Origin of the sequence: Streptomyces sp. NBC_00029 (assembly GCF_045160505.1) — a bacterium.
In the GTDB taxonomy this organism is placed as follows: Bacteria; Actinomycetota; Actinomycetes; order Streptomycetales; family Streptomycetaceae; genus Streptomyces.
Genome location: NZ_CP108292.1, coordinates 1,017,894 through 1,128,785 on the forward strand (window position 1 = coordinate 1,017,894; position 110,892 = coordinate 1,128,785).

Sequence of the window (110,892 nt, forward strand, 5' to 3'; positions counted from 1 at the left end):
TCCAGCGCGGGCCAAATCTTGCTCAAGGCCGGCCTCTGCCCGATGTCCGACAAGGGCCGGCACCTACTTTGTCCAGACATGAGTGTCGATCGTGACTGCGAATCCGAGGTGGTCCTCGCGCGGCGCCGAATGGTGCGTGCGGGGTTGAGCGGGGCCCTGGCGTTAGGGGTCGGGCCGGCGTTCGGGCCGTCAGCAGCCTCAGGCGCACGGGCCGGGGAGGCAGCTGTCCGCAGGCCGCGGCCTGCCGGGCCCCGGCAGGCGTGGGGCGAGCTGGAGGCGGGAAACCGGCGCTGGCGGACGTTCCACGAGAGCCATCCGGACCGCGCCGGGCATGTGCGCCGGGCGCTGGTGGGCGGGCAGCATCCGTTCGCCGTGGTGCTCGGGTGCGTGGACTCTCGGGTGCCGCCGGAGTTGGTCTTCGACCAGGGGCTGGGCGATCTGCTGACCGTGCGGTCGGCGGGCGAAGTCCTGGACGAGGCAGTCCTGGGCAGCATCGCCTACGGCGTGCTGTAACCGGGTGTCCCGCTGATCGTCGTCCTGGGGCATCAGGGGTGCGGGGCGGTCGCTGCGGCCGTGCACGCCGAGGCCGGCGGTGCGCTCCCGGCGCACATCCGCTACCTGGCGGACCGGATCCGGCCGGCGATCGACCACCGGCTTCGGGGCGACGCCCGGATCGACGCGGCGGTCGCCGAGAACGTCCGCCGGGTCCGGGCGCGCCTTGCCGCCGAGCCGGATCTCGCCGCCCGGGTCGCCGACGGTTGCCTGGCCGTAGTCGGTGCCCGCTACGAGCTGACCAGCCAGTTGGTGCGCAAGGTGCCCTGATCAGCCTGGGCCGGTGAACTTCCCAACGGACCCGCACCAGCTAGACTTGCAGAGTTATGCAATTTACTAGTTCTGGATATGGTGGACGGGGGTCGCGGTGTGGCCGGGTTCGAGGAAGCGGCGCTGGAACGGGTCCGCGTGGCGCGGGCTCGTCTCCAGGCTGCACAGGAAGCTGACGATGCCTTCGAGGAGGCGCAGGCCGCGGAGGAGCTGGAGGACGCTTTGCGCATGGCCCACGATCACGGCGTGGCCACCGACGCAGGAGACGGCCGGTGAACCGGACAGCAGCACCGGCGCATCCGAGGCGTCGGTGATGGCCCGGCACCCCAGCGGCCGGCCTGCCGTCGAGGTGCTCAAGCACGTGTGGACGGTGCCGCTGGTGCCGGGTTCCGTGCGGGCCGCGCGCGAGCGCAGCGAACGGTCCCTCGTCTCCTTCGGGCTTGAGAGCTCCAGCGCCCTCTTCGGCGCCGTGCTCCTGGTGGTCAGCGAACTGGTGACCAACGCCGTCCGGCACGCTCAGGACTCCACGGATGCGGAGGTGACTCTCCACATGGCCGAGCACCTGCTCGTGGTCTCGGTCGAGGACCTGGACCCGCGCCCGATAACGCTGGCCGACGCCGGCCAGACCTCCGGGCAGGGGCTGCGCACGGTGGCTGACCTGGCGCGCACGTTCGGCGGCGACATCCGTATCCAGCCTTCCTCCGGCGGGCACGGCAAAACGGTGGTCGTCCGCTTCATCCTGCCGGAAGGCACACCATGACCAGCAGGAACCAAAAGGCCGTACAGCTGTACAAGATCACCTACCTCGGAACCGGCCCTGAGCCGGAGGTTCGCACGGTCGAGGCCGGCGAAGTCGCGGCCGCCATCGAGTACGCCGGCGAACACGGCATGCAGGTCCGCATCCGCCCGTGCCGCCACCCGGTCGAGAAGCCGAGCACGAAGGAGGAAGGTGCGTCATGACGGACAACCTGCCCGAGAAGGACACGGCGACGGAGCACGAGAAGTGGAAGGAGAAGGGCGTTGCGATGCGGGCCTTCTTCTACATCTTCGGCACGCACGTGTTCGCCGGGTTCATCTGGTTGCTGTTCTACTTGGGGCAGCACGCCCAGAAGTGAGGGGGACCGAAGTGGGCCCGAACGCCTGCGGCGCGGTTCGGCATATGAGGGAGCGGCCGTCTTCCGGTGTCAGAAGCACGTCGAACCCGCACTGACGGAAGACGGCCGCGTACGTGGGGCGCGGTCCCCGCAGGGCCGGCACCTTTCAGGCGTGGCGGCTGGCCTTGAGGTCGGCCAGGAGTTCGGCCTGGCCCTCCAGAACGCCGGAGAGGATGCTTCGGGCGACCCGCAGGAGATCGACGATCTCGGGGTCGGTGAGCGCGTAGTACACGCTCGAGCCCTCCCGGCGGGTCACCACCAGGTTGGACTTGCGCAGCACGGCCAGCTGCTGGGAGAGGCTCGCGGCCTCCACCCCGACCTCGGGCAGCATCTCGGCGACCGCGTGCTCGCGCTCGGCCAGGAGTTCCAGGACGCGGATGCGGACCGGGTGCCCCAGCGTTTTGAAGAACTCCGCCTTCAGCTGGTACAGCGGTGTACTCACCTGGGTACCCCTGTCGTGACTGCCCATCTCATCCACCCGGAACCGTTCCTTCGTAGAGGCATCCGTTCGCCCCTCTTCACACCTTGCGACCTCCACAATTGCAGATCCTTGCAACTCGTGGACCCGGCGGGGCACCGTCGTGACGTTCGGCACGCCGGGGCGGGGCCTTCGCCGGTCAGGCCTTCTTGAGGAACTCGGTCTTCAGGACCAGGCCCTTGACCTTCTTGGTGTTGCACTCGACCTCGCCGGGGCGAGAGGTGAGGCGGATGTTCTTGACCAGGGTGCCGCGCTTGAGGGTCTCGGAGGTGCCCTTGACCTTCAGGTCCTTGGTCAGAGTGACCGAGTCCCCGTCCTCCAGGACGGTGCCGTTGGAGTCCTTGAAGATGATGTCGCTCATGGCGGTGGTGTCCTTCGTCGCTGTTCGTGTGGATGGTGGTGCTGTCTCAGGTGAGGGCGGGTGCCTCGGGAGAGTGCGAGGTGGGCCAGTCGTCGGTGGTCCACTGCTTGACCGTGCCCGGGGCACCGTGGGCGGCCAGGGCGCCGGCGAGGTCGCAGTGGACGGGCATGGGCGGGCAGGTCGCGTCGGGGACGAGCGAGCCGTCCGCGGGGATCGCGGCGAGCTCGAGCCGGCGTCCACTCTCGGCGAGGCGGCGGGCGGCCTGGGCGACGGCGATCTGCCCGCCGGCCGACCAACCCAGCAGACCAGTCAGGTCCAGGATGACCGGTCCGGTGCCCCGGGCGAGCGCCCAGCCGATCGCTCCGGTGAACCGGTCGGTGGCGTCCGCGCCGAGATACCCGGCCAGGGACAGCACGCCCAGGTCCTGGCGAGTGGTGTAGCGCCATTCGATCGTCATCGTCAGCTCCTCGGCTTTACAGGGGAAGGGTGATCCAGATGGCCTTGCCACGCCCGTCCGTATCCGCCCGTACGACGGCGGTGCCGCCGAGCTCCATCGTCATCTCCACCACCATCGCCAGGCCGCTGCCCGGGGCGGTGGCGAGCGCCCCGAACAAGGCGGGGTGGTAGGGGTGGCGGTCGTGGACGGCGAACGCGAATCCTCCCGGCCCGTGCGCGTAGGTGACCGTGATCATCGGGGACGTCACGGCGGCATGACGGACCGCGTTGGTCACCAGCTCGGCCACGATCAGCAGCGCCGGCCCGACGCTCGGATGGCGAAGGCCCACCCCGCACTCCACCAGGACGAGCTCCGTGGTCTCGCGGGCGATGCGGACGGCGGCCCCCATGGCCGGCACGTCCAGCACGTGCCGGTAGGGCATCGCCTCGACCTGGACGGTCACCGGCCCACCCCGTTCACGGTGCGGGCCAGGCGGAACCCGGACACGGACTGCGGGTGCAGGCGCAGCAGGGTGTCATGGGGGCCGTGGGCCCAGCCGGGCAGGGTGCGCCGGTAGTGGGCGGCCTCGTCTGGGTCGGCGATGACATCGGCCGGGCCGTGGGCGCTGACCGTCCAGCCGGTGCCGGCTGGGCTGCGGATCTCGTCGACCTGGTAGGTCAGCAGCGCCCGGCCGGGGATGGTGGCGGCTTGTACGGGGGCCCGGACGACGAGGCGTCCGTACTCCATCACGTGTGTGGCGGGGCGGACGACGGCCACCTCCCGCTGGATGTAGACGAGTCGGCCTTGGGCGGAGCCCTCGAGGAGCCAGAGAGCCTCGGTGCCGGAGACCTCGATCATGCGGAGGTCGGCGGGGACGGTCATCGTGCGGCCTTCCGGATGCGGTGCGGTCGGTGGTGCGTACGGGGCAGCAGTCCTGCCCGCTCCAAGTGCTTGCGGGCGCCGGCGATCGCCTCGGGGGTGGTGGCGTACTCACGGCCCTCCAGGCGCAGCAGGTCCAGGGCGCCGACGGCGTCCAGGGCCTGGCGCTGGCCGGGCCGGATACCGGAGGTCATGACGGCGATGCCGCGCCGGTTCAGCTTCTCGACCGCGTCTTTCAGGACGAGGGCGCCGGTGGCGTCCAGGGTGGTCACCCTCGCCATGCGCAGGATCACCACCTTCACGTCGGAGACCTCGGAGAGTTCGAGGAGGAAGCGGTGGGCGCCGGCGAAGAAGAGCGGTCCGTCGATGCGGTAGGCCACGATGTATTCGGCGAGCAGGGCGTGTTCCTCGTCGCTGTGCTCGCCAGGCAGGTCCGGGCGGAAGTCGACCTGCTCCATCCGGGCCTGGTTCGCCACCGCCTTCAAGGCGAGGGCTCCCGCGACGACGAGGCCGATGATCACCGCGTACACGAGGTCGAGAACCAGGGTGGCCGCGGCGGTCAGGACGAGCACGACGGCATCCGAGCGGGTCGCCTTCGCCATCGCGCGCAGCGATCCGACCTCGACCATGCGGATCGCCGTCGCCAGAAGCACGCCGGCCAGCGCGGCGAGAGGGATCTTCGACACCAAGGGGGCGGCGGCGAACACGATCACCGCGAGCACCGCGGCGTGGGTGAGCGCGGCCAGCCGGGAGGAGGCGCCGGTGCGGACGTTGACCGCCGTGCGGGCGATCGCGGCGGTGGCCGGCACACCGCCGAACAGCGGGGCCGCGAGGTTGGCGATGCCCTGCCCGAACAGTTCCTTGTCCGGATCGTGCTTCTGCCCCACCGTCATCCCGTCCGCCACGGTCGCCGACAGCAGGGACTCCAGCGCGGCGAGCGCCGCGACCGCGACCGCCGGGGCCAGCAGCGAGCCGAACTCGGAAGCCTTGAGGAAGGCCAGGGACGGAGCGGGGAGCCCGGAGGGAAGGTCACCGATCGGGGCCGCCTCGTCAAGACGGAAGACCTGCGCGATCACGGTCGCGGCGATGACCGCGACGATCGAGAAGGGGACCGTCGGCTTCCACCTCGCCCCGGCCAGCATCACTGCCGCGACACCCACCGAGAGGCCGATCGCCGTCCAGTTCGGGAAGGCCACGAACTCCACGAGCGCCCGCCACGCCACGAGCAGGACCTTCTCGCCCTCCGGCTTCTCGACGCCGAGCGCGTTGGGTATCTGCTGGAGGCCGATCACGCACGCGATCCCCAGGGTGAAGCCCTCCACCACCGGCGCCGGCACGTACCGCATGTACTGTCCGGCCCGCAGCAAGGCGAGACCGATCAGGAGCACGCCGGCCATCACGCCAACGGTCAGGACACCGCCGGGCCCGTACTGGGCAACGATCGGCACCAGGACCACGGTCATCGCACCGGTCGGTCCGGACACCTGGATGTTCGACCCGCCGAACAGGGCTGCGAGCGCGCCCGCGACCACAGCGGTGGCCAGTCCCGCCTCCGCGCCCAGACCGGAGGAGACCCCGAACCCTAGCGCGAGGGGAAGGGCGACGATCGCCACCGTGAGCCCGGCCAGCAGGTCCCGGCGGGGGCTGCGGGCCATGACGGCCCAGTCGGCCCGGGCGGGCAGAACGCAGCGGACCCGGCCGAGCACGGCGGTCAGGGCGGTATTCACGCTCACGAGGCCGGGACCTCGGACTCGCGCAGTTCCTCCAGCAGCTCGCTCTGCCCCGTCAGGACCTCGGTCAGGATCCGCCGCGCCGCCAGCATCAACTGAGCGACGTCCCCGCCGGCCAGTGCGTAGACGACGGTAGCGCCGTTACGGGTCGAGGCAACGATCCCCGAGCGGCGTAGGACCGCGAGCTGCTGGGACAAGGCGCAGGGCTCGACCTCGATCGCGGCCAGCAGGTCCCGCACCGGCATCGGCCCGTCCTGCAGGAGCTCCAAAACCCTTATCCGCACCGGGTGCCCGAGCATCCGGAAGAACTCGGCCTTCGCCTGATACAGCGGAACCGGCACGGTCTCGCACCCTTCTCACCACCCCGAACGGGGCATACGCCTGGCGCCGTGCCCGCGGCTACCTACTGACACAGCAATCACAGCATCTATTAAATTGCAGATTTCTGCAATTTACAGATCCTGCGATCCGCTACCCGCTGCGGGTGCACTGCCTGCGATGAATCTCGTCGAGGGACGAGGGCCAGGAGCCGGTGACGGGAGGATATTTCTTCTTCCGGGAGCTCGACTTGGCGCTCCAGAAGAACCCAATCGGGCGTGCAGAGCGCCCGCCCGCCGGGCCGCCGCGTCCCTGGCCTGATCTTCACGGGCGGCCAAGGAGGCCACGGAGGATCATCCGGAGCGTCGCGCCGGAACCCCCGATGGACACGGCGACGGCGACACCAGCGATGTTGGCGAGGCCCACCGTTCCGGAGACGGCAGCGATCAGCGCCCAGAAGTGAGCGACTGTCGAACCCTTCTCGTCACACCTGCCACGCACCACATCCACCGCAGGGCGGGACCTACGCATCCGGACCAGCCCGAACCAGCCGGAGAAGACCGGGCCGGCCACGACGAGCTGGGTGAAGATCAGCGCAAGCTGGGTCCCACCCATGGGGACGGGTTGGAAGGTGATGCCCCGAGCCATTTGGCGATGCAAGAGCGCCGATGCCGCCTCACTCGCGGGCCGTCGGCCTTGGGAAGCACTGCCGTGGCTGCACGCACCGGTCAGCGAGGAAAGCTACAGAGCTGCGGCGGTCACCCGCCGGCCCACCTCGTTCACCGCCACGCGCTCCCCGGACAAGCAACTCCTCTTCCAGCTCTACCCCGACGGCACTGGCATCAGCGTCCACATCACACCCGCCCCGCTACGGACGGCCACCTCACAGGCCACGCAGTCCGATGAATCAGTCGGTGCCCTGGCGCCGTACCACCTGACCCACCTCGCCGAAGCCGACAGCGTTCAAGACGTGACCGACGTCGTTGCCGACCAGGTGGTCGTGCCCGCCTTCGGGCCCCAGGGCCTGGTCCTCATGAGTGCCTACGAAGGCCGCCTGCACGTCATCGGCCACCGCGGCTACAGCACGGAGTTCATCAACCGCTTCGACGGTACGCCCCTGACCTCCCGTACCCCGACCGCGCACGCGAGGGCCACGGGCGACGCCGTCTCCTTCCCCGACTTCGCCGACTTCCGGCGCACCTACCCCGACGCACCCCGCTCCGCCTCCGGGAACGCCTGGGCCTTCCTACCCCTCACCGCCTCCGGCCACAGCATCGGCTCCCCCGTCCTCTCCTACGACCAACCCCGCCCCTTCCCACCGACCGAACCTGCTCTCCTCGCCTCCCTCGCCGGACTGATCGCCCAAGCCCTGGACCGCGCCCGCCTCTACGACGCCCAGCACACCCTCGCCCACACCGTCCAGACCGGCCTGCTGCCCCCGCCCTGCCCCACGTCCCCGGCCTTGACGTCGCCGCCCGCTACCAGTCGGCCGGCCACGGCATGGCTATTGGCGGCTACCTCTACGACCTCATCCACACTCCCACCGCCACCACAGCGGCGATCGGCGACGTCCAAGGCCACAACACCGCCGTCTTCCTGATGGGACAGGTCCGCACCGCTGTCCAGGCGCACGCCACCGCAAGCGCCTCCCCCGGAGACTTGCTCGCCCGCACCAACCGCCTCCTGACCGACCTCGACGCCGGACTGTTCACCAGCAGCCTGATCGCCCAGCTCGACCTCGCCCATCACCGCGCCCGTCTCGCCACCGCCGGACACCCGCCACCCCTGCTCCGCCACCCCGACGGCCGGACCGAATTCCTGAGGCTGCCCCCCGAACTCGTTCTGGGCATCGACCCCGAGGCCGACTACCCCACCACCGAAATCACACTTCCGCCCGGCTCCGTACTCCTCGTGTACAGCGATACCGACGGATCTCAATCGGGCGCCCCTCGACTCGGGTCCGTGACCTATCCGAACTGTTCACACACAAGACGTGACGACTGTCGCGCACAGTAGTCATGTAGTACGTTGCAGCGCCCTGTGCGCCCTTGCGACGCAGGCGGGCGCACTTGACAGCCTGCGGTTGTCGGCGGCTCCCCCATGCCGAATCGGTCGACGCGCACACAAGTGGCACGCACACGGAGAATGAAGCATGGATCCGTTGCCGGGAGCACCGTGCTCTCTGCTCTGCGGAGCGTCGGCGGCCCCGGCTCCTTCACGAAGGTGGTTGCGATGCCGACGTGGCGACTGCGGGACTTCCGCGACGACGACCTGGACCGCGCCATCCAGATCTGGGACCAGAACCAGCAGGCGGACGAGGCACCTGCCGTCTTCCCCGTTTCGGAGGTCGTGACCGCAGCCAGGGCCGGAGGACCCGCCGTGGTGGCGGTGGTCGGCGACGAGCTGGTCGGTGTCGCCGTGGCGCAGGCCTGTGGCGAGCGGGGTTGGATCATGGTGGTGGCTCTGGCCGGGACGTGGCGCAACCGCGGAATCGGGAGTTCCTTGATCGCCGAGCTCGAACGGCGCCTGCGGTCGCTGGGAGCCCGCCGGATCGGCGCGCTTCTCGCGCCGGGGGCGACGGGAACCGCAGCGTTGGAGAATTCCGGATACCGCTCCCGGGCCGGGCTCGTCTTCTACGAGAAGGTCGAACACCTCGGTGCAAGCGACGCCGGCCTCCTCGCCGAACTCGGGGGAAGGATGCTTCCGGAGGGTCTGTGGGACAGCCTCGCCGGAATGGAGCGGGAGAAAGAGGCCATCGAGCGGCGGATCGTGCTACCGCTGGCACAGTCCGTGCTGGCCGAGCAGTACGGAGTGAGGCCGCCGAAGGCGGTCATCCTCTTCGGACCGCCGGGCACGGGCAAGACCAGCTTCGCCCGAGCGGTCGCCTCGCGGCTGCGGTGGCCCTTCGTAGAACTCTTCCCCTCCCGGCTTGCATCGTCCCACGAGGGAGGGCTGGCGACCTCGCTGCGGGAGGTGTTCACGGAACTGGCCGAACTGGAGACGGTGTTGCTCTTCATCGACGAGGTCGAGGAGATCGCCTCTGTCCGGTCCGGTACGGCTGTCGACCCCAGTCACGGAGTCACCAACGAACTGCTCAAGCTGATCCCGAGCTTCCGCGACCACGACGACCGCCTCCTGATCTGCGCCACGAACTCCGTCCGCTCCCTCGACCCGGCGTTCCTTCGGCCCGGCCGCTTCGACTACGTCATCCCCGTCGGCCCGCCGGACCCGGAGGCCCGTTCGGCCGTCTGGCGGCGCTACCTCGGACCCGCCGCCGTCCATGTCGACCTGCACCCTTTGGTAGAGGCAAGCGCAATGTTCACGCCGGCCGATATAGAGTTCGCCGCTCGCAAGGGCGCCGCCACCGCCTTCGAACGCGAAGTCGCCCAGCGGAAAGGCATCCCGATCGGCACGCAGGACTACCTGCAGGCCATAGCACAGACCCGACCCACACTCACCGACCAGGCACTGAAAGACTTCGTCGAGGACACCGAGGAGTACGTGCGCATGTGACATCGAGGCACACGCCGCGGACCCGACCAGTATGCCTTCCGCAGCGACGCCCCTCCTTCTGCCGGCTCCGCGTGCGTGCCCATGGTCCCGGTGTTCCCGCCCACGGCCGGGCCCGGGCGGGACGGGCCTGCAGGACACCGGCCTCGACCTTGGCGTACATCTCCTCCAGCGGTACGCCGGTGAGCGGAAACGCGGGGGTGCCCAGGACGAAGGCGCTGCCGAAGAAGCTGAGCCGGGCTCCGCTGGGGGGTCGGCGATCGGGTCGAGGTCGCGTACGGACTCTAATCCGCCCAGGAAGCCGAGCCGGCAGGTCCGGCCGCGCGGCCGGACCAGGGCCGACGAGTCACGCAGGACGCTGCTGCCGACGACGCCGAACACCGCATCGAGGCCGATCTCCCGCTCCGCGACCTGCGTGACGAGCGCGCAGTCGTCGATGAGCACGTCGGCGGCGCCGAGCTCCTTCAGCAGGGGCGCCCTCAGCGGATCCCGGGGCGCGGCGATTACGGTCACCCCGTAGTCGACCGTCAGGCTAACCACGGCCTGGCCGAGCGAGGAGGTCGCTCCTCGCACCAGGACGGTCTCGCCCGGCCGCAGGTCCAGATTGCCGAACAGGCCGCTCCACGCCGCCGCGTACACCTCGGGAACCGCCGCGAGATCAGCCCAGCCCAGCGTCGAGCGGACGGCCACAACGTTAGTCGCCGGTACGGCACCGCGGAGCATGACGCCGCCGACTGCTCCCCGCGCCCGTAGGGATGGTCCCACTCAGGGGTGCCCGAAGCTGGCCTGCCGAACCTGCTCCCCCGGCTGCGGGGACGTGCTCGATGACGCTGCAGACACCAGTCGAGGGCATGGGACAACGCTGCTTCCTGGGGCGAGAGCCAACCTCAGGACGCCTGCACCTGAAGACCTTGGATGATGGGATAGGCGACGCTCTGTAGTCGGTCCCGATGGGCCAGTCGGGCCGGTGGCGTGCGCCGCGAGCCACTTCGTCGGTACCGAGCAGGCGCGCCGTTGCCCCGTGCTGGTTCCGTGCTGACTTCGATCGCACAGATCCTGGGATACGGCAGGTCGTAGCCCCGATCGGATGAGTTGTCGTACCACTCGATGGTGGTCCCGATGAGGCTGGCGGCGACGATTCTCCGGATGCCGGACGGGGCCGGTGCGGCGGCCGTTGCAGGGGAGGTCATGTGCACCACTTCCGGGGGTCTGCGGGGACGTTCCGTGTGGCCACACCGTAGAAGCCCGCAGGTCGGCGGCGTATGTGGCGGACCATCACATTCGGGCACCCTCCTGTGTACCTGGCCACCACACCCCCGCCAAGGGGGCCACGGGGCCGCACCGTCGTCGCCGCTGATGACCAGCGCTCGGCCGGCGTGGGCAGCGGTTCAGGAGCCGGGATCGGGTGCCTGCGTAGCCCAATGCAGTTGCCTTTGCCTGACGATCAGCTTCCGCGACGCGTGAGGCTGTGCTCGTTCTAGGCTCAGCGCATGAAGATCACTGTGCGGTCAGCCGCCGAGGTGGACCTGCCGGCGCTGCTGGCTCTCTACAGCGAGTTGAACCCCGACGACGCTCCGCTGCCCGAGGCATCCGCAGGCGCCATCTGGGCAGCCATGTCAAGGCAGCAGGGCCGGACGATCCTGGTGGCTGAAGCGGGCGGCGCCGTGGCAGGGACTGCGGACTGCATCGTCATGCCGAACCTCACGCGCGGCGGTCGGGCCATCTTGTTCGTGGAAAACGTCGTAGTGGCCGGCTCCTTCCAGCGACAGGGTGTCGGCCGTCAGCTGATGGAGGCTGTTGTCCGACTGGGTGAGTCGGTCGGCTGTTACAAGGTCCAGCTACTGGCGGCAGATGACGCGTACGTTCACACCTTCTACGAAGCATGTGGTTTCAAAGCCCTGGCAGAGGGTTTCCGCCGCTACATCCGATAGGGGCTTCGCCGCTGGACGAGACCTGCCGAGGTGGGGCCGGGATCGTGCTGTCTGCGCGTGCTTCGGACGCGGGCCACGTTCATCCGGCCCGGGGGGCACGTCGGCTCGTAGCGAGGGCGGTCAGTCCAGGTCCTGCCACGCCCACGCGTCTTCGCCCACGTGGCCGAGGAAGCGGGCCGGGCCTCGACGTCCCACCGCCAGCCATGCACGATCTCGGTGAGGTGTCCGCAATGTCATGCGAACTCGGCATGCTGCAGGAGCCGCCCCGCCGTCGGTCACCCGCCTCTGCGGCCGCCTCCCCGTACCGCCCGACGCCGGGCCGGGCAGCGGCGCCGTGTGCGGCATACCGGGGCCCATCGCCACAAGCGTGATCAAGCCATGCTTCCGTCACCCGACCGGCTCATCAGGATCTAGAGTGTGCGCGTGACCGAGCAGAATCCCGAACTCATCGCCGGCCGGTACCAGCTGGTCGACCGCATCGGCCAAGGCGGCATGGGCCGGGTCTGGCGCGGCCTTGACCAGCAGCTCTTCGGGCGCGAGGTCGCCGTCAAGGAGATCCTCTTTCCTCCGGGCATAGAGGACGACGACCGCGCCGCCCTGCTCCGGCGGTTCACCGGCGAGGCCCGTGCAGCAGTCACTCTCAGCCATCCGGGGATCATCACCATCCACGATGTCGTCGAGCATCACGGCGCCCCCGTCATCGTCATGGAGCTGATCCGCGGGGAATCCCTGGCCGCCGCCATCCGCAGCCGCGGCCGGCTGCCCGTGCAGCGGGTGGCCGAGATCGGCGCCGCCGTGCTCGACGCACTGGCCGAGGCGCACGCGGCGCGGATCATCCACCGCGACATCAAGCCGGACAACGTGCTCCTGACCAAGGACCGCGTCGTCCTCACCGACTTCGGCATCGCCCACCTCGCGGACACCACGACCAAGCTGAGCCACAGCGGGATCGTCATCGGCACACCGCAGTACATGCCGCCGGAGCAACTGGAAGGCAAACGCCCGACCCCCGCCAACGACCTGTGGGCGCTCGGCGCCACCCTGTACCACGCCGTCGAGGGGCACCCGCCCTTCGATGCGGAGGGGCTCCACGCCCTGGCCGTGGCCGTCTTCACGCGCCCGCACCGGCCGCCGGTCCACGCGGGCCCGCTGGCGCCCGTGCTGGACGCGCTCCTCACCAAGGATCCGGCGCAGCGCGTGAGCGCCGCGGAGGCGGCCCGGATGCTCGCCTCGGTACTGAGCGCCTCCGCGCCCCGCGCGGACGAATCCACCGGGCACGGGACAGGACACGAGGCCGCGCCGACTCCCACGCCCGATCCGCGGGCGACCCCCGTACCGGCACCGGAAGCATCGCCGGAGCAGCACCCTTCCGCTCCGAGTGCGCCCGAGCAGGCACCAACGGCGGAGACGGCTCCCCGCACCCCCACGGTCCTGGACTCCGGCTCGGCCGCCGACACTCCGCGGCGTCCGGTGCCGGACCGGCCGACGGCCCCGCCCGCACCCGTACCCGTACCTCCGACCGAGGACCCCGGCACGCTCGCAGCACCGGCCACGAACGGGCCCGGCGGGCGAACGTCCACCCGCCTGCGGGCCCTCCCCCGGCGAACCGTGGTCCTGAGCGCGGCACTGGCCGTACTCGTCACGGGCTCCGTCCTCACCTGGAGCCTCACCCGCGACAATGACGCGCCCCGCGGTGGCGGGGCGGCCGGGAACGGCCCGGCCGGTTCCTCCGTCACGGTGGTGATCGGCGTGGACGTACCGCTCAGCGGCGGGCTGTCCTCGATGGGCGTCGGTATCAAGAACTCCGCCGAGCTGGCAGCCAGGACCGCCAACGAGACCCGGCACGTTCCCGGCGTGACCTTCGAGATCCGGGCCCTGGACGACGGGGCCGACCCCGCCAAGGGCGAGCCCAACGCCGCCCGGTTCGTGTCCGACGAGAAGGTGCTGGGCGTCGTCGGCCCCCTCAACTCCGGTGTGGCCAGGACTCTGGTGCCGCCGCTCGCGCGGGCGAACATGGCCGTCGTGTCCCCGAGCAACACGGACCCCGTACTGACGCTGGGCCCGGACTGGGCCGCGGGTACCACGTCCCGTCCCTACTCCACCTACTTCCGCACCGTCACCACGGACGTCGACCAGGGGCCGTTCGGCGCCCGGCACCTGCACGGCACCGCGAAGAAGACCAAGGTCTACGTGGTGGACGACGCGAGCGCCCACGGCACCGCCCTCACCTCCGGTTTCACGGCCGAGTTCACGAAGCTCGGCGGGACCGTCGTCGGTACCGAGCAGATCGATCCCGCGGAGCGCGCCTTCGCGGGCCTCGCCACGAGGGTGCGGTCCTCGGGAGCCGACGCCGTCTACTTCGGCGGCTACTACGACGCCGCGGCGCCCCTCTCCCAGCAGCTCAAGCAGGCGGGCGTGAACGTCCCCCTGATGGGCGGCGACGGCATTTTCGACCAGCAGTACCTCACGACGAACCCGAAGGCCGAGGGTGACCTCGCGACCAACATCGGCGTGTCCGCCGAGGAGTCGGCCGCCGGGCAGGACTTCCTCGCCCGGTACGGGAATGCGGGCTACCCGGAGGCCGCGGGCTGGTACGGCCCCTACGCCTACGACGCGACCTGGACCCTGATCGAGGCGGTGAAGGCCGTCGCGACGGCCAACGGCGGCACCCTTCCCCCCGACAGCCGGGCGAAGATGCCGCAGGCCGTGACACGGCTCGCCTTCGACGGCGTCACGGGCCGCGTCGCCTTCAACGGGGACGGCGATACGGTCAACCGCCGGCTCACGGCGTACACGGTGAAGGACGGCAAGTGGGCGATCGTGACGAGCAGCCCTGCCACCGGCTGACGACTGCCGGGGCGGGGCGGGCCGGCTGAGGGTCAGGCGAGGGTCAGGGGCAGGGCGGTCAGGCCGCGGGTGAGGCGGGTCCGGCGCCAGGTCAGGGATTCCGCGGGGACGGCCAGGCGCATGTCCGGGAAGCGCGTCACCAGGGTGCGGAGGGCGATTTCCGCCTCGGCGCGGGCCAGGGGGGCGCCCGGACAGCGGTGGATGCCGTGGCCGAAGGAGAGGTGGCCGCCGGCATCGCGGTCGAGGTCGAGACGGTGCGGGTCGGGGAACGCCGCCGGGTCGCGGTTCGCCGCCCCGGGGGCGATGAGCACCGGGAAGCCCGCCGGGATGTCGACCCCGCCGACGCGCAGGTCCTCCGTGCTGTGACGGAAGGTGGCCACGCTCACCGGCGAGTCGAAGCGGAGCAGTTCGTCCAGGGCGCCGGGGATCAGGTCCGGGTCCCGGCGCAGGCGGTCGAGGGCCTGCGGGTGCCGGAGCAGGGCCAGGACGGCATTGCCGATGAACTGGGTGGTGGTCTCGTGCCCGGCGACGAGGAGGAGGGCGGCCAGGGAGACGGACTCGTCCCGGTCGAGGCCTCCCTCGTCGCAGTCGCGCAGGAGGGAGTGGAGCGGGCCGTTGCCGGGGGTGGCGCGGGCCGTGTCGACGAGGTGGGTCAGGTAGTCGCCGATCCGGTGCGACGCGGCGTCGACGCGATCGGTGTCGGTCGCGTCGAAGAGGTCGTGGGACCAGCCGGCGAGCGCGGCGCGCTCGGATTCCGGCACGCCCAGCAGCTCGCAGACCACGGAGACCGGCAAGGGGACGGCCAGCTCCGCCACCAGGTCGACCTCCGTGCCGGGTCGCCACGCGCTCATCAGGCCGTCGACGATCCGGGTGATGCAGGGGCGCAGTTCCCGGACGCGTCCGGTGGTGAACAGGGGTGCCGCCACCCGCCGGTGGCGGGTGTGCGTGGGTGGGTCGCTCGCCAGCATGTTGCGGGAGATCGCCGGGTGCAGGTCACGGTTCGAGGGCCGGTCGGCGAAGAAGCGGGCCGTGTCCTTGGACAGCCGGGGGTCGGTGAACGCCTTGCGGGCTTCGGGGTGGCCGGTGATCAGGTACGCGTGGTGCCCGCCGGAGCCGGTGGGGACGCGCCGCACCGGGCAGCCTTCGCGCAGGCGGTCGTAGGTGGGGTAGGGGTCGGCGAAGAAGCGCGGGTCGCGCAGCGGGTCCTGCCGCGGGGCGCTCACGAGGCCGCCCCCGCGTTCTCGCGTACCGGGCCGCGCGCACGGGCGTCCGCCACGAGGAGCAGCCACGCGGTCTGCGCCGCGAGGTCGCCCTTGCAGGAGCGGGTTCCGGCGGCGGGCGGAGCCTCGTCGCCGTCGAGGAGGAGTCCGGCGCGCTTCGCCTCGACGACCGCGGCGATGGCGGCCGCTTCCACCTCGGCGTCGCCCTCGGGGGTGCCGGCCGTGCCCCGGCGGGCGGCCTCGGCCGCCGCGGCGTCCCGTACGGATGCCTGACGGTACCGGCGCAGGGCCAGGACGCAGTCGTTGATCTCGACGACCCGACGGTGGAGGTGGTGGTCGAGGTCGCGGGTGCTGAAGCGGTGCGGGAGTCCAAGTGCCTCGACGCGCGCCTCACACGAGGCGCGCAGCTGCTCAAGGTCCATGTCCTCACTCTGATGACGCCGGGCGGCCGGGGCCGGGCGCACCTCTCCCTGGAAGCCGGGTACGCGCGCCCCATGTTGGCATGTCCTCGCCCTCGCTTCGAGGGCGGGGGGCGGCCGCGCAGCCGGGGCGGGGTGCGGTCGGGCCCGGCGGCTGCCCCCTGCGCGTGCAGGAAGAATCGGGACCCGCAAGTCGCGGAAGTGGGGGCCGGGACGGCTCCGGCAGAGCCTCCACCGCCCTTCGGGGCAGCCTCCGGACCCGGCCGTCGGCCGCGGCCGGACCCGGCGCCCACCGGCCCGCTCAGCCCCTCGACAAACAGCCACTGACCTGGCATTTCATGGCATCGCTCCTAGGCTGTGGGAAGAGTTGGACACGACCGGAGGGGCCCTCGTGGACCAGGAGCACATCACGCATGACACCAACCGCGGCCAGGCCATGGGGGAGCTGGAACGCATCCGGAAGCGGCCCGGAATGTACGTCGGTTCGACGGGCGTGCGCGGCCTGCACGAGATGGTGTTCACCGTGGCCGGCCAGGCCGTCAACGAGGCCCTGGCGGGCCGCGCCCGTGCGGTCGGCGTCTTCCTTACGCCAGAAGGCGGTGTACGTGTCGTCGTCGACCGGCCGGGAGCCCCGGGCGACGCCGCCGGTGACGCCGAAGGCCCCGACCTCGAAGCCCTACTGACCCGCATGCCTTCCGGTACGGCGCCCGCCGGCCGCCGTGCCGCTGCCGTGAGCCTGGTGGGCATCGGGCCGGAGCTCCTCACCGCCAACGCGCTGTCCAGCCGGCTGACGGCCGAGGTGCGCGGCGGCGGGGTCCGCCAGGTCCTGGAGTACGCGCGCGGCGTCGCGGTCACCCCGCGCACGACCGCAGGCCCTGCGGCCGACAGCGGTACCACCATCATCTTCCGGCCCGACGCCGGCGTCTTCGACGACACGGCCGCGTGCTCGTTCGCCGCGCTGGCCGAACGCTTCAGGGAACTGGCCTTCCTGAACCGGTCCCTGGACATCTCCCTGACCGACGAACGTCCGCCTGGCGGGTCCCGGTCCGTGCGGTACCTGTACCCGGGCGGGGCGCGGGACTTCGTAGCCCTCCTCGACGCGGGGGCAGGGGCGCCCGTTCATCCGGACGTGATCGGGTTCGAACGGGAGGACCCGGGCATGGCGGGCACGGTGGAAGTCGCGATGCGATGGTCCTCCTCCCCCGTGAACCGGATCCTCGGCTTCGCCAACAGCCGCCCCACCCCCTTCTACGGCGGCACGCACATGGAAGGGTTCCGCAGAGGGTCGGTCGCCGCGATCAACACCTACGCGCGGCAGCGGGGGCTGCTGACGGCGGCGGATCCCGACCTGGGCGCCGAGCGGATCGAAGAAGGCCTGACCGCAGTCGTGTCGGTGAAACTGGACCACCCCGAATACTTCGGATCCACGCGCGGCGGGCTGGGCAACACCGAGGTGCTCGAATGCGTGGGCCGGGCCGTCCGGGAACACCTCGGCAGCTGGCTCGAGGAACACCCGGAGCAGGCCGCGGCGGTCCTCGGCCGGATGCTCGGGCAGGCCCGCACCGGCTGATCGGCGGACGGGGCGCTGCGCCGGCGGCGCGGCCGACGGGAACCGGGCGCAAACCTCGGCCGGCCCGTACCGGACCCCGGCCTCCGCGTCCCTCGTCCGGGTGGTCCGGCACACGGGCGCCTGCGGGCAGAGGCGTCGAGAGGGCATGATCGGCTGCCCGGGGGTACGAGTGCCGCTGGGCATCGACGGGAGTCCTGTGCCCGGCACGGGCGTTCCCCGGGGCCGGTTCGCGTTGCTGAGGAGACGGACATGCGCCTGTTGCTGACGGTCCTGGAGGGCGACGGGATCACGGGGGTCTCCGACCGCGGTCTGAACTCGGCGCTGGTCAAAGCCCTCGGCGAGCAGAACATGGCGCACAAGCGCCCCCACTTCCTGCTCCCCGGCATCGGGTTGCCGGCCCGGCCGGACGTGGCGGACCTGGCTCCGGGGCGCTGGCGGCTCGTGCACGACGAGGTCTTCGCGCAGTACGTCGACCTCGACGCGCCGCCGGAGCTGACCATCGCCGCGTTACAGGACCGCGCGCTGCGGACGGCCCGGGAGCACGGGCTGACCCTGGTCGCGGAGAACCGGTGCGCCGGCACCGTCGAACGCATCTGGCTGGCCGACCTGTTCGCCGGCCTCGCACTGGACCCCGGGGCGACGGTGCGGGAATCCGGCCTCGCGGCAGGCGACGTCGTCGTCCTGTGCATCCTGCACACGCAGCAGCGCTCGTACGCACTGGCGCCCGTGCCGCGTCCGCAGGACATGCAGGCAGTCCTCCACGCCGCGGCGGCGTCGGGCGGTGGACGGCCCGGGCTGTGGGGTGCGCTGCTCTACACCGACGCCGATGCCGGGCTCGCCCGCTACGTCCGGGAGTACTTCGACGAACTCAATGCCCTGTCAGGTGCCGACCTGCGCATCTTCGTCGTGGAACGCCCCACGGCATGGCGTACCGCGAAACGGTACTGGCGCGACACCCTCGACCACGAGACGTACCGAACGTTCGCGGCCCTTCGCTGGCTGCGCTGGAAGCCCTACGAGCGCCACCGCGTCTACGATCTGGCACGCGAGCTGGGCGTGGCCGTCACGCAGCTGCCGTGCCTGGTGCTGTTCCACGACGTCCGCGATCCGCACAAGGCCGTGTTCCCGCTGACTTCGACGGGTCCCGCCTACCTGCGCCACCTCTTCTCCCGGGTGCACGCCGCGGTCCGTCCCGGCGCTCCGGGGTTCCGGGCGACGGCCGGGGAGGACGCCACCGGCATCGAGAGCGCCTTCCGCCGGATGCAGGAGGCCTGCCAGGCGGCAGAGCAGTGGCCCGAAGGGACGCCGCAACGCGCCGCGGCCCTTGAACGGGCCCGCGAGCTGCTGAAGCGCCCGTCGGACCACTACGACGAGCAGCGCTCCCCCTTCGACCAGGTCCGCGCGCTGCCGGCCGGTACCCCGGAGGGCTCCGCAGCCTTGGACCGCGTGCGCGCCGCCGCCGCCGACATCAACCGCGAGCTGGGCGAGATCGCCGCCGGCTGCGCCGAGGAGACCCGCACCATGACGCAGAACAACTTCCACTTCCACGGCCGGACCACGTTCATCAACCAGCCGGTGGACACGGTCATCAGCGATTTCCAGAACGACCACCGCACCGGCCCCGGCGCCTCCGAACTGGTCCAGGTGCTGCGGCTGGTGCTGACGAGCCGGGACCTGGCCGACGCCGACCGGCAGGAAGCCGCCGCCCTCGTCCACGGCGTGGCGGACGACCTGGCCACCGGCGACCCCGACGGCCGGGCACCGACCCGGCTCGAACGGCTGCGCGCCCTGGTGGCGGGCGCGGCCGACATCGCGCAGCCGGCCGCTGCGCTGATCACCGCCGTCAGCGGTCTGATGGCGCTGTAGCCCTGCGGCTTGATCGTCAGAGCCCGTGGAGGGTGCGTACACACGCACGTACGCACCCTCGCAGCGGACGGCCGGTCCTCCGCGAGCGGCGGGCTGTCAGACGCGCGCCGTCTTCAGGACCGTGAGACCCCTGTCCGCCGCCGAATACCCGGCCGGCTCGTTGCCGTCCTTCAGGGCCTGCTTCGCCTTCGCGATGTAGTCCCCGACCTCGTCGCGACGCCTCTGATCGAGCTTCGATTCGACATCGGCCCAGATCTGCTCGAGCTGCTGGACCTTCAGGACCAATCCTTCGGACATCTGCACTCCCCACAGCATTCGGCACTCAAGGTAGTGATCTTTTCACGCTCCGCGCCCGATCCGGGCGCGCCGTACCGGCGCGATGCGGTCGCCCCGCCGCGACCGGGCGGCAGAGGTGACACCATGCGATGTCATGACGGACGAGGGCGATAGTACGTTTCAGGCAGGCCAGACGGGGCTCATCATCCGGATTCCGGAGGCGGAGTCGGCCGTCCGCGGGTGGCGTGAGAGGTTCGACCACTCCGCCCGGGCCGGGATTCCGGCCCATGTGACCGTGCTCTACCCGTTTCTCGACGAGAGCCGGTTGGATCCGGCCGTCCACTCCGCACTGGCGGACGTGCTGGGAGGCCACCGAGCCTTCACCCTGCGGTTCGAGAGATGCGGACGCTTCCCCGAGGTGTCGTATCTCGTTCCCGAGCCCGACACCCAGGTGCGGCAGCTCACACGGGCGATCGCTGATCGGTGGCCCGAGGCGCCTCCGTACCGGGGCCGGTTCACCGAGGTCGTGCCGCACCTGACGATCGCCCAGGGCCAGGAGGACGCCGCCCTCAAGGAGATCGAGGCCGACCTCACCGGCAGGCTCCCGTTCACCGCTCGGGTCTCTTCGGTGGAACTCATGGTGCACGACGGCACTGAGTGGCGGGAACGGGCGTCGTTCGCACTCGGACGATGAGCTGAGTGTGAGACGGCCGCGAGCTGCTCGCGGCGATCGCGGTCGAGGTCGGGGTCGAGCTGTCGGCCCTGTCACAGCAGCTCGCCCCGGTCGGCCGGGGCGAGGGCGTGTCCGCTTCCCAGCAGCTCGGCGAGGCCCTGCCGGGTCGCGGAGATGATCACCCGGTCCTCGGGGCCGAGGACGTGGCCGGGGTGGAGGTCGAAGAGGAGACCGCTGACGTGGCTGCGGCCGTCGAGCCGGGTGGTGCGCAGGTCGGGTCGCCGGTCGGCCGGGTCGGTGGTGTCCAGGGCGAGGATCCTCCAGTGGCCGGGCCGGAACGTGTCGGCGATGGTGCGGCCTTCGAGGTGGGACAGTCCGGCGACGTCGACGGCGGCGAAGAGCAGGACGCGGCGTTCCACCGGTATGGCGCCCAGGATCCGGCGTCCCATCATGGCGCTGGCGAACGCCGGCGCGGCCAGGGAGGTGACGCTGCGGCTGCGGGTGACGGCCTGGGGGTGGGCGGCGCGCAGGGTGCGGTGGGCGGCGGTGGCGAAGTCGTCGTCGTAGAGGCGCAGGGCCACGCGCAGGTCGGGGGTGATCGTGCGTGCGCAGAGGATGGCTTCGAGGTTGGTGGTGTCGGAGCTGGTGAGCGCAAGGAGTGCGTGGGCCCGGTCGGTCCGGGCGGCCTCCAGGACGCCTTCCTCGGTGACGTCACCGAGGACGACGGGGACACGCAGGCTCCGGGCGAGGGCGATGCCCCGGGCTTCGGGATCGGCTTCGACGCAGACGACGGGGATGCCGAGCTCGCGCAGCCGGGCCAGGACGCGGGTGCCGACCTTGCCCAGGCCGAGGAGGACGACGTGGTCGGCCGTGCCGCGCGGTGGCCTGCGCAGGGCGGAGGCCGAGCGGAAGGAACCCAGGGCTTCGAGGACGGCGGCGACCAGAACCGGCAGGAGCAGCAGTCCGATCAGGCCGGTGAAGAGCTGGAGCAGCTGGCGTTCGGTCGGGTCGCCGATCGCCGGGTCGTTGATGGAGAACAGGTCCAGGAGGGTGACGTAGGCGGCATGGACGGGGTGATCGCCGGTGGTGACGGACGAGGTGACGGCGATGGCCATCACGGCAGCGGTGAAGCCGACGAGTGACCAGCGGACCCGGCGCGAGAAGAGTTCCATCACCGGCAGGGCGGCTGCGCCGAGCCGGCGCTGTGGCGCGGACGAGGCGGTGTACGAGGCCGCTTCGAGTACGACGGCGCCCCGCTGCGCGGACTGTGCGACCTCCATGGCGGAGGGCAGGAGTTGCGGGCCGGCGGGGCCGCTGCGGTCCGATCCCTCGGCTCCGGCGGGGTCGTCCGTGGTGGAGGAAAGGAGGGCGAGGGTGCAGAGGCTGGGCTCGGTGGTCTCCCGCCGCTGCCGCGGAGTGCGTTCGGTGACCCGTAGGAGCAGTCCGTCGGCCTGGAGGACCTTGCCGGTTCCTGCGACGACGGTGGCGGCGAGTGCGGGAGCCGCCGTGTCGGCGTCCGAGAGGACCACGGTCGCCGAGTCCGCCGTGCTCGCCGGGTCTCCGGCCACGGCGGCTGCCTGGTCGAGGAGTTCGGCGAGGTAGCGGCCGAGCTTGCGGTTGTAGAGGCGGATGACCAGGCGCACTCGCGGGTTGATGCGGCGCGCTGTCAGCGCCGCCCGGATGTTGGCCTCGTCGTCCTCGTAGGCGAGCGCCACCGCCGTGGCACGGGCGCAGCCGGCCTCGCGGAGGGCGGTGGCGTCCGGTGTCTCGGCTTCGACGACCCTGGTGGTGCGAGGAGGTACGGGGCCGATCACCGCGGCGTCGGGCAGCAGGAGCGTGACGGGCTGGCGGTAGATGTCCTGGAGCTCACCGGCCAGCCGTACGGCGAGTGCGTCGTCGCCGCAGACCACCATCGCGTCCGCTCTGCGCGGGTGTTGAGACTGCTGCGGTATCAGATCCACCTGCGTGGCCCCCCTGTCGTGTCGCGGCCCGCTGCCGCACCCCGCTCACACGTCGCCCCTTACGCATCGCCTCCCACGCATCACGCACCGGGCGAAGGGTTCGGCCATGGCCCTGTACGGCCCGGCATCTGCGGTGAGTCCATACCCCGCCTCAGCCTGCCGCCCGCCAGGAGCCCCGTCCATCCGTGCCGACACCCATATCGCCCGGTGCGAAGCGGCCCCGGCGTCCCGCGTCGAAGAGGGGTTCCGGCCCCCATTCGCCGCGCCGGCGCCCTCGGGGGCGCGGTCGTCAGCGCATGCCGGCATCGACCGGCGCACGGCCTGTTCGCGTCCGTCGCCATCTGCACCGCGAAGCCCGGGCGGCGGCTACTTCTGGGCGTGCTGACCCAGGTAGAACAGCAGCCACACGAACCCGGCGAACAGGTGGGTGCCGAAGATGTAGAAGAAGGCGCGCAGCGCGACGCCCTTCTGCAGCCACCTCTCGTGTCTCTCGGCGGCGTTGTCCTCGGGCTTGTGCGTCACTAGCTTCTCCTGCTCGGTTCCGGGGCCGGTCACGGCGTGCCGTCCGGTCACGAGGCCGAACACTGCGGGCGCCCGCTCCGCCACTGGCGCGCCGCCCCTGCGCAGTGCACCGGCGGCGCCGTCCACGATAGTCGCCGCTCGGCCGGGGCCGCCGTGGGCGGGAGTCCTGTGTGCCGGGATGCCGCGCCAGGACCGGATCCGGGGCCGTCCGGCGCGCCCCGGCCGGGTCGCAGGGGGGTCAGTCCCCCGTCCCGGGTGGCTGTCGCTTCTCGAACGGCGAGGCCACCGGGAAGTAGGCCTCCAGGAAGGCTGCGACGATGTTGTGCTGCTGCCTCGCGGTCAGGCCGACCCCCGCTCCGTCCCTCGCTCCGGCTCCGGCCTCGGTCGGCGCGTCCTCGTCGTCGGCGAGACAGAAGGCGTCGTTGCTGCGCTCCGCGGCCAGCGGCGGCAGCGTCTCGGTCACGTCGTGGCGCGCGGTGCTGACGTAGACGTGCGCGAGGTGGCCCTCGACCGCATGGCCCTCCGCGAGTGCGAGGTGCGAGGCGAGGGTGATGGGGGCGAGGTCGTCCGTGCTGCGGAAGACCGAGCGGGCGGTGGCGGCGAGCCGGCCGGGCAGGAGCTCCTCGGTACGGGTGAAGAGGGAGCGGGTGAGGGGGTAGGGGGTGTGGGCCAGGATGTGCGGATAGGTGCGGCCGACGGCCTCCTCGACGGCCCGCCGGGTGACCTTCTGCGAGGCGGTGAACACGTCGTCGCCGGCCCCGCTGCCGGGGTCGACGGCGCGCCGGTCGTGGAACACCTTGGGCAGTCCGGAGGGCAGGAAGTAGTCCTGCGGGCGCTGGGGGCGGCCGAGGAAGATGTCGTCGTTGAAGTAGACGAAGTGCTCGGCAAGGCCCGGGATGCGGTGCAGCCGGCTCTCGATGGCGTGGGAGTTGAACACCTCGGGAGCGTCGGGGTCCGTCACGAGTTCGCGGTGGTCGACGACGGTGACGCGGGGATGACAGGTGTCGAGCCAGTCGGGGGCCTGGTCGTCGGTGACGAGGAAGACGTGCCGGATCCAGGGCGCGTAGGCGGCGATGGAGCGCAGGCAGTACCGGAGCTCGCCGCGGTCGCGGTACCGGTTGTCGGCGAGGTCGATCCCCGTGGGGCGGCCGGTGCCGGCGGCCGCGGCCTCCGCGGCCCGGTCCCTGCGTCGGCGCCACGCGGGGTCGGCGGCGTCCACCCAGGTGATCACGGCGTCGACGGGAAAATCTATGTCGTCCGGGAAGCGACCGGAGAAGCAGCCGACGACGGGGTAGTCCCGGTCACCGATCCGGCGGGCTGCCGAGGCCGTCAGGGAGGGCACCCACCAGCCGTACGGGGTCTCGCGCAGCGTGGCCAGGGCACCCTCGCCGGAGTCCGGGGCCTCCCAGAACTCCAGGTCGCAGCCGGTCTCGGGGCCGTAAACCAGGGTACGGCCGGAGGTGACGACCGGATGGTGGAGGCGTACGGCGCGGACCCGGGCGGACCGCGCGGACCCACCGGCCTGCCGGTCGCCTCCGCCGGCCGGGACCCCCTCGACGGCGTCGACGGCTGCCGGGAGGTCCTCTGCCAGGACGTCCCCGGCCTCGCCGTCGGCCGTGACGAGTCGGGCGTAGAGGGGGGTTCCTGCGAAGGCTGCGGCACAGGCCTTCAGCGTGGCGGCCCGGTCGCCCGGGGCGATGGCCACCCGGTGGGTGAGCCGGCCGTCGGGGACGAGCCCGTAGGGGACGTCGGCGGCCTCCAGCGCTTCGGCGAGCGACCGGAGGTTGGCGTCGCGGGCATCGGCGGGGAGCAGGTCGTCCCGGACCAGGGCGAGACGGCCGCGGTGGCGCACCAGGCCCGGCACCGTCGCCAGCAGCTCCTCCTCACGGTCGGCGGCCCGGCCGCGCCGCGAGGGCCCGTCGCCCGTGCGCTCCGGCCCGGCGGGGCCCGGCTGACGCGGGATCCCGCTGCGGCGACGCACTGTCCGGGCGAATCTGCGCAGCCGGGCCGGAACAGGAAGACGGCGTATTCCCTGCATGTACGTCCTCGGTGTGCGGCGCTGATGAACAACTGCCGGTGTTCTGAGTGCCCTGAGCAGGAGCGGCGCGCTCAGGCGCATGTGGAGGCCTTGTTCAGCGATACGTTTCCCGTAGTTCACGTTTCATGCAAGGGTCCGAAGTCCTGCTCTCCCGAATCACAGCGACTTCTCATGCGGGGCGGCGCCTCGGGGCGGCCCGCCCGTCGGCACGACCGCTCCCCGCGCGGCCCGGGCCGGGCCAGGCCGGGAGGGCCCGTATCGTAGGCCGGAGGTCGCTCGCACGTTCGGGGGTTGGGTGCGCATCGCGGAGCACGCCGGATGGGACCGGGCCTTCCCGGTGAGGTACCTCCTGGTCCAGGAGGACGAAGAAGGTGTGGAACAGCTCTGGGGGAGGTGCGCGGGCGTCGAAGGGCTCTTCGTCGACCCGGTCCCGCCGCCGCGGGAGGTTCTCACCCTCCGTGGCTGTCGCCCCGACGGGCTGCTGAGCGACGCCCTGGCCGGGCCCGACGTCTCGTTGCGGAGCCTGGGCGATCTGGGCCTCGAGGTCTGGGACGACGAGCAGGCGGTGCAGTGGTGGACCCTCGTCGACGCGGTCGTGGTGGCCCACCAGCCGCACCCGGCCGATCCGGGGCGCTACGACATCGTGCTCGGCGCCGGCGTGAGGAACGACGAGAGCTTCTTCGAAGCGTCCGAGGCGTCGCACTTCGAGCTCTTCGGGGGAACGACGGTCGCTGCCGCGAGTGCGGGCCGATGCTCCGCCGTGGACGGCCTGTTCGTCCCACGTGCGGACCCGGCCCCCGTCCCGCTCGAGCTGATCGGCTGCGAGGCCGCGGAACCGCTGCTCGTGGGGACACAGCAGCCCCGCCGGTGGGCACGGAGCTCGGCCGAGCTCCTGGTGCTGGATCGCCATGGTGCCGTGATGGCCTCCCGCACCGTGGGCCTGGCCGTCGACGGGGCGCGCCCTTCCGTGCTCGGTGACGGGCTGGAGGACATCACGCTCACCGATGGCGGCGAGGATCGACCACCGCGGGCGGTCCGCCCGGTCTGGGCGGCGTGGTACCAGGGCCCGCCGACGGAGCCCAACCTGTGGGCGCCGTACGACGCGCAGGGCCGGGCCGAGTGGCTGGAACTCACCACGCGCGCCTGGCGCCTGCCCGCGCCCCGGCCGGACCGGTCCGGGGGCGAGCACCATCTCGACGGCCGGTTCATCACGGATGTCGCCGGGCTGCACTGCGCGGTCGCCGAGGCCCTGCTCGGGCCCGGCCGCTACTTCGGCCGGGAGTGGAACGCCTTCAAGGACTGCCTGGGCGGTGGATTCGGGGTGGCCCCGCCCTTCACCCTGATCTGGCACGACTTCGAGGTCGCGCGGTGCGCGCTGGCGGACGTGGTGGAGGACCCGCTCGGCCGGCTCTCCTACTTCGAGGAGATCTTCCAACTCCTCGAACGGCGCGGCGTCACGGTCGTGCTCCGGTGAACGCGCCGGTCTTGTCCACTCCCCGCACGACACCCGCCTGTGCGGGTGCGGCTGCGGTGAGCAGGTCGCCGGCGGCTGGTTCCTGTCCGGGCACGACCAGAAGGCCCTGCACGCCCGAGTCGCCAAGATCGGCACTGTCCGCGAGTTCCTCGACTGGTTCGACGCCACCTACGTCGAGCCGACGGCGGAGTAGCCGCTCGGGCGGCTCTCGCCGTATCCGTGCGGGCCCTCAGGCCTGGTCGCCGCCCGGCGACCGGGCCGAGCGGCACGGCGAGTGCTTCGTCGCCGCTCGGGCGATGCCGCCCGCCGGCAGGCGCCCTACCGGGCCGGGCGGCTTTCGGGCAGGATGACCCGGCGCACCGGCGGGGTCACCCGCGGCGGTGTCCCCCGCCCGGTCCCGACCGTGATCCGGAGGTCCCAGTGACGTGGCACGACGACCAGGCGCGGCGTGACGAGCTGTACCGCGACCCGTATCCGCTCTACGACCGCGCCCGCCGGACCGAGGGGCTGACGTACGTGCCCGAGTTCGACGCGTGGCTGGTGGCGCGTGACGCGGACGTACGGGAAGTGCTGCTGCGCGCGGAGGACTTCTCCTCGGCCAACGCCCTCCTGCCGGACGTCCCGCTCTCCGAGGCGGCGCTCGGCGTCCTGCAGCGGGGGTTCGGACCCCGGCCCACCGTCGTGTCCTCCGACGGAGCTGCCCACCGCCGGCACCGGGCCCCGCTGAACCGGGGACTGTCCGCCGCCCGGGTGGCGGCGCTGCTCCCGTACGCCCGCACCTGCGCGCAGGAGTTGGTGGACGGCTTCGCGGCGGACGGGGCCGCGGAGTTGGTGGAGGCGTACGCCCGGCAGTTACCCGGGATGGTGGTCGGACGGCTGATCGGGCTCGACCCCGCCGACGTGCCCGCGGCAGTACACGGCGGCTACCGGGCCGAGGAACTGCTGTTCCGTCCCCTGTCGCCAAAGGGGCAGGTCGCCGCCGCCGAGGACGTGGTCGCGCTCCAGCACCTGCTCGACGGGTACGTCCGCGACCGGCGCGACCACCCCCGGGACGACATGTGCTCGACCATGGTGGCCGCCCTGGCCCCCGGTGACGCCGAGCTCACGCTCGAACAGCGTCACGAACTGGTGACGAGCCTGCAGAACCTGCTGATCGCCGGATTCCTCACCGCGAGCGCCCTCATCGGCACCATGCTGATGCACCTGCTCGGCGACCGGCGGCAATGGCAGCTGCTACGCGCCGATCCGTCCCTGGTGCCGGCGGCGGTGGAGGAAGCCGTCCGGCACGACACGGCCATCCAGGCCTTCCGCCGGACCACCACCCGGCCGGTCACGCTCGCCGGAACGAAACTGCCCGCAGGGGCCGCCGTGCTGGTCGCGTACGGTTCGGCCAACCGCGACGGTGAACGATACGAACGAGCAGGTGAGTTCGACATCACCCGGCCCGGGAACCGGCAGCACGTCGCCTTCGGGTACGGGCCCCACGGCTGCCCCGGTTCCCAGCTGGCCCGCGAGCAACTCCGTCTGACACTGGAGCTGTTCGTCCGCCGCATGCCGGATCTGCGACTGGACCGGGCCCGTCCACGGCCCCGGATGCGGCCCACGCTGATCCACCGCTCACCGCAGGCCCTGCACGTCACCTGGTGAAGGGTGACCTCGTCAACGAGCGATCTGGTCGCCTCCTGGTGACCGTTCACTCGTTCGGGTAGTCGCGTGCGGGACGGGCTCGGGACGGGTGCAGGGACGGGGGTCCCCCCGACGCGCGCCGTCCCCGCCGTCGTCCCCGCCGCAGGTTGCTGCCGCAGGTCGTTTCCGCTGGTTGTTGCCGCCGTGTGGCGGTCTCGTGGCGAGGTGGGCCGGACCGTGGCCGGGGCCTCCCTCAGTGCCTAACATCCCCGGCATGGCGACGGCGTCGCACATCGCGCCGGACCACGCGTCGGCGCACCGCCGAGCCCTTCTCCCCTCCCCCTCTGCCAAGGACCAGGTCCGCCATGAGCGTTCCCACCCTCCTCGACGTCAGCCAGGCCCACCCGCGGCTGCGCGCACTGACCGTCGTCGACGTCCGCACCCCGGGCGAGTTCGCGTCCGGCCATCTGCCGGACGCCGTCAACGTCCCCCTCGACCGCCTCACACGGAGCCTGCCGGAGCTTCGGCGGGCCGCCGCACGCAGGCCCCTGCTCGTGGTGTGCGCCTCCGGTGCCCGATCGGAGAACGCCGCCGAAGCCCTGGCCTCCCACGGCATCCCCGCGTCGAGCCTCACGGGCGGTACCCAGGCCTGGACCGCCGAGGGCCACGGGCTCCAGTACCCGGAGGGCTCCCGCGCACGGACCGTCTGGGCGATGGAACGCCAGGTCCGCTTCGCCGCGGGCGTCACCGTGCTGCTCGGCCTGGCCCTCGCGCAGCTCCTCCACCCCGCGCTCGCGCTGCTGTCCGCGGCGATCGGGGGCGGCCTGGTCTTCTCCGCGCTCACCAACACCTGCGGGATGGCGGTCGTACTCGGCAGGCTGCCCTTCAACCGCCGGGGGTCCGGGAGCCATCCATGAGCACGCCCGGCCCCGCCGAAACCGACACCGGTGAGGCAACCCCGCACGGGCCCACAGCGTCCTCCCGGGCAGAACGCGCCGCCCGGGAGGCGGTGCGTGCACCTCTGAGAGGACCACGTGATGAGTGAGAAGGCCCGGCGCCTGTTCGATGCCCTCGACCTCGACCAGGACGGCACTCTGACCCGCGCCGAGGTCATCGGGGCCCTGCGCTCCAAGGGTCCGACCCTCGCGGCGCAGGGGGCGATCCCCTTCTGGGGCGTCGGGGACACCCACGAATCCTCGGCCCTCTTCGACGCGGCCGACCAGAACGGCGACCGCATGCTGACGTTCGAGGAGTTCGCGGCTGTGGTCAACCGCCGCTTCGGCTGGTAGCGGCCGGCCGTCCGGGAGGGACGGCTGCCGGAAGTGCAGGACCGCCAACTCCCGGGGACGGACGGGCGGTCCGGGGACGGTCCGGGGCGGGGACGGTCCGGCCATTGGGTACGCTCTCGGTTGACTTCGGGGCGCCGGCAGGTGCCGAATCGCGGCAATCAGAGATGGGTCCCCCATGGGCAGTGCACCTTCCGCCGGCTTCTTCCAGCCGCTCAAGGCGGACGACCCGGCCGTCGTGGGCGGCTACCGCCTGGCGGCCCTGCTGGGCGCGGGCGGCATGGGCAAGGTCTATCTCTCCTACACGCCGGGCGGCCGGCCCATCGCCATCAAGGTGATCCGGCCCGAGTTCAGCGAGGACCCCGAGTTCCGGCGGCGCTTCCAGCAGGAGGTACGGTCCGCGGAACGGGTCCAGGGGCTCTACACGGCACCGGTCATCGACTCGGACACCGAGGGCGCCCAGCCCTGGCTGGCCACGGCCTACGTACCCGGCCCCTCGCTCGCCCACGCCGTGGCCCGGCACGGCGCCCTGCCGGTGCGCAGCGTGCTGCTGCTGACCGTCGGGGTCGCCGAGGCCCTGCATGTCATCCACGGCGCGGGCATCGTGCATCGCGACCTCAAGCCCGCCAATGTGCTGCTCGCCTCGGACGGCCCGCGCGTGATCGATTTCGGCATCGCCCGGGCCGCCGACTCCACCGCCCTGACCAGTACGGGCGTCAGCGTCGGCACCCCGGCCTTCATGGCCCCCGAACAGGCCTCGGCCGGCACGGTCACCCCGGCCACCGATGTCTTCGCCCTCGGGCAGATCGCGGCCTTCACCGCCATCGGGGCGTCCGTCTTCGGCGACGGGCCCTCGCACGCGGTGCTCTACCGGATCGTGCACGAGGACCCCGACCTCAGCGCCCTGCCCGAGGAGCTGCGGCCGGTGGTGACCCGCTGCCTCAGCCGCGACCCGGCCGACCGGCCGACCCTGACCGAGGTCATCGAGCTGTGCAACGCGGCCTCGGAGGCCCCGCTGCGCCAGGGCGAGGACTGGCTGCCGCAGGCCGTCGCCGGTTCCATCACCGAGCGTTTGCAGCTGCCGGCACCGGCGCCCACCCCGCCGCCGCAGCCACCGACGGTCGCGCCGACGGCCCCTGCGGCTCAGGCTCCGGCTCCGACTCCGACCGAGGTCTCGCCGCAGTCCCCGGCACCGGCCCCGAGTGCGCCTCCGGCGCCCGCCCCCGCGCCCGGGTTCACGCCGACCGGTGTGGCCGCGGCGCCGACGCAGGCGGCTCCGGCTCCGCGGCCTCCCGCGCCGGGGGCTCCGGGGACCGTGCCGCCGGGTTACCGGACGCCGCCCCCGTACGCGCAGCCTTCGCACCCGCAGCCTTCGTACCCGCAGCCGCAGCCGCAGTACAACCAACCCCCGTACACGCAGCCCACGTACACCCCGGGCCACAGCACGCCGCCGCCGTTCCACACCCAGGGCTTCGCTCCCGGTCCGCCCGCTCCGCCGCGCCCCAGGCGGACGGGGCTGATCGTCATCGGCACGGTCGCAGCGGCGGTCGTAGGGCTCGTGGTCCTCGGGTCCCTGCTGCCGGACGGCACCGGCAAGGGCGGCGGCGACAAGGCGTCCGGCGGTGGTTCCTCTTCGGGCAGCTCGCAGCAGCGGCCCGACCCGCAGCCGGTGTCGTACCAGGGCATCGAGATGCCCCAGAACCACCAGCTGATGTTCGCGGACAACCCGCCGCGCCCGGCCGAGGAGCCGACCGGCGCCGGGGTGCTCTACGGGCACGGGGACCTCTTCTACTACCGGGACACCCTGTTCGGGGACGAGAAGTTCGGCACCGCGAACGGCAAGCTCGTCCTGCTGAACAACTCCGAGAAGGGCTCCCTGGAGACCTGCCGTTCCGTGACCCGCTTCACCGAGAAGCTCGGGCTCGACCAGCTCACGGACGGGTCGCAGGTCTGCGTGCTGAGCAAGGCCGGCCACATCACGCTGGCGACCTTCCGCAGCAGGTCGGGCGCGAAGGACGAGACCAGGTTCATCACCGTCGACCTGACGGTCTGGCGCAATGCCGACGACGCGGCGAAGAAGTAGCACCTCTCCGGGCCTCTCCGGGCCTCTCCGGGCCTCTCCGGTGAGCTCCGTAACGCTCTGCATGCATGAGGCTGATCGTCATTTAAGATTCAGGGCGGCCGCAGGGCCGGGGCTCGTCGCCGTGCGCGGCGACTGCGGAACGGTCGGGCCGGTCGAGGAGAGCGGCCCTTGTCAGGGCCTTGGTCCGGACGGGGACCACGTCACGCCGGTCACGCCGGTCATGAAGATCACGGGAGTCGCATGACCGCCGCTGTGCGTCTCATTGATGCGGGACGCCCGGCTCACCCGCCCACGAACAGAAGACCCCCAGGGAGAAGTGAGGTATGCCAGTGATCTGCGTCGGAGGCATGATCGGCATCGGCAAGACCAGTGTGGCCGAGCTGATCGCCAAGGAGCTGGGCAGCGAGGTCTTCTACGAGAGCGTGGACGACAACCCGATCCTCCCGCTCTTCTACACGGCGAGCCCCGAGGAGATCCAGGCGAAGCGCTACCCCTTCCTGCTCCAGCTCTACTTCCTGCAGACGCGGTTCGCCTCGATCAAGGAGGCGTACAAGCAGGGCGACAACGTCCTCGACCGGTCCATCTACGAGGACTGGTACTTCGCCAAGGTCAATCACGACCTGGGCCGGATCAGCTCCCTCGAGATGCGGGTGTACGAGGGGCTGCTCAACGAGATGATGCGCGAGATCGACGGCCTGCCGTACCGCAAGGCCCCCGACCTCATGGTCTATCTGAAGGCGGACTTCGAGACGGTGCTGCACCGCATCGGGCTACGGGGCCGCGATTTCGAACAGGACAAGGGTCTCGTCGACTACTACCGGACGCTGTGGTCGGGCTACGACGACTGGGTGCACAAGCACTACTCGGCCAGCGAGGTCCTCGTCATCGACATGAACCACACGGATGTGGTGCACAACCCCGAGGACGCCGCCCGCGTGGTGCAGGAGGTCAAGGACACCCTGGCGGCAGTCGCACGCCGGGCCTGAGCCCTCTCGGATCGCGGTCCGCCGCCCGTCCGGGCACGGCCTCCGGGCGGCGGCCCCGGGCGGCAGTCCCGCACGGCGGCCCGCACGGCAGGCCCGGGCGAGCGGGTCAGACGCCCGCCCCCAGCCCCGCACCCGCCGGGGCCGGAACCGGGCCGCCCGACATCGCGCGGGCCATCCACCCGGAGGAGCGCAGGGTCTGCGCGACGAACGCGCCGCGGCCCACCCCGAGGGCCCGCAGCGCCGGTCCGTGGTCCACTGCGACCAGGGCGGCGGCGGCGCCGAGCAGTCCGCGCCACCCTGCCGTCACCGCCCGGCGGGCGGGCCGGGGCAGTCCCGCGAGCCCCTCCCGCAGGCGCAGGCAGTGGAAGGGCACGTGCCGCTCCTCGTCCGCCAGGATCCGGCCCGCGACCTCGGAGATCAGCGGGTCGGCGGCGCCGTCGCGCAGGGCCCGGTAGTAGCCCAGGGCCACCACCTCGGCGATCATCAGCACCAGCAGCTCCACCCGCAGCCCGAGCAGCCGCCGGACCCGGACGAAGGCGGCGTCGCTCCAGTGCCCGTCGAGGGTGTCGGCCCCGCCGGCCGCCAGCAGCAGCTTCAGCATCCGCGCGTGGTTCTGTTCCTCGGCAATGAAGAGCCGGACCGCCTCGGAGTAGACCGGATCACCCGCGAGGTCGGCCTTGCCGCAGAGCGCGGAGCCGTCACCGTCCTCGCCGACCTGGAACTTCTGGATGCTGCGGACGATCTCGGGCGACAGCTGCGCACCCTTCCCCCAGTCGGGGTCGCCCACGGCCGCTCGGCGCTCCCGCTCTGCCTCGAACTCGCGCACCCATGCCCCGTACTCAATTTTGATCATGTTCAAGAATCTAGCGATCATTGAGCGTGTTCAAAAGCATCTGAATGTCATGGCCGCGTAACAGAACGCCGTGGGCAGCACTCCGGACCGATCTCGCACGGCTCATGTCCTTGCCGGGAAGGTCGAACGCGGCGACGATGCTTCCGAGCCGCGGCCATCCGGATCCCGCCGGTCCCGGCCGGGGCAGGGGAGAACAGGGGAGACAGTGACAACGCACAGCAATCCGAGGAAGCGCCCGACCGCCGCGACGGCACTCGTCCCGCTCTTCGTGCTCGCCGGGCTGCTCCTGGGCCCTGCGGCAACCGCCTCGGCGGCCGCTCCGACCGCCCGGCAGGCCCCCGCCGCCGCCGCGCTCCCGCAGAGCGGGCTGCTCGCCGGCGCCGGCGTGGCGACCGGGCTCCACGCACCGACGTCGTCCCAGGTCCGGGCCACCACCGGGAACAAGAAGGGCAAGAAGAAGAGCAAGAAGAAGACGAGCGGGCTGTTCAAGAATCTCTTGATCGTCCTGGTCGTCGTCATCGTGCTGCTCCTCGCCCTGTACGGGATCCGCCGGGCCCTGCGCAACAGGTGAGCCCGGGGCATCTCCTGCCGAGCGGGCCGGCCTGCCCCGACGGTCTCGACCCCGCCCGGGACCGTCCGCGGGGGCGGCGCCACTAGGGCAGCGCCGGCATCCGGCCGATCCATGCGCGGATCTGCTCGTCCTGGAGGAACGCCCGGTAGTCGCCGTACTCCGAGAGACGGCGGTCCGCGGCCACGAGAGCCGTGAGTGCCTCCCGGACGGGCTGGGCGAGGTGTCCGCGGCGGGTGAGCGCGTCGAGGGCGGTGGGGAACGTCCAGTGCCACTGCCCGTCGGCGGCGTACGCCAGCACCGTCGCCTCCGCCTGCGCCGGTTCCGGCCACGGCGCTTCCCACGGCTGCGCGTACGACGATTCGGGCTCACCGGGCAGCAGCGGGCTCTCCCCCCAGGCGCGGAGTACCTCCCGCAGGTCCCCGACCAGCCATCCCGCGCGGGCGACCTCGTCCCGCAGGGCTTCTCGTACCGCCGGCAGAAGCACTCCGCGGTGTGCGCGCAGCGGCCGGAGGACGTCGGCGACGTCCGGCTGCCGCGGGTCGCTCTGGCCATAGCCGCGGCCCAGCATGTCCCGGTAGGGCGCGACGAGCCGCTCGATGAGATCCGGCAGGGCGCGAGGGTCCCCGATCCGGGTCAGGGCCCACCGCGCGTGGTCACCGACGGTGCCGTCGAAGAACTCCGATTCCCCGGCGTCGTCGAGGAGGGCGGCGAGCCGGTCGCCGTACGGGGCCGCCCTGCGGCCGAGCACCGCCAGCAGGTGCGCGGCCTTGTAGCGCACGTCGTCGTCCGGGTCGGCCAACAGCCCCGCCGCGAGCGCCAGTACGGCCTCTTCCGCGGAGGGCCGGGTCAGCACGAGTCCCCACGCCTCGTCCAGCGCGCACCGGCGCAGCTCCGCGTCGCCGATCCGGCTGCCTGCCTCGGCCAGCGCGGCCACGAACGAGGTCGCCGCCGCCGTGTCGGGCTCCAGCAGCTGTACGACCCGGGCCACGACATCGTTGCGCTCGTACGAGAACTCGTGGTCCAGGGTGTACCAGACGGCCCCGAACTCCGGGGCGACCACGGGATCGGTGAGGATCTCCACAAGCATGGGGCCGGCGCGGAGCACCGACTGCGGGTCCATGGGCGCTGCGGCGATCACGGCTGCCACCCGCAGCACCGGATCTCCGCCGTGGAGGGCGTCGTCCAGCACGGCCCGTACCTCGGCGCGCCCGGACCGCGTCGGGTCCTCTTCGGCCGCGGCCCGGCCGAGCGCCAGCAGGAGGGGCACCCGGACGGAGCGGTCCGTCTCCCGGTGCCATCGCTCCAGCAGGGGCCCGGTCCGGTCGGCGACCAGCTGCAGCGCGGCCCGCCGCACCACGGGATCCCCGTCGTCGAACAGCCTCCGCAGACGGGGCCACTGCCGCTGCCAGGCCGCCTCGCGAACGGAGTCGGCCTCCCCGCCCTCCCCGTGGCCGGCCAGGTACGCCAGCAGGTCGACCAAGTCGTGCCGTGCGGGGGTCTGCGGGGCGAGGGCGAGATCCACCAGGAACGGCAGTGCGGCCGTCGCCACGTCGGTGCCCGGCCGCGCCGGGGCCGGGAGGAGGCGCTGCAGGTCGCAGTACGCCCGCTGCACCACCTCCGGATCGGTGGAGGCGTCCGCCCGGGCGATCCGGCGCAGCACCTTCGGTACGTCGGTGGCCGGTCGGTCCGGCCCCGCCCCCTCCAGCGCCTGCCAGTCCACCGCGTCCAGCGCCTCCCCCATGTCCCCCGCCTCACCCTCGGTCGCCCGTCCCCCGCCCTGGGCATCATGCCACTGGCTCAGAGGGCGCGGAGCGGCGTTTTCCCGGGCCGACGGGCGCGTTCGCGAAGGCCCCGGCCGAGCGCAACGCCGCGCTCGCGGACAGGGCTTCCGGAACCACCACCGAGCTCCGTACGCCCCTTACCGGGACACGGCCGCGTACGGCGCAGACGTCACCCTGGCCTGACCGCGCGGGCGCCGATGAGCACAGCCGTCAACGGGAGTTGGCGGTTGTCGCCCCAACGGGGGAACCGCGACGGCGGGTCGTTGACCATGTGCCGCACGGCCCCCGGCCGGCGCCGCGCCCAGCGCCCGCCCTGCCGCCCCCTCCGCCCACCGCGTCCGGCCCGCTCGCGTTCCGGCCGATGACGAGAGCACACGCCCGGGCCGGCACCCGCGCCGACGGACCCGGCACGTGGACGCCCCGCCGAAGGAGGCGGCCGACGCCGGGGGCGCGGAGCCGCGGCCGGCAGGCTGCCAGATCCGGTCGATTCCATGCGTTCACCCGTATGCGTCCTGACAGAGATCGATCAATTCTGGGCCCAGGTCGGTCAACGTGGCGGTTCCCGTTACTGCAAGGTCACATGGTGTACCCGAACTGACTATTCTCCCCTGCGTGTTGCGCCGCACTCACGGTGAGTGAGCGAAGCAGTGTCGCGCGCGGATGGAGAGCCCGGCCGCAGGGAGGCGTGACCACCGATGCGATCTCGAACCGACCTGTCGGGGGCACCCATGACCTCACTCGCGCCCGGCCGGGCGATGCCCCGTCCGCTCCCGTCACCGCGCCGCACCACCCCCAGTCCACTCAATCCAGACTGTTTAGGGACCCCTCGATGGTTCGTACCGGTTCAACCCCTGGAGGCCTGCCACGTGCAATGGCTCCGGCATGGCTCATCCCTCCCGGCCTTCTGGCCGGTGCATGCGGCATAGCGCTGATCTTCGTCCCCGCGCAGATACGTACGCCGGTTGCCTGGTGCGGTCTCGTCGCGGTCGTCCTGACTGCCATCACCTCGGCCGAGACGGCACGCCGGGCGCGCGCGGCGGAGCAGGCCCGGCACGCGCGGGTGACTGCCGATGTCCACCAGTACTACGCGCAACGCGAAGCAGCGCTGTTCGGACGCCTGTCGGACCAGCGGGCCACCACGGTATGGCTCGCGGAGGAGCTGCTCCCCGCGGCCGTCGCCCGGATGCAGAAGGGTGACCCTGCCTCGGAGATCCTGCAGGCCGTCACGTTCGGGGACCACCTCGACATCGAGTTCGCCGAAGCCCTCCGCGCGGCTCTGCGCACGCTCCTGGAAGCGGTCGAGGCCGAGGAGCAGACGCGCGACTCCTCCCAGCGGGCCCTGGTGGCGATCGCGCGCCGCGTCCAGGCGATCGTCCACCAGCTCGCCAAGGACCTCCGTGACATGCAGATCCTGCACGGGACGGACATCGTCGTCTCCCACGGTCTGCAGGCCATCGACCACCGCAACGCCCTGATCGGGCGCCTCGCGGCCAGTGTCGCGGTCCTGGGCGACGCACGGCCCGGCCGTCAGTGGTCGAAGGCGATCCCGCTCTACGACGTCGTACGGGGCGCCATGTCGCGCATCGTGGACTACCCCCGCGTCAAGCTGCAGTCGGTCACGGAGGTCGCCGTCATCGGCCAGGGGGCCGAGCCCCTCATCCACCTGCTGGCCGAACTCCTCGACAACGCCACCACCTTCTCGCCTCCGCACACCCCGGTCGAGGTGAGCGCGAGCGAGGTGCCGTCCGGCATCGCCATCGAGATCGAGGACCGCGGGGTGGGGCTCACCGAAGAGGTCCGGCAGCGCATCGACCGCGTGATGGCACAGGGGTCCTCCAGCCTGGACCTGTCCGACCTGGGCGAGGCGACCCAGCTCGGCCTGCCCGTCGTCAGCCGGCTGGCCCGCGAGAACGGCCTCGAGGTCGATCTGCGCCCCTCCGCATACGGCGGCGTACGGGCCGTGGTGCTCGTGCCGCGACGCCTGATCACCACCGTCGAGCAACAGCCCCAGAAAGTCCAGCCGTTCGCGCCGAGGCGCACGGGCGCTCCGATCCTGCCGAGGCCGACGATGGTGCGGGAGACCGCAGGAGATTCCGTCGAGGTCGGGCAGACCGCGAACGGGCTGCCGCAGCGGCGACGGGAATCGCCCGTCCCGACGCCCGTCGTCCGCACGGCCCCCCAGCCCCCCGTCGCCCCGACCGCCTTCCCCTCGAAGCCCGGGAGCGCGGCCCGGCAGCCGGGCCTGATGTGGGAGGCGTTCAGCGGCGAGAAGAGATCCGGTACCGGCCCCTCCCTCCAGTCCATCGAGTCATCAGATGAGGATGAGTAACCGTGACGCCACTGCCCAACATGGACTGGATGCTCAAGGAGCTCGCGTCCAGCGTCCCTTACGTACGACACGTGGTCGTGCTTTCGTCGGACGGTCTGTGCATCGGTCAAGCGAACACGGAGACCGACACCGCTGACGCGATCGCCGCCGCCTGCTCGGGAATGCAGAGCCTGGCGAAGGCCATCGCGCAGAAGTTCCCGCACGGAAACGGCTCGACGCGCATGGTCGGGATCGAGGTCGACGGCGGGTACTTCTCCCTGATGGCGGCCGGACCCGGGGCCTACCTCGCGGTACTGGCCGATGAGGAGGTGGATGCGGGGCTGCTGGGCGATCGGATGCGTACGCTCGTGTTCAGGATCGGCCAGCACATGACAAGCCCGCCTCGGGATGACGTCGGGCAGGCGATGTGACATCAGAGCACCACGGCGCATGGGACGAAGGCAGTCCCGTACCCCTTTACGTCATCTCCGGTGGTCCCGGTTCCTCGGCGAAGGCCTTCGACCTGGTCACCCTCATCACATCGAGGTCCGCACCCGAACCCGCGATGCAGCCCGAGCAGGCGTCGATCCTGGCCATGTGCCAGTACCCGTTGTCGGTGGCCGAGATATCCGCGTATCTCAGCCTGCCGTTCAGCGTGCTCACGGCCCTGCTCTCCCAGCTCGTCGAGGACGGGCGGGTCGAGGCGATCGCCCCCGTTCCCGTCTCCGCGGTCCCCGAACTCGGCCTTCTGGAGGCGGTGATCCATGGACTACGCAATCTCTGACCAACCCGCCGCCGGCCCCAGCGGCACCGACGTGCTGCTGCCGCACGGCGCCAGGGGGGTCAAGGTGGTGATCGTCGGCGGCTTCGGGGTCGGCAAGACCACGATGGTCGGGGCGGTGAGCGAGATCGCTCCCCTGACCACCGAAGAGACCATGACGCAGGCCGGCGTCGGGATCGACAACAATCCCGGTGCCGAGGGCAAGAACACCACCACCGTCGCCATGGACTTCGGCCGCATCAGCATCAACGAGGAACTGATCCTCTATCTCTTCGGGACGCCGGGCCAGGAGCGCTTCTGGTTCCTGTGGAACGGCATCTTCGAAGGCGCGCTCGGCGCCGTGGTCCTCGTCGACACCCGCAGGATCGAAGTCTGCTTCGAGATCATCACCCGACTGGAAGACCGCCGCGTCCCCTTCGTCGTGGCCGTCAACTCCTTCCCCGAGGCCCCGCAGCACCCGATGGCAGCCCTGCGCTCCGCTCTGGACCTCAACGAATCCGTACCCATCGTCGCCTGCGACGCGCGCGACCGGTCGTCCTGCCGCGACGCCCTGCTCTCGCTGATGGGTTACCTGTGCACCCTCGCCGCCGCCCAGGAGTCCGCATGACCGTCCCGCCCACCGACCGCGCCGCGACCGATCCGCGGCTCGCCCCTCCCCCGGGCTGCCCGGCCCACGCCGCCACGGGCGCCGCAGGAGTGACCCGGCTCCACGGCGCCGCTGCCGAGACCGACCCCATGGGCCTGTACGAGAAGCTGAGGGCCGAGCACGGTCCGGTGGCGCCCGTCCTGCTCGAAGGGGACGTACGTGCGTGGCTCGTCCTCGGATACCTCGAGAACCGTGACGTGGCCACCCGCTCCACCCAGTTCTCCCGCGACCCCCGCACCTGGCACGGCTGGAGGAGCGGCGAGATCGACCCGGAGACCTCGCCGCTCGTGCCGATGATCGGCTGGCGTCCCGACTGCGTGTGCGCGGACGGCGAGGAGCACCAGCGCCTGCGCGGCGCCGTCACGGCCGGACTCAATCAGTTCGACCAGCGCGGCGTCCGCCGTCACATCACCCGTTTCGCACACCAGTTGATCGACGAGTTCAGCGAGAAGGGCCGGACGGAGCTGGTCGGTGAGTTCGCCGAGCCCCTGCCGATGCTCGTACTCACCAACCTGCTCGGCATGCGGGACGAGGACGCTCCCAAGCTCGTCCATGCCGCCCGGGACCTCTTCAAGGCCACCGAGACGTCCCTCGCCAGCAACGCCTACGTGCTGGAGACCCTCAAGCAGCTCGTCGCTGCCAAGCGGGTCCTGCCCGGGCAGGACATCGCATCCGTACTGATGGCCCACCCGGCCGGTCTCAGTGACGAGGAGGTGCAGCACCACCTGCGCCTCATCCTGCTCGCAGGCTATGAGACGACCGCCAACCTCATGGCCAACGTGCTGCGGATGTCGGTCACCGATCCGCGGTTCCGCGGATCGCTGGCCGGTGGCCAGATGACCCTGCCCGAGGCGGTGGAGCAGGTGCTGTGGGACGAACCGCCGCTGATGGTGTGTCCGGGCCGCTGGGCCACCGGAGACACCACGCTCGGCGGGCAGGAGATCAAGGCGGGCGACATGCTGCTGCTCGGCCTGGCCGCCGGCAACGTCGACCAGGCGGTCCGCCAGGACCCCACGACCCGCGTGCACCACAACCGCGCGCACCTGTCCTTCAGCGCGGGCGCCCACGAGTGCCCCGGCCAGGACATCGGGCGTGTCATCGCCGACACGGGCATCGACATCCTGCTCACCCGGCTGCCCGACATCAGCCTGGCCGTCCCCGAATCCGATCTCACCTGGCGTTCCTCGACGTGGGCCCGCCATCTGACGGCGCTGCCCGTGAAGTTCGCCGCCCGTCCTCGTGAAGCCCGTGAGCTGCGGGCGACGCCCCTGCCGGCGCCGCCCGCACCGACCACCGGGATGCCGATGGCACCGCGCATGCCGGACTCCGTACCGCGGATCTCGTGGCGGGCGCGGCTGAAGCGGTTCCTGCGGATGCGATAGGCCCGGTACGGCGCATCTGCGTCGGGCCCACGACGAGGGGCCGGCGGACGGTATCGTCCGCCGGCCCCTCGTCGTGTCCCCCACCCGGTGCGCGGTGCCGGCCCTACGTGGCCGAGGGGCAGGGCTCGCGGGCGGGCACCGTGGCGCCCGCCGTCCGTTGCTTGGGGACGGAACCGCTCGCGGGGGCGTAGCGGGGTGCCCCGGTGTACCAGGCGTGGAGGCCGGACAGGAAGCTCCAGGCTCCGTTGATCCACGCCTCCAGCTCGATCTGTTCGCCGTGGTCCAGTCCGGATCTCCTGACGAGCGGGGGCAGTTCGCTCTCTATGAGGTGCTCGAAGTGGCGCAGCCGGGCCGTGACCAGGTCCGCGGCGGCGTCCATCGCCTCCTGGACGCTCAGGCCCAGGGACGTCTCGAGGACGACAACGAGGTTGTTGACGTCGTACTCGTCGTGGACCTCCCGGTGGTAGGAGGCGATGTCGTTCGCCAGGCCCATGTAGTCCATGAAGGCGTCGAGGAGAGCGCCGACGGTCCGGCTGTGCCGGATCTGCTCGGGGATCCGGGCGCCGGTGGCGAGTTCGACGGAGTAGGGGGCGGTGTACGCGGCGAAGCTCTCCCGGCGGAACTGGGCGTACTCGATGAGGTCGGGGACGCGGCCGGAGCGGCTGTTGACCAGTTCCTGGACTCCGGCGTCGATGTAGCGTGCCAGCGCCCGGTTGAGCCCCTGCCGCCAGTGCGCGAGCGCCGGCGGGAACAGGCGTTGCTGGAGGTCGGCCATTCCCTTCTCGACGGCATTGGCCGGTTCCGGCAGCCGGGTGCCCGGCTCAGGGGACAGGAAGACGTGGAGACGTGCGGTGAAGGCCTGCGCGCCCGCGAGGTCGCCCGTCTGTTTGAAGGCGGAGGCGAAGTAGTCGTCCCAGGCCAGGGCCCAGAGGTTGAACCGGTGATTGAGCCGGAGCCCGACGAGCGAGGCGTCGGGGAGCGTCCATGCGGTCAGCTGGTCGACGGCCATGGCCCGGAACTGGGACCGGGTCCATATCGGCGCGGCGGACGGCGCGGCGTCGCCGGCCAGCATGCCCATCTCGCGCGCCCACGTCTCGGTCTCCTCGCGCAGGACCGGCAGGTAAGGATTCAGCCGCACCGGGTACGGCATCCGCAGCTTGGGAAGTTCGATGTCCTGCACTGTCACTGTCACTGTCATGGGATCCCTACCTCCCTTTCGGCGCACATCGGTGTGCGGACCACGAGCGCGAGCGGGCTGCCCTTCGGAGGCAACCCCAGGTCAGGGGCGTGAACGGCCTGTCGGAGACGCACTGCGACAGGCAAGGACGTGGACGCGCTGCACATTCGGGGGTGGGCGGACCGACCGGCTCGGTGCCGGGGTGCGGCCATCCGCTGCTGCCACGGGGACGGATGTCATCGAACAGTTCTCGCCATTTGGCGCATCAACCCTTCCCGCTGCGACCGATCTGCAACCCCACACGGTTGCCTTCGGCCACGATCAGAACAGGATTATGCAAAAAGAAACGATCCCTCTGGTCGGGTTTGGCTCAAATTCGATCCCAAAGCGGGCCCCACCGGCGGCGTCTCGGCACGCCGTCGGCCCGGGGCGGGCCGGCCCACCCGGGGGGGGCATGCGCGAGGACGCGGGACGGCCGGCGCCTCCCCCGCGGGAGCTCACGGCCTCCGGGACGGATGGGCTGTGGGCACCTGCGCCCGAGCTGCTTCCCGCAGGGACGGCGCGCAGGAGGGGCACAGGCCCCGGTAGGTGACCTCGACCTCGGACACGGTGTAGCCGAACCGCTCCTCCATCGGCAGGTCGGCCGGCGCGGCGGTGGTGCGGACGTCGCGGATGATGCCGCAGCCGGAACACACCAGGTGCTGGTGCGGGTGACGGGTGTTGGGGTCGAAGCGCTTCGCGCGGCCCTGTACGCAGACCTCCGCAACCTCACCGATCGATACCAGCTCGGCCAGGGTGTTGTAGACGGTCGCCCGGGCGATCTCGGGCAGGCGCTCGGCCGCGCGGGCGTGCACCTCGTCGGCGGTGAGGTGCACGTGATCGCCGGCGAGGACCTCCACGACGACACGCCGCTGGGACGTCATCCGCCAGCCGCGCCCTCGCAGCCGCACCAGCAGCTCGCTCATATCGGCTCACCTTTCGAATTCGCGGGGACCGGGAAACCTTAGCGAGATCGGTCCGGGCCCGCCCGGAACAGCATCGGGCATTCCTTCACCGGCAGGCCGCTCACGATCATCTGAAGATGTCACCGAAATATCGGCCGTCGGCCCACGACCCCGCTTCTTGGGCGGAAGCGCCCTGCGTGTTCTCGTGGCCGCGAGCCCTCCGGTGCGCGACCATACGGACGCACCGAGAAGACGAACGCACTTGCATCCGGCAGATGGAAGAATCGACACAGGAAGAAGGACGGACGTGTCCGGCAGCGACAGCGAGAACCCAGTAATTCCTGCCCCGACCCCTGCGCCGACTCGCCCCCGGTCGAATCGGGACTGGTGGCCCAATCAGCTGGACCTTCAGGTTCTGCACCAGCGATCGCCTCTGGCCGACCCGATGGACGAGGGCTTCAGCTACGCGGAAGAGCTCGCGACCCTGGACCTCGACGCCCTGAAGCAGGACGTCTTCGAGGTGATGACGGCCTCGCAGGACTGGTGGCCCGCGGACTACGGCCACTACGGGCCGCTCTTCATCCGGATGAGCTGGCACGCCGCGGGCACGTACCGGATCGCCGACGGCCGCGGTGGCGGCGGAGCCGGCGCCCAGCGATTCGCTCCCCTCAACAGCTGGCCGGACAATGCGAGCCTCGACAAGGCGCGCCGTCTGCTCTGGCCGGTCAAGCAGAAATACGGCCGGAAGATCTCATGGGCCGACCTCCTGGTGTTCGCCGGCAACTGCGCCATGGAATCGATGGGGTTCAAGACTTTCGGATTCGCTTTCGGGCGCGAGGACATCTGGGAGCCCGAGGAGATTTTCTGGGGTCCGGAGGACACCTGGCTCGGAGATGAGCGCTACAGCGGCGACAGGGAACTCACCGGGCCTTTCGGCGCCGTTCAGATGGGGCTGATCTACGTCAATCCGGAAGGTCCCAACGGGGATCCGAACCCGATCGCCGCCGCCCGGGACATTCGCGAGACGTTCGCCCGCATGGCCATGAACGACGAGGAAACGGCCGCGCTCATCATCGGCGGCCACACGTTCGGCAAGTGCCACGGTGCGGTCGGTGCCGAATACATCGGTCCCGAGCCCGAGGCCTGTCCCGTCGAGCAGCAGGCCATCGGCTGGAAGAACACCTACGGCAGCGGCAAGGGCGTCGACGCGGTCACCAGTGGGCTCGAGGGCGCCTGGACCTCCGCGCCCACGAAGTGGGACAACGGCTACCTGGACAACCTGTTCGGCTACGAATGGGAGCTGACGACCAGTCCGGCCGGTGCGCAGCAGTGGACTCCCGTCGACCCCGCTGCCCAGGGCACGGTGCCGGACGCCCATGATCCGTCGAAGAAGCACGCGCCGATGATGCTGACGACGGACCTCGCGCTGCGCATGGATCCGGTCTACGGGCCGATCGCGAAGCGCTTCCACGAGAACCCGGACGAGCTCGCCGAGGCGTTCGCCAAGGCCTGGTACAAGCTGTTGCACCGCGACATGGGCCCGGTCTCCCGTTACCTCGGCCCGTGGGTCCCCGAACCGCAGCTGTGGCAGGACCCCATCCCCGAGGTCGACCACACGCTGGTCTCGGACGAGGACGTCGCCTCCCTCAAGGCGACGATCCTCGCCGCCGGGCTGTCCGTCCCCCAGCTGGTCACCACCGCCTGGGCATCGGCGTCGAGCTTCCGGGGCACCGACAAGCGGGGCGGGGCCAACGGGGCCCGGATCCGGCTCGCGCCGCAGAAGGACTGGGCGGTCAACGACCTGCCCGAGGTGGCTGCGGTGTTGCAGTCGCTCGAGCAGATCCAGCAGGACTTCAACCGGGCGCAGTCCGGCGGGACGAAGGTCTCCCTCGCCGACCTGATCGTGCTGGGCGGGTGTGCTGCCGTCGAGCAGGCTGCGAAGAGCGCCGGTCACGACATCAAGGTCCCGTTCGCACCGGGGCGTACGGACGCCTCGCAGGAGCAGACCGACGTGGAGGCGTTCGCCGTACTCGAGCCCAAGGCGGACGGGTTCCGCAACTACCTCCAGGCCGGAGAGAAGCTGTCACCGGAGTCCCGGCTGCTGGACCGAGCCTGCCTGCTGACCCTGACCGCACCGGAGATGACGGTTCTCGTCGGCGGCATGCGGGCCATGAACACCGGTCACGGGCAGGCCCAGCACGGCGTCTTCACACAGCGCCCGGGGGTGCTGACGAACGACTTCTTCGTGAACCTGCTCGACATGGGCACGGAGTGGAAGGCGTCGGACTCGGCGGAGAACGTGTTCGAGGGCCGCGATCACGCCACGGGCAAGGTTAAGTGGACGGCCACCGCGGTCGACCTCGTCTTCGGTTCCCACGCCCAGCTCCGGGCGCTGTCGGAGGTCTACGCCTCGAAGGACGCGGGAGAGAAGTTCGTGCGCGACTTCGTCACCGCCTGGGACAAGGTGATGAACCTCGACCGGTTCGACCTCGCCTAGCCGATGGGCCGGTCCGGCCGGTCCGGTCGGTCGGTCGGTCGGTCGATGACCGGTCCGCCGGCCCCGGTGCGCCGACCAGGCGTCGTGCCGGGAACGTTCGTCCGGAAGGCCGGTGGACGAGCCGGGTCCGGCGGTACGGTCGAACGGCCGGCCCCCGCCGGGCCTCACCCGGCGGGGGCCGGTCCTCCTCGACGTCCTGACCCGAACGGGAGCCCGCCGATGCGCCTCTACGCCCAGACGCCAGCACGTCGGAACCGCCAGGTGCTCGCGGATCTGATCGCCGTGTTCCTGGTGGCCGCCGCGGTGTGGTTCGCCCTCGCCGTCCACGACGCGATCATGCTGCTGGCCGAACCGGGCCGGAGGGTCGAGAGCTCGGGCGACAGCCTCGCCAACGAGCTCGAGAACGCCGGTGACGCGGCCTCGAACGTGCCGTTCGTCGGCGATCTCCTGAAGAAGCCGCTCCACTCCGCGGCCGACGCCAGTACCGGGTTCGCCGACGCCGGCCAGTCGCTCCAGGACGCCGTCAGCCAGGTGGCCAACCTGACCGCGCTGGCTCTGATCGTCCTCCCGGTGACCGTCGTTCTGCTGCTGTGGCTGCCCGCACGGCTGCGCTGGATCCGCCGCAGCACCACCCTGCGGCGCCTCTGCGACGCGCCGGGGGGCGCGGACCTGCTCGCCCTGCGCGCCCTCACCGGCCCGGTGCGCGACCTCGCCGCGCTCCCGACCCCTCCTGGCGGTCTCGCCGACGCGTGGCGCCGGGGGGACGAGCAGGTCATCGGCGCCCTCTCCGCGGTCGCACTCAGGCGGGCCGGCCTGCGGCCCTGACCCTGGGTCCTGTCGTCGAAGTAGCGCCGGTCGGGCCCGCGGTGTCCGGCGCCGTGCATCGCAAGGCGGAGGGGCGCCCGAGTACTGGACGTACTCGGGCGGTCCGACAACGCGGCGAGGTGCGGTGCCGGACACCGCGGGCCAGGCGGGACTTTGACGACAGGACCTAGTGCTGTGACCGAGAAGGTTTGCCGGGTTGCTCGTTGTGCTGGTCGGATGTGACGACTTCGACTGGCATGGGGACCCGCAGTCACCGACCGCGGGGCCCTCACCTTCAGGGCGCCACGCAGCAGGTTCAATGCCCGCCGCCAGGGTGGCCCTCGGCGCGCTGGGCCCCACATACTTCAGGGGGATCGCCATTCCGAATGGCCGGACACGGGACGCGGTGCCGCCTACCCGCCACCGGGATCCTGTCGGGGCCTGCCAGGCGGTCGCGTCTCACCGGGCCGGAGCGACCGGCGAGCGCCGTACGTTGCCCAGCTCTACGTGAAGGCCACGGCGGCGGGCGAAGCCCTGACGCCCAGGGGCGGGGGCGGCCATGCCCTGGTTATACGCCGCCCTCGATGAGGGTCCAGCCGGGGGAGATGTCGTCCAGCGGCCCGACGCTCTTGTAGTCGCCGTCGACCAGCTTCGAGGCCGAGGCGGTGCCGTCGGACTTGTAGAAGAGCAGGCTGTCCGAGGTCCGGCCCACCTTCTCCCAGAGGTCGGAGGTGCCGACCCCGCGGAACTGGAAGACCCAGCCGTCGGTCGCCGTGCCCGCCCGCAAGTCGAGTTTCCCGCCCGCCTTCGCCCAGGACAGCACCGAGTCCCTGGTGGCGGTCAGCTGGCCCAGGTGGTCCTCCCCCACCAAGCTGCCCCTGTGCCCGTAGACGCCGCCTTCCAGGGTTCCGTACTCGCTCTTGTCCCACGAGAAGGTGGCCGCCCCTGGCCGGGCCGCGGCGGTCAGCGTGTCGCACGAGCCGGCCATGGTCACCCAGCCCTTCTTGAAGTCGTCGTACGTGCGCACCTGTTGGTACTTGCCGTTCCGCAGGGTGCCGGTGATGCCGTGGCCGGTCTGGCCGTTGTAGAAGAGCACCGAGTCGCCGGAGGCCTCGACCTGGGTCCAACCCGTCGGGAAGTTGCCAAAGGTGCGGGTGCGCGCGTACTCGCCGTCGGTGAAGGTGCCGACCTCCCCAGCCCCGGTGATCTTGTTGTACAGCAGCAGCGAATCGTGGCTCGCCGCCGCGTGCGTGTAGCCGCGCGGCAGGTGGAACTCCCCGTTGGACTCCCAGTGGCCGGCGGAGAGGGTTCCGGTGACGGCGGAGCCGCTACCGGTCCGGTAGAACAGGATCGAGGTGTTCCCGCTGGTGCCGAAGCAGGACGCGGAAGCGGACGCGGGGGTGACGGGACCCGCCAGCAGAACCGCCACTGCAGAAGTCGCCAGCGTGACCACCAGGGATTTCCTCATCATTGCCCCATTTCGTCGCTCGTGGGCGCGCGCGTCGGGCGTCGTGGGGTCGCCCGTGCGTAGGGGGTTCCCCGCGTGGATGCGGTCGCAGCGGCCGACGTCACGGGTCGACCGAGGCTGCGACGGGCGGCACGACCTGAGCTCCAACAGGGCGCCCACCGGCGATTCCCGCCCATGTGCAACGCCCTCGTCCATTCTGCGCCGCATCGGGACCCGTCGCATCCAGGCCCTTCGCCTCATGCTGTGACCGGGAAGGTTTGCCGGGTCGGGTGGTCAGGCCGCGGCGGGTAGTGGTCTGCCGCCCCAGCGGATGCCTTTCTCGCTGCGGATGCGGGCGCGTTCGCGTCGTCGTGCGGCGAGGACGTCGGGGTGGCGGGCGTTCTGGTTACGCCAGCGCAGGTAGGCGTGCAGGGCCCTGGTCTGGACCGTGTGATGTGGATGGTTGGAGTTGGCCAGGGTGAACTGCCACAGGGGTCCGAAGTGGGCCTCGATGGGGTTGACCCAGGACGCGTAGGTCGGAGTGAAGCACAGCTCGACCTTGTGCCGGGCCGCCCACCTGCGGATTCTCCAGTTCAGGTGGGCGGAGAGGTTGTCGAGGATCACGTAGATCGGTCCGCCGTCCGGGCGTGCGGCCCGGATCGTTCTCAGGGCCGCCCAGGTGTGGTCGATGCCCTTGCGTGTGTGGTTGACGCCCCAGAGCTTGTCGTCGCCGACGGAGTAGCAGCCGTGGAAGTAGGTGATTCCGTGGGTGCGGCGGTAGGTCGCCGGAAGGCGGTCGGGCCGGCCCCGATCTGCCCAGCAGGAGCCAGCGGTGGGGCGGATGCCGAGCGGGCCGAACTCGTCGAACGCGAACGTGCGGTCCGGCCGCTGGTTGATCGCGTACTCGATCCGGTCCAGCTTGGCGTCGAAGTCCAGGTCCGGGGACTCCTTCCAGGTCTTCGTGCGCTGGAAGGTGCTCCCCCGGCAGGCAAGTAAGCACCGCAGTGCCTCCCGACCGATCCGGACAGGCCTGGCTATGTCGCGCCGCAGGTGATCGACAAGCTTGCGGATCGACCAGCGGGTGAAGGGCTTGCCGAGCTGGGCCGGTCGGGCACTGGCCGTCTGGACGACGAAGTCCTCGTCGTCAGGACTGAGCAGGCGGGGACGGCCTCCCGCCCACTGAGGGTTCAGGCATGCAAGCCCGATCTCGTTGAAGCGGTGGATCACATCGCGGACAGTGTCCTCGTCCGCCTGGACCAGCCGTGCGATCACCGGGACCCTGCTGCCACCGGCCGAAGCGAGCAGCATCATCGCCCGCCGAAACCGCACAGAACTGGTACTGCCCCGTCGGACGATGTGCTGCAGTTTCTGCCCCTCCTGCTCGGTCAGCCTGCGAACCCGGACCGGTTGCGCCATCCCGCCTCCCCATGCTGGTCGGAGAACTCATGTCCAACCAGCACAACGAGCAACCCGGCGAACCTTCCCGGTCACAGCACTAGGGGCGGCTGTCGAGCCAGCTCAGCTTGTGCCCGTAGAGCACGCGCTGGCAGTAGTCCGTCCCCACCGGATCGGCGGTGTCCCGGGTTGCCGTGCAGTCGGACGCCGCTCCCGGACGGTGTTCGGAGAGGGACCACAAACGGCCGGTGCCCCGCTCGATGTAGAGGTCCTCGGCGCCACGGGCGGTCTTGACGGGCTGGCCCTTCTGGACCAGCCGGCCGTCGCTCCAGGTGTAGCGCCACAGGTTGCCCGGCTCGTCGGTGCCCTTGGACTCATTCAGGTACAGCGTGCCCTCGTGCACGGCCGCGCCCTGGGCACCGCCGCCCGCCAGCGGCAGGTAGTTGGCCCAGCCCTCCGCGGCGACGTCGGCGGAGCGTCCCTCCAGGGCCGCGACCGGGTACGAGGCGATGCGGCCGGTGGACGGGTAGCCGCTCTCCGGGCGGCAGTACTCGCCCATGATCAGCCGGTCCGGCCTGGTGCTGCGGTCCAGCGAGATGTGGGAGGCCTTGGGGGCGCCGGTCGAGACGCAGGCGTAGGAGCCCTTGGGGTTGCTCTGCGTCGCCTTGAACTTCCAGGCGGCCACCTGCGGCATGACGTAGCGGTAGCCGAAGCTGTACCAGACGTTGTCGTGCCGGCCGACCTTCGTCCTGTCCTCGACGTTGGCGGTGGTCCTGACCCCGTCGGTGTCGGTCCCCATCGCGTCGTGCGTGCGGGGGTCGCCGTCCGGGTCGAGGTCCATGATGGAGCGCATGTCGAAGACGCGCATACCGTTGCGGGTGTCCGCGACGTAGAGGTAGTTGCCGTACCAGACGATCCCGCCGGCGTGGACGCCCTTCTGGATCGGGTACTCGGCGGAGTGCAGCCCGTCGAAGGAGACGTGGTCGGCGGAGTTCACATAGGTCCAGCCCAGCAGGACGTGCCGGTACTTGACCTCGGGACTGCCGGTGGCCGGGTTGGTCCGGCTCTGCACGAAGGTGATCCGGACGCCCTTCTGATTGCAGGCGTCGTTGGCCTCCAGCTCGGCCGGGGTGCAGTCGCCGGCCGTCGGGAGCGGGCCGTTCTCGCGGCCCGGGTCCCAGCCGTCGTAGGAGGCGAACAGCTGGATGTCCCCGGCCTCGCCCCAGAGCTCGTTCTCCTTGGCGTCGGAGACGCCGGTGAAGCCCTGCGGGATCCACTCCTGCGAGACGGAGTCGTCGTCCTGCAGGCAGTACTTGACGTCGGGGTCGGAGGCGGTGCCGAAGGGGTCGCGGGAGCACCACGGCTGGACGGTGCGGTTCGCCCCGGCCAGCAGCTTCTGCACGCCGCCCGACGTGGGGAGCACCGCGTCCAGCCGGGCGACCCGCCTGGTGGTCTCGGCGTTCAGGTCGCCGGGCGACAGCGTGAAGTCGCCGGGTGAGGCCGCGCCGCCGGGAGTGACCGCGGCGCGGCTGCCGAACGACGAGGGTGTGCCCCCGGTCGCGCGGGGCTCCTGGACCCAGGAGCCGGGCAGGCCCGGAGGCAGGTCCTCGGCCTGGGCCGGCGCCACGAGGCCGGTGAACGCGAGCGCTGCCGTAGCGGCGGTCGCGAGCCATGCGCAGCGTATTCGACTTGAGGGCATGCGGGGGTTGCCTCCGTTGCTCATGTGACAGGAGAGTCAAGCGGAGGCTTCCAGAACACTTATACGGAACGCAAGCGTGATCGTTTCTTCAACACACCTGCCCACCAACGGTAGTTGATGACACCAGGGCGGAAGACACCCTCCTAGCGAGGCGCGCGCCCGGCTGCGGGATCGGGGCCGCGCCACATCGGCCAGAGGGTCGGCCCGCCGTTCGGCAGCAGGAGCTCACCGGTGACGCGGAAGCCCAGCTTTTCGTAGAAGGGCACGTTGGTGATGTTGCTGGACTCCAGGTAGGCGGGCTGCCCCAACCGGTCGCAGTCGGCGAGCTGCTGGCGCAGCAGCGCCGAACCGACGCCCATCCCCTGGAGCCCGCGGTCCGTCCCCACGGCCGGCAGGTACCAGTGCGGCTCTGCCGGATGGGCCTCGTGCATGACCTCCTGGACCTCCCCGGCCCGTGGCATCCCACGGAGGCCGAAGATGCCCGCGTACCGGGGGAGCGCCGCCAGTTCCCGTACGGCGGAGGTCCTCCAGCGCCCGGGTCCCGACCACAGCGCGGCCCCCAGCAGCCGTCCCTCGGCCGTCGCTGCGACGCGTACGGCGGCGGCGCGCGGCCGCTGCTGCCGCCGGGCCAGCCGGAAGTAGCGGGCGATCCGGCGCTCCCGCTCCCCGTCGGCGCCGGGAATCATCCAGGCCATGACCGGATCGTCGGCGAAGGCGCGGGCCAGGAGCGCGGCCACCGCCGCGGACTCGGCGGGCCGGGCGGGCCGGATCCCGTACCCGGCCGACAGCGGTGCTGGACGTGTGCTCATGAGGCCACGGTAGGCAGCGGGACCGGGACGCCCCGCCCCGCGGCGGCGGACACGCCGGAGGCGCCACCCGCTCACCGCCGTCGGCCCGCCCACGGCCAGGGCACGGGGCGCCGCGGCCGGACCCGGGGGTCGCTCGGGCCACGACCCCCCACGGGGTCAGGAAGTGCGCTTCAGCGTCCAGGTGTTGGGGTTGAAGCTGGGGACCGCGGAGTAGCGACAGCCGCTCGAGTAGTAGGTGTTGGTGATGGTCCAGCCGGCGGGCGGCCAGGTGGACGCGCAGGCGTTGACCTGGGTACCGACCGGGTAGCCTCTGAGGTCCTTGATCTGCTTGGTGTTGGGCGTGAAGCCGGAGCCGCACCCGCCGCTGTTCCACCACTGGGTGTCCACCCAGCCGTCCGGGGTGAGCGTGCTGGAGCACATGGTGAGCGTGTCACCGGGTGCCGCCGATGCGGGACTCGCGGAGATCGCCAGGGCGGTGACGGCCATGGTGGCCAGAGCGGCGGCGTACCGGGTGCGGATCACAGAGACGTTCCTCCTAGGCGCGCTGGGAATCGCCGCCGACCATCGGCGGGCCGTTCCAGGCGCCCCGCTATTGCTATCCGACCGGTTCGGACTCCAGAAAGTCACCTTTTGGGCATAACTGCGTGACGGTTTAACGCCGTTGCCGTCGACCGCGGCCTGGTCGCTGGTGAGCTTGGGCCGCGTCTGCCGACGCGTGCGCGGGCGCGGACGCGGACGCGGACGCGGACGCGGGTTCGTGCGGAGAAAGCCCCGTCGTCGATGTTCCGCAGACAGGTCAGGGCTTCGCTTCGCGGACGTCCTTTCCCTCCTCGGCGAACGCCTTGAAGTCCCGCATGTGCTGCAGCGACTGCTTGCGGAAGGCGCCGGGCATCAGGAACCCCACCAGCCGCATCGTCAAGCCGCTGAACCGGTACTCGTTCTCGCTCGCCCAGAGCGTCGTCTCCGGACCGGCCTCGGTCAGCCGGTCGCGCACGGCGCTCCACATGCCCTCGCCGACGATCTCGCGGTCGAAGTGAACGACGCTCCCTTTCGGGATCCCGTGCAGGTCTGTCGGTTCCCGGCGCGTGATGGTCTCGGTGCACTCCATCTTCCGCTGCCCCATCTGCATCACGACCCGCGACGTGGTGCCGACGTGCCCGTGCGCGCCGCTCAGCGGCTCGTGCAGCACCAGGCCCCGCAGCCACTTCGGCATCTGCGCCGGGTCGGCGAGCAGCTGGACCACGTTCTCGCGCGGCAGGGCGATCTCAAGCGAGACGGTGTACTTCATGGCGGAGCCCTCCGGGTTCCTGAGTGAACGAGCGATCCACTGAGCTCTCACCCGGACGAGGGATGCCCTGCCAAGATCACCGCTCCGTGCGGCCGGGCACAACCGCCCCTCAGGGCACGGTGAAGAGGACCTTGTCCTCGTCCGCGGCGGGGTCCGCCTGCTTGAGCGTGGCCCTGACGCTGGATCCGAGCTGGAGATCCAGGCCGTTGGTCGAGACGACCTTGGCCAGCACCGCCGGGTCGGCCAGGAACACCTTGCCCTCGCGCGGTCTGCCCCGCTCCGCGTCGGTGTCGATGACCGCGGCGTCGAACACCTCGCCCACGCGGTCCTTGAGCACCGCGGCCTCGGCCAGGTCCACGGTCTGCCGGTCCGCCGGGCCGCTCTTCCCCCGTGCCGTGTCGCACGGGATGCAGGACAGGGCGTCGAGCACCCAGTTCGGCGGGGGCTTGTCCGCGCACGCCATCACGCACAGCTCATTGGTGTACCGGTCGACCAGGCGCCGCAGCGGAGCCGTGCAGTGGGCGTACGGGGCCGCCATCGCCGCGTGCATCGTGTACGCCGGCTTCTGGTTGTCGCGGAAGACGGTGTACTCCGCCTTGAGCATCGTGCTCGTGGCCTCGGTGAGGAAGGCCATGTGCTGCTGGTTCCGGGGATCGAGCTTGCGGACCAGCGTGGCGTACGAGATGCCGGGCCGCCAGACGATGCCCAGGGCCTTCGCGATGTCGTGCAGGCGTTTGCTCACGTTCTGATCGGCCTGCTCCTTCTGGGTCCGCAGGATGCCGGTACCCGTGTCGAGCATGATCTGGGCCGCGGACATGCCGGTCATGAGGGAGATCTGCTCGTTCCAGCCCTCGACCGGCAGCGTCGCCACGTAGCGCAGCCGGAACGATCCGTCCTTGAGGATGACCTCCTGGTCCGGCAGGTTCACCGAGATGCCGCCGCGCGCGATTTCGACCGCCTCCCGCAGCTCGCCGATCTCGCGCAGCAGGGCGAGGGAGTCCGACGCCGTGCCGTTCTCGATGGCCTGCTGGGCGTAGGCGTAATCGAACTGGGCCCGACTGCAGATCATGGCCCGGCTCACGGACGAGTCGGTCAGATTGCCGTGGGCGTCGAGGTCGTGCTGCCACAACAGGGCGGGGCGTTTCTTGTTCGGCAGCAGGCTGGCCGCGTCCTCGGAGAGGACGGGCGGGTGCAGGGGCACCTTGAGGTCGGGGAAGTACAGCGTCTCGATCCTGTCGTGCGCCTCGATGTCCAGTGGGCTGCCCGCCCTGACGAAGGTGGCCACATCCGCGATGGCGTAGTACACGCGGTAGCCGCCACCCGGCCGCCGTTCCAGGTGCATGGCCTGGTCGAGGTCCTTGGAGGCCGGCGGATCGATCGTGAAGAACGGCAGGTGGGTGGCGTCCTTGTCGGGCAGGCGCGCCTCACGCTTGGCCTTGTCGGCCGCATTGAGTACGCGCTTGGGGAAGCTCAGGGGGACCTTCAGCTCCGCGCGGAGTTCCTCCAGCGCGGTGCGCAGAGCGTCCTGGGCCTCGGCAGACATGTGCATCGGGCGGCGTCGCATGCCCCGAGCGTAGGACGGCGGTCACGAACCGGCACGGCGAGCGGGGCCGGCCGGCGGAGGGGACCGCGGCGACGACGGCCGCGCGGGAAGGGGGAAGTCCACGCCCGAGCGGTACCGCCGCCCGGGGAGATTACGCAGTGTCACCGCACCGGTTCCGTGCTTACGGCGAGCCACTGTGCGACGTTGGGCGCCGACCCGAGTCTGAGCGGAGGGACGGACACCGTGATGCCGGACATCAGACGCGGCTTCGCCGCGGCGACGCTGCTGACAGCCCTGATCATGACCTCCACGGCGTGCGGGGGATCCGACTCCGAGCCCGTCGAGATCCGTGACACCGCAACCACCGGCACGGAGACCAGTACGTCCCCCACCGCGCCGGCGGACGAGGATCTGGGCAAGGTCTTCCCCGGCACCGACGGAGGCTCCGGCGGTGGCACGACGCTGTCCGTGCCGAGGGCACAACTGGATGAGCCCGCCAGAGGCACCATGGAGTTCGCCAACGACCAGCAGGTGCCCCTTACCGTCCAGCCGCTGAGGGCCACGACCGACAGCGGGGAGCTTTCGATCGTCGGGGACGGCTGCACCGGCGTCACACTTCAGCCCCAGGAGACGTGCAGCGTCCAGGTCAGCCACACCGCCCAGGAAGCCGGCACGTGGACGGGCACGGTCACCGCTCCGACCGCCGAGGGGCCCGTGTTCTCGGTGACCCTGACCGGTGAGGCCGTCGAGGCCGCACCGGAGACGACCTCCGAACCCCCGTCGCCGGAGCCCGACGAGACCCCGGAAACCCCCGACGGGACCGGGACCCCGGAGACCCCCGACGGGACCCTGACTCCCACGCCCGAGCCCGAGCTCACCTGACAGACCCCTTCATCTCCACCCGGACCGTGCCGTCGTCGTCCGGGAGCACGACCGTCACGGTGTTCTTGTACCCCCCGTAGTAGGGGACGAGGTAGAAGCGGGTCGGGGTCTTCACCAGGAGGCGAAAGCCTCTGTACCGGTATCGGTAGGGCCCGGCCCGGGCACCCAGGTCCCTGAACGCGACATCCTTGGCGTGGTGGACCAGCGGCAGGCGCGAAAGGACCTCCACGGCCGGGCTTTGCTTCATACCACCGTTCGCGTCAGCCACCGCTTGCGTCTCGCCCGCCATCGCCGCGTACCGGGACACGCCGTAGAACAGGCTCAATGTCAGCATCCCCAGGAGCAACGCCCCGGCCACGAGCCACAGCCGGTCGGCGTCGCGCACCCGAGGGTTCCGCCGCCCGGCATCGTGTTGCCCGAGGCGCACCTGGACGGCGAAGAAGGCCAGGCTGGATCCGAGGGCCACCATGAGGCTGGGCAGCAGCCCGCGTGGCCAGCCCGCGGGGAGGAAGGCGAGCAGGTCTTCCCGGAAGAACACGGGGTAGCCCCCGACCACCCCCAGGAGCAGTCCCACCGCCAGCAGCGCGCGGTACACCGTGCGGCGCCGCCCCTCGTTCTCCGGGCGGGCCAGGGCGTGCCCGAGCCAGCCGAGCACCAGCAGGACGACGAGCCCGCAGACGAGCAGCATCCAGACCGGGAAGAAGAGGGCCTTCGGGCTGCGCGCGAGGACGGCCTCGACGGAGATGGGCAGGTCGCTGACCGGGACGCCGAACGCACGGTAGTAGGCCTCGTTGTACTGGTTGCCGAAGTAGTAGAGCAGCCCGAGTACGACGGCCCCGGGCGCCGCGACGTACGCCGCCTTGTCCAGGAACGACCATCTGGGAGGTGCCGACACGGGCCGTCGCGCCTTCACGGACATGCGCTCAGTCTGTCCGCCCGTCCCCGTGCCCGCACGTAATGGCCGCCCGCCCGGCTGACACCCCGCCGTACCGGTGAGGCCAAAACCGGCGGCAGGCCGGGAGCCCGCCGAGCGTCGTGGTCGGTCCGTGGGCGCGAGAGCCGGGTATCGCGTTCCGTCGCCGTCAGCCGATCGGCTGCCTGGATTCGGCGCGCACTTTGAGGGTCGTCCCCGCGAACGCGGCGAGGTCGATGGATCCGGGCTTCTGCTGCGAGGACTCCGGGGTGACGAAGCCGACCGAGGCGCCCGTGTTCTCGTCGGCCCAGGCGCACATCGGCAGGGAACTCTCGGCCCCGCCCTGCCGCACGGTCACCACCTGGCAGGACACGGTGACGTCGGATCCGGGGGGCGTGATGTCCCGTGCAGGGACCGCCAGGGACGCGCCCTGGGGGTCCGTGGCACCGTCGAGCATCTTCCTGCGGGCGCCCGCGGGGTCCTTGAACCGGCCGTACATTCCCGAGATGACCAGGGCGCTCGCCCCGTTCGACGATGCGGAGGTGTACTGGCCGACCGCCGGCTTCGGATCGCGGATCTTCGAGTCGTAGCTGCCGCTCAGGGCTTCCTTGCCCTCTGTGGCCGAAAGGTCCTGGACCAGCTTGTACTCGCCGCCCACCAGCGTCTCGGGAACGGTCAGCCGGTACCTGGCCTCGGGGAAGCCGGATCCGCCCAACGAGGCCGCGAACGCGGCGAATGCGCCGAGCGCCACCAGCGACCCCGCGACGATCCCGATCACCATGCCCGTCCGGCTCTTGCGCTGCGGCGTGCCCATCGGCGGCTGCCCCCAGGCTCCTTGACCGGGGTACGGCTGCTGGTACGCGGGCTGCGCACCGTACGGGTTCGGGGGCTGCGGGGGCCCGTACGGGCCGGGGGACTGCGGGGGCGGGGGCATGCTCATGCCCGAACGGTACGTCAGCCCTGCACGCGCCCGGCACGCGCCCGGGACCGACCGTCGCACCCTTCCCGTGCCCCCGCCCTCCCTGGCAACGGGGTTCCGCGCCAAAGCTCGTGGACGTGTGATCTGGGCCGGGGCCCACGAGGGAACGTAGGATCAAGGAATGTCTGACACGACCGAAACCACGCCCGGCTGGCTGAGCAGCGACGAGCTGAACACGGCCCGGGCCCGGATGCCGATCCTGTACGTCGAGGCAGTCCCCGTACGCGTGGACGACACCGGCGAAGTCACAAGCATCGGGCTGCTCCTGCGGATCGGAGCGGACGGGACGATCAACCGGGCGCTGGTGTCCGGCCGTGTCATGCACCACGAGCGGATCCGTGACGCGCTGCTCCGCCACTTGGAAAAGGATCTGGGCCCGGTGGCCCTCCCCCGCATCCCCGCCGCCCTCCAGCCCTTCACGGTCGCCGAGTACTTCCCCACGGTGGGCATCACCCCCTATCACGACCCTCGCCAGCACGCGGTGTCGCTCGCCTACATCGTGCCGGTCGCGGGTGACTGCCGTCCTCGGCAGGACGCCCTGGACCTGGTCTGGTTCAGCCCGCAGGAAGCGCTCTCGGCGGCCGTGCAGGGCGAGATGCCGGGCGGCCACGCGGTGTTGCTGAAGCAGGCCCTCGCGCACCTGGGTTACGCGTACTGAGGTCGCCGCGGCCGCGGCAGGCACCCTGCATGACGCTCACCGGCGCGACCGGCAGGTCTACGGACTCTGCGTCGGGGTGAACTTCGTGAGGATCAGCAGGGTGTCGACGAGGTCCTCGGCCGGGGCGCCGGTCGCCAGGCGGCGCAGCTGCTGCCCGAAGACCAGGGCGACGGCCACGCCGGCCAGGCGCTCGGGGTCCGGGACGCCGAGTTGGGTCAGGATCCGGGTGGCCAGCAGGTCGTAGGCGGCGAAGCACTCGGCCGCGGCGGCGCGCAGCCGTTCGTCGCGGCCGGCCTGGACGTACAGCTCGAACGGCGCGATGTGGCGGCTGTCGAAGGCGTTGCCGCCCGCGACCTGTGCCACCACCTCGGCCGCCTGGCCGATGTCGAACTGCTCGTCGGAGCATGCGTCGGCGAGCGCCGTGAAGTGGCGGGTCTCCTCGGCCACGAAGTGCAGCAGGCTCTCGCGCAGCAGCTCGTGCTGCGTCGCGAAGTGGTAGGTGACGGAACCGAGTGAGACCCCGGCCTCCTTGGCGATCCGCCGATTGGTGACGGCGGCGATGCCGTCCTGACCGATGATCCGCAGCACGGCGTCGATGATGCTCTGGCGGGTGTCGGAAGCAGGGGGCATGGCGCAATTCTGCCCCATCGGGCGGCTCGGCCTTCCCGGAGGGGCCGCGGGGTCGGGGGCTGCCGCGCTGTGGACAAGCAGCGGACTCATCCATACTGTTCGTTCGAACGAACAGTAGAGGGACTTCGTCAGCCGCACGGGAGTGGTCGTGGACATATCCGGATCGAACGTTCTACTGACCGGCGCCACCGGGGGCATCGGCGCCGCCCTGGCAGCGCGCCTGACCGCCCAAGGGGCCCGCCTGACGGTCACCGGGCGGCGCGAGGAAGCCCTCAAGGCCACCGCCGACGCCTGCGGCGCCCGCACCGTGGTCGCCGATCTGGCCGTACGTTCCGATGTCGTACACCTCGCCGAAAGCTGCGCGGAGGCGGACATCCTCGTCGCGAACGCCGCCCTGCCCGCCAGCGGCGACCTGCTGGACTACACCGAGGACCAGCTCGACCGCGCCCTCGACGTCAACCTCCGCGCGCCCCTCATGCTCTCCCGGCTGCTCGCGGAGCACATGGTGGGCCGCGGCCGCGGCCACATCGTGCTGGTCGGTTCCATTTCCGGCAAGGCCGCTACCAAGTCGACCTCCCTGTACAACGCGACGAAGTTCGGGCTGCGCGGATTCGCGCTCGCCCTGCGCCAGGAACTCAGGGGCACCGGCGTGGGGGTGTCCCTGGTCCAGCCCGGATTCGTCCGCGACGCCGGCATGTTCGCGGCCACCGGTGCCACCACGCCGAACGGCATCAGGACCGTCACCCCCGGCCAGGTCGCCGACGGCGTCGTACGAGCCGTCCGGCGCGACCTGTGCGAGGTCAACGTCGCGCCCCTGGAGCTGCGGCTGCTGAGCGCCATCGCCGGGCAGTTCCCCGGGTTCGCCGAGCGAGTCCAGGCCCGGTCGGACGTCGACGGCTCCGTGCGACAGATCGTCGAGGCCCAGCGCTCACGCCGCTAGGTCGTCTCTTTCGGATCCTGCTCCCCCAGGTACCGCGGGGAGGTGCCCCCAGGCCCGCGCTGCCCGGCACCGGACAACGCGGGCTCGGCCGGCACGATCCGAAAGAGACGGCCCAGGCGAGCGGCGCTCCCGTCCTTCGGCGGCGGGACCGCCGCTCGCTCCGACTCCCCCACCCTCCTGCGGAGCCGTTCGCACCCGGTTCCGCGCGCATCGGCATTCGCCCCGCATGCGCGCACCCGCACCGGCCCGCACCCCCGCATGTACGCACCCGCACCTGCACGCCTTCCTGCGCCCCACGTGAACGGAGAACACGGCTGTGCCGAGTGAACACCTCCCGAGCGATGCGCCCGACGCCGGCCCGCACGTCGAGCGCCGGTCCCTGCTCCGATTAGGGGCCCTGCTGGCCGCGGGCGGAGCGGCCGCGCTCGTTCCCGCACCGATCGCGCACTCCGCGACGAGGGGCCAGGGCACCGACACGGTGACCACCACCTACCGGGGCCACTCCCCCCAGGGCAACGACCAGTGGGCATACGTCGCCTTCGACGTGCCGGCGGGAGTCCGGCGGATCTCCGTCGCCACCACCCACGACGCCGCCGCCGGCATCCTGGACCTGGGGATCTTCGGCCCGTCCGGCTTCCGCGGCTGGTCGGGCGGCGCACGGACCGGCTTCACCCTCTCCCCCGCCGACGCCACCCCCGGCTACGTGCCCGGGCCCGTGGAGCCCGGCGGCTGGTCGGTCATCCTGGGGCCGATGGTCGGCAGCCCCGGCGGCATGGCCTGGCAGGTCGACGTCACCCTGCACCACGGGGAGACGCTGCCCGGAACCCCGTACGACATCCTGCCGGCCTCGGTGGCCGGGCGGGGCCCCGGCTGGTACCGGGGCGACCTGCACCTGCACAGCGTCCATTCCGACGGGCAGCGCACGGTGGAGGAGATCGTGGCGGCCGCCCGCCAGGAGGGGCTGCACTTCATCGCCACCTCCGACCACAACACCAGCTCCACCGGCGTGACCTGGCGCGGCAACATCCCGACCGACCTGCTGGTCATCAACGCCGAGGAGGTCACCACTCGCCACGGTCACTGGCTGGCGGTCGGCCTGCCGCAGGGCGAGTGGGTGGACTGGCGCTACGGGCCCGCGAACCCGGGGGTGTTCGAGAGTCATGCCCGGCGCGTGCACAGCCTGGGCGGACTCACGATCGCCGCTCACCCTCTCACTCCGGCGGCGGGGTCCTTCTGGGAGTTCGGCCTCGACCGCGTCGACGCGCTGGAGGTGTGGAACGGACCCTGGACCCTGGACGACGCGGCCAACATCGCCGCCTGGCACGTCATGCTCTGCCTCGGCAAGCGGGTCGCCGCCGTCGGCAACAGCGATGCGCACAGCCCCTCGGACGCCGTGGGCCGGCCCCACAACGTGGTGCACGCCAGCAGTCTGTCGACCCCCGCCGTACTGGACGCACTGCGCATGGGCCGTTCGTACGCCGTCGAATCCTCCGCCGTGACGCTGGACTTCACCGCCCGCACCGGCGGATCGGTGGCCGGCCCCGGTGAGGAACTGCCCCTGTCGTTCTTCGACGCCGTCGACGTGACCCTCAACGTGACGGGCGCCCCGGACAGCATCGCCACCCTGTACACCGAGTGGGGCATCATGGCCGCCACCTGTATCGACGGAAGTGGCCGGGGGCAGCTGCGCTGGCGCGGCTGGGGCAAGGCCTCGCTGTTCGCCCGGGCCGAGGTGCGCCGGCCCAAGCCCGCCTCCACCACGCTGGACCAACTGGTGGCCATCACCAACCCGGTGTGGTTCTACTCCGCGCAACTGCCCCCGTACGACGTGGAGCAGCGGGTGCTCTTCCACACCGAGCGGCGTTCCGACGGGTCGTGGAGCAGCATGCGTCCGCTTCCGGCGGCCTCCGGCAGCGGCTCGTTCAAGGGGATCCAGTGCGCCGCGGCCGCGATGGCGGACGGCTCGGTCGTGGTCCTCGGCATCGCGCCGGACAACGGGCTGTGGCTGACCGCCGTACGGGGCTCGGCCACGCTCCAGCCCTGGCAGCGCGTCGCGGGGCCGGACGGAGCGGCCGGGTTCACCGTCCGGGAGGCGGACATCGCGGCCTTCCCCGACGGCACCTGCCAGATCGTGGTGACGGCCATGGACGGCACCACCTTCCACCAGCAGCGGCGCGCCGACGGTGGGCTGCCCGGGTTCCGGGCCCTGGCCGGCTTCACGGCGAAGAGCCTCTGGGGTGCGACGAAGGTGTCGATCACCGCCATGCCCGACGGGTCGGCGCAGCTGCTCAGTTACGGCACGGACGGTGCCATGTACCACTGCGTTCGCGGGCGGGACGGTGTGTGGACCGCGTGGGGACGCCTGGCGGGCTACGGCGGGGCCCCCACGTTCTGCGGACCGGCCCTGGCGATCACCGGGATGCCCGACGGGTCCTCCCAGGTCCTCGCGATCGGGCTCGACGGGATCGTCTACCACCAGCTGCGGCGGGCGGACGGTTCCTGGACCGGATTCCGGCCGCCGCGGGGCGTCACCACGCCCACCATGGGCGCCAGCGCCATCGGCATCGCGGGGACGCCCGACGGCTCCGCCCAGATCGTGGCGGTCGGGCTCGACGGGCGGATCTGGCACAACGTCAGGAGGCCGGACGGCTCCTGGAGTCCGTTCGCGCAGATACCCGGCCCGAACGGGAGGGACCCCTTCCCCGCCGGACAGGTCCGCATCACCGCCCGGCGGGACGGCTCCACGCACGTGGCGGCCATCAGCGCCGGTTAGCCGGAGTCCGGTCCGGGCAGGGGCGCCCACCTGCGCGATGCCCGCAGGTGGGGCCCAGACCGTCCGGCCCCACAGGCCCGACCGGCCCGGCGGTCCGAGCTCGGCGTCGCCCCGCGTCGTCTTCACTCGTGCAGCAGGCCCGTGACCAGCTCGCGCGGCAGGCCGTGGGTGTCGTGGAGGTAGTGGAAGTCCTCCTCGGTCAGCGGGCCCCGGAACCGGGGGCGGGCGAGCACCTGGCGGCCGCGCTCCAGGAGCCGGCGGAACCGGTGCTCCTCCTCGATCAGGACCGGCCGTACGTCGCCCGGCCGGATGTCCTGCCGGAAGCGGTCCAGCGTGTGCCGGACCAGCACGTCCGGCAGGTCCTCCAGGCTCCGCGACGGGTCGTCCCGCCACAGCAGGGTGAGCACGCGTCGTACCAGGCGTCGCAGCACGTAGCCCCGGCCGGTGTTGGCCGGGCGCACCCCGTCGCCGAGTACCACGACGGCCGAGCGCAGGTGGTCGCAGACGACGCGCAGCGACCGCTCGTCCAGGGGCCATCGGGACGGTACGAGACTGCGCCAGGGGTCGAAGACGTCGCACTCGAACACGGACGACTTGCCCTGGAGCAGGGTGGCGAGCCGCTCCAGGCCGAGGCCGGTGTCCACGTTGCGCTGCGGCAGGGGGACCAGCGAGCCGTCGTCGAGCCGGCGGTGGCTCATCGTCACGTGGTTCCACACCTCGACCCAGCGGTCGTCGCGGGTGGGCGTGGACCGGGGCGGGCCGTCGCCGCTCCACAGGAAGATCTCCGAGTCGGGGCCGCACGGTCCTACAGGGCCGTTGGACCACCAGTTGTCCTCCCGGGTGAGTTCGACGGGGACGCCGCGGTCCTGCCACACCTCGAGGGAGGCGGTGTCCGGTCCGGTCCGGTCGTCGCCGGCGTGGACGGTGGCGTACAGCCGGCCCGGATCGATGCCCAGGCCCTCGGTGAGGAGGCCGTATCCCCAGTCGAGGCTGGCCGGGCCGTCGTAGTCGCCCAGTGACCAGGTGCCGAGCATCTCGAAGACCGTCAGGTGGGTGGCGTCGCCGACCTCCTCCAGGTCCGTCGTGCGCAGGCAGCGCTGGACGTTGACCAGTCGCCTGCCCAGCGGGTGGGGGCGGCCCTCCAGGTACGGCGTGAGCGGGTGCATGCCGGAGGTGGTGAAGAGCACGGGGTCTTCGGGCGGGGGCAGCAGGGTCGAGCCGACGATGCGGTGGTGCCCGCGCTCCTCAAAGTACTCGACGAACGTGCTGACCAGCTGCTCGGTACGCATGGGGTGACTCCTTAGCATGAAAGCGGGAGAGGCACCGGAGAACGGGACCGTCCGGTCTCCGACCGGGGCGGGATGCGCCGCGGCACTGCCGACGGACCGTTGTCCGGTCGCCGGGGAGAGGGGAAAGAAGGTCAGGCGGCGGCAACCGGCGAGCTGGTCGCTCGCGCGGTCGCGGTGGTGCTGGGGCCGGTGACGTTCATGCGGGTCACCATAACGCGGGCGGGCCGCCGGAGCCCGGGCTTTTTGTGCCGGCTCCGGTCCGCTACTCGGTCCTGGTCTCCTTCGCCGCCCACGCCAGGTACTCCTGGGTGGAGGCGGTGACCGGGAGCACGATCCACTGCGGCACCTCGTACGGGTGCCGCTCGTGGATCCACGCCTCGAGCTCGGCAACCTTCTCCGCGGTGGTCTTGAAGGAGAGCCGGTACTCCCGCTCGTGCTGCACGGTGTCCTTCCACCAGTAGAAGACCGTCATCCGCGCGTCCACGTGCACACCGGCCGCCAGCCGGGCCTCCACCGCGCCGCGCGCGATGTCGTACGCCTTCGCCTCGTCGTCCACGGTCGTCTGCGCGATCACGATGCTCGCCACGTTGGTCCTCCTCGATCGGGTTCCGCCACCCTATGGCCGGGCCCGCGTCCCCCCGTTGCGGGGCCCGGGGCCGCCAGGTGAGCGTCCAGGCCGTCCGGTACGCCCGGCGCACGTCGGGCACACGTCAGGCGCGTTCCAGCATCCGGCGGCGCAGGGTGTCGTAGAGGGGTTCGCTGCCCAGCCGGTCGGCGGTCACGGTCGCGGCGAAGCACGCGGTCAGCAGGGGCAGCAGGAGCGCGCCGGCGCCGGTCATCTCCGTGACCAGGACGACGGCCGTCAGCGGTGCCCGTACGACGCCCGTGAACACGGCGGCCATCCCCACCACCGCGAACGCCGCCGGCCCGGCCGATCCCGCCGGCAGCAACGGGGAGGCGAGCGCGTGGGTGAGCGTCCCCCACAGGGCGCCCAGCGCCAGCAGCGGAGCGAACAGTCCGCCGGGCGTCGCGGCCGCATAGCTCAGCGGCCCGGCCACGAAGCGGACGGCGAGGCAGAGCAGCAGCGCCGCCACCGTCAGGCTTTCACCGCTCAGCAGGCGCTCGCTCAACTCGTCGCCACCGCCCGTGAAGAGCGGATCGAAGCCCATCAGCGCGCCGACCCCGGCCCCGATGGCCCCCGCACGGACGGGAAGGGGCACCCGGGTCAGCCGGTCGCACACCTCCAGTGTCCGTACGACCAGAGCGCTGTACGCGGCGCCCAGCGCCCCGGCCGTCATCCCGGCCAGCAGGAAGACCGGCAGCATCCACAGCGGTGGGGCGGGGACCGCCGGCAGCGGAAGGACGAGCCCGTCACCCACGATCAGCTGGGAGCCGGCCACCGCCGTGACGGTGCCGAGGAGCGTCAGGAGCACCAGCCGCGGCCGGACCGTGCCGGTCAGTTCCTCGCAGACGAACAGCAGCCCGCCCAGTGGGGCCGTGAACGCCACCGCGAGGCCCGCACCGCCGAGCGCGGTGTGCAGCATGCGGGTGTCCTCGGCATCCAGCCGTGCGCTCCGGCCCGCCGCGGATCCGATTGCGGCGCCCATGTGGACGATCGGTCCTTCCCTGCCCAGGACCAGGCCCGAACCGATCGCGATGACGCCGCCCACGAACTTCGTCGGCAACAGCCGGGCGGTGCGCGCCTCGGACTCCTGCCGCCACACGGCTTCCACGTGCTGGATCCCGCTGCCCGCGGCGTGCGGGACCCGCTGGGCGATCAGGCACGCCACGGTGGCGCCCCCCGCGGTGAGGACGACGGGAATCAGCCGGCCCGCCGCGCCCAGCCCGGCAGCCGCCTCCAGAACCGAGGCGCGCCACTCGTCGGCGTGCTCCAGGCACCACCGGAATCCGCCGCCGACCAGCCCGACCAGGCAGCCTGCCGACGCCGCGACCAGGAAGACGCGGCCGGCTCTCCCCCGGCCGGACCGAACACCGGGCATGCGCTGCCTCCACCGAGCCGCACGGGGACCTCCTCCCCCGAGCCTGGCCTCGCGGGGCGACCGTCAGGACCAACCGCGCCGCACCGGCCCCGAACCCACCCCGAGCAGCCGAATCCCGACGTCCTAGTGCTGGGGCAGGTGGGTCCTGGCGTCCTCGTACGTGCCCTCGCCGGGTGCGGCGGCCACGGCGTAGAAGAGGTTCAGCACGCCGGTCCGGAAGGTCTCGGCGGACACCAGTTCCAGCGGGATCGACGGCTCGCCCTCCTCGAAGAGCCGCAGGCCGCTGCGGACGGCGATCGGGTGCAGCAGCAGGTTCAGCTCGTCCAGGAGCCCGGCGGCCGTCAACTGGCGTACGACGGACACCGAGCCGCTGATCCAGACGGGTGTGTCCGTGTCCGGCTCGTTCTTCAGGGCGGTGACCGCCGTGGTGAGGTCGCCGGCGAGCTGTTCGCAGTTGCGCCAGGTGAAGTCGAGCGGGCCGGACGAAACGACGATCTTGCGGGCGTCACCGAGCACCTTGGCGAACGGGGCGTCCTCGCCGCCGGCCGCTTCCCGGTCCGGCCAGGCGCCCGCGAAGCTGTCGTAGGTCCTGCGGCCGAGCAGCAGGGTGTCGGCCCTGCCGAGGGTCGCGTCGACGGCCGCCCCCATCTCCTCGTTGAAGTAGGGGAAGTGCCACTGGTCGGGCGCCTCGACGACACCGTCGAGCGAGATGAACAGCTGTGCCTTGATCTTCCTCATACCGGTCTCCGGGGGCTGGTGGTCGGTCCGTCCGCGTACCGCCCCATCCAAGGGCACGCGCGGGCCGCACGCCTGACGACTCCCCGGAGACGGCTGCGGCCGCGGCTTCGGTCCGTACGGACATGAAGGCGCGGCCGGCCGGGGTGCGCACCCGCCGCGAAGGCGGGTGCGCGCACGGCGGGGTCAGACGATGTCCTCGGCGATCTCCGCCTGCTCCCGGGCGTTCCCGTAGGCCGACGGGGTGCCGTAGGAGCTGCGGGCGACGTACCACCAGACGCTGGCCAGGACCAGGACCACCGCGAGGGCGATCACCGCGTAGTTCATCGAGTCGATCGTCACCGGGGACTTCTGGGGCAGGCAGAACAGGACGGTGACGAGCGCCACCCAGACGACGGCGATCCAGCCGATCGGCTTGCTCCAGCGGCCCAGGTTCCAGGGGCCGGGCTCGAAGCGGTTGCCGGCGCGCAGGCGCAGGTAGATCGGGATGGCGTAGGCCGGTGTGATGCCGATGACGTTGATGGCGGTCACGGCCCCGTAGGCGGTGGCGGAGTACAGCGACGGGACGGCCAGGACGCCCGCGACGGCGACCGCGAGCCAGACGGCCGGCACCGGCGTCTGGGTCCGGCTGCTGACCTTGCGCCACAGGGCGGAGCCGGGGAGCGCGTTGTCACGGCTGAACGCGAAGACCATCCGGCTCGCGGCGGCCACCTCGGCGTTGCCGCAGAACAGCTGGGCGACGATGACGACGAGCAGGAGGGCGGTGGCGCCGCCGGAGCCCAGTGCGTCGAGGAAGATCTGGGCGGGCGGGACGCCGGTGGCGCTGCCCTGGACCGCCGCGTAGTCCTGGATGGCGAAGGTGAGGCCGGCGAGCAGGGCGAAACCTGCGATCCAGGAGACCCAGATGGCGCGGACGATGCCCTTGGCGGCGGAGACGGAGGCGTTCGATGTCTCTTCCGAGAGGTGCGCGGAGGCGTCGTAGCCGGAGAAGGTGTACTGGGCGAGCAGCAGGCCGACCGCCGCCACGTAGAACGGGTTGGCCCAGCCGGTGTCGTTGACGAACTCGGTGAAGACGAACGAGGCGGACTGGTGGTTGTCGGGGACGAAGGCCAGGGCGCCGACGATCACGGCGACACCGCCCAGGTGCCACCAGACGCTGATGGAGTTGAGCACGCTGACGAGGCGGACCCCGAAGAGGTTGAGGGTGGCGTGCAGCAGCAGGATGCACAGGAAGATCAGGAAGGTCGAGCCGGGGGTGGGCACGAACCCGAAGCGGAGGTTGAGGAAGGCGCCGGTGAACAGGGCGGCGCCGTAGTCGATTCCGGCGATGGCGCCGAGCAGGCCGAGCAGGTTCAGCCAGCCCGTGTACCAGCCCCAGCGGCGTCCGCCGAGCCGGTCGGCCATGTAGTAGAGCGCCCCGGAGGTGGGGTAGGCGCTGGTCACCTCGGCCAGGGCGAGACCCACGCAGAGGACGAAGAGGCCTACGCCGATCCAGCCCCACAGCATGACGGCCGGGCCGCCGGAGCCCATGCCGAAGCCGTAGAGGGTCATGCAGCCGGAGAGGACGGATATGACCGAGAAGCTGATGGCGAAGTTGCCGAAGCCGCCCATCCGGCGGGCGAGGACGGGCTGGTAGCCGAGTTCCCTGAGGCGTTGTTCCTCGTCCTGCTGGGGTGGGGCCTTGCGGTCCGGGCGGGCTGCCCATTCGGTTCGGGACACGGCGGTACCTCCGGGGGTCTGTGGAGCACGGGGACGGTGGAGCACGGGGGTGCGGTGGGACAGGGGGGGTGCTGTGGGGCAGGGGGGTGGGCCAGGGGGTGGTGTGGAGCGGGTGGCCGGAGCCCCGGGAGGAGGAGGCGGGGGTCAGTTCCGGCCGGCCAGGCTGCGGGACCTGGCCTGCAGGAACACCTCCTCGGCGAGGGCACGGTCGGCCGGGTCGCGGGTCCGGTTGGCCCAGGGCAGGGTGGTCCAGTACGGGCCGATGGCGCCGAAGACCCGGGCCGCCTCGTCGAACTGGAGCGCTCCCCACAGGGCGTGGGCGAGCTGGTTCAGATCGAGCGGGGAGGCGTGCGGCAGGTCTGCGTGGTGGAACCAGGTGTGCAGGGCGTGGAGGGCGTCGCGGACGGCGTCCTCGGCGACCCAGTGCAGGTCGAGCGCCCTTTCCTGGCCGCGTTCGCGGCGGTAGCGCTCGACCCGTACGTAGAGCGGCAGGACGTGGAGGGCGGATCCGGGGGGTGCGGAACCTGCCGCCCAGTGAACGAAGTTGGCGGCCTCGGAAAGCGGTCCGGGCGCGCCCGCGTACACGAACTGGAGCATGCGGTGGTAGGCCTCGCGGTTGTGCGGGTCGCGCTTGTCGGCCTCCGCGAGCATGCCCCAGGGGCCGGGCGGCAGCATCGGGCCGGGTGGCGCGATCCGGTGCTCGGCCATCTGGCGGTGCTCGTCGAGAAGGGCGAGGGCGAGCAGGCAGACCCAGGGCACGGGGTCGGCGGGGCTGATGCCGGCGGTCTCGCGGCAGGTTTCCCAGGCCTCCCGCCACAGTTCGCCGGTGCGCGGGTGTCCGGCGCGGTGGGCCCGGACGGCCCGTTCGACGGTGACGCGCGTGTGCATCACGAGCGCGGCGACGCTGTGCGGTTGCTCGGTGCGCCAGGCCTGGACCACGTCGGATCCGGCGGCGATGGCCGCGAGGACCTGGGTGCGCTGGGTCCACAGCCCCCAGCCGTCGGTGCGATCGAGTAAGCGCGCCATGGACACCCACCGGCCGGTGCGCAGGTCCTGGGCGGCGGACCGCAGCTCGTTGTCGTGGCCGGCCGGGTGGTAGACGGGCCGGAAATCGCTGCCCGCCATCACCTCGTCCCGGTCGACGGGCGGCGACGGCGCCCCGGGAGGGCGTGTGCTGCGGTGGTCGTGATCATCAGTCCTCGGATCGCATGGAAGGTGGGTTCATCCGGTGCCCGGCTGCGGCGCTGCAGCCGTGCCCGGTGCCAGGGATGCGTGAACCATGCGAGAACTGTTCGGCGAACCCCCGCCGTTGACCCACGGTCGATGTCGCTGCCCGTTGATCGGCGATCACTATAAGGCGATCAGGAGCATACGCATCCAGATTCTTGTTCGAACGCAAGTATCAAGCCAACAAGCAGATGTGATTACACGTCAGTGGCGTGCCGAGCGCTGCGGAAGGATCTTGACGGGCGACGTCCACTGGTGAAGGCTTCCGACCGGCGTTCGATCAGTGCGGTGAGTCCAGCCGCTCCGGTCGGTTCAGCCGGTTCGGCCGGGTCCGTCGGGTCCGGCCCGTGCGGTCAAGGTGATGGCAGGGACGGAGTGGTGATGACGGGCCCGGTGCTCGCTGTCGATCAAGGCACCTCGGGGACCAAGGCGCTGGTCGTCTGTCCGGTTCGCGGGGTCATCGGCTCCGGATCGGCTCCGGTACGCCCCCGCTACCTGCCGGGCGGCCGGGTCGAGGTCGCCCCCGGCGAGCTCCTGGACTCGGTGGTCGAAGCCGGACGCGCCGCGCTGGCGGCGGCCGGCGAACCCGTGGTGGCGGTGGGCCTCGCCAACCAGGGCGAGACCGTCCTCGCCTGGGATCCGGCGAGCGGCGAGCCCCTGACCGACGCGATCGTCTGGCAGGACCGGCGCGCCGAGCAGCTCTGCACCGAGCTGGCCCCGCACGCGCCGTCGCTGCGGGAGACGACCGGCCTGCCGCTCGATCCGTACTTCGCCGCGCCCAAGATGGCCTGGATACGCCGCCACCTGACCCGGCGGGGCGTCGTGACGACGAGCGACGTCTGGCTCGTGCACCGCCTCACCGGTGCGTTCGTCACGGACGCGGCGACCGCCGGGCGCACCCAGCTGCTCGACCTCGACACCACCCGCTGGTCGGAGACCGCACTCGACGCCTTCGGCCTCGTGGGTGAGCGGCTGCCTGAGGTGGTCGACGCGGACACCCGCGTCGGCACCACCACCGCGTTCGGACCCGAACTGCCGCTGACGGGGCTGCTCGTGGACCAGCAGGCCGCGCTGCTCGCCCAGAGCGTCACCGAGCCCGGCACCGCCAAGTGCACCTACGGCACGGGCGCGTTCCTGCTCGCACAGACCGGCCCGCGGCCCCTGCGCAGCTCCTCGGGACTGGTCGGCTGCGTGGCCTGGCGCCTCGCCGGCCGGACCAGCTACTGCCTGGACGGGCAGGTGTACACGGCCGCCTCCGCCGTGCGCTGGCTCACCGATCTCGGGGTGATCTCCGGCGCCGCCGACATCGACACCGTGGGCGGGAGCGTCCCGGACGCCGGCGGCGTCACCTTCGTTCCGGCGCTCGCCGGGCTCGCCGCTCCGTGGTGGCGGGGCGACCTGCGGGGCTCGGTCACCGGCCTGGGCCTCGACACCACCGCCGGGCATCTGGTGCGAGCCCTGTGCGACGGTGTCGCCGCCCAGGTGGCCGAACTCGCGGACGCGGTCGCCACCGACCTGGGCGCCCCGCTCGCCGCCCTGCGCGTCGACGGCGGGCTCACCCGCTCCGCGCTCCTCATGCAGGCCCAGGCCGATCTCCTCGGGATCCCCGTCGAGGTGTCGGCGCTGCCGGACGTCACCGCCCTCGGCGTCGGCGCCGTCGCCCGGCTCGGGCTCGATCCCTCGCTCACCGTCGCCGAGGCCGTCCCGGAGTGGAAGCCGTCCGCCGTCTACGAGCCGCGTGCCGGTGCGGCGCAGGCCGCGGAGCGCCGGGCTCGGTTCCGCTCCGCGGTGTCGGCCCTGCTGGGCGACGGACCGGCATGACGGTCACCGTCGGCGGCGGACTGCCCGGCGGGCAGTACGACGTGACGGTCGTCGGGGCCGGCGTCGTGGGCTCGGCCGTCGCCCGCGAACTGGCCCGGCTCCCCCTGCGGATCGCGCTGGTCGACGCGGCCGACGACGTGGGCGAGGGCACCTCGAAAGCCAACACCGCCATTCTCCACACGGGTTTCGACGCCGTGCCCGGCTCGCTGGAGTCCCGGCTCGTCCGGGAGGGACAGCGGCTGCTCTCCGCCTACGCCGCCGAGAGCGGCATCCCGGTGGAGCCGCTCGGTGCGCTCCTCGTCGCCTGGGACGAGGAACAGCGGGCCGCGCTCGCGGGCCTCGCCGACAAGGCGGTCCGCAACGGCTACCGCGCGGCGCGCATCGCCCTGCCCGAAGAGGTGCGGGCCCGCGAACCGGAGCTGGGGCCCGGGGTGCTGGGGGCGCTCGACGTGCCGGGCGAGTCGGTGATCTGCCCCTGGACCACCACGCTCGCGTATGCGACGCAGGCGGTCCGCTCGGGCGTCGATCTGCACCTCAACTGCCGTGTACTGAAAGCTATTTCGGGTGATGTGCACACGCTGACCACGAGCCGGGGGCCGCTGCGCACCCGGTACCTGGTCAATGCGGCGGGGCTCTACGCCGACGAGATCGATCGGCTGCTGGGCCACGCCGACTTCACCGTGACGCCCCGGCGCGGCCAGCTGATCGTCTTCGACGAATTCGCCCGCGGCCTGGTCCGGCACATCCTGCTGCCGGTACCGGGAGCCCTCGGCAAGGGGGTGCTCGTCTCGCCGACGGTGTACGGGAAGGTGATGCTCGGGCCGACCGCCGAGGACCTGGACGACAAGACGGACACCGGATCGACCGCCGCGGGTCTCGCCGTGCTGCGCGAGAAGGGCCGACGGATCCTGCCGGCCCTCCTGGACGAGGAGGTCACCGCCGTCTACGCCGGTCTGCGGGCCGCCACCGGTGACGAGGACTACGCGATCCGGTCCCATCCGGCGCAGCGGTACGTCACCGTGGGCGGGATCCGCTCGACGGGGCTGACGGCGTCGATGGCCATCGCCGCCCATGTGGTGGCACTGCTGGCCGACGGCGGTCTGCCGGTGGCGGGGGCCCGGGATCTGGAGCCGGTGCGGATGCCGAACCTGGGCGAGGCGTTCCCCCGGCCCTACCGCGACGCGGAGTTGATCGCGCGGGACCCGGAATACGGCCGGATCGTGTGCCACTGCGAGCGCGTGACCCGCGGGGAGATCCGCGACGCGCTGGCCGCGACCGTACCGCCCGGTTCGCCCGACGGGCTGCGGCGGCGCACCCGCGCGCGCGGCGGCCGTTGCCAGGGCTTCCACTGCGGGGCCGCCGTCCGCGCGTTGTTCGAGGAGGCCCGCCGGTGACACGCGCCCGCACGGTCGACGTCCTGGTCGTCGGCGCCGGCCCCGCAGGGCTGACACTGGCCGCGCGCCTCGCGGGAGCGGGTGCGGGCCGCGTCGAGGTGCTGGAGCGCGAGCAGGACGCGGGCGGGGCGCCGCGCCACTGTCATCACGGCGGGTTCGGGGGGCTCCTGCGCCCCTGGCTCGCGGGGCCGGCGTACGCACGGCTGGCCGTGGAGGCGGCGGTGGCGGCCGGGGCCACGGTCCGTACGGGTGTCACCGCCACCGGCTGGGCCGGCCCCCTGTCGCTGGAGACCACGAGTCCGGCGGGCCTGGAGCGGATCACGGCCCGGGCCGTCGTCCTGGCCACGGGCGCCCGGGAGCGCCCCCGCAGCGCCCGGCTGGTGCCGGGCTCCCGGCCGGCGGGGGTGCTGACCACCGGGGAGCTGCAGCAGTCGGTCCACCTGTACGGACAGGAGGTGGGCCGGAGGGCGGTGGTGGTGGGCGCCGAGCCGGTGGCGCGCCACGCGGTACGCACGCTGCGCCGGGCCGGTGCGGAGGCGGTGGCCCAGGTCACCGAGCACTCCCGCGGTATCGCCGTACCGGGAGTACCGCTGCTCAGGGCCACGACGGTGGTCGAACTGCGCGGCCGGGGACGCCTGTCGGGGGTGGCCGTGCGCCACGAGGACGGCCGTTCTGGGGTCCTCGCCTGCGACACGGTGGTCTTCACCGGCGACTGGATCCCCGACCACGAACTGGCGCGCCGGGGCGGCATCGCCCTGGACCCGGGGACGCGCGGTCCTTGCGTGGACGCGTCGTTCCGTACGTCGGCGCCTGGGGTCTTCGCGGTCGGCAACGCCCTGCACGGCGTCGAACGCGCAGCCGCCGCGGCCGCGGAGGGCGCCGCCGCGTCAGCTGCTGTCCTGGCCCGGCTTTCGGGTGCGCCCTGGCCGGAGCCCGGTCCACCGCTGGTCGTCCGGGCCCCGCTGGTGTGGGTGTCGCCGAACCGGCTCACGGGGACCGCCGGGCGGCCGCTGCTGCTGCGGTCCGGGGAGCCGCTGACGGGGCCGGTGGTGACGGTCGCCCAGGACGGCCGGCTGCTGTGGCGGCGGCGGTTCCCGGGCCGGGTGCCACCGTGGCGATCGCTGCGGCTGCCGCCGGGGTGGACGGACCGTGTCGACCGGGGCGGCGGTCCGGTCGTGGTGACCGCCGGCTGACGGCGGTTCGCCCCGCGCCGGTACCCGTGCGGGGCGGCGGCAGTTTCAGTCCGTGGAGTCCGTGCGGGCGCGGCTGTCGGGAACCGCGGAGAGGACGAACCCGTGGCCGGCCGGGTCGGCGTAACGGCGCAGAGTGGTCCGGCTGCCCGGCAGGCTGCCGTCGTCCTCCGCGGCCACCGGCCGGGCCCCGAGGGTCACGGCCTCGCGCTCGGCCTCGTCGAGGAACCGCTCCTCCACGAGGACGCACAGATGGGCCTGTTGGGAACCCTCCGGCAGCGGCCAGCTCGGCGGGACGTGGTCTGGGTCGCGGCGGACGCCGAGTACCACGCCCGTGCGGCCGGTGACGAGGAGCAGGTCCTCGTCACCCGGGGCCGGTCCGTTCGTGGCACCGAGCAGTTCGGAGTAGAACCGTGCCAGCAGCTCGGGCTCGGCACTGTCCAGGACGAGAACGGTTGTCTTGGGTACGGTCATGCACGGCGTTTGCCCGGTGCCCGCGCCCGTACACGGTACGGGGCCGTGAGCGCGGGCCGGACGGAACGGTCCGGCCCGCCGCACGGGGTCGCTCAGGAGCGGATGCGCAGTCCGATCTCCTTCTCCTGGTCGCCCGACACGGCTCCCATGTCCTCGACGGTGAAGTGCCCGGCGAGCGCCGCCTGCACGCGCTCCACAGCACGGGGTCCTCCCTGGAGGGTGACGCTCACCTCGTCCTTCAGCCGTACGGAGGCCGGCTGCTGCTCCGCCGGGCGTGCGGCGTCGAGGGTCGCGCTCCATACGGTCACGGCCTGCCCGGCTTCGGTCGCGCCGCCCCCCGTGGCTGCCGCGGCCTCCACGGGGAAGGAACGCTCCAGCAGGTCGAGGACCGCCCTCGCGTCCTGCGCGGAGCAGTCGCCGAGGGCCACCACCACCTCGGCCGCCGGGTTGTCCTGGTCCTGGCTGTCCATCGGGACCACCTCTCTCGTGCCGTGCAATGCGTGCCGAGCCATGCCGTTCAGTGCGTCGTTCGCCTGCGCCGAAGCAGGATGCGGCCCCGCGACGCCGAGGCGCCGGGGGCCGCATCCTGCTTCACCCGCGAGCCCGGAGGGGACTCACCGGTGTGCGGTCAGGTCCTGTCCCGCTTGTCCTGCAAGGAGTCGCGGACGCCGCGGGCACGCTCCTGGACCTCGCCCATCTCTTCCTTCGCCTTGCCCTTGGCCTGGTCCGTCTTTCCCTCGGCCTTCATCCGGTCGTTACCGGTGACCTTGCCAATGGCCTCCTTGGCCTTGCCCTTGGCCTGGTCCATCTTTCCCTTGTCAACCACGGTGAACTCCTTGATGCGGGAACTCTGACGGGACCAAACTAGGCGAATCCGGACTGTCGCGCGCGGCGAGCCCGCCCGGCGGAGTCCGTCCGGCGTCCGCGGCGGTCGCAGGGTTTCAGGACTTGTGGCGGCTCTCCGCCTCGGCGTTGGCCATGGCTTCGGCTTCGCTTTCGAGCATGGCTATGGCGACGCCGAAGGCCTGGGCGATGTGGCCCGCGGCCGACATCACGCGGGCCGTGCCCACGACGGGCGCGATGGCGACGAGCACGTCCTGGAGCTGCTCCACGGTGAAGTCGGCCTTGACCGCGGGGCTGATGTGGGCCAGGTAGGAGATGGCCGGTGCGTCCATCGCGACGAGGGCGGCGATGCGGGTGGTGATCAGTGTCCTCTCGTCCATGTTGCAGTGCTCGATGGAGTCGATCGTCATCGCGGCGAGCGTGTCCAGAACGGGAGCGTCAGACCTGGTGGCCATGTCGAAACCGCCTTTCGGTGCTGAACTGAGCCGGACGCACCGCCCCTGACCTGGGGACTCGGGACGTATCGGCGGGGTTGCCGTTTCAGCGTAGGCGTCCCCCCGACCCTGCGCCCGTTGGGCTGTGCGGGTGAGCGGCGGGCCGCCGTCGGCCACCCGCCGGGCGGCACCCCCGAGGCCCGCGTCCTGGCCGGTGGCCCCGGACGGACCGGCCAGTAGGGTTGCCGGGTGGACACTTCATCGAACCCTCGTTCCTTCCGGCTGCTCGTGACGGGCGGAGGGACGGGCGGGCACACCTACCCGGCCCTCACCGCGATCCGCACGCTGCGCCCCCGGCTCGCGGCCCAGGGCACCTCGCTCGACGTGCTGTGGATCGGAACCGCCGACGGCCTGGAGGCGCGCGTCGCTCCGGCGGAGGGCATCGCGTTCAGGACGGTCGCCACGGGGAAGATCCGCAGGTCGGCGAACCCCCTGAAGATGCTCTCGGCGGCGAACGTGAAGGACATGGCACGCGTGCCGCTCGGAGTGGCCCAGGCCCGTACGATCGTCTCCGACTTCCGGCCGGACGTGGTCCTGGCGACGGGCGGGTACGTGGCCGTCCCGGCCGGCCTCGCCGCCCGGCTGTGCAAGCGCCCGCTGGTGCTGCACGAGCAGACGGTCCGGCTCGGCCTCGCGAACAGGAAGCTGGCCGGCTCTGCGACACGGATCGCCGTGTCCTCCGAGTCCTCGCTGCCGCTGCTGCCGGCCGAGGTCCGCGACCGGGCCGTCGTGACCGGCAACCCGGTGAGGCCCGAGGTACTGGCCGGACACCCCGACAAGGCGGTGCACACGCTGAACCTGACGGGCTTCGACCGGCGCCTCCCGACGGTGTACGTCACCGGCGGGGCGCAGGGCGCGCAGCAGATCAACGGGGTCGTGCGCGAGGTGCTTCCGTGGCTGCTGAGCCACGCGAACGTGATCCACCAGTGCGGCCCGGCCCACGTCGACGGCCTCCGGTCCGCCGCCACGGTCCTCGACCCGGTCCTCGCCGGCCGGTACCACCTGACGGGCTTCGTCGGGCCTGAGCTGCCGGACGTGCTGGCGCTCGCCGATGTGGTGATCTCCCGGTCCGGGGCGGGGACCCTCGCGGAGCTGACCGCGCTGGGCAAGCCCGCGGTGTTCGTGCCCCTGGCCACCTCCGCCGGCAACGAGCAGGCGCACAACGCCCGGCACCTGGCGGACGCGGGCGCCGCGGTGGCCCTGCTCGGCGAGGTCGACGGCCGCGCCCTGGCGGAGGCGGTCGGGCCGCTCCTGACCGACACGGCCGGGCGGGCGGCGATGGCGCAGCGGGCCCGTGCGTACGGAAGGCCGGACGCGGCGGACCGGCTCGTGGACGTGCTGCTGTCGGCGGCGGCCGAGGGCTGATCCCTCCGCCGCGGCCCACCCGTGCGGGAGGAGACAGGAGCGACGATGGCCGAGCGCGTTGTCGAGGTGGAGGGCGTCGAGCTGTGCACCGAGTCGTTCGGCGCCCGGTCGGACCCGCCCGTCCTCCTCGTCATGGGCATGGGAGCCTCCATGCTCTGGTGGGAGGAGGGCTTCTGCCGGATGCTCGCGGAGGGCGGGCGCTTCGTGGTCCGCTACGACCACCGTGACACCGGCCGGTCCACCACCTGCGCGCCGGGCCGCCCCGGATACACCACGGCGGACCTGGTCGCCGACGCCGCCCGGGTGCTCGACGCCCATGGGATCGCGGCGGCGCACGTCGTGGGCGTCTCCGCCGGAGGGGCGCTCGCGCAGCTGCTCGCGCTCGGACACCCCGGTCGCGTCCGGTCGCTCGTCCTCATCAGCACGTCCTTCGCCGTGGGCGGGGACCCCGACCTGCCCGCGCCGACCGAGGAGTTCACGCGGTTCGTTGCGACCGCGCGCGTCGGCCGGCCGGATGCCGAGTCGGTGATCGACGACCAGGTCCGCTACGCGCGGATGCTCACCGGGGGCCGGCGCCCGTTCGACGAGGCCGCCGTCCGCAGCCTTGTCCGGCGGGACGTCGGGCGTGCGCACGATTTCGCCGCCGCCGGCAATCACGACGTGCTTCAGGACGGCGGGCGCACCCGGGCTCCCGTGTCCTCGATCGCCGTGCCCACGCTCGTGATCCACGGGAGCGCCGATCCGATGTTCCCGCTCCGGCACGGCGAGGCACTCGCGGACCGGATTCCCGGCGGGCGGCTCCTGGTACTGGAGGATGCCGGCCACGGGGTCGAGCGGGCGGACTGGCCGACGATCGTCCCCGCGATCCTCGAACACACCGCGCCGGGCGGGGCCGGGGCCGGGGCCGGGGCCGGGGCCGGCTAGACCGTTCCCGGCCCGGCCGCGCCGGACAGTTCCCGTTCGGCAACCGCCCGGAAGCCGTGCGGCGGGCGGCCGGTGAGGCGCAGGACGGTGTCGGTGGTGCGGTCCTCGGACCCTTCCGCGATGGCCCGGTCCATCCCGGCCAGCATCGTGGCGAACGCGGGCGGGATGACCGCGGCCAGGCGCTCGCGCATGGCTTCGTAGGTCAGGTGGTGGTGGACCACCGGGCGGCCGGAGACCTCGGTGAGGACTGCGGCGATGTCGTCGTGGCTGAGTGCCTCCGGCCCGGTGAGGACCAGGTCGGTGTTGGGCGCGAGGTCGTCGGTGAGGGCCCGTACGGCGACGGCGGCGATGTCGTCGGCATCGACGAACCCGACGCGGCCCGCCCCGGCCGCGGTCAGGAAGGCGCCCTCGGTGCGGATGCCGTCGGCATGGGTGTGCGTACCGGTGAAGTTCTGCATGAACCAGGAGGGGCGCAGGACGGCCCATTCCCCGAACAGGCCGGGGAGGGCCCGGTGCACCTCTCCCACCGCGGGGCCGCCCTCGGGGATCGCCGAGGAGCTCAGCAGTACGGCGCGGCGTACGCCGGCGGCACGGGCCCGGTCGAGGAAGGGCAGCATGACCGCGGCCGGATCCGGGTCACCGACGGGCGGGACGAGGTACACGCGGTCGGATCCGGCGAGGGCGTCGTCGAAGCCGGCGGGGTCGTACCAGTCGAAGCGGACCGGCTCCGCGCCGGGGACCGCGGTGGCCCGGCGGCTCCCCGCCCTGACGCTGCGGCCGGCGGCGATCAGCTGTGCGGTGGTGCGGCTGCCGGTGGTGCCGATGGCGCCGACGACCAGGGTGGTGCCGGTGGGGGCGACGCGGCCGGTGGGGGTGGTGGCGGTCATCGGGCGCTGCTCTCCATGAGGTACGTGGTGAAGTCCGCCCCGGCTTCCTGGATGCCGAGGGGGTTCCAGTAGTCGCGGTAGGAGGTGAACCGCCCGTCCCGGACGGTCACTACCGCGATGTAGGTCATGTCGAAGGGGCTCCCGGTCGCGACCAGCCGGCCCACTCCGCGCATCTCGGCCACGATGGTCCGCGGGTCGGTGGTCTCGTGGATCCGCAGGTCGGGGAAGTCGTGCAGGTCGATGTGGTCGGGATAGTCGCGCATGTATGCGGCGACGGCCTCCCGCCCCTCCAGCCGCCGTGGCCGGCCCGGCGGGGCGAAGGGGAACTCCATGACGCCTTGTTCGGACCAGAGTCCGACCCAGGAGGCGATGTCCTTGTCCAGGAGCAGGCGCAGGCTGTGGCGGTACAGATCCGCGGGGGAGGTGGTGGTTGCGGGCACGACGGTTCTCCGTCCACTACGATGCGGACCGACGGTCCGCTTCTCTCCCGAGAAGATACGGACCGCCGGTCCGCTTTGCAATCGGAGGGAACCCGCCCCATGACCGCCGACCGCAAGCCGCGCAAGGACGCGGTCCGCAACCGGGCGGCCGTCTTCGCGGCCGCCGACACCCTCTTCGCCGACTGCGGGAGCCCCGAGGACGTCACCATGGCGGACATCGCCGCGGCGGCCGGCGTGGGCAAGGCGACGCTCTTCCGGGCCTTCGGCGATCGCACCGGACTGATCCGCGAGCTGTACGAGGCACGGCTCGAACCGATCAGGGAAGCGGTCGAAGCGGGCCCGCCGCCGCTGGGACCTCAGACGCCGGCGCACCTGCGCGTACCGGCCCTGCTCGACGCGGTCCTGTGCTTCAAGCTCGACAACCGCCACCTCGCCATGGCGTTGGAGTCGGGCGGCGCGGACAGCCCGTACCGGACGGAGCACTACGACCGCTGGCACACGCTGCTCCGGGACCTGCTGCGGTCCGTCCCCGGCCCGGACGACGACGACTTCACCGCCCACGCGCTGCTCGCGGCCACCCGGGCCGACCTGATCGCATACCTGGCGGGTGAGAAGGAGGTACCCCGCGAGGAGCTGCGGGCCCGGCTGGCGAGCTTCACCACCGCGGTACTCGACTCCCGCGCCCGGCAGGACCGGCCGCCGAGGACGTGAGGGTCAGGCCGCGGCCCAGCGCTCCGTGATCAGTTCGGCCTGCTCCAGAAGCGCCGCGATCAGTTCCTGGGCGGATCCGGCGGAGGTGGACCGCAGTACGGCGACGCTGATCTCGCGGGCGAGGGCGGGCCGGGCCAGGGGGCGTACGGCCAGGTCGGGGCGGTGCGGTCCCAGCGCGAGCCGCGGAACGAGGGCCACGCCCAACCCCGCGGCCACGAGCCCCTGGACCACCGCGTAGTCGTCGGTACGCATCACGTGCAGGGGCTCGTACCCCTCCTGGCCGCACGCCCATGCGAGCACCCGGTCGCAGGGGTCGTGGGGGTCGGCGGCGCCCACCCAGGCGGCGTCCCGCAGTTCGCCGAGGGAGACCTGTTCGAGCGACGCGCACGGGTGGTCCTCCGGCATGACCAGGAGGAGCGGATCGGTCAGCAGCGGATGGACCTCGAAGTCCTCGTCGAGGTCGAGGCTGTCGCCGGGCTGCGAGAACACGAGGGCGGCATCGAGCTCCTTGGCCCGCAGCCCGCGCAGCAGCAGGGGGAGCTCGCCCTCGGTGAGCGAGATGTGGACCCCTTGCTGGTGGAGCCGCTTGACCGCGGGCGCCAGCAGCAGGGCGCCCGCGGTGGGAAACGTACCGATGTGCAGGGTGCGCAGGCCACGCTCGGCGAGGTCGCGCACCTCCTGCTCGGCGTGACGCAGGCGTTCGAGCACGGCCTCGGCGTGCGGCAGCAGGGCTTCGCCGAGCTCGGTCAGGGTGGCGCCGCGCGGTCCGCGCTGGACGAGCCGGGCGTTGAAGTGGCCTTCCAGGGCGGCGAGATGGTGGGTGATCGTGGGCTGGCTGTAGTGCAGCGCGCGCCCGGCGGCGGCGAGCGATCCCTCCTGCGCGATGGACCGGAGCACCTGGAGATGTCTGACGTCGAGCATATAGACACTCTATGGAGGGGTAACAAAAAGTCCACCATTCCTCAATGACTGCGGGGCTGCCACGCTCCCAGGGTGAACACGAGAACCACCGATCACCGCACCTCCTCCCCTTCCTTCTCCCCCTCCCTCTCCCCCTCAGGCCTCGGCCCTGGCTTTGGCGTCGGCCAGTTGAGCGCACCGTACGCCGAGGCGGTCCTGGCCCATGCCGGACGGGACTGGCTGAGGCTGAACGTCCCCGGCCATGCCGCGACCCCCGGATCGGACCTCACCGGCTTCTTCGGCCCGCGGATCACGGCCCTGGACTTCCCGCCCCTGCTCGACGGCATCGACCTCGGCCCGGACACACCTCTGGACAGGGCCCTGGCACTGGCGGCCGAAGCCTGGGGCGCGCGGCGCACGTGGTTCCTGACGAACGGCGCCTCACAGGGCAATCAGATCGCCTCGATGGTGGCCCCCGCGCTCGGGAAAACCCTCGTCGTGCAGCGCAGCGTGCACTCCAGCGTCATCGACGGGCTGGTGCTGTCGGGCATGGACGCCGTCTTCGTCCAGCCGTCCGTCGACCCGGAGCAGGGCATCGCCCACGGAGTGACCGCCGGGGACGTGGCGGCGGCGCTCGCAAGGACGCCGGACGCGGGCGCCGTGTACATCGTGTCCCCGAGCTACTTCGGCGCGGTCGCCGACGTACGCGCCATCGCGGACGCCGCCCACGCCGCGGGCGTTCCGCTGATCGTCGACGAGGCGTGGGGGGCGCACTTCGGCTTCCATCCCGGTCTTCCCGCCGGTGCGCTCTCCTCGGGCGCGGACCTGGCCACCTCCAGTACGCACAAGCTCGCGGGAAGCCTGACCCAATCGGCGATGCTCCACCTGGCGGAGGGCCCCTTCGCGGACCGGCTGGAGCCGCTCGTGGACCGGGCGTTCCGCCTCGTACAGTCCACCAGCGCGAGTGCCCTGCTGACCGCGTCGCTGGATCTCGCCCGGAGGAGCCTGGTCACGGACACCGGTGCGACGGGGGGCTCGATCGAGGCCGCGGACGAGGTGCGCGGCGTCGTACGCGCGCTGGGCCGCTTCGGGGTGGTGAGCGATGGCTTCCACGCCTTCCCCGACATCGTCCGAGCCGATCCGCTGCGGATCGCGATCGACACCCGCGTCGGCGGGATCAGCGGCCACGAGGCCAGGCGACGGCTCTTCCTGGACCACCAGATCATGGTCGAGGTGGCGACCGGCGCGGCGATCGTCGCCGTGATCGGTGCGGGGTCCGCCCCCGACACGGACCGGTTCGTCGAGGCACTGCACACCCTGCCCGCCCCGCTCACCGATTCGGCGGGTGCCGGCACCGCCGCCGGCGCTCGCGCCGACGGCATGCTGCGGCTGCCGACACCCGGTCCCACGAAACTCACCGCCCGTGAGGCGTTCCTGAGCCCGGCCCACGTGGTGGCCGCGGAAGAGGCCGTGGGACGGATCTCCGCGGACACGCTGGCCGCGTACCCGCCGGGCATCCCCAACGTCCTGCCGGGCGAGGTCATCACCGCCGAGGCCGTCCGTTTCCTCCAGCGGACCGCGACCGCGCCGAACGGCCACGTCCGCGGCGCGCTCGACCCGGGCGTGACGCGCCTGCGCGTCGTCGCCTGAGCGTCCGGGCACCTGCCCGGCATTCCACCCAGCGCCCCCCACCAGCGCTTTCCCCAGCGCCTCCCCCGCACACCGCCCCGAGAGAGAGCACAGCCATGGCCGCACGCATACCGACCCGCAGGACGATCGCCGCCGTCCTCGCCACCACCACCGCCGCCCTGCTGCTGGGTGCCTGCGGCGACCGGACGGACGCCGGCCAGGGCGCCGGTACCGCCGGAGCAGGTGGCGCGCAGAACGACGCCGCCCTGTTCTCCAAGCTCCCCGCGGACATCCGGAACGCCGGTGTCATCAAGGTCGGCACGGACGCCACGTACGCCCCGATGGAGTTCGTGGAGAACGGAAAGATCGTCGGTGTCGACCCGGACATCGCCGACGCGCTCGGCAAGCAGCTCGGAGTGAGGTTCGTCTTCACCAGCGGCACCTTCGACAGTCTCATCACGTCCCTCAACTCCGGTCGGCAGGACGTGGTGATGTCGTCGATGAGCGACACCATGGCCCGTCAGCAGGGTCTGGACGACAAGGGCCAGAAGACCGGCAACGGGGTCGACTTCGTCGACTACTTCGTCGCGGGCTCCGTCGTGTACGTCCAGAAGGGCAACCCGCAGGGGATCAGGTCCATCGCCGATCTCTGCGGAAGGAGGACAGCCGTACAGCGGGGCACCACCTTCGAGGAAGTGGTCAAGACCCGGTCGAAGGAGTGCGAGGCCGCCGGGAAGCCGGCCGTCACGATCGAGTCCTTCCCGACCGACGCCGAGGCGCAGACCCGTGTCAAGGCGGGCGGCGCCGTCGCGGGGGTCAACGACTATCCCGTGGCCGCCTACCTGGCCCTCAAGGCGGACGGCGGCAACGCCTTCGAGATCGTCGGCAACCAGATCGAGGCCGGCCCGTTCGGGATCGCCGTGGCCAAGGACAATCCCGGACTGCGCGACGCCCTCAAGGCGGCGCTGGCGGCCGTGATCGAGGACGGGTCGTACCGGAAGGCCCTCGACAAGTGGGGTGCGGGCACGGGGGCGGTCACCTCGGCGAGCGTCAACGCCGGTTCCTGACCCGCACGCACCGCTGAAGGGCAGTCGTAAGTCACCGAACACATCGACAGGACTCCTGCCGGGGCGGCGCCCGCCCCGGCGGGGGTCCCCCGCACACCGTCACCCCGCAGACCGTCACGGCCGTTCCGGTCCGCCATCCCCATGATCGTGGTCACGCACGAGAGGGGCTTCGCGCCCGCGAGGCCGGCGATTCGCCGGTCTTCATGGACGGCGGCGTGGTCGTCGAGTCGGGTCACCCCCAGGAGGTTCCGACCGACCCCCGGCACGACCACACGAGGGCCTTCCTCTCCAAGGTGCTGTGAACGACGCAGGAGGGGTACGGACATCGGCCCGCACCCCTCCTGTCGCACGCGCCGCGCGACTGCACCCGCCCTGCCGGCAGTTGACGTATCAGAATGCGATCAGCCGCGATCAGGCCTTGACCTCAAGGGCCGTTGAGGTTGAATCGTGATCCACATGACGACAGAGAACACATCCCGGACCGCCGACATCGAGGCCATCCACCGGGTGGTGGCCGCCGTCGAGGCCTCCCAGGAAGCCAAGGACCCCGACGCCTTCCTCTCCCTGTTCCACCCCGACGCCCTGTGGACCACCGGGGGCGGCAAGGTGCTCATCGGCCTCGACGCCATCTCCGAGTTCACCCGCAATGTCCTCCCCGGAGCGACCTGGGACGGCCGGGTCAGCTACACCGTCACCCACCTCCAGTTCCTGCGCCCGGACGTGGCCGCGGTCAAGGTCAGCCAGGTCTACCACTCGGCCGACGGCCCGGGCGACGAGGGCGTCCCGACGTACGTGATGACCAAGCAGAACGGCCGCTGGCTCCTGACGGTCTGCCAGAACACCCAGGTGCCCAAGTAGTCCTGGCCGGCCGTACGGAATCCCGGCGCGGGCCCGGCCGGCGGTCCCGGGCGAGGCGTCGGGGCGGGCGCCGGCCCGGACGCCTCGCCCCGCCTGGCGGTCAGCCCGTCGTGGGCGGCATCTCCCTGATCCGGTCGACGACCGCCCGGGTCGTGACGGCCTTCGAGAACACGACCGTGCCCGGCCGGACGGCGCTCCGCTCGCCGGACCCGCCCTCGACCCGGACGATGCGCTCGCCGAGGAAGGCGAGGGTCTGCCGGTCGAAGATCCATTCCAGGCGTTCGCCGGACTTCTCGTCGAGCCGCGCGACCGCGAGTCCGGGGCGGCCCACGGCGTCGACCGCGTCGTCCACCGTGACCACGCCGGGAATCTTCGCCGCGGCCCTGTAGAGCGCGACCGTGAGCCCGGGCGGCGGCAGAGTCCCGTGCAGCATGTCGCCGATCGTCGCGAAGGCCCGCTGGTCGGGGCTGGTGCCGTGGCCCCCGGTCCCCTCGCGGATCAGCTCCAGCAGCGCGTCGGGGTCGGTGGGCAGCCGGGCGAGGTAGTCGTAGCTGGGCAGGTTGAGGCTCTCCGGCGGAGCCTCGCCCTCCTTCCTGTTCCCCGACAGGTCCACTCCTCCCGGACCGGTGATGCCGGACTCGATCAGCCAGGCCTTCCTGCCGTCCGGGGAGCTCCATTCGTGCCGCGCGTGGGGTTCGTCCAGGGTGCTCCTGCCGTCGACGCTCCCCACGGAGGTGGCGGCCACCATGCTCCCGACGTAGATGAACCCGTTGGCGCGCACCACCGGGCCGGGGGCGGCGGAGGAGGCCTGCGCGAGGCGGTCCAGGAGCTGCTGTGTCCTCTGGGGTTCGGCGGTGCCGAGCGGGGCGGGCGTGGGCGTCACCCGATGCGTGGCGACCGTGGAGGCCGGCCGGTCCGCAACACCCCGGTCCGTGGAGAGGAGGTAGCCGCCGGTGGCGAGCGCGCCGACCATCGCGAAGGCTGCGGCGGGCACGAGGATCGCGCGGCGCGGGAACGGATTGCGGCGTGACCTGCCGGCGAAGCCGGAGCCGGTCGCCGTGGCGGTGGTGTCGGCCGCGGTGCGGGCGGTGGTGACGTCGACGGCGGCGGCTCGGAGGTCCTCGTGGATCTGCGCCATCAGACGCTCCTTGTGGAGCTCGTGGCGCCCCGGAGGCAGTTCCCGTTCGGTGAACGACAGCGGGAGCGGGTCCTCGTCCGGGCGGGCCGGCCGCGGCCGGGAGAGGTCGGCGTTCATCGGGTTCCTTCCTGTGCGGACCACACCGCGTGTTCGCGGTCGCCATATGTCTGTCGGGGCCGGACCAGGAGTTCCCGTCCGTTCCTCTTCAGTTCCGCTTCGGCGAGTCTGCGCAGCTTCGTACGGGCCCGGGACAGCCGGGACCGGACGGTCCCGACCGGGATGCCGAGGGCCCGGGCCGCTTCGGCGTACTCCAGGCCCTCGTACAGGCACAGCAGAAGGACTTCGCGCTCGGGTCCGCGCAGCGCGCCCAGCTGCGCCAGCGTGGCCGCGATCCGCCGCCGGTCGTCCAGACGGCCGGCCACCTCGTCGGCGTGGTCGGGCACGGATGCGGCGCCGGCCGCAGCCGTGGCGGCGGCAGCTGCCCGATAGCGCCGGTTGCTGCGGCACTGATTGCGGGCGAGGTTGGTGGCGATGCCCAGGAGCCAGGGCCGGAGGGAACCGCCCTCGGGGTCGACCGTGCCGCGCAGCCGCCATGCCTCCAGGAAGGTCGCCGACATGACGTCCTCCGCGGTGGCCCAGTCCCCGGTCATCCGGAAGGCATGGTTGTAGAGGGTGCGGGCACAGCTGTCGAACAGCTCCGCGTAGGCGTCCGGATCTCCGGACCGCACCCGGGTTCGCATCTCTGTTGTCACTCCTGTGAGCTGTCCGGCATCGAGGACGGGTTCCCGTGACCTGCGTCACGCCCATGGCGGGGTGGTCCTCCCCTCCGCGCCTCACCGGCCGCCGGCCTGATCCGCACCGCACAGCCTAGAAGGCGGAACCGCTCCGGCTGGGCGCGGGCCGCCGATGGGCCGATGGGCCTAGGTCGAACCGGGTATGGCGGGGCGGGGGGCGGGTTGCGAGACTGCCGGGATGGAAGAGTTTTCCGCGTCACGGGCTGACGCGTACCTGCGGCGGATCGGGGCCGGGCGGCCCGGGTCGGCGAGTGTGGCGGCCCTGCGCGATCTGCACCTGCGGCACCTGCGGACCGTCCCGTTCGAGAGCCTGTCCATCCACCTGGGCCAGGAGATCGTGCTGGAGGCGGACGCGTTGCTGGACAAGCTGCTCCGCGGGGGCCGCGGCGGGTTCTGTTACGAGCTGAACGGTGCGTTCGCCCCGCTGCTGCGGGCCCTGGGCTACCGGGTGGAGCTGCTGCAGGCACGGGTGCACAAGGCCGGCGGCGGTCCGGGCATCCCCTACGACCACCTGGCGCTGCGCGTGGAGTGCGAGGACGGGCGGGCGTGGCTGGCGGACGTGGGCTTCGGCGACCACAGCCACTTCCCGCTGGCCCTCGACGAGCGGGGCGAACAGACCGACCCGGGCGGGGTGTTCCGGATCGTGCCGGCCGACGGTCCGCACGGGGACCTCGACGTCCTCCAGGACGGCGTGCCCCAGTACCGGCTGGAGACCCGCCCCCGGATCCTGTCCGACTTCGTGACCGGCGCGTGGTGGCACAGCACCTCGCCCGCGTCCGGGTTCACCCGCAAGCCGGTGTGCTCAATGCTGACGGAGACCGGCCGGACCACCCTCAGCGACCGCGTCCTGACGGTCACGGCCGCCGGGGAACGCACCGAGCGCGCCCTGGCCGACGACGCGGAGGTCCTGGCGGCCTACCGCGACCACTTCGGCATCGACCTGCCCCGCGTCCCGGTCCCCCTGCACCCCCGTCCGTAACGGGCCGGCGCCCTCCACCCGCGCCGCGGCGCGAGGGTGTCATTCCGTGGCGCCCCGGGGCACCAGGCGGGTACCGCACCAGCTGCAGTACCGGGCGTCGGCCTCGATGGCGTGCCGGTGACACTGCTCGCAGACGAGGTGGAGCGGGCACTGCGGTGTGCGCGGTTCGGTACGGGGCGGCCGGCCGATGGACATGCCGGCGCGCCTGCGGTGCGCGGTGAGGACCACCAGTCCCTCGGGGCCGGCCCGGAGCGAGCGGGAGGCTCCGCGCGGCAGCAGGGCGAGGGAGCCGGGGACGACCTCGGAGACGACCCCGTCCAGGGTCAGGGAGCCGCCGCCCCTCACGACGGCGAGCAGTACGTCCACCTCGGGCTCCCGGTGGGCGGCGACTTCGCCGCCAGGCAGGAGGCGCACCAGGTTCGCGTCGAGCTGCCGGCCGTCCTGCCGGAGTCTCCAGAGGGCGCCGCTCTGGTCGTCCGTGGCCGCCTCGATCAATCCCGCGACCGTGACGCCCACGGATTCCTGCCCGACCACTGCGTACCCCTCCCCCGCGTTCGGCCATTCGGCCGACCCGCCATGATCGCCCATGACATCATCCCGGCTTCTGCCGCCGCCGACCACCGGGCTCGGAACAGTCACATGATCGGCCGGGCCCGAGGGCCCGGCCGATCCGAGAGAGATGTACTAGCCGAGCAGGCGTCGCTTCTGTTCGGCGAACTCCGCCTCGGTCAGCACGCCCTGTTCCTTCAGGGTGCTGAGCTGCTTGAGCTGCTCGATCTTGGCGGTCATGTCGTCCGCCGGCGCCGCGGCGGGCGGCGGGGGCGGGGGCGGCGGCGCCTGCTGCTGGGCCGCCTGCTGCTGTTGGGCCTCCTGCTGCGCCCATCGGCCGCCCTGGCGGCGCGACACGCGGTTGGACACGGCGGTCGCGGTGCCCGCGATGACGGCGGTGCGGGCAACCCCGCGAAGAAGTCCGGGCATGGTGCTCATCTCCAGGTCAGGCTGTGCGGGATTCACTCTCCGGCCGGCGGGTCCTCCAGGGCGTCCAGCGACGCCAGCAGGGCCTGTACGGGAATCCGTCCTGCGGCCACGAGCTGCGCTCCGCCCCGTCGCAGGGCACGGGCGAACGGCGCCGCCCAGGTGTTCTCGTACACGATGACTCCCGCGGAGCTGCCGGGTTCCAGGGCGCCTGCGGCGTCCTGGATGTCGCCGTGGTCGAGCAGGCCGGACGAAGCCCCCTCGAAGACGGAGAGGTCGACCTCGCCGCCGAGGTCCTGGAGCTCCACCGCCGTGACCGTGCCGTCCTCCTCCTTGCGGATGAAGACGAAGTCGAAGATGCGGACGACGCCCCGGTCGACGAGATCGACCAGGATCGGGAACGCCTCGCCCGTCATCCGGTTGCCCGGGAACTCGACCACGATGTAGTCGACCGGGCCCAGCTCGTCGATGTCGCCGAAATCGGCTCGCGCCTCGGTCTCGCTGCTCATGGCAGCTCCTGTCGGAGATCGGAGAGGGGGAAGTTCTCTTCATTCCAGCACGCGGCCCGCGCCCTCGCATGTCTGGCCGCTGCGACCGTCACGCGGTCACGGCGGTCACGGCGGTCACGCGGTCAGCTGGTAGATGCTCTGCGCGGTCAGCCACAGGCCCAGCAGCAGGCAGACGAACACGATGGCCTCGTCCTTGTGGCCCTCCATCCACGTACGCAGGCTCAGCAGCCGGGCCTGGGCGGCCTCCGGCGCGAACACCATGTACAGCTCCGCGGCCAGCAGGCCGGAGCTCGCCACCAGGCAGAAGCCGAACAGCGCGATGAACGTGGTCGCGTGCGAGGTGTCGGCCTGGACCACCGTCGTCGCGCCCGCCGCGACCATGCCCCACGGCTGGATCAGCACGGCCAGGCCCGCCGCGGCCCACGGCGAGCCGACGCCCATCCGGGAGGGCTTCGCCGTGGTGTCCCGGACGGCACCGGCCCGTGCCTTCCTGAGGCGGTAGCGGTGCACCCCGTAGACCACCAGTGACACCCCGATGGCCAGCTTGGCCGCGAGCGCCGCCACTCCGGGCGGGGAACGCGGTGACGGCGGTTCACCGCCGGTCAGCGCCAGCACGATCGCGATCACCGCGACGAGGTTGGCCAGCCAGGCCAGGATGAAGGCCAGCCCCTTCAGCACTCCCCGGGGCGAGGACACCACGAGGATGAACGCCATCATGGGCAGCGGGTAGAGGGCGATCGCCAGCGCGATGAGCATGAGGTCGAGGACCATGGCGCCCCAATCGAGTGACGACATACGACACTACGCACCGCTGCGGGCTCCTACACCTTTTGCCCATCGAGATGCCGCTCCCGGCTGCGTCCACCAACCTGGACGCACACGAAGGAGACCGCCATGACGACGCCGCCCCGGCACCCGCCGTCCCTACCGCATGACGTTGCGGGCCGCTGATGCCGTCGGGGCGCAAGGCGCGGTGGCAGAGCCGCTCCCGGGAGCTGGTCGCTGCCGGCAAGCGCGCGCAGATGCGGGCCGAGACCCGGTTCCCGGTGATCACGCACGTCACCGAGCGCATGGTCCTCGTGAACATCTTCGACTCCGCCACCCGGCTGGCCGCCCAGTGCTTCCTGACCGTGGTGCCCCTGCTCTTCGTCTTCGCCTCGTTCGCCCCGGCGCCCGTAAGGGAGCAGCTGGTGGAATCCGTACGCACGATGTTCGGGCTCACCGGTGAGGCGGACAAGCAGCTGAACGACGTCTTCGACGGCTCCGGCGAGGAGGACCTCCGCAACGCCGTGGGCGTGGCGGGCGCCGTGATCGTGCTGCTCTCGGCGACCGCCGTGAGCCGCGCCATGCAGCGGCTGTGCCGGCGGGCCTGGCAGATCCCGCGGGGCGGGACGCGGATCGCGATCTGGCGCTGGTTCGCCTGGATCGGCGCCTGGATGGTCCTGCTGGTCGTCCAGGGCCCGGTGCGCAACGGATTCGGCCTCGGCCTGTGGCTCGGGATCCCCCTCACGCTCCTCTTCCAGACAGGGGCGTGGTGGTGGAGCCAGCACCTCCTGCTGGGCGGGCTGATCCGCTGGCCCCCGCTGCTGCCCGGCGCCCTGCTCACGGCCGCCGCGGTCACCGCGCTGTCGCTGGGTGCGCGCGTCTACATGCCGATCGCCCTCAACCGGTCGCTCGCCGCGTACGGGTCCACCGGCTCGGTGTTCGTCATCCTGTCGTGGCTGATCGTGCTGTGCGTGGCGGTCGCCGTCGGCATCACCACGGGCGCGGCCCTCGCGCAGGAGCCGTACCTGGCCCGGCGGCTCGGCAGCCCCTCGCCGGGCAGGACGCGGCGGGACGACCCGTGATCCGCACCGCAGCGCCCGTGGGGCAGCGGGGTGGGGTGAGTGCCATGCTGGGAGGCGGGGCCCCTGGTGGCCGGGAGGTCAACGACGATGACGATGCGCGACACGACCCCGAACGTGAACGCGACGGGCGGCGGCCACAGGCTCTCGGTCGAGGACCGGGCGGCCGACGGCCGGGCCGCCCGGGCGCGGACGCCCCGATCCGCCCACGGAGACTTCGAGCCGTCGTCCCACCGGCCGGATCCGGTGGACGTCATCGAGCGGCAGTCCGCCACCCGGGTGCAGGAGCTGGTGCCGATCCGGTACGGCCGGATGGCCGAGTCACCGTTCCGTTTCTACCGGGGTGCTGCCGCGATCATGGCGGGCGATCTGGCCGGCACCCCCGACTCGGGTATCCGGGTCCAGCTGTGCGGGGATGCGCACCTGCTGAACTTCCGGCTGCTCGGCTCCCCGGAACGCAACCTCCTCTTCGACATCAACGACTTCGACGAAACACTGCCCGGGCCGTGGGAGTGGGACGTCAAGCGGCTCGCGACGAGCCTGGTCATAGCCGGGCGGGAGAACGGCTTCTCCGGACGCGAGCGCGCGACGATCGTGCTGTCGGGCGTCAGCGCCTACCGCGAGCAGATGCGTCGCTTCGCCGGGATGCGCAACCTCGACGTCTGGTACGCACGAGTGGACGAGACGCACCTCCAGGAGCTGGCGGAGGGCTCGTTGCACAGCCGGGGACGCAGGAACGTGAACGAGGCACTGAGCAAGGCGCGCGGGCGCGACAGCCAGCAGGCCTTCGAGAAGCTCACCGAGGTCGTCGACGGCCGCCGCCGCTTCGCCGCCGTGCCGCAGCTGATCACACCGGTGTCCGAACTGCTGCCGGGACAGGAGCGTGACGCGCTCGAGGACCAGATCCGGGAACTGGTCGGGCGCTACGGGGACAGTCTCCAGACGGACCGCAGGCACCTCCTGCAGCAGTACGCCATCGTCGACATGGCACGCAAGGTGGTGGGCGTCGGCAGTGTCGGCACGCGGTGCTGGATCGTGCTGCTGCTGGGCCGCGACGGCGAGGACCCGCTGCTCCTGCAGGCCAAGGAGGCCAGTGAATCGGTGCTCGCCCCGTACGCCGGCGCCAGCGAGTACGCCACCCAGGGCGAGCGGGTCGTGGCCGGCCAGCGGCTGATGCAGGCCGCGAGCGACATCTTCCTCGGCTGGCAGCAGACGCAGGGGCTCGACGGCCAGGAACGGGCCTTCTACGTACGCCAGCTGCGCGACTGGAAGGGCATCGCCGAAACCGCGCGCATGGTGCCGCGCGGCATGAGGGTCTTCGCCGGCCTGTGCGGCGTCACCCTGGCGCGCGCGCACGCCCGGTCCGGTGACCGGATCGCCATCGCCTCCTACCTGGGCCGCGGCGATGTCTTCGACCAGGCGCTCGTGCGGTTCGCGGAGAGCTACGCCGACCAGAACGAGCGTGACCACCAGGCCCTGGTGGACGCCATCGCGTCCGGCCGGGTGACCGCCGCCGCGGCTTGAACCGGGCCGGGCCTGTGCTTCGGCCACTCGGCTGAACCGGCGGGCGAGGTGCCCGGCCGCCTCCCGCGGCCGTGGCACGCTGCGCGCATGACAGCAGCGCAGGCGGGCCCGGCCGGGACGGCGGGGAACGCGGGGAACACGAGGCTCATCCTGCTGACACTCGCGGCCGGCCAATTCCTGATGGCCCTGGACAGCTCGGTGATGAACGTGTCGATCGCCACGGTGGCGGAGGACATCGGCACCACGGTGAGCGGTATGCAGGGCGCCATCACGGCCTACACGCTGGTGATGGCAATGCTCATGATCAGCGGTGGCAAGGTCGGCGCGCTCATCGGCCGCAAACGGGCGTTCATGATCGGCTGCGTCATTTACGGAGTCGGGTCCCTCACGACCTCGCTCGCCCCGAACCTGACGGTCCTGCTGCTGGGCTGGTCGTTCCTGGAGGGCGTGGGAGCGGCGCTGATCCTGCCCGCGATCGTGGCGCTCGTCGCCTCCAACTTCGGCAAGGAGCAGCGGCCCGCCGCCTACGGTCTCGTCGCCGCGGCGGCAGCGGTGGCGATCGCGGTCGGACCGCTCATCGGCGGCTTCGCTACCACCTTCTTCTCGTGGCGCTGGGTGTTCGCCGGGGAGGTCGTGGTGGTGCTCGTCATCCTGCTGCTGGCCCGACGGATCGCCGACGCGCCCCCGGAGCACCGGCCGCGGATCGACCTGTTCGGCGCGGTCCTGTCCGCCGCGGGCATCGGGCTGTTCGTGTTCGGCATCCTGCGGACCAGCGAATGGGGCTGGTTCCGGCCCAAGGCGGGTGGCCCCTCCTGGTTCGGCGTCTCGCCCGTGGTCTGGCTGGTGCTGGCCGGACTGATGCTGGTCTGGCTGTTCTTCCGCTGGGAGGCACGCCTGGTGACGCGGGGTGTCGAACCGCTCGTCGACCCGGAGCTGTTGAAGAACCGGCAGCTCACCGGCGGGCTGACGATGTTCCTCTTCCAGTACCTCGTGCAGATGGGCGTGTTCTTCGTCGTCCCGCTCTACCTGTCGGTGGCGCTCGGCCTGTCCGCCCTCCACACGGGCGCGCTGATCCTGCCGCTCTCCGTCACCCTGCTCGCCGCCGCGATCGGGGTGCCCAGGTTCCGCCCGAGCGCCTCACCCCGGCGCGTCGTGCGGTGGGGAATCCTGTCGATGTTCGCCGGCGCCGTCATCCTGCTGGCCGCCCTCACCCCGGATTCGGGCGCGGGGGTCGTCACCGTGCCCATGCTGCTCATCGGGCTGGGGATCGGGCTGCTCGCCTCCCAGCTGGGGGCCGTCACCGTGTCGGCCGTACCGGACGAGAAGAGCGCCGAGGTCGGCGGTATCCAGAACACCGTCACCAACCTCGGCGCCTCGATCGGCACGGCCCTCGCCGGGTCGATCATGATCGCGGTGCTGGCGGGCTCGTTCCTCACCACCATCGACCAGAACCCGGCGGTCCCGGCCGAGGCCAAGACGCGGGCGCACACGAAACTGGCCGGGAGCGCCCCGTTCCTGTCGGACGAGCAGCTCACCGCGGCCCTCGAAGAGGCGGGCACGGACCCGGTGGTGGCGCAGGCGGCGCTCGACGCGAACGAGAAGGCGCGGATCGACGGACTGCGGGCAGCGCTCGCCATCCTCGCTCTCGCCGCCCTGGTCGCGCTCTTCTTCACCCAGCGCATCCCGGCGGCCCAGCCCGGCGCGGCACGGAGACCGGACGGCGCCCCGTCATGACGGGTGCGGACTCGGGGTCGTCCCCTCGACGGGGGTGGTGGTGTCCTCGGCGAGGAAGTCCGTGACCGCGAGGGCGAAGAGCAGGGCGAGGGCGAGCCCCACGACCACCCAGCCGGTCGGGTAGGACCACAGGACGTACACAAGGACGGCGATCGCCACCAGGCCCCAGGTGAACCAGGAGCGGTGGCGCCGGATGAACGGGCCGACAGGGCCGGTGCGCAGGCCCAGGCGGTCGGCCGTGGCGCGGGTGGCGACGATCCCGGAGTGCCAGATCTGGCGGGCGGCCGTGGCGTACTTGCCCGGGCCGGAGAGCCAGGCGGCGAGGGCGATCACGATGCCGAGGACCACGACCATGCGGATCGTCGTGCGCAGCAGGCGGATCATCGCGTCGTAGACGGAACCGGCCGCGGCCTGGGAGACGGTGTCGGGGAGCGCGTTGAGGTAGACGGTGCGGAAGACGGTCAGCCCGAGGCCGAGGACGGCGACGGAGAACGCCACGGCGAGGGCCGCGGTGACGAGGATGCGGCGCCGGTGGGCGGAGAGCAGGACGCCCGCGGCGACGAGCAGCACGGCGATGATCGGCAGCCATACGCCGAGGATCTGAAGCAGCCGGAAGCCCGTCTTGACCCGGCCGATGTCGTTGGACTGCACGACGGTGAAGTCGGTGTGGATCTCGGGGATCCGGCCTGCCACGCCCATTCCGGCGTCCACGAGCCGTGTTTTGACCTGTTCGATCACCGGTGCGAGGTCGACCGTCACCGCATCGTTCTTGATCTCCACGGCGCCGTCGCCGCTGCCGGTCAGTGCCTTGACGAGCGAGGCGTGGATGGTGCGGTTGGCGTTGGTCCAGATCGTCTCGAACTGTTCCGAGGCGATGACGTCCTGCGCCTTCTCCTTCACGAAACTGCTGACCGCGCCCTCCAGTGAACCGCCGAGCTTGCCCAGGGCCTTCTGGAGCAGCGGCCGTTGGTCGGGGGCCGCGTCCTCCAGCAGGGTGGCGAGGTCGAGGTGCTCCATCAGGGCGGCGGTGACGCGGTTCGCGGCGGCCGCCTGGACATCCGGGTCGGAGGCCAGTGGGGCGACCGTGGAGACGTAACGGTCCGTGTTTCCCACGATGCTGGAGGTCCAGGACGCGACGATGCCGAGCGGGGCCAGCACGCAGCCGATGATGATCAGCACCGCGGAGAGCAGCGACTTCATCCGGTGCTTCGGCGGTGTCCGGTTCGCCGCCTCCGATTCCAGGGCGGCAACCCTGGCCCTCAGCGCCGCGAGTTCGCCCGCGCTCTCGTCACCCTGCATGGCTGACCTCCTACGGGGTCGGGAGCCGGTGGATCCCCCGGGATCCGGTGGGATGACGCTGAAGCTGCGCCGGGTGGGCTGTGGCGGCTCTCCTTGCCCCCACAGCCTGCACCGGCGGGTCGGGGGTGGCATCCGCAGTTCGGCCGTACGGATGAACTGCGGCGGGGCACGGCGGGGATGGGCGCGCTGAGCGCTGCCACGGGGCGGGGAGTGCGTCCGTATCGAGCGGACGATCGGCGGAAAGGGGAAGTACCCACGCCTTTCCACTCTCAACTTATAGCGCACAGGGGGGCTTGCGGCAAGGCCCCTGTCGTACCGCAGAATCGCACCTCGAAGCCAGGACCTGCGAAAACGGGAGATCCACAGAGTGCGTGTGCTGTTGTCGGTCGATGGACTGTTCGAAGACCTCGCGGGTGCGACCGCAGATCGGAGCCGCTGACATGAACTCCCTGACCGCCAGTGCGTTCGACCTTCCCGGCCGCCTGTCCGCCAAGGCCGATCCGGCATTGATCGGCCGCGACGAGGAGCACTTCGCGGCTCTCGCGCAGAGCCTCGACCAGTCGGTCGCCGAACTGTCCGACCGTCTCACCGAGCTGCGCCGCGCCCCCGGCGGCCTGGGCCGGGAGGCGATGGACCGGGACGCCGAGATCCACCGGCTGACCGGTCGTCTGCGGGCGCTACGGCGCTTCGGACTGGACCTGTGCCTCGGGCGCATGGTCGGCGAGGACGACCCCGAACCCGTGTACGTCGGGCGGCTCGGCCTCACCGACGACGCCGGCAACCGGCTGCTGATCGACTGGCGTTCGCCCGCGGCCGAGCCCTTCTTCGCCGCGACGCACGCCGATCCGATGGGCCTGGCGAGCCGCCGCCGGTACCGCTGGACCCGCGGCCTGATCGGTGACTACTGGGACGAGGTGTTCACCGCGGACGGGTTCGTGGGGCACGCCGCTCTCGACGACCAGTCGGCCTTCATCGCCGGCCTGGGCAGCAGCAGGTCGCCGCGGATGCGTGACGTACTGGGCACCATCCAGTCCGATCAGGACGCCATCATCCGCGCGGGTTCGCGCGGTGCCCTCGTCGTCGACGGGGGTCCGGGCACCGGCAAGACCGTGGTGGCCCTGCACCGCACCGCCCATCTCCTCTACTCCGACCCCCGTCTCGGTCACCGCCGGGGCGGCGTGCTGTTCGTCGGTCCGCACCAGCCCTACCTGGCCTACGTGGCCGACGTCCTGCCCAGCCTCGGTGAGGAGGGCGTGCAGACCTGCACCGTGCGGGACCTCGTCGCCGAAGGGGCGGGGGCGGCGGCCGAGGCCGACCCGGAGGTGGCGCGCCTGAAGTCGTCCGCGGACATGGTGAAGGCGATCGAGAAGGCCGTGAGCATCTACGAGGAGCCGCCGACCCGGGCGATGACGGTCTCGACCCCCTGGTCCGACGTGCGGCTCGGCCCGGACGACTGGGCCGAGGCCTTCGAAGCCGCGGCCGGTACCCCGCACAACGAGGCGCGCGAGCAGATCTGGGAGGAGCTGCTGACGATCCTGCTCGACAAGTGCGACGACGAGGACCTCTCCCCCGACCTGCTGCGCAGGTCACTGCAGCACGACCAGGAGCTGGTCGCGACGCTCGACCGCGCCTGGCCGACGATCGATGCGTCCGACCTCGTCGGGGACCTGTGGTCGGTGCCGGCCTACCTGCGGATGTGCGCTCCCTGGCTCAGCGGCGAGGAGATCGCGAGGTTGCAGCGCGCGGACACCCGGGCCTGGACGGTGTCCGACCTGCCGCTCCTGGACGCGGCCCGGCAGCGGCTCGGCGACCCGCAGGCGGCACGACGGCTGCGGCGGCATCATGGCGCGGTCGCCGCCGAGCGCGAGCGCATGTCGGGCGTCATCGACGATCTGCTCGCGGCGGACGACGACGGTGAGGGCGCGGTGACGATGCTGCGCGGCAGGGACCTGCAGGACAGTCTGATCGACGAGAGCACGCTGCCGGGCGCCGACCCGGACCGGCTCGCCGGACCCTTCGCGCACATCGTCGTCGACGAGGCCCAGGAACTGTCCGACGCGGAGTGGCAGATGCTGCTGCTCCGCTGCCCGTCCCGGAGTTTCACCATCGTCGGGGACCGCGCCCAGGCCAGGCACGGGTTCACGGAGTCGTGGCGGGAACGGCTGGAGCGGATCGGGTTCGACCGGATCGGTGTGGCCTCGCTGAGCATCAACTACCGCACGCCCGAGGAGGTGATGGCGGAGGCCGAGCCAGCCATCAGGGAAGCGCTCCCGGACGCCAATGTGCCGACGTCCGTCCGCAGCAGCGGCGTCCCCGTCGTCCACGGCAGCGTTGCGGATCTGGACGCGATCGTCGGCACCTGGCTCGACGAGCATGCCGACGGGATCGCCTGTGTCATCGGCGCACCCGGCTTCCGGGCGACGTCCCGCGTCCGGTCGCTGACCCCCGGACTGTCCAAGGGGCTCGAATTCGACCTGGTCGTGCTCGTCGACCCGGATTCGTTCGGCGCGGGCGTCGAAGGCGCCGTCGACCGCTACGTGGCGATGACCCGGGCGACGCAGCAGCTCGTCATCCTCACCGGTTCCTGACGCAGGGCCGGGACGCGGCCCGGGAAACGGCGTCGGGGCGCGTCCGCCCTTCGGAGGCCGCCTCGGGAGGCCGCCTCGGACCGCGCCGATGGAGACTCCCCGGGCCGCCCTGGCGTGTCACGCGACGGGTCGCGGCTCGGGTGAGGCATGTTCTCTCCGGCGAGACATGTCCGATCAGCCCCATGTCTGCGACGGTGCGGAGGTGTCCCGATGGACGCGAGCGGTGGCCGTCGGGCCGGTCGTGAACGATTGCGGTCCGGGCCTCCACCGGGGCCGGCCCGGCCCGGGTTCTGGCGCAGCCCGATCCGCGGGCCGTGGCTGACCGCAGTGTTCGGACTGATCCTGCTCGTCGGTGTGACCGTGTTGTTCGTGACGGGGCTGCTGTCCTACGCCGCCTACAACCCGGACCTCGCAGCGGTCAACGACCAGACACCGGGCAAGGGGTGGCTCGGCTTCTACCTCTTCCCGTGGCCGACCTCGCCGTACTGGCTCTACCGGCTCACCCAGGGCGTGCACGTCGTCCTCGGGATCGTGCTCGTGCCCGTGCTCCTCGCCAAGCTCTGGTCCGTGATCCCCAAGCTGTTCGCGTGGCCGCCGGTCCGGTCGGTCGCCCACGGCATCGAGCGGCTGTCCCTGCTGCTCCTGGTCGGCGGGGCGGGCTTCGAGTTCGCCACCGGCATCCTCAACGTCCAGCTCCACTACATCTTCCCGGGCTCCTTCTACACCCTGCACTTCTACGGCGCCTGGGTGTTCATCGGCGCGTTCGTGGTGCACGTGGCCTTCCGGCTGCCGCGCGCGGTCCGCGCCGTGCGGGCCGGTTCCGCCGCCCAGCCCGCCCCCGGCTCCGAGGAGGCGGCCGGGCTGGTCTCGCCCCGCCCGGCCCAGCCGACCATCTCCCGCCGGGGAGCGGTCGCTCTGGTCGGCCTCGGGGCGTTGGCGCTGTTCGCGGTGACGGCCGGGCAGAGCGTGGGCGGCCGGTGGCGCCGGACCGCGGTGCTCGCCCCGCACAACGCGGACCCCGGGCCGGGCCCGAACGGCTTCCAGATCAACAAGACGGCCGGATCGGTCGGCATCCGCCCGAGCGACATCGGTCCGGCCTGGCGGCTGACCGTACGCGGCGCCGGGCGCCACGCCGTCCTCACCTACGAGGAACTGCTGGCCATGCCGCAGCACGAGGCGGCCCTGCCCATCGCCTGCGTGGAGGGCTGGTCGACCACCGACCAGCTGTGGAGCGGGGTACGGCTCATCGACCTCGCCGCCCTCGTCGGACCCGGCGGACCCGGCGCTCCCGGCGGACCCGGCCGGACCGGCGCGGCCGGCCGCGCTGTCCCCGACGTCGGCGTCCTGGTGGAATCCGTCCAGCGCGGTGGCTCGTTCCGCTCCGGCGCCCTGCGCGACAACCAGGTGCGCGACCACCGCGCCCTGCTCGCCGTACGCGTCAACGGCGCAGTGCTGTCGCCCGACCACGGCTACCCGGCCCGCGTCATCGTCCCCGGCGCGCCGGGCGTCCTCAACACCAAGTGGGTCACCCGCCTCACCTTCGGGGAGCTCGCGTGACCCGGTTCCGCCGCTGGTACGGGGCCTCGCCGCTGCATCTGCTCCTGCTGCTCGCCTCCTTCGCCCTGGCCTGCTACGCGGGCGTGCGCCTGCTGAAGGGCGACGCCCCGGGCGTGGCCCTGTGGTTCGTCGGCGCGGCGCTCCTGCACGACCTGGTCCTGCTGCCGCTCTACGCCGTGGCCGACCGGGCGGTGCAACGCCTCGCCCCCGGCGGCGGGCCGGCCGTCAACCACCTGCGCGTTCCGGCCTTCCTGTCGGGCCTGCTGCTCCTGGTCTGGTGGCCGCTGATCCTGCGCCGGGTCGGCCACTACACCGCGGCCACGGCCCTTCCGGCGGACGTGTTCCTCGGGCGCTGGCTGCTCATCACCGCGGGCCTGTTCATCGCTTCGGCGGCCGTCCTGCTGCTACGGATGTGGCACGGTTCCCGGCCGGCGCGCAGCGCCGCGAACTGACCGCGCGCCGCGTCGGCTCCGGACCGCCGCGGCCAGCAGGACCAGGAGGAGCGCGGCTCCGTACGCGATCGCACTCAGCGCCGACCGGTGGCCGAAGACCGGCGCGAGGAGGTAGACGGCCGCGCCCGCGAGAGCGGTGCCCAGCCATTCCCAGCGTCCGTCCAGGGCCACGAGGGCGATCAGGAGCAGGGCGTACCAGGAGTAGCCGGGGGTGAGGAGCACGAAGGCCCACCCGGTGACCAGCAGCGCTCCGCTCCACGGGCGTTGCGGGTCGCCGCGGCGCATCACGTGGACGGACACCCCCGCGATGACGACGAGGAGTACCGGGAGCGCCCAGCTGTCGGGCAGGACGAGGCGGAGCAGGGCGTAGCGGGACCCGGTGGAGGGGTCGTCGTAGCCCTCTTCGTCGACGTAGCCGCCGAGGTAGCCGAGGACCGAGTCGTGCGAGAGGAGGACGTAGGGAAGGTAGGCGAGCAGGGTGAAGGCGGCGGCGGGGACCAGCACGGCGGCCGCGTCGCGGACCCGGCGCACCCCGGACAGTGCGCCGGGCAGGACGACGGCGGGCATGAGTTTGGTGGCGACGGCGGCGCCCAGCACCAGGCCGCCGGCGGCCCGCCGGCCGATGCCCCGTGCCGCGACGAGTCCGAGGCCGGCCACGGCCAGCAGCACGCCCAGTACGTCCACGTGCGCGTTGTTCACGGCCTCGATCGGTACGGCGGGGCACCAGGCCCAGTAGGCGGCCGGGCGAAGGTTCCGGCCCCGCCGGCGCAGGATCAGCAGCAAAGCACCTGTCACACCGAGAGACAGGAGCCCTGCTCCGATCTGGAGCGGCTTGTGCCGGGCGCCCCCGGGGGACAGCCGGTCGACGGCGAGGAAGTACGCCTCGGCGACGGGCGGGTAGATGGTGTGCACGGCGGGCCGGTTGATCCGGGTGCAGTGCGGGACCGGGCCGCCACCCGGGATCGGAGCCCGGTCCGGGCCCTGGCAGGCGGCGCCCGTCGGGAAGAGCCAGGGGTCGCGCAGCCGGGCCGGTCCCGGGTCCTGCGGGGCGTGGTCGTAGGGGGAGATGCCGGCCGACTGGACCCGGCCGTCCCAGGCGTAGCGGTAGGAGTCGGTGCTGGTACGGGGCGGTGCCACCAGCCCGGTCGCGGTGACGGCGACCGCGCCCGCGAGGAGCAGCGGCACGACGCGGGCGGCCGGGACCCGGCGCAGCGCGAGCAGGGCGAGGGCGAACAGCGCCCAGCAGGCCGCGTACCGCCGGAACAGCCCGGCGGGGTCGGTGAAGTAGCCGTCGTGGCGGATGGTGAGGACGAGGGCGGTGGTGAGGGCGACGAGGGCCGCGGCGGCCCATGCGGTGCGGGCGGTGGGAGAGATGCGGCCCGTGGGGGTCGTGGGGGCGGTGGAGGTGGTGGGGGCGGTGCGCGGTTTCACCTCCGCAGCGTTCCAGCAGCGGGCCCCGAAGTGGGCTCCGCAGCCCCGCATGTCCGCATTCCGTAAGGTGTTCCACCCACCCGCCGGGGCGCCGCCGGGGGTGTCATGGGCCCATGCGCTTCACTCCGCCCTCCGGCCCTCCGATCACTTTCAGGGCGCGCCTGCACGACGCCCGTACCGCGACGGTCATCGGCCGCCTCCTCGGCCTCGCCGTCCTGGTCTGCTTCGCCACCGGTGTGCTCAGCCACTTCCTCCAGCACCCGCCCGCCTGGCTCGCCGACCGGCTGCCGAGCCGCCCGTACTGGGGCTACCGGCTCACCCAGGGCCTGCACGTGGCCGCAGGCACCGCCGCGGTCCCGCTGCTCCTGGCCAAGCTGTGGGCGGTCTACCCGCGGCTCTTCGCGTGGCCGCCCGTGCGGTCCGTACGGCACGCGCTGGAACGCCTCTCGGTGGCGGTGCTCGTCGCCGCCGGGACCTTCGAGCTGTTCACCGGGCTGCTGAACACCTTCCAGTGGTACCCCTGGCCGTTCTCCTTCGTACCGGTGCACTACGCGGTCGCCTGGCTCCTGCTCGGGGCGATGCTGTTGCACGTCGCCGTTCAATGGCCCGCGATCCGCGGCCACTTCACCCGCCGCTCCCCCGGCACCCTGGCCCTGCCCGAGGCCGACGGGCCGGACCGGCGGCAGCTGCTCGCGGCCGTCGCGGCCGGCGTCGGCGCGGTCACGCTGACCACCGTCGGCCAGTCCGTCACCGCGCTCGGTCCGCTGGAGCTGTTCGGTCCGCGCAGCCCGGCCCACGGACCTCAGGGACTGCCCGTGAACCGTACGGCCGCCGCGGCGCGCGTCACAGGGGCCGCACTGGCCGACTGGCGGCTGACGGTGACCGGGCCACGGCCGTACAGCCTCACGCTGGAGGAGCTGCGCGCGCTCCCGCAGCACGAGGTGACTCTGCCCCTCGCCTGTGTGGAGGGCTGGAGCAAGTCCGCGCGATGGACGGGCGTACGGGTACGGGACCTGCTGGAACGGGCAGGTGGGGGCCCGGGCGCGCGCTGCCGGGTGGTGTCGCTGGAAGTCGCGGGCGCGTACCGGGTGACGGAGATGGGCCGCGGATACGCGCAGGATCCGCTCAGCCTGCTGGCACTGCGGCTGAACGGCGAGGTGCTGTCCCTCGACCACGGGTACCCGGCGCGGATCATCGCCCCGAACCGGCCGGGAGTGCTGCAGACCAAGTGGGTCGGCCGGCTGGAGGTGGCGTGATGGCGTACCGGTACGTGTTCGGGGGCTCGGGCCTGGCCCTGATGGCGTTCGGCGGCCTCCTGCTGGTGCGGGAGCCCGAGCCGTGGCGAATCGCTCTGTGGCTCGCGGGCGGAGTCCTCGCGCACGACGGGCTGGTCGCCCCGCTGGTCTTCGCGGCCGGGGCGCTCTGCGCCGCGGCGGGCCTGCGTCTGCGCGGGGTCCCGCGCGCCGCGCTGATCATGGCGGGATCGCTGACGGTGATCGCCCTGCCGTCGCTCCTGCGCCCCGGCGGGGTGGCCAACGCGACGGTGCTGCCGTTGGACTATCCGCGGAACTGGCTGCTGGCGATGGGGGCCGTCGCCGTGCTCACGGCCGGATATGCCGGAACGCGCGCAGGCGTACGAGGGGTGGCGCGGCGGCGGGCGCAGGCCCGGCAGCGCCGATAGGGAGGGCCTGCAGCGCAGACGTGCGAAGGGGGAGTTGACGCCGATCCGACGTCAACTCCCCTCCTTTGCTGAGGCTTTCAGCGCCGCAGGCCCACGAAGCTGCGGCCCGCGGCCTGCCAGGTCTCCGGCCGCGTCCAGCCGGCGTCCGCGGCTGCGCCGCACAGGGCGCGGGTTCCGAGTCGGGCCCACCAGAAGGGCGCCCCGTGGCCGCCCCGGCCGTCGTCGACGTGCACCTCGACGCGTTCGTCGACGTCGGCGGTGGCCACCTCGACCAGCAGGGAGCCGCCCGGCGCGGCGAGTTGGGAGGCGCGGTGGAGCAGGGCGGCCGGGTCTCCCCCGATGCCGATGTTGCCGTCGATGAGCAGGACCGTCCCCCAGCGGCCCTCGCCGGGCAGTGGATCGAAGACCGACCGGCACAGCGCACTGCCCCCGGCCCGCGTCGTACGGGCCACCGCCTCGGGGGTGACGTCCACACCGAGTGCCCGGTGCCCGCGCGCGGCGAGGGTGGCGACGAGGCGACCGGGGCCGCAGCCGATGTCCAGGACCGGCCCGGTGCAGCGGGCCAGGACTCCTTCGTCGGCCTCGTCGGGCCCGGCGCACCACCGCTCCACGTCCAGCGGCAGCAGCCAGCCGTCCGAGCGCCGCAGGTAGAGGGGGCCCTGGCCGGCGCGCAGGGCATCGGCGTAGGGGTCGGCCCGCCAGGCGAGGGCGGGTTCGGTGAGCTGGGCGGTCATCGGGTCGCCGCGCTGAGGCCGCCGTGCAGGACGGCGAAGCGGGTTGCGGGTACCGCGGCGGCGACCTGTGCCGCGTCGGCCGGGGTGTCCACGTCGCAGAGCTCGGGCAGGTCCCGTACCGCGCGCCCGGAGGCGGTCAGCCGGGCGCGCTGCGCCTCGCCCGTGGTCGGCAGGGACATGGGGACGCCGAGGAGCAGGGCCGGGTCGGGCTCGGCCAGGCCGAGCGCCCAGAACCCGCCGTCGTCGGCGGGGCCGAACCAGGCGTCCGTCTCGCTGAAGTCGAGGCCGCGGGCGAGGAGCTCCGGGGTGACCTGGGGGGTGTCCATGCCGATGAGGAGGGCCGGTCCGCCGGCGCCGGCGAAGGCCGCGGCCAGCCGGGCGTCGAGCCCGCCCTCGCACTGCGGGACGACCTCGATGCCGTGGGGCAGCCACGGCCCGGGGGCTCCGTCGAGGACCAGGACGCGCCGCCGCGCCGGGGTGGCGAGTACGGCGGCCAGGGTGTCCTGGAGCGCCGCGCGGGCCAGGTCGGCGGCCTGCCCGGGGGTGAAGTGGGGAGTGAGCCGGGTTTTGACCCGGCCGGCGACCGGCGTCTTGGCGATGACCAGAAGGGTGCTCATGCGGCGATCCCCTCGGTGGGCGCGGGCCGGATGCCGGGCGGCTCGGCGAGCACCTTGCGCATGTCCCGTACGGCGTGCCAGGTGCCCCGCCAGGTGCCGGTGACCTTGGACTTCCCGGAGCGGGGCAGGTACGGGACGTCCGTCTCGGCGACCCGCCAGCCGGCGTCCGCGGCCCGTACGACCATCTGGAGCGGATAGCCGCTGCGCCGGTCGGTGAGGTCGAGGCCGAGCAGGGCCGCTCGGCGTGCGACCCGCATCGGGCCGAGGTCGTGCAGCCGCAGTCCGGTGCGGCGGCGCAGCATCCGCGCCAGGGCGATGTTCCCGGCGCGTGCGTGCACGGGCCAGGCGCCGCGCCCCTGCGGGCGGCGGCGGCCGAGCAGCAGGTCGGCCTCGCCCGCGGCGACGCGCACCGCCATGGGGGCGAGCAGTCCGGGGTCCATGGAGGCGTCGCAGTCGCAGAAGCAGACCAGGTCGGCGCGCGCCGCGAGGAGCCCGGCGTGGCAGGCGGCGCCGAAACCGCGCCGGCTCTCGTGCACGACGGTGGCGCCGAGGCTCCGGGCGATCTCCGCCGAGCCGTCGGTCGACCCGTTGTCGACGACGATGGCCCGCCATCCGGCCGGCACGCGCGCCAGTACCCAGGGAAGGGCTTCCGCCTCGTCGAGGCACGGCAGTACGAGGTCCGCGCGGAGCGGAGCACAAGCTGATGAAGTCACCCTCCACACCGTAGGAATCAGGACCGGGGAAAAGGGGCCCGCAGACCTTACGAAACGCGGACGCCGTCCCTCAGGAGGGGGTCCGCGCCCCGCATCGGGGCCGGCGGGTGACAGCCTGGGGTCATGGCAGTGAGCAAGGTGGAGCGTGTGAACGAGGAACCCGGCGCCGACGGGACCGGCCGAGACGGTGGCGTGCTGGGCAGCGTCCTGGTCGTGGACGACGATCCGACCGTCTCGGAGGTCGTGGCCGGATACCTGGAGCGGGCCGGTTTCACGGTGCGCCTGGCGGCGGACGGCCCGGCCGGTCTGCGCGCCGCCGAGGAGCACCGGCCCGATCTGATGGTCCTGGACCTCATGCTCCCCGGTATGGACGGGCTGGAGGTCTGCCGTCGGCTGCGCGCCGGGGAGGGCGGTGGCCGGCCCGTCCCGGTCATCATGCTCACCGCGCGCGGCGACGAGGACGACCGGATCCTGGGCCTTGAGGTGGGTGCGGACGACTACGTGACCAAGCCGTTCAGCCCGCGGGAGCTCGTCCTGAGGGTGCGGTCGGTCCTGCGCCGGGCGCAGGCGGGCGCCCCGGCAGGCGTCCCGGAGGGCGGTCCGCGCCTCGCGGTGGCGGGCCTGACCCTGGACCCGGCGGCCCGCCGCGTCCACAAGGGGGGCCGGGAGCTGGCGCTCACCCTGCGGGAGTTCGATCTCCTCGCCTACTTCCTGCGCCACCCCGGTCAGGTCTGCGACCGGGAGCGGCTGATGCGCGAGGTCTGGGGCTGGGACTTCGGCGATCTCTCGACGGTCACCGTGCACGTGCGGCGGCTCCGCGGAAAGATCGAGGACGATCCGGGCAGCCCGCAGCTGATCCAGACGGTCTGGGGCGCCGGTTACCGCTTCGAGGCGGAGCCGGACGACGGGGCCGCATCCGGTGCCGGGGCGGAGGACGGCCATGCGTGACCTGCTGCTGATCGCCCTGTACGCCCTCCTCGGGGCGGGCGCCGCCGGGCTGTTCGGGGCCGTGGCGCTGCGGATCCTGCGCCGGCGCAGCGTGGCGGTCTCCCTCGCCGTCGTCGCCGCGGTCGCCGTGTCGGCGATGCTCGCCGGAACTCTGACCGTGGCCTGGGCCATGTTCCTGTCCTCCCACGACCTGGCGGTCGTCACCACGGTCGTCGCGGTGGCCGCGGCCGTCTCGATGGCCACCGCGCTGCTGCTGGGCCGCCAGGTCGTACGGCGCTGCCGGGAACTCGTCGGCGCGGCCCGGGTCTTCGGGGAGGAGGGCACCTTCGTGACGCCGCCGGTACCCGCTCCCGCCGAGCTCACGGCACTGAGCCGGGAACTGGCCCTGACCGCCGAGCGGCTGGCCGCCTCCCGTGAACGCGAGCGGGCTCTGGAGGCCTCGCGGCGCGAGCTCGTGGCCTGGATCTCGCACGACCTGCGCACCCCGCTGGCCGGGCTGCGGGCCATGTCGGAGGCGCTGGAGGACGGGATGGCCGCCGATCCCGCGCGCTACCACCGGCAGATCCGCACCGAGGTCGACCGCCTCAATTCCATGGTCGGTGACCTCTTCGAACTCTCCCGCATCCACGCGGGCGCGCTGTCCCTCACCCTGACCCGGATGTCCCTCCACGACCTGGTGGGCGATGCTCTGGCCGGCACGGACGCGCTGGCCCGTGAGCACGGCGTACGGCTGGTCGGCGAGGGGGTCGCCTCGCTGCCGGTGGAGGTGGACGGCAAGGAGATGACCCGGGTCCTGTCCAACCTCCTGGTCAACGCCATCCGCCACACGCCGGCCGACGGTACGGTCGCGATCGCCGCCGAGCGCCGCGCGGACTCGGTGGTGCTCTCGGTCACCGACGCCTGCGGAGGGATCCCCGAGGAGGACCTTCCGCGCGTCTTCGACACCGGCTGGCGCGGGACGCCGTCCCGTACGCCGCCCTCGGGCGCGGGCCTGGGACTCGCGATCGTGCGGGGCATCGTCGAGGCCCACGCGGGCCACGCGCACGTCCGGAACGTCTCCGGCGGCTGCCGCTTCGAACTGACGCTGCCCGCGGCCGCGGCCTGAGGTCCCGAATCCCGCGAGATTTCCGCCCCTGTGTGGAAGGGTCCTGCCGTGGACACGTTCGAGCACGATGAGAAGGCATCGCCGGGCGGTCGCAGTTGTCTGCTGACCGTCGTCAGCCCGCGCAAGGACGAGGGCAACAGCCCGACGGGGATCGTCGGGCGCCGCCTTGCACGGCAGTTGCTCGCCATGGGCCTGCAGGTGCGGGTGCTGGCCGAGCCGGACCAGTGCGGTGACTGGCCGGACACCGTCGAGGTGGTGGAGGGGTCCTTCACCCGGCCGCTGGAGTGTGCCCGGGCCTTCGACGGTGTCGGTGCCGTGTTCCTCGCCGGCGCCCACCCGTCGACGGTCGGACGCCCTCGCTCTCGCCCGGGACGCCGGCGCCTCGAAGGTCGTCCTGCTGTCGTCCCACGGGCCGGAGTACGAGGAGGCGAATCCGCCGGAGACCTGGTTCTGGCTGGCGATCGAGAAGGCGGTGGAGGCCTCGGGCCTCGCCTGGACGCATATCAGGCCGTCGGCCGTGATGGGCGCCGTCATCGAGGGCACCTACCCGGCGACGGGGTCGGACTGGCCCGCCACCGTCCGGGCGGACGGGGTGGTCCGGGAGGCCCTTCTCGGAGAGGGGCACTACCCCTTCATCCACGAGGAGGACCTCGCCGCCGTGGCGGCCGCGGCCCTGACCGGTGACGACTACGCCGGGACGGTCGTCGAGGCGGTGGGCCCGCCACTGAGCACACGTGCCCGTGTAAGGAGCGTCGCCGCGGCCCTCGGCCGCGACATCGGCACGGTCGATCTGGCGCCGGACGCCGGCCGGGCGGTCTGGCGAGGTCTCGGCTGGCCCGAAGGCGCGATCGAGGTGACCTTGTACGCGCTGGCGGAGTACGGCGCCCGGTACCCCGAACTCCTCCGCTGGACCCTGGACCAGCGGCCGTCCGTGCAGGACATCATCGGCCGCCCCCCGCGCACCTACGACGACTGGGTGCGCGAGAACATCGGCTCATTCGGCTGACCCCGGCCAGCTGACCAGGATCCCCCCGCCGGGGCCCCCGGACCCGGCTCGCTCCGGCGGCGGCGTGCCCGTCGCGAGCTCGGCCATGCCCGTGGCGAAGGGGACCGTCGGGCGCCAGCCCAGCTCGCGCCGCAGGCGCGCAGAGTCCGCGGTGATGTGGCGCACGTCGCCGAGGCGGTACTCGCCGGTGACGACCGGGGCCGGTCCCCCGCAGGCGGCGGCCAGCGCCCCCGCCATGTCGCCGACGGTCCTCGGGTCACCGCTGCCGACGTTGTACGCGGTGAATCCCGCGGGCCCGGCGCCGGCGGCCGCGTCCGGCCCGGACAGCGCCTCCAGGGCCACCGCGTTGGCCCCGGCCACGTCCCGTACGTGGACGAAGTCCCGGCGCTGTCCGCCGTCCTCGAAGACGCGGGGCGCCTCGCCGCGCGCGAGCGAGGACAGGAACAGCGCGGCCACCCCCGCGTACGGGGTGTCGCGGGGCATCCCCGGCCCGTAGACGTTGTGGTAGCGCAGCGAGACGACGCGCCCGCCGGTCGCCCGGGCCCAGGAGGAGGCGAGGTGCTCCTGGGCGAGTTTGGTCGTGGCGTAGACGTTCCGCGGGTCCATCGGGGCGTCCTCCGAGACCAGCCCCGGCGCCGGTGCGGCGCCGCAGAGCGGGCAGCGTGGTTCGAACCGCCCGGCCCGCAGATCGTCCTCGTCGCGCGGGCCGGGCCGTACGGTGCCGTGGGCGGGGCACTCGTAGCGGCCCTCGCCGTAGACCACCATCGATCCGGCGAGCAGCAGCCTCGGCACCCCCGCCCGGGCCATCTCGGCCAGCAGTACGGCGGTGCCGAGGTCGTTGGCGGACACGTAGCCGGGCGCGTCCTCGAAGTCCTTCCCCAGGCCCACTCTGGCCGCCTGGTGACAGACCGCGTCCACGCCCGCGAGCGCGTGGGCCACGGCGTCCGCGTCGCGGATGTCGCGCCCACCCTGCCCGCCGCCGCCCCTGCCGTTCTCCGCCAGGTCGAAGACCATCGGCTCGTGCCCGCGGCCGATCAGCTCGGCGACGATGTGCGAGCCGATGAAGCCCGCGCCTCCAGTCACAAGTACACGCATGCCCCGACGCTATGCCGCACACGGCCCCGTGACGTGCTCGCCGGACCGCACGTCACGGATCCGTAAGAACAGCGCCTGATCACAGGAGGGGGCCCGACAGCGGCCCGGGGAGGGCCGGGAGGTTCGGGGGCAGTACGCGGGGGGCGGCCGGAGCCTCGGCCGCCGGGGCCTCGGCGGAGCGCTTCTTCGGGGCCGGGTCCGGGGTCCGGGGCGCGGTGGTGCCGCAGAGGGACTGGTCCCGGTAGTCCCGCATGGCGGCGTCGGCGGGGTGCGGGTCCAGGGCGGTGCCGCTCTCGTTGAGGCGCTGGTACTTCATCAGGTTGTACCCGATGGCGAACTGGCGGGTGCCGTCCGGGCTGGACAGGGTCCAGGTACCGGCGCCGAAGACGCCCCCGTCGTGCCCCCAGACCGGGCCGCACGGCGTGTCCAGGGAGTAGATGCCGAGGCCGTAGCGCATGCTCACGGCTCCCGTCTCGTCCTTGACATCGACGGTGGTGCGCATCTGGTCCAGCTGGCGGCGCGGCAGGAGGTCCCCGCGCAGCAGGGCGCGGTAGAAGGTGTTGAGGTCCTGCGTGGTGGAGACGAGGGCGCCGGCGGTGCCGGCCCAGGTCATGTTGTAGTCGCTGTAGTCGCGCGGCGGGTCGATGATGCCGTAGAAGCTCTCGTACATGCGGGCGTGCGCACCGCGGATGTACGGGTCGGCGCCGGGGAAGTAGGTGTCCCGCAGGCCCGCGCGCCGGATCACGTCCTGCGTGATCAGCCGCTCCGGGTCCTGGCCGGTGACCTTGCGGAGCACCTCGCCCAGCAGCACGTAGTTGGTGTTGGAGTAGGACCATTCGGTGCCGGGTTCGAACAGCTGCGGCCGGGCCACCCCGTAGCCGATCAGCTCGGCCGGCTTCACCGTGCGGTACCGGTGATCGTCCAGGCTCTCCGTGGTCCCCTTCAGGAGGGAGGGGAAGGCGTCGCCGACGTAGTCGTGGATCCCGCTGGTGTGGTTGAGGAGCATGCGTACGGTGACCTTGCGACCGCGCTCGCCGGGCAGCAGCTCGGGCACGTAGTCGCCGACCGGCCGGTCGAGGTCCACCCGGCCCTTGGCGGACTGCTGGAGGACGGCGACGGCGGTGAACGTCTTGGTGACGCTGCCGACGCGGTGGCGCAGGTCGGGGCGGACCTTGCGCCCGGTGGAGACGTCGGCGAGGCCGGAGGCGCCGTCGAAGCGCTCGCGGCCGTCACGGACCGCAGAGTAGATGCCATATACACCCGCCTCGTGGATCGCGTCCAGCCCCGCCTGCAGCCGGGTCCGGTCGAGGTGGCGGCCGGCGGCCGGGCCGTAGGCGGCCGGCGCCGCCTGGCTCGCGGCGCTCGCGGCCGGGGCGAGGCCCGCGAGCAGGGCTATGGCGACGGCGGTGACCGAGGCGGCACGACGCAGTCGCGGTACGGGGCGGTCGGCAGGACGGGTGTGGGGCACGGCGGCTCCTCGTCGGTGGCCCGGTGGGGCCCGGCGATCTTGGTCACTTAGATTCTTCGTCCCCGACCCGGGGTGCGGCCTCGTCCGCCAGGACGAACCGGGCATCAACCTGCAGACGGAGAAGCACCTTGACGGACCATTACATTTGTCACGCCGCCGGGCCCCGCCGGACCGCCGCGCCGGCCCCCGAACAGCGGGCTGTGACTCCGCCCACCCTCCCTTGACCGGAGAAGGAAGGCCTACCTAACTTCGATGTCATGGCCCCCCACGACCCCACCCCTCCCTCCGACGCCTCCGGTGCTCCCGACGCGTCCGAGCTGGTCGATTTCCCCGTCGACCTCACCTCGCAGGAGGTGCTCCGGCGCGCCCAGGTGATGGCGGCCCTCGGCCCGGACTGGGATCCGGTGGAGGTGCTGCTCGGCGAGGAGGCCGCGTACGACCTGCTGTACTCCGGGCTCGACGCCGGACAGCAGCGCGTCTACGACGACCTGGTCGCCGCCGGTGTGCTGCCCGCACGCGGAGACGGCAGTGCTGCCGCTTGACCCGCAGGCCGACCCCGGGCGCCGCG

At 72.2% G+C, this 110,892-nt stretch carries 106 protein-coding genes and 5 pseudogenes (1 of these 111 cut by a window edge); 55 read left to right on the forward strand and 56 right to left on the reverse strand.

Annotated elements, in window-relative coordinates; translation table 11 throughout:
• Positions 1 to 78 precede the first annotated feature (78 nt).
• Positions 79 to 822: pseudogene (locus OG753_RS05065) on the forward strand (carbonic anhydrase).
• Between the two features lie 66 nt (positions 823 to 888).
• Here the strand turns inward: OG753_RS05065 and OG753_RS05070 are convergent.
• The gene (locus OG753_RS05070) at positions 889 to 1,113 is read right to left on the reverse strand and encodes a hypothetical protein (protein ID WP_326747048.1); all 225 of its coding nucleotides are present in this window, start codon (positions 1,111 to 1,113) and stop codon (positions 889 to 891) included.
• A gap of 22 nt (positions 1,114 to 1,135) precedes the next feature.
• Here OG753_RS05070 and OG753_RS05075 point away from each other — a divergent pair, with 22 nt between their 5' ends.
• The 3 genes from OG753_RS05075 to OG753_RS05085 are packed head-to-tail and all read left to right on the forward strand — an operon-like array spanning position 1,136 to position 1,937.
• Complete coding sequence (locus OG753_RS05075) at positions 1,136 to 1,582, forward strand: ATP-binding protein (RefSeq protein WP_326747049.1); 447 nt, start codon at positions 1,136 to 1,138, stop codon at positions 1,580 to 1,582.
• Positions 1,579 to 1,782 carry a hypothetical protein gene (locus OG753_RS05080; RefSeq protein ID WP_326747050.1) on the forward strand — a complete coding sequence of 68 codons (204 nt, stop codon included), beginning with the start codon at positions 1,579 to 1,581 and terminating at the stop codon, positions 1,780 to 1,782. Before OG753_RS05075 ends, OG753_RS05080 begins: the two co-directional genes overlap by 4 nt.
• Complete coding sequence (locus OG753_RS05085; RefSeq protein WP_158718350.1) at positions 1,779 to 1,937, forward strand: DUF6126 family protein; 159 nt, start codon at positions 1,779 to 1,781, stop codon at positions 1,935 to 1,937. The genes OG753_RS05080 and OG753_RS05085 overlap by 4 nt, the downstream gene beginning before the upstream one ends.
• Positions 1,938 to 2,082: 145 nt before the next feature.
• Here OG753_RS05085 and OG753_RS05090 read toward each other — a convergent pair whose 3' ends face one another.
• From OG753_RS05090 to OG753_RS05125, 8 genes and pseudogenes are all read right to left on the reverse strand, one after another.
• Positions 2,083 to 2,418: a helix-turn-helix transcriptional regulator gene (locus OG753_RS05090; RefSeq protein WP_030648691.1), complete on the reverse strand. Its 336-nt coding sequence runs from the start codon at positions 2,416 to 2,418 to the stop codon at positions 2,083 to 2,085.
• 175 nt (positions 2,419 to 2,593) lie between these two features.
• Positions 2,594 to 2,815: an alkylphosphonate utilization protein gene (locus tag OG753_RS05095; RefSeq protein WP_030648694.1), complete on the reverse strand. Its 222-nt coding sequence runs from the start codon at positions 2,813 to 2,815 to the stop codon at positions 2,594 to 2,596.
• A gap of 46 nt (positions 2,816 to 2,861) precedes the next feature.
• Complete coding sequence (locus OG753_RS05100; RefSeq protein WP_030648697.1) at positions 2,862 to 3,272, reverse strand: STAS domain-containing protein; 411 nt, start codon at positions 3,270 to 3,272, stop codon at positions 2,862 to 2,864.
• A 16-nt stretch (positions 3,273 to 3,288) separates the two neighbouring features.
• The gene (locus OG753_RS05105) at positions 3,289 to 3,693 is read right to left on the reverse strand and encodes an ATP-binding protein (protein WP_053613091.1); all 405 of its coding nucleotides are present in this window, start codon (positions 3,691 to 3,693) and stop codon (positions 3,289 to 3,291) included.
• 17 nt (positions 3,694 to 3,710) lie between these two features.
• Positions 3,711 to 4,133, reverse strand: coding sequence for a pyridoxamine 5'-phosphate oxidase family protein (locus tag OG753_RS05110; RefSeq protein ID WP_030648700.1), 423 nt, complete (start codon positions 4,131 to 4,133; stop codon positions 3,711 to 3,713).
• Positions 4,130 to 5,785: a SulP family inorganic anion transporter gene (locus OG753_RS05115; protein ID WP_328793567.1), complete on the reverse strand. Its 1,656-nt coding sequence runs from the start codon at positions 5,783 to 5,785 to the stop codon at positions 4,130 to 4,132. The genes OG753_RS05110 and OG753_RS05115 overlap by 4 nt, the downstream gene beginning before the upstream one ends.
• A gap of 74 nt (positions 5,786 to 5,859) precedes the next feature.
• Positions 5,860 to 6,201, reverse strand: coding sequence for a metalloregulator ArsR/SmtB family transcription factor (locus OG753_RS05120; RefSeq protein ID WP_030648705.1), 342 nt, complete (start codon positions 6,199 to 6,201; stop codon positions 5,860 to 5,862).
• Between the two features lie 310 nt (positions 6,202 to 6,511).
• Positions 6,512 to 6,885, reverse strand: a pseudogene (locus OG753_RS05125) (alanine:cation symporter family protein); the annotation flags it as partial.
• A gap of 293 nt (positions 6,886 to 7,178) precedes the next feature.
• Here OG753_RS05125 and OG753_RS05130 point away from each other — a divergent pair.
• From OG753_RS05130 to OG753_RS05140, 3 genes are all read left to right on the forward strand, one after another.
• Positions 7,179 to 7,778, forward strand: coding sequence for a GAF domain-containing protein (locus OG753_RS05130; protein WP_390034076.1), 600 nt, complete (start codon positions 7,179 to 7,181; stop codon positions 7,776 to 7,778).
• A complete protein-coding gene (locus tag OG753_RS05135) occupies positions 7,778 to 8,194 on the forward strand; it encodes a PP2C family protein-serine/threonine phosphatase (protein ID WP_326747052.1) in 417 nt (138 codons plus the stop codon). The genes OG753_RS05130 and OG753_RS05135 overlap by 1 nt, the downstream gene beginning before the upstream one ends.
• 216 nt (positions 8,195 to 8,410) lie before the next feature.
• Positions 8,411 to 9,691 (forward strand): GNAT family N-acetyltransferase, encoded by a 1,281-nt coding sequence (locus OG753_RS05140; protein WP_326747053.1) that lies wholly within the window; start codon positions 8,411 to 8,413, stop codon positions 9,689 to 9,691.
• A 288-nt stretch (positions 9,692 to 9,979) separates the two neighbouring features.
• Here the strand turns inward: OG753_RS05140 and OG753_RS05145 are convergent.
• Positions 9,980 to 10,411 (reverse strand): annotated as a pseudogene (locus OG753_RS05145) (zinc-binding dehydrogenase); the annotation flags it as partial.
• 767 nt (positions 10,412 to 11,178) lie between these two features.
• Here OG753_RS05145 and OG753_RS05150 point away from each other — a divergent pair.
• Positions 11,179 to 11,619, forward strand: coding sequence for a GNAT family N-acetyltransferase (locus OG753_RS05150; protein WP_405787323.1), 441 nt, complete (start codon positions 11,179 to 11,181; stop codon positions 11,617 to 11,619).
• Between the two features lie 423 nt (positions 11,620 to 12,042).
• On the forward strand, positions 12,043 to 14,466 hold the full coding sequence (locus OG753_RS05155; RefSeq protein WP_405787325.1) for an ABC transporter substrate-binding protein: 2,424 nt from the start codon (positions 12,043 to 12,045) through the stop codon (positions 14,464 to 14,466).
• Between the two features lie 32 nt (positions 14,467 to 14,498).
• Here the strand turns inward: OG753_RS05155 and OG753_RS05160 are convergent, their stop codons facing one another.
• Positions 14,499 to 15,689: a cytochrome P450 gene (locus OG753_RS05160; RefSeq protein ID WP_405787326.1), complete on the reverse strand. Its 1,191-nt coding sequence runs from the start codon at positions 15,687 to 15,689 to the stop codon at positions 14,499 to 14,501.
• Complete coding sequence (locus tag OG753_RS05165) at positions 15,686 to 16,108, reverse strand: DUF6545 domain-containing protein (RefSeq protein WP_405787328.1); 423 nt, start codon at positions 16,106 to 16,108, stop codon at positions 15,686 to 15,688. The genes OG753_RS05160 and OG753_RS05165 overlap by 4 nt, the downstream gene beginning before the upstream one ends.
• A gap of 364 nt (positions 16,109 to 16,472) precedes the next feature.
• Here OG753_RS05165 and OG753_RS05170 point away from each other — a divergent pair, with 364 nt between their 5' ends.
• Positions 16,473 to 17,675 carry a DNA gyrase subunit B gene (locus OG753_RS05170; RefSeq protein ID WP_405787329.1) on the forward strand — a complete coding sequence of 401 codons (1,203 nt, stop codon included), beginning with the start codon at positions 16,473 to 16,475 and terminating at the stop codon, positions 17,673 to 17,675.
• Positions 17,676 to 17,924: 249 nt separating this feature from the next.
• The gene (locus tag OG753_RS05175) at positions 17,925 to 19,541 is read left to right on the forward strand and encodes a hypothetical protein (protein WP_405787330.1); all 1,617 of its coding nucleotides are present in this window, start codon (positions 17,925 to 17,927) and stop codon (positions 19,539 to 19,541) included.
• 96 nt (positions 19,542 to 19,637) lie between these two features.
• Here the strand turns inward: OG753_RS05175 and OG753_RS05180 are convergent, their stop codons facing one another.
• Positions 19,638 to 19,838: a hypothetical protein gene (locus OG753_RS05180; protein ID WP_327260598.1), complete on the reverse strand. Its 201-nt coding sequence runs from the start codon at positions 19,836 to 19,838 to the stop codon at positions 19,638 to 19,640.
• 133 nt (positions 19,839 to 19,971) lie between these two features.
• Here OG753_RS05180 and OG753_RS05185 point away from each other — a divergent pair, with 133 nt between their 5' ends.
• Complete coding sequence (locus OG753_RS05185; RefSeq protein WP_405787332.1) at positions 19,972 to 20,511, forward strand: 2'-5' RNA ligase family protein; 540 nt, start codon at positions 19,972 to 19,974, stop codon at positions 20,509 to 20,511.
• Between the two features lie 71 nt (positions 20,512 to 20,582).
• Here the strand turns inward: OG753_RS05185 and OG753_RS05190 are convergent, their stop codons facing one another.
• The 3 genes from OG753_RS05190 to OG753_RS05200 form a co-directional block, all read right to left on the reverse strand.
• Positions 20,583 to 22,403, reverse strand: a complete 1,821-nt coding sequence (locus OG753_RS05190) for an NAD-binding protein (RefSeq protein ID WP_327266641.1) — start codon at positions 22,401 to 22,403, stop codon at positions 20,583 to 20,585.
• 414 nt (positions 22,404 to 22,817) lie between these two features.
• Positions 22,818 to 22,973, reverse strand: a complete 156-nt coding sequence (locus tag OG753_RS05195; RefSeq protein WP_405787333.1) for a DUF6126 family protein — start codon at positions 22,971 to 22,973, stop codon at positions 22,818 to 22,820.
• 238 nt (positions 22,974 to 23,211) lie between these two features.
• Complete coding sequence (locus OG753_RS05200) at positions 23,212 to 24,954, reverse strand: Stealth CR1 domain-containing protein (protein WP_405787334.1); 1,743 nt, start codon at positions 24,952 to 24,954, stop codon at positions 23,212 to 23,214.
• A gap of 352 nt (positions 24,955 to 25,306) precedes the next feature.
• Between OG753_RS05200 and OG753_RS05205 the strand changes: the two genes are divergently transcribed.
• From OG753_RS05205 to OG753_RS05230, 6 genes are all read left to right on the forward strand, one after another.
• Positions 25,307 to 26,485 (forward strand): barstar family protein, encoded by a 1,179-nt coding sequence (locus OG753_RS05205; RefSeq protein ID WP_405787335.1) that lies wholly within the window; start codon positions 25,307 to 25,309, stop codon positions 26,483 to 26,485.
• A gap of 420 nt (positions 26,486 to 26,905) precedes the next feature.
• Entirely contained in the window at positions 26,906 to 28,132 is a 1,227-nt protein-coding gene (locus tag OG753_RS05210; RefSeq protein WP_327260603.1) for a cytochrome P450, read from the forward strand.
• Between the two features lie 344 nt (positions 28,133 to 28,476).
• Positions 28,477 to 29,028: a rhodanese-like domain-containing protein gene (locus tag OG753_RS05215; RefSeq protein ID WP_327260604.1), complete on the forward strand. Its 552-nt coding sequence runs from the start codon at positions 28,477 to 28,479 to the stop codon at positions 29,026 to 29,028.
• Between the two features lie 120 nt (positions 29,029 to 29,148).
• Entirely contained in the window at positions 29,149 to 29,400 is a 252-nt protein-coding gene (locus OG753_RS05220) for an EF-hand domain-containing protein (protein ID WP_327260605.1), read from the forward strand.
• A 175-nt stretch (positions 29,401 to 29,575) separates the two neighbouring features.
• The gene (locus tag OG753_RS05225; RefSeq protein ID WP_405787337.1) at positions 29,576 to 31,480 is read left to right on the forward strand and encodes a serine/threonine-protein kinase; all 1,905 of its coding nucleotides are present in this window, start codon (positions 29,576 to 29,578) and stop codon (positions 31,478 to 31,480) included.
• A 323-nt stretch (positions 31,481 to 31,803) separates the two neighbouring features.
• Positions 31,804 to 32,466: a deoxynucleoside kinase gene (locus OG753_RS05230; protein ID WP_327260607.1), complete on the forward strand. Its 663-nt coding sequence runs from the start codon at positions 31,804 to 31,806 to the stop codon at positions 32,464 to 32,466.
• Between the two features lie 106 nt (positions 32,467 to 32,572).
• Here the strand turns inward: OG753_RS05230 and OG753_RS05235 are convergent, their stop codons facing one another.
• On the reverse strand, positions 32,573 to 33,319 hold the full coding sequence (locus tag OG753_RS05235; RefSeq protein ID WP_405787338.1) for a ferritin-like domain-containing protein: 747 nt from the start codon (positions 33,317 to 33,319) through the stop codon (positions 32,573 to 32,575).
• A 205-nt stretch (positions 33,320 to 33,524) separates the two neighbouring features.
• Here OG753_RS05235 and OG753_RS05240 point away from each other — a divergent pair, with 205 nt between their 5' ends.
• Positions 33,525 to 33,890, forward strand: a complete 366-nt coding sequence (locus tag OG753_RS05240) for a hypothetical protein (RefSeq protein ID WP_405787340.1) — start codon at positions 33,525 to 33,527, stop codon at positions 33,888 to 33,890.
• Positions 33,891 to 33,972: 82 nt separating this feature from the next.
• Here OG753_RS05240 and OG753_RS05245 read toward each other — a convergent pair whose 3' ends face one another.
• Complete coding sequence (locus OG753_RS05245) at positions 33,973 to 35,631, reverse strand: hypothetical protein (protein ID WP_405787341.1); 1,659 nt, start codon at positions 35,629 to 35,631, stop codon at positions 33,973 to 33,975.
• 911 nt (positions 35,632 to 36,542) lie between these two features.
• On the opposite strand from OG753_RS05245, the gene OG753_RS05250 reads away from it, so the two are divergent.
• The 5 genes from OG753_RS05250 to OG753_RS05270 are packed head-to-tail and all read left to right on the forward strand — an operon-like array spanning position 36,543 to position 40,788.
• Positions 36,543 to 38,000 carry an ATP-binding protein gene (locus OG753_RS05250; RefSeq protein WP_327260611.1) on the forward strand — a complete coding sequence of 486 codons (1,458 nt, stop codon included), beginning with the start codon at positions 36,543 to 36,545 and terminating at the stop codon, positions 37,998 to 38,000.
• 20 nt (positions 38,001 to 38,020) lie between these two features.
• On the forward strand, positions 38,021 to 38,410 hold the full coding sequence (locus OG753_RS05255) for a roadblock/LC7 domain-containing protein (protein ID WP_327266643.1): 390 nt from the start codon (positions 38,021 to 38,023) through the stop codon (positions 38,408 to 38,410).
• Complete coding sequence (locus tag OG753_RS05260) at positions 38,407 to 38,763, forward strand: DUF742 domain-containing protein (RefSeq protein ID WP_327260612.1); 357 nt, start codon at positions 38,407 to 38,409, stop codon at positions 38,761 to 38,763. Before OG753_RS05255 ends, OG753_RS05260 begins: the two co-directional genes overlap by 4 nt.
• The gene (locus OG753_RS05265; protein WP_327260613.1) at positions 38,744 to 39,367 is read left to right on the forward strand and encodes an ATP/GTP-binding protein; all 624 of its coding nucleotides are present in this window, start codon (positions 38,744 to 38,746) and stop codon (positions 39,365 to 39,367) included. The genes OG753_RS05260 and OG753_RS05265 overlap by 20 nt, the downstream gene beginning before the upstream one ends.
• On the forward strand, positions 39,364 to 40,788 hold the full coding sequence (locus tag OG753_RS05270; RefSeq protein WP_405787343.1) for a cytochrome P450: 1,425 nt from the start codon (positions 39,364 to 39,366) through the stop codon (positions 40,786 to 40,788). The genes OG753_RS05265 and OG753_RS05270 overlap by 4 nt, the downstream gene beginning before the upstream one ends.
• A gap of 103 nt (positions 40,789 to 40,891) precedes the next feature.
• On the opposite strand, the gene OG753_RS05275 is transcribed toward OG753_RS05270, so the two are convergent.
• Both OG753_RS05275 and OG753_RS05280 read right to left on the reverse strand, forming a co-directional pair.
• Positions 40,892 to 41,986: a hypothetical protein gene (locus OG753_RS05275; RefSeq protein WP_405787345.1), complete on the reverse strand. Its 1,095-nt coding sequence runs from the start codon at positions 41,984 to 41,986 to the stop codon at positions 40,892 to 40,894.
• 476 nt (positions 41,987 to 42,462) lie between these two features.
• A complete protein-coding gene (locus tag OG753_RS05280) occupies positions 42,463 to 42,930 on the reverse strand; it encodes a transcriptional repressor (protein ID WP_327260616.1) in 468 nt (155 codons plus the stop codon).
• A gap of 286 nt (positions 42,931 to 43,216) precedes the next feature.
• Between OG753_RS05280 and katG the strand changes: the two genes are divergently transcribed.
• A complete protein-coding gene (gene katG, locus OG753_RS05285; RefSeq protein ID WP_405787346.1) occupies positions 43,217 to 45,406 on the forward strand; it encodes a catalase/peroxidase HPI in 2,190 nt (729 codons plus the stop codon).
• Between the two features lie 219 nt (positions 45,407 to 45,625).
• Positions 45,626 to 46,231, forward strand: a complete 606-nt coding sequence (locus OG753_RS05290) for a hypothetical protein (protein ID WP_327260618.1) — start codon at positions 45,626 to 45,628, stop codon at positions 46,229 to 46,231.
• Between the two features lie 547 nt (positions 46,232 to 46,778).
• Here the strand turns inward: OG753_RS05290 and OG753_RS05295 are convergent.
• The 7 genes from OG753_RS05295 to OG753_RS05325 all read right to left on the reverse strand — a co-directional run bounded on the left by OG753_RS05295 (position 46,779) and on the right by OG753_RS05325 (position 54,412).
• A complete protein-coding gene (locus OG753_RS05295; RefSeq protein ID WP_405787348.1) occupies positions 46,779 to 47,678 on the reverse strand; it encodes a hypothetical protein in 900 nt (299 codons plus the stop codon).
• A gap of 273 nt (positions 47,679 to 47,951) precedes the next feature.
• The gene (locus tag OG753_RS05300) at positions 47,952 to 49,073 is read right to left on the reverse strand and encodes an IS630 family transposase (protein WP_405787349.1); all 1,122 of its coding nucleotides are present in this window, start codon (positions 49,071 to 49,073) and stop codon (positions 47,952 to 47,954) included.
• Positions 49,074 to 49,152: 79 nt separating this feature from the next.
• A complete protein-coding gene (locus tag OG753_RS05305; protein ID WP_405787351.1) occupies positions 49,153 to 50,751 on the reverse strand; it encodes a hypothetical protein in 1,599 nt (532 codons plus the stop codon).
• A gap of 143 nt (positions 50,752 to 50,894) precedes the next feature.
• On the reverse strand, positions 50,895 to 51,560 hold the full coding sequence (locus OG753_RS05310) for a GNAT family N-acetyltransferase (RefSeq protein WP_405787353.1): 666 nt from the start codon (positions 51,558 to 51,560) through the stop codon (positions 50,895 to 50,897).
• 156 nt (positions 51,561 to 51,716) lie between these two features.
• A complete protein-coding gene (locus OG753_RS05315; RefSeq protein WP_327260621.1) occupies positions 51,717 to 52,082 on the reverse strand; it encodes a hypothetical protein in 366 nt (121 codons plus the stop codon).
• Between the two features lie 274 nt (positions 52,083 to 52,356).
• On the reverse strand, positions 52,357 to 52,848 hold the full coding sequence (locus tag OG753_RS05320) for an SRPBCC family protein (RefSeq protein ID WP_405787355.1): 492 nt from the start codon (positions 52,846 to 52,848) through the stop codon (positions 52,357 to 52,359).
• A 109-nt stretch (positions 52,849 to 52,957) separates the two neighbouring features.
• Positions 52,958 to 54,412, reverse strand: coding sequence for an RNB domain-containing ribonuclease (locus tag OG753_RS05325; protein WP_327260623.1), 1,455 nt, complete (start codon positions 54,410 to 54,412; stop codon positions 52,958 to 52,960).
• 225 nt (positions 54,413 to 54,637) lie between these two features.
• On the opposite strand from OG753_RS05325, the gene OG753_RS05330 reads away from it, so the two are divergent.
• Entirely contained in the window at positions 54,638 to 55,273 is a 636-nt protein-coding gene (locus tag OG753_RS05330; protein ID WP_405787357.1) for a hypothetical protein, read from the forward strand.
• On the opposite strand, the gene OG753_RS05335 is transcribed toward OG753_RS05330, so the two are convergent.
• Positions 55,266 to 56,192, reverse strand: coding sequence for a hypothetical protein (locus OG753_RS05335; RefSeq protein ID WP_327260625.1), 927 nt, complete (start codon positions 56,190 to 56,192; stop codon positions 55,266 to 55,268). The two genes, OG753_RS05330 and OG753_RS05335, sit on opposite strands and share 8 nt — an antisense overlap.
• Positions 56,193 to 56,355: 163 nt before the next feature.
• Entirely contained in the window at positions 56,356 to 57,126 is a 771-nt protein-coding gene (locus OG753_RS05340) for a hypothetical protein (protein WP_405787359.1), read from the reverse strand.
• A gap of 160 nt (positions 57,127 to 57,286) precedes the next feature.
• Here OG753_RS05340 and OG753_RS05345 point away from each other — a divergent pair, with 160 nt between their 5' ends.
• Positions 57,287 to 57,823, forward strand: a complete 537-nt coding sequence (locus OG753_RS05345; protein ID WP_327260627.1) for an NUDIX hydrolase family protein — start codon at positions 57,287 to 57,289, stop codon at positions 57,821 to 57,823.
• A 57-nt stretch (positions 57,824 to 57,880) separates the two neighbouring features.
• On the opposite strand, the gene OG753_RS05350 is transcribed toward OG753_RS05345, so the two are convergent.
• Entirely contained in the window at positions 57,881 to 58,453 is a 573-nt protein-coding gene (locus OG753_RS05350) for a TetR family transcriptional regulator (RefSeq protein WP_327260628.1), read from the reverse strand.
• A 148-nt stretch (positions 58,454 to 58,601) separates the two neighbouring features.
• Here OG753_RS05350 and OG753_RS05355 point away from each other — a divergent pair, with 148 nt between their 5' ends.
• On the forward strand, positions 58,602 to 59,393 hold the full coding sequence (locus tag OG753_RS05355) for an SDR family oxidoreductase (RefSeq protein WP_327260629.1): 792 nt from the start codon (positions 58,602 to 58,604) through the stop codon (positions 59,391 to 59,393).
• A 316-nt stretch (positions 59,394 to 59,709) separates the two neighbouring features.
• Positions 59,710 to 62,166, forward strand: coding sequence for a CehA/McbA family metallohydrolase (locus tag OG753_RS05360; RefSeq protein WP_327260630.1), 2,457 nt, complete (start codon positions 59,710 to 59,712; stop codon positions 62,164 to 62,166).
• Positions 62,167 to 62,288: 122 nt separating this feature from the next.
• Here the strand turns inward: OG753_RS05360 and OG753_RS05365 are convergent, their stop codons facing one another.
• The 6 genes from OG753_RS05365 to OG753_RS05390 all read right to left on the reverse strand — a co-directional run bounded on the left by OG753_RS05365 (position 62,289) and on the right by OG753_RS05390 (position 69,034).
• Entirely contained in the window at positions 62,289 to 63,455 is a 1,167-nt protein-coding gene (locus OG753_RS05365; protein ID WP_327260631.1) for an alanine--tRNA ligase-related protein, read from the reverse strand.
• Between the two features lie 262 nt (positions 63,456 to 63,717).
• Positions 63,718 to 64,041 carry a divalent-cation tolerance protein CutA gene (cutA, locus tag OG753_RS05370; protein ID WP_401684597.1) on the reverse strand — a complete coding sequence of 108 codons (324 nt, stop codon included), beginning with the start codon at positions 64,039 to 64,041 and terminating at the stop codon, positions 63,718 to 63,720.
• A 124-nt stretch (positions 64,042 to 64,165) separates the two neighbouring features.
• A complete protein-coding gene (locus OG753_RS05375; RefSeq protein WP_405787362.1) occupies positions 64,166 to 65,455 on the reverse strand; it encodes a ClC family H(+)/Cl(-) exchange transporter in 1,290 nt (429 codons plus the stop codon).
• A gap of 123 nt (positions 65,456 to 65,578) precedes the next feature.
• Complete coding sequence (locus OG753_RS05380; RefSeq protein ID WP_327260634.1) at positions 65,579 to 66,193, reverse strand: dihydrofolate reductase family protein; 615 nt, start codon at positions 66,191 to 66,193, stop codon at positions 65,579 to 65,581.
• 183 nt (positions 66,194 to 66,376) lie between these two features.
• Positions 66,377 to 67,801 (reverse strand): amino acid permease, encoded by a 1,425-nt coding sequence (locus tag OG753_RS05385; protein WP_405792550.1) that lies wholly within the window; start codon positions 67,799 to 67,801, stop codon positions 66,377 to 66,379.
• 252 nt (positions 67,802 to 68,053) lie between these two features.
• A complete protein-coding gene (locus tag OG753_RS05390) occupies positions 68,054 to 69,034 on the reverse strand; it encodes a hypothetical protein (protein ID WP_327260636.1) in 981 nt (326 codons plus the stop codon).
• A 483-nt stretch (positions 69,035 to 69,517) separates the two neighbouring features.
• On the opposite strand from OG753_RS05390, the gene OG753_RS05395 reads away from it, so the two are divergent.
• Genes OG753_RS05395 through OG753_RS05405 form a run of 3 tightly spaced genes read left to right on the forward strand, consistent with a single transcriptional unit; the run spans position 69,518 to position 73,544 of the window.
• Complete coding sequence (locus OG753_RS05395) at positions 69,518 to 70,957, forward strand: FGGY family carbohydrate kinase (RefSeq protein WP_405787364.1); 1,440 nt, start codon at positions 69,518 to 69,520, stop codon at positions 70,955 to 70,957.
• Complete coding sequence (locus OG753_RS05400) at positions 70,954 to 72,351, forward strand: FAD-dependent oxidoreductase (RefSeq protein ID WP_405787365.1); 1,398 nt, start codon at positions 70,954 to 70,956, stop codon at positions 72,349 to 72,351. Before OG753_RS05395 ends, OG753_RS05400 begins: the two co-directional genes overlap by 4 nt.
• Positions 72,348 to 73,544, forward strand: coding sequence for an NAD(P)/FAD-dependent oxidoreductase (locus OG753_RS05405; protein WP_405787366.1), 1,197 nt, complete (start codon positions 72,348 to 72,350; stop codon positions 73,542 to 73,544). Before OG753_RS05400 ends, OG753_RS05405 begins: the two co-directional genes overlap by 4 nt.
• A gap of 45 nt (positions 73,545 to 73,589) precedes the next feature.
• On the opposite strand, the gene OG753_RS05410 is transcribed toward OG753_RS05405, so the two are convergent.
• The 4 genes from OG753_RS05410 to OG753_RS05425 all read right to left on the reverse strand — a co-directional run bounded on the left by OG753_RS05410 (position 73,590) and on the right by OG753_RS05425 (position 75,313).
• Positions 73,590 to 74,015 carry a VOC family protein gene (locus OG753_RS05410; RefSeq protein WP_405787367.1) on the reverse strand — a complete coding sequence of 142 codons (426 nt, stop codon included), beginning with the start codon at positions 74,013 to 74,015 and terminating at the stop codon, positions 73,590 to 73,592.
• Between the two features lie 92 nt (positions 74,016 to 74,107).
• Positions 74,108 to 74,485: a hypothetical protein gene (locus tag OG753_RS05415; RefSeq protein WP_405787369.1), complete on the reverse strand. Its 378-nt coding sequence runs from the start codon at positions 74,483 to 74,485 to the stop codon at positions 74,108 to 74,110.
• A gap of 158 nt (positions 74,486 to 74,643) precedes the next feature.
• Positions 74,644 to 74,841: a CsbD family protein gene (locus tag OG753_RS05420; protein ID WP_327260642.1), complete on the reverse strand. Its 198-nt coding sequence runs from the start codon at positions 74,839 to 74,841 to the stop codon at positions 74,644 to 74,646.
• A gap of 115 nt (positions 74,842 to 74,956) precedes the next feature.
• Positions 74,957 to 75,313, reverse strand: coding sequence for a carboxymuconolactone decarboxylase (locus tag OG753_RS05425; protein ID WP_327260643.1), 357 nt, complete (start codon positions 75,311 to 75,313; stop codon positions 74,957 to 74,959).
• 228 nt (positions 75,314 to 75,541) lie between these two features.
• On the opposite strand from OG753_RS05425, the gene OG753_RS05430 reads away from it, so the two are divergent.
• Complete coding sequence (locus tag OG753_RS05430) at positions 75,542 to 76,717, forward strand: UDP-N-acetylglucosamine--N-acetylmuramyl-(pentapeptide) pyrophosphoryl-undecaprenol N-acetylglucosamine transferase (RefSeq protein ID WP_327260644.1); 1,176 nt, start codon at positions 75,542 to 75,544, stop codon at positions 76,715 to 76,717.
• A 45-nt stretch (positions 76,718 to 76,762) separates the two neighbouring features.
• Positions 76,763 to 77,641 (forward strand): alpha/beta fold hydrolase, encoded by an 879-nt coding sequence (locus OG753_RS05435; protein WP_405787371.1) that lies wholly within the window; start codon positions 76,763 to 76,765, stop codon positions 77,639 to 77,641.
• Here OG753_RS05435 and OG753_RS05440 read toward each other — a convergent pair.
• Both OG753_RS05440 and OG753_RS05445 read right to left on the reverse strand, forming a co-directional pair.
• Complete coding sequence (locus tag OG753_RS05440) at positions 77,638 to 78,528, reverse strand: NAD(P)H-binding protein (protein ID WP_405787373.1); 891 nt, start codon at positions 78,526 to 78,528, stop codon at positions 77,638 to 77,640. The genes OG753_RS05435 and OG753_RS05440 overlap by 4 nt on opposite strands.
• On the reverse strand, positions 78,525 to 78,968 hold the full coding sequence (locus tag OG753_RS05445) for a nuclear transport factor 2 family protein (protein ID WP_327260647.1): 444 nt from the start codon (positions 78,966 to 78,968) through the stop codon (positions 78,525 to 78,527). The genes OG753_RS05440 and OG753_RS05445 overlap by 4 nt, the downstream gene beginning before the upstream one ends.
• Positions 78,969 to 79,067: 99 nt before the next feature.
• Here OG753_RS05445 and OG753_RS05450 point away from each other — a divergent pair, with 99 nt between their 5' ends.
• Complete coding sequence (locus OG753_RS05450; protein WP_327260648.1) at positions 79,068 to 79,679, forward strand: TetR/AcrR family transcriptional regulator; 612 nt, start codon at positions 79,068 to 79,070, stop codon at positions 79,677 to 79,679.
• Positions 79,680 to 79,682: 3 nt separating this feature from the next.
• Here OG753_RS05450 and OG753_RS05455 read toward each other — a convergent pair whose 3' ends face one another.
• Positions 79,683 to 80,600, reverse strand: coding sequence for a LysR family transcriptional regulator (locus OG753_RS05455; protein ID WP_405787375.1), 918 nt, complete (start codon positions 80,598 to 80,600; stop codon positions 79,683 to 79,685).
• A gap of 168 nt (positions 80,601 to 80,768) precedes the next feature.
• Between OG753_RS05455 and OG753_RS05460 the strand changes: the two genes are divergently transcribed.
• The 4 genes and pseudogenes from OG753_RS05460 (at position 80,769) to OG753_RS05475 (ending at position 84,133) form a co-directional block, all read left to right on the forward strand.
• On the forward strand, positions 80,769 to 82,229 hold the full coding sequence (locus tag OG753_RS05460; RefSeq protein WP_405787376.1) for an aminotransferase class I/II-fold pyridoxal phosphate-dependent enzyme: 1,461 nt from the start codon (positions 80,769 to 80,771) through the stop codon (positions 82,227 to 82,229).
• 95 nt (positions 82,230 to 82,324) lie between these two features.
• Complete coding sequence (locus tag OG753_RS05465) at positions 82,325 to 83,275, forward strand: ABC transporter substrate-binding protein (protein ID WP_405787378.1); 951 nt, start codon at positions 82,325 to 82,327, stop codon at positions 83,273 to 83,275.
• A 129-nt stretch (positions 83,276 to 83,404) separates the two neighbouring features.
• A pseudogene (locus tag OG753_RS05470) lies at positions 83,405 to 83,577 on the forward strand (ectoine/hydroxyectoine ABC transporter ATP-binding protein EhuA); the annotation flags it as partial.
• 154 nt (positions 83,578 to 83,731) lie between these two features.
• A complete protein-coding gene (locus OG753_RS05475; protein WP_405787379.1) occupies positions 83,732 to 84,133 on the forward strand; it encodes an SgcJ/EcaC family oxidoreductase in 402 nt (133 codons plus the stop codon).
• Positions 84,134 to 84,233: 100 nt separating this feature from the next.
• Here the strand turns inward: OG753_RS05475 and OG753_RS05480 are convergent, their stop codons facing one another.
• Positions 84,234 to 85,388 carry a CU044_5270 family protein gene (locus OG753_RS05480; protein WP_405787380.1) on the reverse strand — a complete coding sequence of 385 codons (1,155 nt, stop codon included), beginning with the start codon at positions 85,386 to 85,388 and terminating at the stop codon, positions 84,234 to 84,236.
• Positions 85,385 to 86,011 (reverse strand): RNA polymerase sigma factor, encoded by a 627-nt coding sequence (locus OG753_RS05485; RefSeq protein ID WP_405787382.1) that lies wholly within the window; start codon positions 86,009 to 86,011, stop codon positions 85,385 to 85,387. The genes OG753_RS05480 and OG753_RS05485 overlap by 4 nt, the downstream gene beginning before the upstream one ends.
• Before the next feature lie 232 nt (positions 86,012 to 86,243).
• Between OG753_RS05485 and OG753_RS05490 the strand changes: the two genes are divergently transcribed.
• The gene (locus OG753_RS05490; protein ID WP_405787384.1) at positions 86,244 to 87,044 is read left to right on the forward strand and encodes an arylamine N-acetyltransferase; all 801 of its coding nucleotides are present in this window, start codon (positions 86,244 to 86,246) and stop codon (positions 87,042 to 87,044) included.
• A 39-nt stretch (positions 87,045 to 87,083) separates the two neighbouring features.
• Here the strand turns inward: OG753_RS05490 and OG753_RS05495 are convergent, their stop codons facing one another.
• The 4 genes from OG753_RS05495 to OG753_RS05510 form a co-directional block, all read right to left on the reverse strand.
• Entirely contained in the window at positions 87,084 to 87,632 is a 549-nt protein-coding gene (locus OG753_RS05495) for a hypothetical protein (RefSeq protein ID WP_405787386.1), read from the reverse strand.
• Between the two features lie 96 nt (positions 87,633 to 87,728).
• A complete protein-coding gene (locus OG753_RS05500; protein ID WP_327260656.1) occupies positions 87,729 to 88,022 on the reverse strand; it encodes an SHOCT domain-containing protein in 294 nt (97 codons plus the stop codon).
• A gap of 32 nt (positions 88,023 to 88,054) precedes the next feature.
• Positions 88,055 to 88,528 carry a DUF6325 family protein gene (locus OG753_RS05505; RefSeq protein ID WP_327260657.1) on the reverse strand — a complete coding sequence of 158 codons (474 nt, stop codon included), beginning with the start codon at positions 88,526 to 88,528 and terminating at the stop codon, positions 88,055 to 88,057.
• A 114-nt stretch (positions 88,529 to 88,642) separates the two neighbouring features.
• Positions 88,643 to 89,299 (reverse strand): GAP family protein, encoded by a 657-nt coding sequence (locus OG753_RS05510; protein ID WP_327266644.1) that lies wholly within the window; start codon positions 89,297 to 89,299, stop codon positions 88,643 to 88,645.
• Between the two features lie 179 nt (positions 89,300 to 89,478).
• Between OG753_RS05510 and OG753_RS05515 the strand changes: the two genes are divergently transcribed.
• The 3 genes from OG753_RS05515 (at position 89,479) to OG753_RS05525 (ending at position 93,630) form a co-directional block, all read left to right on the forward strand.
• The gene (locus tag OG753_RS05515) at positions 89,479 to 90,375 is read left to right on the forward strand and encodes a YhjD/YihY/BrkB family envelope integrity protein (RefSeq protein WP_405787389.1); all 897 of its coding nucleotides are present in this window, start codon (positions 89,479 to 89,481) and stop codon (positions 90,373 to 90,375) included.
• Between the two features lie 93 nt (positions 90,376 to 90,468).
• Complete coding sequence (locus OG753_RS05520) at positions 90,469 to 91,896, forward strand: DUF2252 domain-containing protein (RefSeq protein ID WP_327266645.1); 1,428 nt, start codon at positions 90,469 to 90,471, stop codon at positions 91,894 to 91,896.
• Positions 91,897 to 91,983: 87 nt separating this feature from the next.
• Positions 91,984 to 93,630: an MFS transporter gene (locus OG753_RS05525; RefSeq protein WP_327260659.1), complete on the forward strand. Its 1,647-nt coding sequence runs from the start codon at positions 91,984 to 91,986 to the stop codon at positions 93,628 to 93,630.
• Here the strand turns inward: OG753_RS05525 and OG753_RS05530 are convergent.
• The gene (locus tag OG753_RS05530; RefSeq protein WP_327260660.1) at positions 93,625 to 94,929 is read right to left on the reverse strand and encodes a hypothetical protein; all 1,305 of its coding nucleotides are present in this window, start codon (positions 94,927 to 94,929) and stop codon (positions 93,625 to 93,627) included. The genes OG753_RS05525 and OG753_RS05530 overlap by 6 nt on opposite strands.
• Positions 94,930 to 95,369: 440 nt before the next feature.
• Between OG753_RS05530 and helR the strand changes: the two genes are divergently transcribed.
• The 3 genes from helR (at position 95,370) to OG753_RS05545 (ending at position 99,526) form a co-directional block, all read left to right on the forward strand.
• Positions 95,370 to 97,517: an RNA polymerase recycling motor ATPase HelR gene (gene helR, locus OG753_RS05535; RefSeq protein ID WP_405787390.1), complete on the forward strand. Its 2,148-nt coding sequence runs from the start codon at positions 95,370 to 95,372 to the stop codon at positions 97,515 to 97,517.
• A 210-nt stretch (positions 97,518 to 97,727) separates the two neighbouring features.
• Positions 97,728 to 99,074, forward strand: coding sequence for a molybdopterin-dependent oxidoreductase (locus OG753_RS05540; RefSeq protein WP_405787391.1), 1,347 nt, complete (start codon positions 97,728 to 97,730; stop codon positions 99,072 to 99,074).
• Positions 99,071 to 99,526, forward strand: coding sequence for a hypothetical protein (locus OG753_RS05545; protein WP_405787393.1), 456 nt, complete (start codon positions 99,071 to 99,073; stop codon positions 99,524 to 99,526). The genes OG753_RS05540 and OG753_RS05545 overlap by 4 nt, the downstream gene beginning before the upstream one ends.
• Here the strand turns inward: OG753_RS05545 and OG753_RS05550 are convergent.
• A complete protein-coding gene (locus OG753_RS05550) occupies positions 99,479 to 100,957 on the reverse strand; it encodes a glycosyltransferase 87 family protein (RefSeq protein ID WP_405787395.1) in 1,479 nt (492 codons plus the stop codon). The two genes, OG753_RS05545 and OG753_RS05550, sit on opposite strands and share 48 nt — an antisense overlap.
• A 113-nt stretch (positions 100,958 to 101,070) precedes the next feature.
• Between OG753_RS05550 and OG753_RS05555 the strand changes: the two genes are divergently transcribed.
• Complete coding sequence (locus OG753_RS05555; protein ID WP_405787396.1) at positions 101,071 to 102,213, forward strand: molybdopterin-dependent oxidoreductase; 1,143 nt, start codon at positions 101,071 to 101,073, stop codon at positions 102,211 to 102,213.
• The gene (locus tag OG753_RS05560; protein WP_327260666.1) at positions 102,213 to 102,638 is read left to right on the forward strand and encodes a hypothetical protein; all 426 of its coding nucleotides are present in this window, start codon (positions 102,213 to 102,215) and stop codon (positions 102,636 to 102,638) included. Before OG753_RS05555 ends, OG753_RS05560 begins: the two co-directional genes overlap by 1 nt.
• A gap of 77 nt (positions 102,639 to 102,715) precedes the next feature.
• On the opposite strand, the gene OG753_RS05565 is transcribed toward OG753_RS05560, so the two are convergent.
• From OG753_RS05565 to OG753_RS05575, 3 genes are read right to left on the reverse strand one after another with little or no spacing between them, the layout of a single operon-like run.
• Positions 102,716 to 103,372, reverse strand: coding sequence for a class I SAM-dependent methyltransferase (locus OG753_RS05565; RefSeq protein ID WP_405787398.1), 657 nt, complete (start codon positions 103,370 to 103,372; stop codon positions 102,716 to 102,718).
• Entirely contained in the window at positions 103,369 to 103,989 is a 621-nt protein-coding gene (locus OG753_RS05570; protein ID WP_405787399.1) for a DUF2064 domain-containing protein, read from the reverse strand. The genes OG753_RS05565 and OG753_RS05570 overlap by 4 nt, the downstream gene beginning before the upstream one ends.
• Positions 103,986 to 104,702 (reverse strand): glycosyltransferase family 2 protein, encoded by a 717-nt coding sequence (locus OG753_RS05575; RefSeq protein ID WP_327260669.1) that lies wholly within the window; start codon positions 104,700 to 104,702, stop codon positions 103,986 to 103,988. The genes OG753_RS05570 and OG753_RS05575 overlap by 4 nt, the downstream gene beginning before the upstream one ends.
• A 123-nt stretch (positions 104,703 to 104,825) precedes the next feature.
• Between OG753_RS05575 and OG753_RS05580 the strand changes: the two genes are divergently transcribed.
• From OG753_RS05580 to OG753_RS05595, 4 genes and pseudogenes are all read left to right on the forward strand, one after another.
• Positions 104,826 to 105,650, forward strand: a complete 825-nt coding sequence (locus OG753_RS05580) for a response regulator transcription factor (RefSeq protein WP_327260670.1) — start codon at positions 104,826 to 104,828, stop codon at positions 105,648 to 105,650.
• A complete protein-coding gene (locus OG753_RS05585; protein ID WP_327260671.1) occupies positions 105,643 to 106,755 on the forward strand; it encodes a HAMP domain-containing sensor histidine kinase in 1,113 nt (370 codons plus the stop codon). The genes OG753_RS05580 and OG753_RS05585 overlap by 8 nt, the downstream gene beginning before the upstream one ends.
• A gap of 186 nt (positions 106,756 to 106,941) precedes the next feature.
• Positions 106,942 to 107,040: pseudogene (locus tag OG753_RS05590) on the forward strand (NmrA family transcriptional regulator); the annotation flags it as partial.
• 25 nt (positions 107,041 to 107,065) lie between these two features.
• Positions 107,066 to 107,761, forward strand: coding sequence for an NmrA family transcriptional regulator (locus OG753_RS05595; RefSeq protein WP_327267072.1), 696 nt, complete (start codon positions 107,066 to 107,068; stop codon positions 107,759 to 107,761).
• Here OG753_RS05595 and OG753_RS05600 read toward each other — a convergent pair.
• Together OG753_RS05600 and OG753_RS05605 are read right to left on the reverse strand one after the other, a co-directional pair.
• On the reverse strand, positions 107,750 to 108,856 hold the full coding sequence (locus OG753_RS05600; RefSeq protein WP_327260672.1) for an NAD-dependent epimerase/dehydratase family protein: 1,107 nt from the start codon (positions 108,854 to 108,856) through the stop codon (positions 107,750 to 107,752). The two genes, OG753_RS05595 and OG753_RS05600, sit on opposite strands and share 12 nt — an antisense overlap.
• Before the next feature lie 79 nt (positions 108,857 to 108,935).
• Positions 108,936 to 110,324: a serine hydrolase domain-containing protein gene (locus tag OG753_RS05605; protein WP_327260673.1), complete on the reverse strand. Its 1,389-nt coding sequence runs from the start codon at positions 110,322 to 110,324 to the stop codon at positions 108,936 to 108,938.
• Positions 110,325 to 110,581: 257 nt separating this feature from the next.
• Here OG753_RS05605 and OG753_RS05610 point away from each other — a divergent pair, with 257 nt between their 5' ends.
• Positions 110,582 to 110,866 carry a DUF6400 family protein gene (locus OG753_RS05610; protein ID WP_327260674.1) on the forward strand — a complete coding sequence of 95 codons (285 nt, stop codon included), beginning with the start codon at positions 110,582 to 110,584 and terminating at the stop codon, positions 110,864 to 110,866.
• Positions 110,853 to 110,892: the start of a hypothetical protein gene (locus OG753_RS05615; protein ID WP_401280053.1), read on the forward strand. 218 nt of this gene lie beyond the right edge of the window; only the first 40 of its 258 coding nucleotides appear in the window; its start codon is at positions 110,853 to 110,855; the stop codon falls past the right edge of the window. The genes OG753_RS05610 and OG753_RS05615 overlap by 14 nt, the downstream gene beginning before the upstream one ends.

What these genes read in the sequence shown, in the direction of transcription:
- OG753_RS05075 (WP_326747049.1), top strand. Translation starts at nt 1,136, where the DNA reads ATGGCCCGGCACCCCAGCGGCCGGCCTGCCGTCGAGGTGCTCAAGCAC.
- OG753_RS05080 (WP_326747050.1), top strand. Translation starts at nt 1,579, where the DNA reads ATGACCAGCAGGAACCAAAAGGCCGTACAGCTGTACAAGATCACCTAC.
- OG753_RS05085 (WP_158718350.1), top strand. Translation starts at nt 1,779, where the DNA reads ATGACGGACAACCTGCCCGAGAAGGACACGGCGACGGAGCACGAGAAG.
- OG753_RS05095 (WP_030648694.1), bottom strand. Translation starts at nt 2,815, where the DNA reads ATGAGCGACATCATCTTCAAGGACTCCAACGGCACCGTCCTGGAGGAC.
- OG753_RS05100 (WP_030648697.1), bottom strand. Translation starts at nt 3,272, where the DNA reads ATGACGATCGAATGGCGCTACACCACTCGCCAGGACCTGGGCGTGCTG.
- OG753_RS05105 (WP_053613091.1), bottom strand. Translation starts at nt 3,693, where the DNA reads ATGCCCTACCGGCACGTGCTGGACGTGCCGGCCATGGGGGCCGCCGTC.
- OG753_RS05110 (WP_030648700.1), bottom strand. Translation starts at nt 4,133, where the DNA reads ATGACCGTCCCCGCCGACCTCCGCATGATCGAGGTCTCCGGCACCGAG.
- OG753_RS05115 (WP_328793567.1), bottom strand. Translation starts at nt 5,785, where the DNA reads ATGGCCCGCAGCCCCCGCCGGGACCTGCTGGCCGGGCTCACGGTGGCG.
- OG753_RS05135 (WP_326747052.1), top strand. Translation starts at nt 7,778, where the DNA reads ATGGGACAGGTCCGCACCGCTGTCCAGGCGCACGCCACCGCAAGCGCC.
- OG753_RS05140 (WP_326747053.1), top strand. Translation starts at nt 8,411, where the DNA reads ATGCCGACGTGGCGACTGCGGGACTTCCGCGACGACGACCTGGACCGC.
- OG753_RS05150 (WP_405787323.1), top strand. Translation starts at nt 11,179, where the DNA reads ATGAAGATCACTGTGCGGTCAGCCGCCGAGGTGGACCTGCCGGCGCTG.
- OG753_RS05165 (WP_405787328.1), bottom strand. Translation starts at nt 16,108, where the DNA reads ATGGACCTTGAGCAGCTGCGCGCCTCGTGTGAGGCGCGCGTCGAGGCA.
- OG753_RS05175 (WP_405787330.1), top strand. Translation starts at nt 17,925, where the DNA reads ATGCGCCTGTTGCTGACGGTCCTGGAGGGCGACGGGATCACGGGGGTC.
- OG753_RS05180 (WP_327260598.1), bottom strand. Translation starts at nt 19,838, where the DNA reads ATGTCCGAAGGATTGGTCCTGAAGGTCCAGCAGCTCGAGCAGATCTGG.
- OG753_RS05185 (WP_405787332.1), top strand. Translation starts at nt 19,972, where the DNA reads ATGACGGACGAGGGCGATAGTACGTTTCAGGCAGGCCAGACGGGGCTC.
- OG753_RS05190 (WP_327266641.1), bottom strand. Translation starts at nt 22,403, where the DNA reads ATGGTGGTCTGCGGCGACGACGCACTCGCCGTACGGCTGGCCGGTGAG.
- OG753_RS05215 (WP_327260604.1), top strand. Translation starts at nt 28,477, where the DNA reads ATGAGCGTTCCCACCCTCCTCGACGTCAGCCAGGCCCACCCGCGGCTG.
- OG753_RS05220 (WP_327260605.1), top strand. Translation starts at nt 29,149, where the DNA reads ATGAGTGAGAAGGCCCGGCGCCTGTTCGATGCCCTCGACCTCGACCAG.
- OG753_RS05225 (WP_405787337.1), top strand. Translation starts at nt 29,576, where the DNA reads ATGGGCAGTGCACCTTCCGCCGGCTTCTTCCAGCCGCTCAAGGCGGAC.
- OG753_RS05230 (WP_327260607.1), top strand. Translation starts at nt 31,804, where the DNA reads ATGCCAGTGATCTGCGTCGGAGGCATGATCGGCATCGGCAAGACCAGT.
- OG753_RS05235 (WP_405787338.1), bottom strand. Translation starts at nt 33,319, where the DNA reads ATGATCAAAATTGAGTACGGGGCATGGGTGCGCGAGTTCGAGGCAGAG.
- OG753_RS05245 (WP_405787341.1), bottom strand. Translation starts at nt 35,631, where the DNA reads ATGGGGGAGGCGCTGGACGCGGTGGACTGGCAGGCGCTGGAGGGGGCG.
- OG753_RS05250 (WP_327260611.1), top strand. Translation starts at nt 36,543, where the DNA reads ATGGCTCCGGCATGGCTCATCCCTCCCGGCCTTCTGGCCGGTGCATGC.
- OG753_RS05255 (WP_327266643.1), top strand. Translation starts at nt 38,021, where the DNA reads ATGGACTGGATGCTCAAGGAGCTCGCGTCCAGCGTCCCTTACGTACGA.
- OG753_RS05265 (WP_327260613.1), top strand. Translation starts at nt 38,744, where the DNA reads ATGGACTACGCAATCTCTGACCAACCCGCCGCCGGCCCCAGCGGCACC.
- OG753_RS05270 (WP_405787343.1), top strand. Translation starts at nt 39,364, where the DNA reads ATGACCGTCCCGCCCACCGACCGCGCCGCGACCGATCCGCGGCTCGCC.
- OG753_RS05275 (WP_405787345.1), bottom strand. Translation starts at nt 41,986, where the DNA reads ATGACAGTGACAGTGACAGTGCAGGACATCGAACTTCCCAAGCTGCGG.
- OG753_RS05280 (WP_327260616.1), bottom strand. Translation starts at nt 42,930, where the DNA reads ATGAGCGAGCTGCTGGTGCGGCTGCGAGGGCGCGGCTGGCGGATGACG.
- OG753_RS05290 (WP_327260618.1), top strand. Translation starts at nt 45,626, where the DNA reads ATGCGCCTCTACGCCCAGACGCCAGCACGTCGGAACCGCCAGGTGCTC.
- OG753_RS05295 (WP_405787348.1), bottom strand. Translation starts at nt 47,678, where the DNA reads ATGAGGAAATCCCTGGTGGTCACGCTGGCGACTTCTGCAGTGGCGGTT.
- OG753_RS05300 (WP_405787349.1), bottom strand. Translation starts at nt 49,073, where the DNA reads ATGGCGCAACCGGTCCGGGTTCGCAGGCTGACCGAGCAGGAGGGGCAG.
- OG753_RS05305 (WP_405787351.1), bottom strand. Translation starts at nt 50,751, where the DNA reads ATGCCCTCAAGTCGAATACGCTGCGCATGGCTCGCGACCGCCGCTACG.
- OG753_RS05310 (WP_405787353.1), bottom strand. Translation starts at nt 51,560, where the DNA reads ATGAGCACACGTCCAGCACCGCTGTCGGCCGGGTACGGGATCCGGCCC.
- OG753_RS05320 (WP_405787355.1), bottom strand. Translation starts at nt 52,848, where the DNA reads ATGAAGTACACCGTCTCGCTTGAGATCGCCCTGCCGCGCGAGAACGTG.
- OG753_RS05325 (WP_327260623.1), bottom strand. Translation starts at nt 54,412, where the DNA reads ATGCGACGCCGCCCGATGCACATGTCTGCCGAGGCCCAGGACGCTCTG.
- OG753_RS05330 (WP_405787357.1), top strand. Translation starts at nt 54,638, where the DNA reads ATGCCGGACATCAGACGCGGCTTCGCCGCGGCGACGCTGCTGACAGCC.
- OG753_RS05335 (WP_327260625.1), bottom strand. Translation starts at nt 56,192, where the DNA reads ATGTCCGTGAAGGCGCGACGGCCCGTGTCGGCACCTCCCAGATGGTCG.
- OG753_RS05340 (WP_405787359.1), bottom strand. Translation starts at nt 57,126, where the DNA reads ATGAGCATGCCCCCGCCCCCGCAGTCCCCCGGCCCGTACGGGCCCCCG.
- OG753_RS05345 (WP_327260627.1), top strand. Translation starts at nt 57,287, where the DNA reads ATGTCTGACACGACCGAAACCACGCCCGGCTGGCTGAGCAGCGACGAG.
- OG753_RS05350 (WP_327260628.1), bottom strand. Translation starts at nt 58,453, where the DNA reads ATGCCCCCTGCTTCCGACACCCGCCAGAGCATCATCGACGCCGTGCTG.
- OG753_RS05365 (WP_327260631.1), bottom strand. Translation starts at nt 63,455, where the DNA reads ATGCGTACCGAGCAGCTGGTCAGCACGTTCGTCGAGTACTTTGAGGAG.
- OG753_RS05375 (WP_405787362.1), bottom strand. Translation starts at nt 65,455, where the DNA reads ATGCCCGGTGTTCGGTCCGGCCGGGGGAGAGCCGGCCGCGTCTTCCTG.
- OG753_RS05380 (WP_327260634.1), bottom strand. Translation starts at nt 66,193, where the DNA reads ATGAGGAAGATCAAGGCACAGCTGTTCATCTCGCTCGACGGTGTCGTC.
- OG753_RS05385 (WP_405792550.1), bottom strand. Translation starts at nt 67,801, where the DNA reads ATGGGCGGCTTCGGCAACTTCGCCATCAGCTTCTCGGTCATATCCGTC.
- OG753_RS05390 (WP_327260636.1), bottom strand. Translation starts at nt 69,034, where the DNA reads ATGGCGGGCAGCGATTTCCGGCCCGTCTACCACCCGGCCGGCCACGAC.
- OG753_RS05395 (WP_405787364.1), top strand. Translation starts at nt 69,518, where the DNA reads ATGACGGGCCCGGTGCTCGCTGTCGATCAAGGCACCTCGGGGACCAAG.
- OG753_RS05400 (WP_405787365.1), top strand. Translation starts at nt 70,954, where the DNA reads ATGACGGTCACCGTCGGCGGCGGACTGCCCGGCGGGCAGTACGACGTG.
- OG753_RS05410 (WP_405787367.1), bottom strand. Translation starts at nt 74,015, where the DNA reads ATGACCGTACCCAAGACAACCGTTCTCGTCCTGGACAGTGCCGAGCCC.
- OG753_RS05415 (WP_405787369.1), bottom strand. Translation starts at nt 74,485, where the DNA reads ATGGACAGCCAGGACCAGGACAACCCGGCGGCCGAGGTGGTGGTGGCC.
- OG753_RS05425 (WP_327260643.1), bottom strand. Translation starts at nt 75,313, where the DNA reads ATGGCCACCAGGTCTGACGCTCCCGTTCTGGACACGCTCGCCGCGATG.
- OG753_RS05435 (WP_405787371.1), top strand. Translation starts at nt 76,763, where the DNA reads ATGGCCGAGCGCGTTGTCGAGGTGGAGGGCGTCGAGCTGTGCACCGAG.
- OG753_RS05440 (WP_405787373.1), bottom strand. Translation starts at nt 78,528, where the DNA reads ATGACCGCCACCACCCCCACCGGCCGCGTCGCCCCCACCGGCACCACC.
- OG753_RS05450 (WP_327260648.1), top strand. Translation starts at nt 79,068, where the DNA reads ATGACCGCCGACCGCAAGCCGCGCAAGGACGCGGTCCGCAACCGGGCG.
- OG753_RS05455 (WP_405787375.1), bottom strand. Translation starts at nt 80,600, where the DNA reads ATGCTCGACGTCAGACATCTCCAGGTGCTCCGGTCCATCGCGCAGGAG.
- OG753_RS05465 (WP_405787378.1), top strand. Translation starts at nt 82,325, where the DNA reads ATGGCCGCACGCATACCGACCCGCAGGACGATCGCCGCCGTCCTCGCC.
- OG753_RS05475 (WP_405787379.1), top strand. Translation starts at nt 83,732, where the DNA reads ATGACGACAGAGAACACATCCCGGACCGCCGACATCGAGGCCATCCAC.
- OG753_RS05480 (WP_405787380.1), bottom strand. Translation starts at nt 85,388, where the DNA reads ATGAACGCCGACCTCTCCCGGCCGCGGCCGGCCCGCCCGGACGAGGAC.
- OG753_RS05485 (WP_405787382.1), bottom strand. Translation starts at nt 86,011, where the DNA reads ATGCGAACCCGGGTGCGGTCCGGAGATCCGGACGCCTACGCGGAGCTG.
- OG753_RS05490 (WP_405787384.1), top strand. Translation starts at nt 86,244, where the DNA reads ATGGAAGAGTTTTCCGCGTCACGGGCTGACGCGTACCTGCGGCGGATC.
- OG753_RS05495 (WP_405787386.1), bottom strand. Translation starts at nt 87,632, where the DNA reads ATGGGCGATCATGGCGGGTCGGCCGAATGGCCGAACGCGGGGGAGGGG.
- OG753_RS05500 (WP_327260656.1), bottom strand. Translation starts at nt 88,022, where the DNA reads ATGCCCGGACTTCTTCGCGGGGTTGCCCGCACCGCCGTCATCGCGGGC.
- OG753_RS05505 (WP_327260657.1), bottom strand. Translation starts at nt 88,528, where the DNA reads ATGAGCAGCGAGACCGAGGCGCGAGCCGATTTCGGCGACATCGACGAG.
- OG753_RS05510 (WP_327266644.1), bottom strand. Translation starts at nt 89,299, where the DNA reads ATGGTCCTCGACCTCATGCTCATCGCGCTGGCGATCGCCCTCTACCCG.
- OG753_RS05515 (WP_405787389.1), top strand. Translation starts at nt 89,479, where the DNA reads ATGCCGTCGGGGCGCAAGGCGCGGTGGCAGAGCCGCTCCCGGGAGCTG.
- OG753_RS05520 (WP_327266645.1), top strand. Translation starts at nt 90,469, where the DNA reads ATGCGCGACACGACCCCGAACGTGAACGCGACGGGCGGCGGCCACAGG.
- OG753_RS05525 (WP_327260659.1), top strand. Translation starts at nt 91,984, where the DNA reads ATGACAGCAGCGCAGGCGGGCCCGGCCGGGACGGCGGGGAACGCGGGG.
- OG753_RS05530 (WP_327260660.1), bottom strand. Translation starts at nt 94,929, where the DNA reads ATGCAGGGTGACGAGAGCGCGGGCGAACTCGCGGCGCTGAGGGCCAGG.
- helR (WP_405787390.1), top strand. Translation starts at nt 95,370, where the DNA reads ATGAACTCCCTGACCGCCAGTGCGTTCGACCTTCCCGGCCGCCTGTCC.
- OG753_RS05540 (WP_405787391.1), top strand. Translation starts at nt 97,728, where the DNA reads ATGGACGCGAGCGGTGGCCGTCGGGCCGGTCGTGAACGATTGCGGTCC.
- OG753_RS05555 (WP_405787396.1), top strand. Translation starts at nt 101,071, where the DNA reads ATGCGCTTCACTCCGCCCTCCGGCCCTCCGATCACTTTCAGGGCGCGC.
- OG753_RS05560 (WP_327260666.1), top strand. Translation starts at nt 102,213, where the DNA reads ATGGCGTACCGGTACGTGTTCGGGGGCTCGGGCCTGGCCCTGATGGCG.
- OG753_RS05565 (WP_405787398.1), bottom strand. Translation starts at nt 103,372, where the DNA reads ATGACCGCCCAGCTCACCGAACCCGCCCTCGCCTGGCGGGCCGACCCC.
- OG753_RS05570 (WP_405787399.1), bottom strand. Translation starts at nt 103,989, where the DNA reads ATGAGCACCCTTCTGGTCATCGCCAAGACGCCGGTCGCCGGCCGGGTC.
- OG753_RS05580 (WP_327260670.1), top strand. Translation starts at nt 104,826, where the DNA reads ATGGCAGTGAGCAAGGTGGAGCGTGTGAACGAGGAACCCGGCGCCGAC.
- OG753_RS05585 (WP_327260671.1), top strand. Translation starts at nt 105,643, where the DNA reads ATGCGTGACCTGCTGCTGATCGCCCTGTACGCCCTCCTCGGGGCGGGC.
- OG753_RS05600 (WP_327260672.1), bottom strand. Translation starts at nt 108,856, where the DNA reads ATGCGTGTACTTGTGACTGGAGGCGCGGGCTTCATCGGCTCGCACATC.
- OG753_RS05610 (WP_327260674.1), top strand. Translation starts at nt 110,582, where the DNA reads ATGGCCCCCCACGACCCCACCCCTCCCTCCGACGCCTCCGGTGCTCCC.